Consider the following 106,030-nt stretch of genomic DNA (forward strand, 5'->3'; position numbering starts at 1 on the left):
GACTGACGCGCTCACCAGGATCGTCAACGGTCACCCAAACAGCGAAATCGATCAGCTGCTTCCCTGGGCCTATCGCGCGCAATCCCTCAAAGCCGTGGCCTGAGAACGACGCTTACGGTCGAGGTGCGCCGGCCTGGCAAGAGATGCTGGTGACGACCGGCTTCGTGTGGGTTGGCATCCTGATGCTGGCCAGCTCTTGCATCGTGCTCTGGCGGCTGAGGCGATGAGGTGGGCAGAAAACAACCAGGATCTTCTGTCGGAGGTACCGTACCCGTGCGACGATCGGTTGGTAGTCCTGTTCGGGCCCATGTGGATCCGGCCTGCTTTGCAACGCACGCAAGCGTGGCTCGCTTCCGGATCTCCTGCTATACGGCAGCAACCCAGTTACGTAGGCCCTCGATCGTGCGAAAGCCGTCGGCGGCGTAGCAGCGCGTGTCCGGCTGAGATGCTAGCATCATCTCCGCCAGCGCGTGTCCGGGCCCGAGGTCTAGTACCTCGGTGACGCCCAGCTCTGTAAGCGCGTCCAGGGTTGCCGCCCAATCAATAGGATGGGCGACCTGGTTTGCCAGCTTCACCGTCGCGCCCGCGACCGAGAAGATGCGTTCGCCGTCACCGCCGGCAAGTAAGACGCGATGGTTTGCGACGGCCGCGTCCCTGTTGACATCGAGTGCCTGTTGCAGAGGTTGGCAGGCCTGCGCGAGCCTTGTCGTATGCGACGCGATTTTGACGGCCAGAAGCCCCGTTCGCACTCCTTTCCGGGCAGCCTCGTCGCAGAGCGCAATGACCTCCCGCTCCACGCCTCCGATCACGAAAAGAAGGTCCGGATTCCTGATCGCGATCTCGCAGCGGTGCTTTGCAAGCAGAGGTTCGATCGTAGCCCGGTCGAGCCCCCGGATGTAACCCAGGCGACCGGTGGGCCCCGCTGCGTTCTCCATCAGCCGGGCACGAATATTGGTGAGCCGCAACGCTTCTTCGGCAGTCCAGATTCCCGCGATACTCCAGGCCGCCATCTCGCCGACGCTATACCCGGTGACAGCGGTCTCTTCGGCCAACAGGTCAGCGATGCAGGCGTGGGTCGCGAGAGCCGATGTGACGGTCAGGATCTGGCTGGCATAATTCTCGGACAGTTGCTCGGGGGTGCGCGTCCGAACGAATTCCCGCGGGTCCTCACCGAGCCAAGCCGTCGCCGCGGCGAAGATTGACTCCGCGGCAGGCTGGTCCGCGACAAGATCAAAGATCTTGCCCGAAAGCGCACCTTGTCCGCCGCAGAGCAGTGCTAACATCCGCGATCTATCCCATCGACGAATAGCGCCATGGCCAGCAGGTCTGCGGAGCCGCCGGGACTGAGATTGCGGGTCAGGAACGCTTGGTGAATGTCGGCGGCACGCCTGCGCCATTCCGGTGATCCAACACCGCCGGCGGAAAGGAACGCTGACGCGCTGGCTTGCGCGAAGCACAGTCCCTCGAGCCCGCCTCGATGCAGGAGGTTGGTGTCGGTGACGCTAGTAATCAAGCTCATGCACGTCTGAACGCGAGCGGCTTCCTCGTCATGAGGTGCAAGCTCGCGCGCTGCCTGCAGCGCGGGTAGGGCGATCTCGTAGACAGACGGGAAACCGTCGGCGGCTTCCCCCCTGGCGCCCCCGGCGCCATAGCGCCGCGCGGCCACAGCGCCGTGGCTGCGCAGCGATACCGGGCCAGATAGGATGTCCTCGCCCCAACGCTCCGAAACCAGCCGGCCAAGAGATTTGCGAATGCCGACGGCACTCCGATAGCCGGCCGCGGCGCAGAGCAGGCCAAGTCCGAAAATCGCGCCGCGATGGGTGTTGACGCCGGAGGTCGCAGCCATCATCGCGCGCTCCGCGGCAACCCCGATGGCGCGCAGCCGGTTCATGCCCGCACCTGCGGCGCCCGCGAGGGCGAGATCGCTGAAGAAAGGCATCAAGGTCTCAGCGCTCAGGCACAACAGCCCGGCGTCCATGTCGCGATGCGCACCGTTGTCGACATGGCTGACAAGCCCGGGCTTCGGATAGGTTTTTACTTCCAGCTTCAGGCATAGCGAAGCAAGATGACCGAGCTGCTCGGCATCAAGCGCGCCGCCCGGCTGTGATTGCCATCTGAGCGCAATGGTCATGAGACATGACCTGTGAGGAAGGCCGCGCGAGTCGTGGTGGTCACTCCTGCCGGGCTCTTCACAAGCACTTCGTCTGCGTCAGTGCCGGTCAGTTCGCGCCATTGAACCCCGCCGGCGGGACCTGTGATCTCACCGTCCAGCCGCATCGGCGACTGCTTTGCGATCCGCGCGATGTCGGACAACAGAATTCCTGTCTTGTCGGCCGACGAGAGAGGCCACAGCAGATCGAGGTCCGAGCCCTCCGAAAGATAGGGCAGGCCGGTGAGGTGCTGCCACGCAAGGCTGCCATAGGCGCGGGTCTCCGGCAGGAGTTGGACGAGTTTCTCGATCGTCTCGCGCCAAGCGGGCGGCGCCGCGGCCACGGCGTCGGCCAGCAACGGAGGCTGAGCGAACGCGACGATATCGGCTGCGGCCAGCGAGACCGCAATACGACGTTTACCATGGCTCGGCGGCAGCGGCAGTCCGAGCGGAACGAGGCCTGCAGTATCGCTGCAAGCCGGTCGGCGAACGACGAGAGGACGGCCGACGTGCGCCCAGCCTGCGACGATCGGCTCGCTGGCGAGTTCCGGATAACGCTTCATCACGGCCGTCCAGCCGGCGGCTGTGACCTTGACCATGCTGTGGCGCGCGAGAGCTTCACCCATTTGGCGCTCCTTGATGTGAAGTGGCTGAGACGACAACGCGCTCGGCAAGTTCGGCCGCTTTCCGCCGGCCGCCACGTTGGGCACCGATCTGGCCGCGATCGTCCTGTCCGTACGGTCGTTGCAGCACGGACGCAAGCTGCGGCGCCAGCGGCGCATGTTCATCCCAGACGGCGTGAATGCCGCCGGTCTGCACCATGTTGTCGAGCCCGGGCGCGAACACCGGCGTGGCTTCGGCCTTGGCTTTCAAGACGTCGATCGGAAGCTTGGTGACCCGGGCCATCGACGGCAGATCCATCACCGCGGGATGCGCGCCGGGCAGCGCCACCAGCGTGCCGGCCGCAAGCGCGGTGGCGATGAATGCGCCGGCGGCGCTGCCGCCATAGAGCAGGCCGACGGTGCGGTGTCCTTCGGCTTCCGCCAGCAGCAGGGCCTTGGCGAGATGCGACAGATATTCGCTGAGGCCCAGCAGTTCGTCGCGCTTGCTCATGCGCTGGCTGGCGGAATCCACCAGGAACAGGATCGGCGCACGGTCCTTCGTTTGGACGATCTCGACCAGCCGCCCCGCGAGCACGATGGCTTCGTCCACGCCGAGCGGCTGCCCCTGCGTGATGCCGAGCACGTGGATTGGTCCGCCGTCAGGCAGCGTCGCCTCCCCCGCGATCATCGCGCCGGTCGTTTTGATCTTGCGGCCGTTCGGGAATAGGCCGGCCAGGATGTCATCGAGCGTCATCGGCATTCTCCCTGTTGGCTGCCGCGCGAAGAAATGCGCCGGTCGGAAGTGCGGGAATCTCGGTCGGCTGCCCGATGCCGAGCGTCTCCCAGATATCGACGGCGTCCTCAGCCTCGCCAAAGCGCTGCAGCCGTCGTTCGAGGCGCTTCTGCTCGGCCTCGAGAATCTCGGCGTCGCATCGTCTGGCTATTTTGATCGCGTCAATGGCCGCCTCGCGAAACGCCGTCGCTTCGTCGTCGACGAAGATATCGGCACCGCCGATGAGATAGCGGTGCTTGCCGCCCATCGTGCGCCAGACCAGCGCGCGGTCGCGCGAGTCGAATTCCTCGATCCCCTTGTTGGTTTCGATCACCTCGGGGCCGCTGACGCTGAGCCGCCCCTGTTCGGAGATGATCAGCCGCGAGCAGGTGCCCGCGATCAGGCTGCCGCCGCCATAGCAGCCGGCGCGCCCCCCGATCAGGCCGACGACGTGGATGCCGCCGCGGCGTGCCTCGATGATCGCGCGCATGATCTCGGCGATCGCAAGCTCGCCGGCATTGGCCTCCTGGAGCCGCACGCCGCCGGTGTCGAACAGGATCAGCAGATCTTGCTTGAGCGTGCGAGCTGCGCGCAGGAGGCCGTTGAGCTTGGCGCCGTGGACCTCACCGAAGGCGCCGCCCATGAAGCGTCCTTCCTGTGCGGCGACGAACACCGGCGAGCCATCCAGGCGACCGCGGCCGATGACGATGCCGTCGTCGAACTGCTCCGGCAGGTCGAAGATCGCCAGATGCGGGCTCATCTCGCGCTGCTCGGGACCGATGAATTCGGCAAAGCTGCCGGCATCGACCAGCGCTTCTATGCGTTGCCGGGCGCTCGCCTCATACCAGCTCAGCGAAACCGTATTGACTGTGGCCACCGTCATCGTTCCGGCTCCTCGATCTTGCGGATGCCTTGCGCGAGCCGCAGCGCGACCGTGTCAGGTCGGGCTCCGCCGTCATTGATGGAGATGCGCAAGCCCCCGGCAGAGCGGCGGGCGACGAAATCGCGGACCACGGCGTCCCACACGGGGCCAAAGCCGTGAGCTGCGGTTGCGATGTCGATCGTGCAGCTGTCGGCCGGCGAGGTCCGTTCCAGCAGCACTTCGAGATTGCCGGAGGCGACCACGCCGACGATCGCCTGCGCGCGGGTGCCGCCGGCGCGGTTCGGTGCAGTCAGTCTGAAGCTGAGCTTTTCCATGCGAAACTCCTCACCAGTTGCGGAAGCGGCTGGGCGGGCGGTAGAGACCGCCGGAAGCCAGCATGAGGTCCTTGATCGACCGGGCCGCCAGCAGGCGCCGGTCGGCGTCAAGCGGATCGATGCCGAGATCCTCGGGACGGCGGATCACGCCGCGTTGCCGGAGCTGCTCCACGAGCTTTGCATCGCGCGCGCGCCCGATGTCGGTGTAGCCGGCAACGCCGCGGATCGCCTGCTCGCGCTCGTCCTTGCTGCGGCACATCAGCAGGTTGGCGATGCCTTCCTCGGTGACGATGTGGGTAACGTCATCGGAGTAGACCATCACCGGGGCTAGGTCGAGGTCGAGCTTGCGCGCCAGCTCTAGCGCATCGAGTTGCTCGACGAAGAGCGGGACATTGCCGTCACCGAATGTCTCACCGATCTGCACCACGAGCTTGCGGCCTCGGCGCAGGGCAGCATTGGAGGCGGGGTCGGCCTCGGCACCCGCTTTGAGCCAGGGTTCGCTCGGGTGACGGCGCCCGCGCGGATCGGAGCCCATGTTGGGCGCGCCGCCGAATCCCGCGATGCGGCTCGTCGTCACCGTCGAGCTGTGGCCTTCGAGGTCGATCTGCAACGTCGATCCGATGAACATGTCGCAGGCATAGAGGCCCGCCGTCTGGCAGAAGGCGCGGTTGGATCGCAGCGAGCCGTCGGGACCCGTGAAGAAGATATCGGAGCGCGCCGCAACATAATCCTCCATGCCGACCTCCGATCCGAAGCAGTGGATCTGCTCGACCCAGCCGGATTCGATCGCCGGAATCATCGTGGGATGCGGGTTGAGCGCGAAATGGGTGCAGACCTTGCCCTTGAGGCCGAGCTTCTCGCCGTAAGTTGGCAGCAAGAGCTCGATTGCGGCGGTGTTGAAGCCGATGCCGTGATTGAGCCGGCGCACGCCGTAGGGCGCATAGATGCCCTTGATGGCGAGCATCGCCGTCAGGATCTGGGTCTCGGAGATGGCGGCGGGATCGCGGGTGAAGAGCGGCTCGACATAGAAGGGGCGGCCGGCTTCGACCACGAAATGCACGAGGTCGCCGGGAATGTCGACGCGGGGCACCTTGTCGACGATCTCCGTGACCTGCGCCACGACGAGGCCGTTCTTGTAGCTCGTCGCCTCGACGACGGTCGGAGTGTCCTCGGTATTTGGCCCCGTATAGAGGTTGCCGTCCCTGTCGGCGCTGACGGCCGCGATTAAGGCGACGTTCGGCGTCAGATCGATGAAGTAGCGGGCGAACAACTCGAGATAGGTATGGACGGCACCGAGCTCGATCTTTTCCCCGAATAGCATCCGCGCGATCCGCGCCGACTGCGGGCCTGAATAGGAGAAGTCGAGCCGCCGCGCGATGCCCTTGTCGAAGATGTCGAGGTGGGATGGGAGGACCACCCCGGACTGGACCATGTGGAGGTCACGGACGTCTTCGGGGTCAAGGTTCGCGAGCGCCGAGGCGAGGATGTCAGCTTGCTTCTGATTGTCACCCTCCAGGCACACCCGGTCTCCTGACCGGATCACCGCATTCAAAAATGCGGGCAGGCTCGGGATCGGGACGACCTTTCCCTTCGCGTGCTTTCGGCCGGCCGCCAAGCGCTCCCCCAGGGCGGCCCTTTGCATACCCCAACTACTCATTTCGGCTCCTTGGCATGCGAGGTTGGCTTCCATGAGTCAGAGTGTATGCGCATTGCCTTCCAATGTCAATTAATGTATACGCACGATGCTAAGCGATAGACAATCGCATACACAGGAGGGAATTTTCGATGCGAGTGCATACACAGCTTCGATCTCTGGGGGTCAGCGCCCCGCTCACAGCCGGGAGGCGCCCGTGACCATTTCCGGCGTAGCTCTGCTCGCGATCTGCACGCTGCTCGGGGTCCTGCTCGGCGACCTGCTCGGCGTCGTCCTCGGTGTGAAGGCCAATGTCGGCGGCGTCGGCATTGCGATGATGTTCTTGATCGCCGCCCGGCTATGGCTGCTACGCCAGGGTCTCCTCAGCCACGGGCTGAAGACGGGCGTCGAGTTCTGGGGCAGCTTCTATATTCCCATCGTGGTCGCCATGGCCGCGCAGCAGAACGTCGTCGCTGCGGCAAAAGGCGGCCCCATCGTTGTCATTGCGGGGATCGGCGCGGTGGCGGTGTGTTTCGCCCAGGTCGCTTTGATCAGTCGACTCAGCGGCCGTGTCGAGACGATGGACGAGATCGAGGCGCGCGAGGCGATCGAGGCGAATGGGCCCCACTTCAAGTCCGGGAGGATCGGATGACCATGATATCCCACGTTCTTGCCGCAAACTCGCTGATCGCGGCGTTCGCCGCGGTGGGCATCCTGATGTGGATCTCCGGAGCGATCTCGAAATATCTCACCTTCGGGCGCATTCACGCCTCGGCGATCGCGATCATGCTCGGGCTGTTGCTCGCGTTTTTCGGAGGCCTCGCCACCGGCGGTGAAAAGGGCCTCGCGGACCTGCCGGCGCTAACCGGGATCGGACTGATGGGAGGCGCGATGCTGCGGGATTTCGCCATCGTCGCCACCGCCTTCGAGGTCGACGTCGTCCATGCGCGCAAGGCCGGACTGATCGGTGCGGTCGCGCTCGGATTGGGGACGGTCGTTCCGTTCATTCTGGGCGTTCTCGTCGCCGCAGCCTTTGGCTACACTGACGCCGAATCGCTGACGACGATCGGCGCCGGCGCGGTCACCTACATCGTCGGGCCGGTCACGGGAGCGGCGATTGGCGCCTCCTCGCCGGTTATTGCGCTGTCGATCGCCACCGGTGTATTCAAGGCGGTGATCGTGATGATCGGTACGCCCTTTGTTGCGAAGATGATCGGCCTAAATAATCCGCGCAGCGCAATGGTGTTCGGCGGCTTGATGGGTACGGTCAGCGGCGTTTCCGGAGGCCTGGCGGCAACAGATCGGCGTCTGGTCCCGTATGGCGCGTTGACTGCGACATTTCATACCGGGTTGGGATGCCTCGTCGCACCGTCCATTCTCTACTTCACGGTGCGCGCAATCATAGGAAGCTGAATGGCAGGTCTGTTTAAAGTTGCTGCTGAGGCAGAAGAAGATAGCGGCCTTCTCTCCGATCGCATCCGTAATGCGCTCACCGACGAGATTGCCTCCGGTGCGCTGGCTGCCGGTTCGGCGCTGGAAGAGCAGCAGCTTGCCGATCGCTTTGGGGCTTCCCGCACGCCGGTGCGGGAAGCCCTCCGGCAGCTTGTCGTCAGCGGGCTCGTCGAGGTGCGGGGCCGTCGCGGGCTCGTCGTGGCACGGATGACACCCGAACGCATCATGGACATGTTTGAGACCAGCGCAGAGGTGGAAGCCATGTGCGTCAGGCTCGCGACCTATCGCATGACACCGCTGGAGCGCAGCGATCTGATCGAGCTCCACGACAGCTCGCTGGCAATGGTCGACTCCAACGACGTGGATGCCTACGATGCGTTTAACCGGCTGTTCCACGAAGGCATCTATAGCGCAACGCACAACGCGTTCATGGCCGAGCAGGCGCAGGAGGTCCGTGCGCGTCTCAGCGCCTTCCGCCGCACGCAATTGCGGCAGGGCGATCGTATCCGCAAGTCCCGGGACGAGCATGATTCTATCATGCAGGCGATTGCGGAGGGCGATGGCGATACGGCCGCTCGCCGAATGCGCGCGCACATGTTGAACGCCGCCGCGGCGCTTCGGCGCTACATCGACGACCGCGCGGGCGGAGAAGGTCGAGCGTGACAGTAGGATCCCCCAACTCGCGCGTTTGGTGATCAATCGAGTGATCTGATGAGATCTCCGCCTGCTATTCAGGCCGAGGCTTCGTTCGTTGGAGTTGCGACTAGTTCAGCCACCTTGTAGGAATCGAGCTACTTAGGGGCGACATGGGTTGAAGACAACCTTCAAATCAAGCATTTGCACTATCTCCTCGTTTTGGCGCGAGAACGGCATTTTGGCAGGGCGCGACGTAAGCATTCGGCGTAGGCCGCGCCCATGCAAGAATATTTTCGCCGTTGGCCGAAAAGCCATGGAAGCAGTCAGCCGGCGCTGTCTCAGGCAGTCCAGCAGATTGAGAAGCGATTTGGTGTTGCGATCGTGCTTCGCCACCAATCGTGGATCAGCAATGCCTTTGCCGCGCCCTGATCCGATTATTCTGGCGGCCAGCGCTTAAGCAGCCTCGGATTTTTCTTTATAGATTTGGATGAGCTCGACGAGGCGCTCGATGTCGAAGTCGGTGAACGCTTGAACGCGGTCTTCGCCAATGTGGCGACGTCTCGTAGCGAATCTTCATCTTCGACGAGGTCTTTGGCGATCTAGGTGATGGTGGTGACGTGATGGACCTTGTTGACGTGGGTGCTCATGCCGCTCGAGCGGAGTTCGCTGACGGCGGCGTCCAATTCCAGGGCAGCAGTTCGTCAAGCCGATGCGACGGATGGGCGGCGATCCGCGCGAGGACGTCGGTCAGCCAGGCTTGCGGGTCGATGCCGTTCTTTTCGCGGTTATGATGAGGCTGTACATAGCTGCCGCGCGCCGCCCTCCGCGATCAGAGCCGCAGAACATCCATGACTTCCGTCCAAGGGCAATGCCTCTCAGGCCTCGTTCTGCGGCATTGTTGGACAGGCAGACCCGCTTATCCTCGAGGAACAGGGTGAAGCTCGCTCAACGCTTCAGGATATAGTCGAACGCCTTGGCCAGATCGTGTCCCCGGGACAGCTTGGCGAGCTGCTCCCGCACGTGCCCAGCGCTCGCCCTCGTGCCACACCGGGTGGGTACGCAACCGCTCTTGAGTGCGACGGTTTCGGCGACTTTTTATTCTTGGCCCGAAAGTGCGTTGCCGCCAACCATAAGACTCCGACGATGCAGAGCGTCGTCAAAGCGGCGCCTCCCACGCTCACCGAACCTCGCAATAGCAACTGCGCCAAGGCGCGCGACACGGTATCAGGTCAGCCAGAAATGCTTAACGACAATGCTGCGCGCGATGCGGCGGTGATTAGCCGACACCGCATCGCGCAACATCCCGATCAGATCACGGCTCCGTGGAAGCGAGCGCTGTCCGACGATCTGGTAGGGGCACGCCTATTGCGTGCTGAGCGACACCCCAAGAACAAATGCCTTAGCCGCCGTCGCGCCCGGCGTTCGCTTCAACTTCTTTGCGATCTTCGTGACACCAGTCTTTTGCTTGGCAAGTAGCTTCAGCGTCTTCAGGTCGTCCTTCGTCCACTCGCGACGAACACTTGTTTTCTTCTTGGCCAACTTGGCGCTCCTTCGTTGATAGGCGAGGGGTCTAACACGTAGGCTGCATCCTGAGGCTGGGTGTCCCGAAATCGGATTATCATGAGCGATGAAGGCGCGGACAAAGGCGAAAAGCAGAACCTAGCTAGCGAGCGATCTGGCGTTCTAGGCGCCGCACTGGTGCGGCAGGAGACCGTCGTGCTCTTGGTCGATCTCGTGGAGTCCGTGCGGCTCATGCGCCAGCACGAAGGTCCTTCTGTTAGGCGTTGGGCAGATTTCGTGCGTGTCGTCCTCGCAGAAATCCTGCCGCGTCATCGTGGTCTCCTGGTAAAAAGCCTTGGTGATGGTCTCATGGCACGTTTCGAGAAGGTGCCCGATGCGGTAGATGCCGCCGCCGAGATGCATCGGACGCTTGCTAAGCTAAACACAGGTATTCCAGAGGATCAGCATTTTCACCTGCGCGCCGGAATCAACGCTGCGTTCGCGTGGAGTGACGGCATCGATATCTACGGGACAGGTGTCAATCTCGCGGCGCGGCTCGCAACGCTCGCCGGCCCAGGCGAGACGATTGCCAGTGCTTCGGCGCATGAGCAGCTGGCGGCCGACCTCGCCACCCTGGCGAATCCGGGCGAGACCATCGGCAGCGCCGCCGCGCGCGACGAACTGACGCACGGAGTTGATGCGACCTGCGAAGACCTGGGAGAATGCATTTTAAAGCATTTTGACAAGCCAATTCGTGCATATCGCGTCGGGCCACCGAGTCCGCACCCAAGCCTCACCGGACGCCGCCACTATGGGGTAGCTATGGAACCCACCATCGCGATAATTCCGTTTGGCTCACGCAACAACGCACCCGAGCATTTTGACGTCGGCAATCTAATTGCGGATAGCGTGATCTGGCGGCTGTCCAAGGCCACGAACATGAAAGTGATCTCTCGATTATCGACCAATGTGTTTCGTGACCGCGCGAGCGATGTTGCGGAGATGTCAGCCCATCTCGGTGCAACGTATATTCTCAGCGGTGGATACGTTGTGAACGGAGGCCATCTCATGGTGACAGCGGAACTTTCCGTGGTGCGCACCAACCAGGTGGTCTGGAGCGATCGCCTGAGCGGGGAAGTCGGCGACCTCCTGCAGCCTGAAAGCGAATTGGCGCATCGCATCGCGCAGGCGGTACATCTTTCCGTGTTCGATGCCGAGGTCGAGCATGTCCTGACCCAGCCCCTGCCAACCCTTGAGAGTTACTCGCTGCTGCTCGGCAGCATCAAGCTGATGCACCGTTATTCCTCGCTCAACTTCATCGTACCCGCATATTATTGTCGGGGCAGCCGCACTACCATCTCGGTGCGTCTCTGGCGCGCCGACGACGGTCCCATGTCCAGCTATCACGCGACTACCTCGTCGGTGGTCACCTTTCTAGCAGTCCCGGCGCCTCGGGTCTCGTTGGTGCGGGTGAACTGGACCGACGCGGCCGGCAACGTCACCAAGCCGAGCGATGCCAGCATGCTGGCTACCACCAGTCTTGCCGAACGCATCCTGCCTTTCCCTTATCTTGAGACCACCATCCTTGGTCTGGAAGAGAACCGCAGCGGCGCTTTCGCCGCGCCCCCGGCGGCTTCGGGCGGCTGCAATCTTGCTTGGCAAAGTCTTCTCAGCTCGCTCCCCGTCACCAAAATCTTCACCGCGCTCTTCGGCTTGGGCGACATCGTCTTCGGCATGGTGCCGAATGCGGTCGTCCCACCAGGGGGCGGCGGCGTCAACAGTGGCTGCAGCATCGGCTCTGCCGGCTGCATTATCGGCTTCAACACCAGCTTTGCCCATGAACTAGGGCACCAGTATGGTCGTTCGCATGTCGCGGTGGCCGGCGATGCCAGCAGCGATCCCAACTATCCGAACTTCGGCGGCGACACGAAGTCGATCGGCGAGGTTGGCATCGACACCGGTACTTCACCGCCGACGCTGTTCGATCCGGCGACATCCGACGATCTAATGTCATACGGGCAGAACCAATGGATCTCACCCTACACCTACCAAAAGATTCTCGATGGCTGGGATTCGCATGCCTTTGTAACCGCCGATGCCCGGCATGTCCGCTCCATTCTAGTGGTCGGCGTCAGGCTGCATCGTGGTGTTCGCGATACGCGGCGCGTGGAAATACGTCAGGCGCACCTCGTCGCTGCGGCCGGCCTGCCGCCCAAGCATATTGGCGCAACGATGTCGCCCCTCTCCATCGATCTCCTAGATGGCAGCGGCAAGATCCTCGCCACCCATCATTGCTTTTATGTGCCGGGCCATGGCGGTACTTGCGGCTGCGGCTGCGGCTCTAGCGCGGAGATGGTGTCGCCGGAACGCGAGCCCTATCTTGATATGCACGAGGCAATCGAATTACCCGGCGACGAGGTGGCCGCCTTGTCCTTCCATCGCGGTGGAGAACCATTCGCCCGGCTCGAAGCGGGTGGTGCGCCGCGGGTTGAGATTGCCGGCCCCGAACGCCGCGACGGAAGCCTTGCCGTCCAGCTGCAAACCCAAGCCTCCCTCCCGGGTGAGACTTCCGGTGACAACAATACGACCGCACCGGTCTCGGTTGTCGTGCTGTTCAGCGGCGATGACGGAGTGACCTGGCAGCCGGTCGCCGTCGATCCCCCCAACGGCGAGGTGCTGGTCGATGCCGATCGCTTGCCCGGCGGAGAACGCTGCCGCTTCCGTGCCGTCGCCACGGCCGGGTTGCGCGCGGCCCATGCCGATACCGAGCCTTTCAAGCTGGCACCTTGCCGCCGCAAGCTGCACCTCGATCTGCCGGACGACAAGTGCAGCATCAAATCGGGCGCCGTGGCACTCCGCGCTTTTGTGGACAGCCGGGGTCGCGGCGCACCTGCACCGCAGGAAATACGCTGGACGTCCAGCCTCGAGGGCGAACTCGGCTTCGGCCGCGAGCTCGTTGCGCAGCTAGGCAAGGGCCACCACGAAATTACCGCGACCGCACCCGACGGCATCGGCGGCTCGCTCACCGAACGCGGCATCATCATCGTTAGCGGCAAGCCTCACCGTCCGGAGGTGCGCTAGCCCTATTCCCCTGACCCCGTTCCCCTCCGAAGGGGACGATTTCCGGCGACCAGCGCACCGGTCCCAGGCACTCCGCTGCCGTCCTGCCCGGCGCGCAGGAAACGATCATCGGCGCCCAATCTGATCGCAGACAACTGGCGCGACTGATTGCGGCTTCGAGGAAGAGAGGGCGTGATAGTCCTTACTCAGCTCGATAGTGCGGTGCGGGCCTAGTTCTGGCAACGGCGGAGCTTCTCAATGATCTCGCGCAAGCCGTTCGGTCGCTCACGTATTGCCATCACCTTAGGTGCTTCCTCTAGGCTGGCGTACAAGAGGCACTCTTCTCGCTTTTGCACGCTCGCCCCAGTGCGCGTTCGAATAAGCTCCATTTCGCACTCGGCAAGAACGCTCAACAGTGTCAGCATGAGGCGGCCATGCGCCGTCGCCATGTCAGTCCAGGCATTCCTGAGTGATTTAAAGCCGACTGGCTTTTCGGCACTGCCTAGGAGATTGAGGAGATCGCTGGGTATGGCGAGGACCACATCGGTACCGAGATCACCCGAGTACATCCGGAAAACAATGCCGGCACCAAGCACGACCGGAATCGGTTTAAGCGCGACCATTTGAGATCCCCTGGTCAGCACGAGGACGCATTGCGATGTGAGCGCGCGTCCACGACAACTGGAATAATGCCGAGCATCACTCCGATGCTCGGCTGCTAGCCCGAGGCGGATCTCGAAATGGTACTGCCACTTGGAGGCTAGCGCTGCGGAGCAGGGCTTATCTAGAGAGCTTCTGACAATTGACTGTTGCAAGAGACTAAGGCAGTGCGACTGCCGCTTTAGATTGCTTGTCCCAACGCCGCTTTAGGCATTCAATTCCACCACCGCGATTACGCACTCGTCGCTAACTGGCAAGCGACGCAGGCTTCCAGCCCGCACTCTTCAGCACGGCGTGACCGAAGAGGACAAAGGCGCCAAGCAGGAGAAGCAAATGTCCAAACTGTCACGACGAGAATTCGTAGCTGCGACATCTACGGCACTCGTCACTGCGCCGTATGTGCGCGGAGCCTATGCGGCCGGCAAGCTAACCATAGGCTTCTGGGATCACTGGGTTCCCGGAGCGAACAAGAGCGCGACGGATCTTGTTACTGAATGGGCCGAGCGGGAAAGAGTTGAGGTTCAGATTGATTACATCACGAGCCAAGGCAACAAGCTTCTCCTGACGGGCCAAGCCGAAGCACAAGCGAAGACCGGTCACGACGTATTGCGTCAGGCCACATGGCAACCCCACAGTTTCGCCGAGTTGCTTGAGCCAGTTGACGATGTGATGGAGCCCGTTCTCAAACAGAATGGCAGCGTGAATGAAACCGTCAACTATCTTGCTCGAGCTAACGATAGATGGATCGGGGTTCCCGCTTGCCAGGGCAGCCAGATCCAGCCCCCGTGCTCCCGCATCGACCTCATGAAGGAGCATGCCAAGATCGATGTGCAGGCGATGTATCCAGCGGGGTTGCCGCCGAAAGCCGAACATTGGACTATGGATACGTTCCTGAAGGCAGCCGAAGCCTGTCACAAGGCGGGTTTCCCGTTCGGGATTGGACTCGGCGATACCAACGATAGCGTGTGTACCGCCGGAGCTATCTTCCAGTCATTCGGCGCTCATCTTGTTGATGCCGATGGTAATCTCACGGTCAAAACCGATGAAGTACGGCAGGCACTAGAATTCTATAGGAGGTTGTTGGTTTTCTTGCCGCCAGATGTGGGCGCATGGGACGATGCATCGAACAACAAACTGCTGATAGCCGGAAAAGCCGCCCTAATTTTCAATCCGCCGAGCGCGTGGGCAGTTGCGAAGCGCGACGCTCCGCGACTCGCCGAACAATTGTGGACCTACGGGTTCCCGGCTGGGCCTAAGGGGCGCTTCGCGCCATATCTTCCCGCGTTCTGGACAATCTGGGCTTTCTCCAAGAACAAGAAAGCAGCAAAGAGCCTGCTTGCGCATTTGTCGCAGCCGTCCTCGACCGAGAAGCTTGTGGTCGCCAGCGCCGGTTATGACCTGCCGGCCTATGAAAAGCTGACGACGTTGCCCGTATGGGCGGAAGCGGAGCCACCGAAGGGTACGCTCTTTCACTATGCTAACCCGTTCAAACATCAAAGCCTATCGATTGCGGGTTGGCCGGCCCCGCCGAAGGTCGCACAGCAGATCTACACGCGCGCGACGATGACCAAGATGGCGCTGCGCTACTCGCAGGGCGAGCCACTGGAGAAAACGCTCACGTGGGCCGAAGGCGAGTGCGAAGGGTTCATGCGAACCTGATAGCGCGGGTGTCCACCTGGACGGTTGAGCGCGCATGCGCCATCAAAGCTAGCAAGTACAGGTGATCGTGTTCTGCTCATCGGCGCCGCAACCATCGACCGCCTGCTCGCCGACGTGAAGATCGCGGCGAGCGGCGGCAGACGGCGCCGTGCCGGATTCTATTCGGCAATCCGGCGCGAGATCCCGATCCGCACTTCAATGACTGGAACAGTCCGCCGCCCGGGTTTTGCTAGGTTGACATGGTCGCTCATGGCGGCGCGTCGGTGGCTGACTCGTTCATCCAGACCCTGACGACGGTCGATGTCGCCACGCGCTGGACGGAGTGTCTGCCGTTGGTGACGCGGGAAGGTTGCTCGTCGTCGAGGCGATCAATCGGGCACAGAGCCTCTTCGGGCGCGCGCGCCTTGGTTCTTGCGCGGGGTGGACTTGGACAACGACATGCCTTCATGAACGATGTCGTCGTGCCATGGCCTCGCGAACAGAAGCTCGAAGTCACACGCTGGCGCGCGTACAAGAAGAACGATCAGGCGTTCGTCGAGCAGAAGAATGGTGCGGTCGTCCGTCGCCTCATCGGCAACGGCCGCTTCGATGGCGTCGAGACGGCGCGCGTGATGGGCCGCCTCTACGCGGCGGCACGGGACCAACGCCGCAAGTGAAGATTCTCCCTGCCAACCCTGACCCGTCCACACATTGCGAAGTAGCGTCCGGCCTCATGAATGCCCGCTCAGTGGGACAGGGGGGACTTGATTTTCTCACAGGTTGAGCTCTCCAGATTTTAACCCCACAGCAGACCTCGTCGCATGCTCACGCTAGATCAGCGACTGCCCCTGACGGAGTGAAAAGACTATCGCTTTGCTATAATTCGCTCCTGATTTTGAGGGAGAAGCTGATGAGGAGCACCGCGAAACGCATCGAAATCATCTGGTGAGCGCAACGTCTTTGAACGAGGATACCAGCGCCTTTTCCAGCTTTCCCCTCATGCCGCAGAGAATGCCGTAGGCCGCCTCGCGCGGCATCATCGGCTTGTACCGCCGGTGCTCGATCAGCGCCGCAAAGATATCCGAGATGGTAAGGATGCGAACGATGTCCGTGATGCTCTCGGCGCAAAAGCCGTCGGGATAGCCGCTGCCGTCGAGATATTCGTGATGGTGCCGGACGCAATCGAGTATTTCGGGTGAGATGGAGCCGTGCTCCTTCAGCACGTCGTAACCCGCCGCCGGATGGGTCTCAACCAGCGCGCGCTCCTTGTCGTCGAGGCGGCCCGGCTTGTCGAGAATCGCCAGGGGAATCCTAGCCTTGCCGATGTCGTGGAACATGGCAGCGGTAGAGAGCCGTTCGAGATCGCTTTTGCGGACGCCGAGACTGAGGCCAAAATCGATCGCAACGCCGGTTACGAGAAGGCAGTGCTGGTAGGTTCCCTCGTGATGGCGCCGCACCGTCGTCAGCCATTCGGATAACCCGTGCTCGGCAATCCGGTCAGTGATCATGCGGCCGGCCTCTTTGGTGCCGTCGACGTCGATCCGCTCTCCGAGTGTGACCAAAGTGAACAACGATGCGATGGCGTAGGCCCCGACCTCGACCGCATCGTCAGGCCGCGAGATGTCGCACGTCGAACCGGCTTCGCTCCCGGCCGGATCAGATAGCGCGGCCGTGAGCTTGGTCGGATCGATCTTGCCGGACAAAACCAGGGTGGCGCCCAGCGCGTACGCCTGCGAGACGCAAACGTGGGAGGTTTGCTCGACGAGGAAGATGCGCTTTCCGGTCTTTGCGAGACGCAAAGCTCTCCTTTTCAGTGCGGCAATGTTTTCGACAGATCGTAGATCGGCACGGATGACCACGGCGGCAGGCGCATGCGGTAGCTTTGCCTCCACGTCGAGCCGCTCGCCCGCGACAGTGAACTGCCTTTCAAGGACCGAGCAGAGCCCGAAGAGCTTATCGGAAGCATCAGCCAGGACATGTACCAACATGACTGATACCTCTTTTTGTCAGGTGCCGGTCTGAATTGGGCGTCGTCGTCAGATTCTGCATGATCATTGCATCAGATCAGATTTCGATGACACTGCTCGGCTTAAGTTTGTTTCGGTGCCGCTCTGTCGCTGGCCGTTTTTTGGGCTTTCTTGCCATCTGCGTGGATGAAGTGAACCCCAGCGATGGTTCCGTCGATCCAGACCAACTCGCAGCGCCGATAGGCTAGTCCCGTGGACGACAGCAGCATGAAGAACTCCTTCGCCTTGAGAACGTCGACCGATCCCTCGACCTCGATCTTGGCGCCGGTGTCCGAGACGTCGAGCAGGACGCAGCTTCGCCGCCAAGTGCCGTCGGAGCCCATCAGGTTGACGGCGTGCCTGTGGTCCATCCGTACCCGAGAGGCCTTGCGACCGTCGAACTTCATCGGCTTGCTCTCGATTTCGCAGTCCGATCGTCGGCGCCCGCGGAGATTTCTCCCCAACGAACGGACCATTGGCTGGTCGACAGATGAAGCTTTTCAAACAGCTCCTGAGCTCGTTCGCGTTCGCCGAATGACAGGCGCGGGCCGCGGCTGTTGAGGATGGCCAGCGTTGTCTGCCAATTCAGGCGCGACGCCCGACACGCCATGACCAAGCCTTCGCAATCGGGCTCCGCCATTACGTGCTCGACGACCTCGACGGGCGCTCCGGACAGCACCGACAGCGCGGTGTACAGATTGGCGGTCTCGCTCCGGATCACGAACCGATTAACGGTCGAGTCGTTCAGCTTGCCCCCGCGGTTGAGCAATACGATCTCCGGCCTCGCAGCAGCGTATTCTGCGTCCCGAGGGCGCTTCACCGTCACCGGCATCTCGGAGGACGTGGCTGCCCCTGAAAAAGCGCACGGACGCGCTTCGGCGTTCGTGCCGGTTGCTGGTCGTGGAGATGCCGATAGCAGCGCGCGGACAACCATGTCCGGTGTGCCTGGCCTCAAGGCCAGAGCCTTGGTGATCTCGTCATCCTGCTCGGCCTTGCCGATCAAGATGGAATAGCCGGCGTCGGAGAATCCCGCCGCTGGATTTCCGATAAGCGCCAGACAGACCTTGCTGCTGCCGCGCTGCAACAGGACGTCCGTCACCACATTTTCGATCTCGCGCCTGTCAGCAATGGCGAGGAGGTGACGCTCGCTGCTGGACCCCGCGATGTCCATAAGATCCCACGGCGACAGGGCCGGAGATTGGCGCAGAACGGGGACCGCGATTGCGGCGTCTTCGCATGAGGCAAGACGCCGCAACGTTTTTTTGGGAGCCGCCCTCAGGTCTGCAAGAGCTGTACTGAGCTCAACAAGTGTGGAGGGGGCCATCGGGGCGATCAGCCGAACAAGGAGCTCATCGAGCAGGTCGATATGCGGCTCTTGCAACCGACCGTTCCCGGCGACAAGCAGTTCGACGATGCGCCGAAGTATCCGAACACAACGTTCAGATGAGCTCCCCGCAATGGTAGCGTCCAACTCGACAATAACATCGGCTGCGGCAATTCCCGTCATCGGCGGGGCCTTAGTGTCAAAAGGAACTACGCAATCACACGTATTACGCGCCCAAGTTGTTAACATAGGTTTATGATCTGTGTCTCACCGGCAGGAACCGTGATTACTTGGGAGGTATCCTTGAAATCGGCAGGCGCGCCGTTTCCATTCATGACCGAAGCGCGCCCACACAGAACCTTTGCTTCAACGACATCGACCGGCTTCGCAGCTCGACAAGGTCGCTGAACGTAGGCTTCACGCCGGTCGTGCGGCGGTGCGAGCCGTGGAAGTCTATGAGCTGCCGATCGTTTGACGAAAGGGGCTGGCGGCCGGCGATCGTCATCGCTGGCGGCGGGTGTTGCTGCTCCATGCAGATAGTTGAGCGGCAATGGGCCTCGCTCGTGTTGCGGCGGCAGGTCATAAGTCGCCATGGGCCGAGAGCCAACCTTCGTTTTGCGGTTTTCAAGCCGAGCCGGTTGGCGCTGCAGTGGCGGCGGAAGTTGGTCGAAGAGGTGCCTGTGTGCTGCTATCACCGCAGCCTGAGCCGCGGCATCCGTCCAGCACCCTTCGACACTTGGGTTCGTGAACCTGCAGCGGCAGCGAGAACCGGACGGCAGGCCCCTTTGAGACTTGCTCGCCCGTCCTGAGAATGTCCGCTCACGGGGTAGCGCGGAACTCGCGGTCATCTCGTGGTCAAAGCGACTCGAATGACACAACTCGGGCATTGACCTGGTCGTAACTGATCCTGCTCGGTTAACGGTACGGGGGCGATACGACCCCGCGCGTCTTCCGCTCAGTCCTGGCTCCGTAAAGCGACAGCGATGCTGTCGCACCGGCTCCGAAATCAACGGAGCTAGGGCTCATCCGGTCTTTTGGGCACCTACCGACCGTCACGAACGCGCAGATTGAAACCGCGCGCTGGGGCTGCCATGATCGTGCACTTCCAAGCAGTCCAGCTGAACTGCAGATCTTAAGGAGGCGACCATGAAGTACAGCGTGATCATTGGCATCGCATTGTCGGCATTGGCGCTCTTAGGCACTTTTGGCATCGCTAACGCTCAGAGCGATTGCAAGACTCTGGTAAAACCTTCTCCGTTCGGTCCAGACGATCAGATCGGAGCGACCAATCGCATTACTCCCGCTGTGACAAAGGCCGCGGCTGCGGAAATCCAAACCGGCGCTGTCGTTCCCATGGCCTACAATCTGGTTGACGGCGTGCCTCTGTTCGGTACCCGCTTCACCAAGACAATGCTGACGACCGCCTCGCTCGTGCCCGGTGCCGAATACGGCAAAAACAAACTGACCTATATGGAAGACACCTATCTCAGCCAAAGCCATGTCGGTACGCATATCGACGGCATGGGCCACATCGGCATCATGGATTGCTACTACAATCAGACGCCGATGGGTAAGTTCGTCACCCAGAATGGCTTGAAGAAGCTGGGGCTTGAAAACCTCAAGACTTTTGCGACGCGCGGCGTGATCATTGACATGGTCAAGGTGTTCCAGGACGCGGGAAAACTGCAAACCAATGCCGCATGCCGAATGCCATGTCTCGACGGCGGCACGGTGATCACCGATGCCGACATTCAGGCTGGTTTGAAAATGTACAACGTCACCCTGCGTGACGGGGATGCCGTTTTTGTACATACCGGTTGGGGCGACCTATTCAATCAATTCCCCGCGCAGAACGCCAATTACAATAAGTCGGAGCCAGGAATTAGCAAAGCCGCTGCCCAATGGCTTGCCGATCAAAAGGTGGTGTTGGTCGGAAGCGACACGTGGGCGGTTGAGGTGATCCCTAGCGAGGATGCGATGGAAGCCTTTCCCGTCCACGCGATCCTGCTGACGGATAATGGCATCCACATCATCGAGAACGTTCGCACGGATTTGATCGCCGCTGAGGCGGCGAGCAGCAAGCGTGCGACCTTCTTCCTCTCTATGACCGTGCCGAAGGCGGTTGGCACGACCGGCACCTTCGTCAATATCGATGCAATCCGGTAGCGTGCCTGGGGCAGGGTGGAGCGAACAAGGCCCCATCACGGCGTTTCGGATGGGACGCCGTCGATTCTTGTTGGCCACCCTCGCTGTAATTTCAGCTAACCGCGCTGCCGACGCGCAATCTCGACGCTTCCGAGTGGCCTTTGCTAATTTGAACGAGGAGCCAGGCACGCGGATCGATGGTCTCGGCTTCACCGGCGCGGAGATCCGCCGCAGCTTTGAGCTCGCCTCGCGAAGCTTGCCCTTGGACATGATCTACTACGACAATGGCGGCGACGCCGACAAGGCGGTCGTCAACGCACGTGATGCCGTCTCCAAAAACGTCGACTTGCTGATCGAATATAATTCAGATGCGAAAGCAAATGCCGAAATCGGACGCCAACTGAAAACGGCGGGCATTCCCGTCCTTGCGGTGAATTATTCAATTCCAGGCGCGCCGCTCTATACCGCCGATAATATCGCGGCAGGCCGGATCGCCGGCCAAGCCCTCGGCAAATTCGCGAAAGAGACCTGGCCGGATCAGAGCATGGTCGCAGCACTCCTCGGCGATGTCTCCGATCCGGGCGGTGCCATCGCCGCGCGCGTTCGGGGTTTGACGGAAGGGTTGCGGCAGGAACTGCCCGACCTTTCGCCGGTGCAATTGGATAGTGCCGGTCATTCGGTTCGCGCCGGGAGCGTGCTCGCTAAATTTCTAGCCACTCAAACCCGGCGCAAAATACTTGTTGCCGCACTCGACGATGCCTCAGCGCTCGCCGCCAAATCTGCGGTCGAAACGGCGGGGCGCATGAGCGACTGCGTCATCGTTAGCCAGGGTGCTGATCGCAGCATTCATGGCGGCGCCAGCGAAAAGAAGGAGATTGATCCCGCCAATCGCGGAAGTGTCATTCTGGGGTCGGTCGCCTATTTTTTCGACCGCTATGGCTACGAGATCCTTCCAATCGCCTTGCGGATGCTGCGAGGCGAGCAGGTGCCGCCGCAGATTTTCACCAAACATGTCCTGATTTCGGCGAAGAATGTATTTGCCGAATATCCGCCGGTTGACATGAACTGACCTCAGCTCCCCGGCGGTCCATAATAGTAGATGCCATTGCGGCCCTGCTCCGGATTGGTCATGGTGGCGAATGTCAAGCTGCCGTCTGATCCTGCCGAGGTGACGGAATTGAGCGCGAGGGCGGGAAGGAAGGCACCGTTGGCAAGACGGTCTCCCACCATCGCGACCCGCCGAATGGCTCCGGCGCCTCCGATGTAAATACCGAGGGGACCAGGCGCGTCGTCGACGCCAGCCACGAACGCAATGGTGCCGTCTCGGCCGAAATTCGGCCAAGGGCCGAAGGCGGAAAAGCGACCGCCGCCGGGCGCCGGTTCGCCCGTGACCGCCAATTGTGTCAAACCGCCTGCATTCGCAACCAGTAGCGCCTCGGATGCGGCGCTCGAGCCAAGATGGGCGACGAAGGCTACGTTGTCGTCATCATCGATCGCAGCCCGCTCAGAAAAACGTACCAGCATCTGGCCCCCGGGGGCGGTCTCTCCCGCGCCCACAAGAACGTTCAAACCGCTGGCGCCGACGACAAAAATTCCGCCCAAAATCGCCCCGTGCTCAACGACCGCGGGGAAGGCAACCACTCCCTTGTTGTTGATTGCCGGTAGACCGAAACGATCAAAAGTACCGCCGCGCGGGGCTACGTCGCCGCTCGCCACGAGCTTACGCAATGCGCCCCCGCTATACAGATACAAGACCTGCAGCGTTTCCCGGCCTCGCCTGACCGTTCCCACAAAAGCGATTTCATCGCGATTGTTGAGCACCGGCGTATCGAATTCTGCAAACGTGCCGCTTCGCACACCCGGCGCGTCCGTCCCGCTCAGCGCAATCACTTTAAGGCGGCCTTCCACAACCAGAAAAATCCCCTCGTTGGCACGCGCTCCGGCAACACTCGCACCGAATGCAATCTTGCCGGCATCATTCAACGCGGGAAGTGGATGCCGCGCAAATTCGGACAGCACGCCACCTCCCGGCACCGCATCGCCCACCGCCGCCGCCTTCGTAATCCCCGAGGCGGTTGCAAGGAAAATACCCTCGGCCGCCTTCGCCCGCGCGAGGCTTGCGTAAAACGCAATTTGGCCTCGACTGTTGACGGGCGCAACGATCGGCTGCGAGCCGACGTCGAATCGGTCGAAGCTGCCGCCACCGGGCGCGGCCTGTCCGGAGGCGACGACCAGCCGCAACGCATTGACTACTTGAGAGGTCGTTGGCGCTTCAGCCTTGCGGGTGGGTTCTGACAGACTGGCCCATAACACCGCGATCCAAAGGGATACGACCACCGCACCTGCCACCGTTAGGCGGGAACGCGCGCTAGCAAGCAATGCTCCGCGGAAAGGCGACCGTTGGGGGACATCCATTTCCGTCAGTTCTTCATCATGCCGGCTTTGAGCGCCGTCACATCATGACGGAGCATCTTCAGATAAGTGTCGGCTTCCTCGCCTGGCTTGGAAAGGGCGTCACCGTAGAGAGTACCGCCAATCGAGGCTCCGGTCTCCTTGGCCACTTGCTGCATGGCGCGCGGATCGGTGATGCTGTCGAGGAACAGCGCGTGTATGCCCTCCTGCTGGATCTGTCGGGTGAGTCGCGCCAGCTCGGCCGCGGACGGCTCGCTGTTGTTGGTCCAACCATTGATGGACAGCAGCGTAATGCCGTAGGCCTTCGCCAGATATTGCAACGAATCGTGCGAGGCCAGAACACGCCGCTTTGCGGCCGGCAACGCGGCGATCTCGGCCTTGGCCCAGGCGTCGACAGCCTGCAATTCCTTGATGTAGGCATCCGCGCGCGCACGATATTCCGCGGCATTGCCTGGATCGCTTTTTGCCAGGGCGGTTGCGATGTTCCGGACGTAGATGACACCGTTCTTCGGGTCGAGCCAGGCGTGCTGGTCGATCTCTTCCTCCCCAAATTTGCTGCGCGGTCCGCGTTCCTCCGTCGAAGTATGTGTCTTCGCGCCCCTGCTGACGATGATTTTGGCACCGCTGAACTTGACCTGTTTCAGCAGGGGCTCGAGCCAGGGTTCGAACTGGTCATTGAGATCGTTCATGAAGACGATCTTGGCTTCGGCGACATTTTTGCCGTCGGCGAGTGACGGCTTGAAACGTTCGGTGTCGCCGGCGGGCCCGACCAGGGTGACAAGATCGACCTTATCGCCGGCAACATTGGCGACCATGTCACCGATCACGCTGAATGTCGCCACTACCTTGATCCTGTCTTCCGCGCCGGCCGTGCTGGCGCCGAGCAATATCGAAACGCTGGCAAGAACAACGCGGAACCGAGCGCGGATTGAAAGATCGCTTTTCATGGCTTTTTCCTAAGGCCCTCGGGTTTAAGCCATGTTCGGCCAGCCGCCAGCAGCGACATGCCGTAGATCACTCCCGCGCTGATCACAATGACAGGCCCCGAGGGCAGATTCGCGTAGTAGGAAATGAGGAGCCCGACAAGCGCCGCAGCCATTCCCAAGACCGTCGCAAGGACAATCATCGGGAATACTTTGTTTGTCCAGCAGCGCGCCGCGGCGGCGGGCAGCAGCATCGGGCCAATCGCAAGCAACGTGCCAAAGGCCTGGAAACTGGCGACGAGATTGAGAACCACGAGCGTGACGAAAATCGCGCGGAATGCGCCGCCGCCACCCCCGACAGCGCGTAGGAAAGCGGGGTCGAAGGATTCCACCACCAGGGGTCGATAGAGCGCAGCCACAACGAGCATGGTCGCGCTGCTGATGCTGGCCATTAGCAGCAACGCCTTCACGTCGACCGCAAGCACCGTGCCGAAAAGAACGTGCACCAAGTCGGCTTGGCTGCTGCGTGCGGCGACGATCAGGACGCCGAATGAGAGACATATCAGATAGAAGGCGATCAAGTTTGAGTCTTGGCGCTGCCACCTCGAGCCTGCCGAAAGTGCGGCGAGGGCCGCAACCGCAAGCCCGGTTAGCAGACCCCCGATTGTCAGAGCGGCCAGGGAATAGCCAGCGTAAAGAAAGCCGAGCGCAGCGCCAGGCATGACGGCATGCGACAATACGTTTCCGTCCAGGCTCTCGCGGCGCATGAGCAGAAGTGTACCCATTGGCCCATTTGCCAAAGCGAGCGCGAAGCACGCGACGAGTGCGATTCGCATGAATCCGAATGACGCGAATGGATCGATCAAAACGCCTAGGATCTGTCCACTCACGCGACCAATCCGATGTGCGCGCTCTCTGGCGGATTTAGCGCTTGCTTTGCTCGCGCAAGATTGTCGACCGAAAGCGAAACCGAGGTTTCCCCCCATGCGATGGGCGAACGCGCCAGCAGAAGGGTCGAGGGGAAATATCGGCGTACCTGGTCGAGATCATGCAGCACCGCGACGACGGTGCGTCCTTCTGTCCGCCAACGTTGTAGGATAGGCAGCAGATCCTGGGTCGTGTTCTCGTCGAGCGAGGCGAAGGGCTCATCGAGCAAGATGACGTCGGCGTCCTGCAGGAGCAGCCGTGCAAACAGAGCCCGCTGGAAGTGGCCAACGGAAAGTTCAGAGATTTGCTGATCTGCGAGGCTTGAGAGGCCGACGGCCGCGATTGCTTCGTAGACGCTCGCCGCGAGGCGCCGGGGCGGCTTGCGGAGCGCACCAAAATCGCGCCAATCGCCCAGCGCCACGAGTTCGGCGACCGTGATCGGAAAGCCGCGGTCGAGTTCATCCCGCTGCGGGAGATACGCCAGGCGATGCCACTCAGCAGCGGCGCAAGTGACCTGACCGATGGCAGGCCTAAGGATCCCGGCGAGCGCTTTCAGGAGCGAGCTCTTCCCGGCGCCGTTTGGGCCGACGACGGCAGTGAGGCTCGCGGGCCCAAACTCGCCAGTCAAGCTCTCAAGCGCGTATCTATCACCATATCGAACGGAAAGATTGCGAACTGAGATCCCTTCCAGCCGGCGAGTGTGTTCTCCGGATGCGTTGGGATGGTAGCCGTTGTCGAAAAGACGGACGAAGGCAGCTTGCGCGTTATGTCCAAGCGCTGCGAGCGAGACGGCAAATGATTGCGTGAGAGGTGCGGTGCCGGCGCGCATCAGCCCGAGCACGGTGAGATCAGACCAACGTCGTCGCGCGGGATCCGAAGAATTGGCCATTACACGTCCCGGTGAACATGTCAGAAGTAGTCTAGGCAACGCAACTAGGCGGGTCAATCCTGCCCCATGGATCCGCCACGTGATTAGGATGGTCATGCTTGGAGTGGCTGGACTAGGCGCTGTTGCTGCAGCCGCCAAGAATGCCGCACCGCCGCCCTCGATCGAAGTTGTCATGGTGCAATCAAACTGGACATGCCGAATGCCCTTGAGTGCCTGGATGTCGCGTACGTTCGGCCCGGCAGTGAAGAGCAAGCTGATTGCCGGGACCCACACCAAAGCAAGCCGCTCTTCCACGGCTTCGCAACCTTACTCCTCGTCATTGGCACGATCCGCACGACCTGGAGGCCAAGGCTGCAAACAAAAAGAGCCGACCGCACAAAAGGACCAAGAAACTGCGCCGCCGATCAGCCTCGAAAGCAGGTTGAGGCTACACGAAGCCGTTCAGACGGGCTTGAACCACTCTTAAGAAAGCTGAACGGGATTGGAGGACGATCGGTGGCCCCTAGAGGTCGTTCAAGGATGAGAATGAAGTAGAAGCCAACGTTGACGAGGAGGTCGAAGACGAGGACAGAGTCGCTGACGATGACGATGAAGGAGGCTAACAAGTGAGGAGGGCCGCGCGAATGCGGCTCGCTGTCTTGTCGGTGCTTCAAGGATTGTGGGCACGGGTGAGTTGGCCAGCCATTGCGCTGCACAAAATTGCGAGCAGGGCGAGAATACCGGAAGGCTGACCCTGCCGGGAGGTCTACCGAATTTATCTTTTTGAAGGCTCATGATTCCTAGGTATCGCATGCGCTTCTGTACGTGCCGCCTCCGGTAATGTGCGCTGAGCCCGCGGCATGGCCTCGCTTTACAGAGGCATGGGTCATGTCATCTCCTAGCACGGTTGCGCTCTTCTTCGATCGAGCCAATCTCTACGCGACGGCGAAAACTCTCGGCTCATCGATTACAAGCGCCTGCTGAGGGAGTTTCAGAGCCGCGGAACGCTGCTTAGGGCGTTCTACTACACCGCGATCATCGAGGATCAGGAGTACTCCTCGATCGCCCCCTGATCGAGACTGGCTCGATTACAACGGCTACACCGCCGTCACCAAGGCGACCGAGGAGTTCATCGACGCCTCCGGCCGCCGCAAGGTCAAGGGTAACATGGACATCGAGCTCGCCGTGAACGTCATGGAGCTCGCTGAGCACATCGACCAGATGGTGCTGTTCTCGGGTGACGGCGACTTCCGTTCCCTCGTCGAGGCCGTTCAGCGCCGCGGCGTGCGGGTCACCGTGATTTCCACGATCGCCGATGATCGCCGACGAACTGCGCCGGCAGGACGACGTCTTCACCGACGTCGGCGAGCTGCAGTCCAAGCTCGGCCGCGACCCGTCCGAACGCCCTGCCGCGCGCGAGGCGCGCTATCGCGCGGAGCAGGTCCCGGAGCGTGAGACCACCCTAGGCTCAAGGGAAATGATAGCCTGCTTGAGGAGTGAGCCCCGTGGCTCGCTCCAGTCATTCGTACAAGCTCCGTGCCGGCGCACGTGGCCCCGGAGACCAGCGCGGCGAATAAGCCCGGCATTTGCGCCGGGCTGATCGCCAATATGGTTCGGTTCTCAGGAACGGACGAACTAGAGAATAGTCTTCCCGGCCGGTCGGTTCGGATTCTGACATTGCGCTGCTTGCTGGCGAGCTTCGCATGATCGTGTTGCATTCCGCGGCTCCTCGGCACGCGCGCGATGATGCCGGGGGGCTTTAGCGCGCAACAAAGCCCTAGCAAGTAGCATCCGAAACTGAGGTGAAACCAAACTGAAACCAGTGCCGGTCAGCTTCGTTGCGGGACGCTAATATTGACTGCCGTTGAACCATAAAGTTTGATTATGGCCGATAATCATGATGACTCCATCACACAACTGAAAATATGTTTAGGAAACCATGGGAGGTTAGAATGGAAGCTGCCCGCCGCTTTCGCGCAATGGCGTTGCTTTGCCGGCAGAGTGCCGCACACCAATCTGAGAGAAGCTGGAAACTGCTCGCTGAGGCAGAGTACTGGGAGCATCTGGCGGCTGCGGCTTTGGCTCACTGAGGGGTTGGCCGAGCGATTTTTCGTCCTTTCTCGTTTACATCGACTTCTTAGCTCAATTTTAATTTTAGGCCGATCATGGCCAGTATGCGTCAGATTTATACTTGTGCTGTTCTGAATGAACTCCAAGCGCTTGTGGCGGAGCTTAGAGAGGTGGAGACGCTTCGAAGTAAGCTCCGATATGTAGAAGCGAGAGCAATCGGCAGAAGACGGCGTACCAAAGCCGGCAGCAGAGTAAGAGCCGCTTAGGACCGCCGGGTCCGAAGGGTGGCTCGCGTTGGCTCACTCGCGCGATTCATCCTCGCATCTGCCATTATTTGGAGGAAGACGGGCGCCTTCATCGCGCAGTAGCGAGCCCCGCCGACTGTGGCCCTGCGACATGTCGGCAAACCTGCGCCAGCCGGCGTGCCTCACAATGTTCGAACGTCAACTCGGCCGCGAGACCGGCCGTCTATTCAGGATCCCGCCTTCACCCTGATTGTCGTTCGTCGTTGCACCTCGGAACACAGCAACAAATCGATCGCCTTGCCAAAGCTCAACGTCGTGCTCGGCATGCATTTGCTCGGCTCGACGCCGCGCCGCCTGCTCGTCAATGCAGTCGAGCTTCGCCACGCAGATCACTTGTCGGCTGCTGTCCACCACGAATGCTTTGTACCGCATTCCGCAATCCGATCCCAACGGGGACCGTCATCGTAATCGAATGTCCGTCTAAGGCGGTGGGCAAACTAAGTGTGGGCGGGCGGAACCTTTGTACGTGTGGCAATTCGGCTATACCTGGAATTCATCGATCGCGCGGCGACACGCGTACGTGCCTAGCTATTGCGCTACCTCACTGGCGTAATCTCACCGCGCGCCGAAGCGTGCGGCTCGAGCTTAGGATTGAGAAGCCACCAAGCATCATCAGCAGCACACCTGACCAAGTTGCCGTCCAGCTACGTGCTTCGTCGTGCGCCTCTGCAATGCGGCGCTTGAATGGAAATCACTGAGAATATCGCTCCTAGGTCGAGAGGAGGGAACACCGACATCCGTGGGGCGCAGCACTTCGTACACCATAAGTGCCCATCTCGCTGCGGAAGATGTCCGGCGCCTCGATTGCGTGGGATTTGAGCTCGGCAACACTCTCCTGCGGCAGCGCGAAGTCGCTCAGCTGTTGGTCGAAATGACGGCCGAGCAGCAGCACGGCACTTTGCAGGGCCTATTTGCCGCTCTCGATCGCAATCTCCCTGAACCTGCCAATGGCGATCGTGGTGCCGACCTTCCCGAGCTTGGAGTTCCAGCCGCTACAAGCCCGCGACCAATGGACCCGCTGGTGGAAAACGTGCGGCAAATAAAGCGGAAACGGCTCCCAATAGGCATAGCGTTGGGAGCGGCGGTATAACATGCCGTCGGTAGGGACGCGCTGCCGTGATGATCGGCTTTTCGGAGGCTGTATCGGTGGTGTTTGGCACCAGCGACGGGCGCGGCACCGAGGCTGGTGGCGATCCGCTCGGGGGCGGAGTGTTAGCGTCTGCAGCGGGCGCGCTCGCGGCAGGCGTTGCCGGAGGCGCAGGAAGCACAGCATCTTCCGCACGGCCTTGGGCATAGATTGCGGCAAGAAGCATAGTTGCGATCGCTAACCTGGCAGGGGTCGTTTTCATGCGAAATCTCCCAAATGAACTTTTGTGGTGCAAGCTGGCCACTCACGCCGAGAGGACGGAGCGACCCCGAAGCCGCCTGTCTAGCTGGTCGAAATCTCGATCAGACTGAGACATTTCATTTTGAAGCGGTCTTCGTTTCCATATTGACGACCTGGACCCGGCGGTTGACCGCAGCGTCGGGATGATCTGAATCCTTCAGCCTAGTCTCGCCATAGCCGACGGTAACGAGATCGCTGCCGGAGATACTGTAGTGCTCGACCAAATAGCGTTTGATGGCGTCGGCTCGTCGCTCCGAAAGATCCTGATTGAAGGCATCACTGCCAATCGCATCGGTGTGCCCGGCGACCACAAAAACGGAACCTTTCAGGCTCGGATCCGAGAGGGCCTTCCCCAGCGCCTCGACGGAGGTCAGGGAGACCGGACTGATGGCGGCTGAGTTGAAGTCAAACTTGATCTCCAGATCGATATTTGGCTTGGTCGAGTCGATCTCCGCGATCTCCTCGCGTTCACTCGACGACAGGGAGCGGGTCTTGCGGTTACGAACGGTGTCCAGGACGGCATCTGTGTGCGCCTTTGCAGACGGGTCCGCTTGCGGAGAAACAGAAAGGCTGCGGGTCAGCGGTTTCGGCTTCAGGGCAGAGAAGATCTGCTCGGCCGAGACGTTGACCTCCCCGGCGAGCGCAAATCCTGCTGTCATCGAGAATGCAGCACCGAGCGTAATCGCCTTGATTGCAGAAAGCCGATGAAAACGCGTCATGATCGTATTCCCTGGTAACAATGTTCAGTTGCTGTGGTCAGCATAGATGCATCCTGGAGCCAGACTGTGACCCACGTCACGCACACAACAATTAGTTTTCGATTGGGCGACGTTCGCATTGGCTTCAGCACCGCTCTCCCTTGAGCTTGGCCCTTGGCGGCCGCGTTCACGAAGAATAAGCTTGCAGGTCTGGGAGAGCGCGCAAGCCAGTTCGATCAAGGCCCACGATACCGGCGTGATCTAGATCACAATCCGCTCTCCGGGATCGGTTCAGTATTGCACTCAACTGTCCAGTTGGCGGGAATGGAGCAGCATTTGCGGGCAAGCCAGGAGACAAGATCATGGGCTTTCTATTTGCAACATTCATGCGCTTTTTAATTGCAACATTAACGGCAGCAGCTCTTCTAGCGAGCACGAATGCAGCCCTTGCTGAGAAGCGCGTCGCCTTCGTCGTCGGCAACGGCGCCTACAGGCACGTGACGCCACTGCCCAACCCTCCGATCGACGCCAAGGCGATGGCGGCGACGCTGCGCAAAGTCGGCTTCGAGGTCATCGAAGGCTCGAACCTCAGCCGTGATCAGATGACGGCGAAGCTGCTGGACTTTGGCCACAAAACACAAGGCTCTGACGTCGCCGTGTTTTACTATGCCGGCCACGGCATCGCGGTTGACGGCAGCAACTATTTGCTGCCCGTCGATGCCGACATCAAGTCCGAGATGGACGTCAAGCTTGGCGCGGCCATCAACATCGACCTGACCCTTGAGCAAACCATGAGCGACGCCAAAGTGAAGTTGGTGTTTCTCGATGCCTGCCGAGACAATCCTTTCGCCGCCAAGATCAAAGCCAACTCAACCACCCGCAGCGTCAACGTGCAGAGTGGCTTGGCCGAAATGAAGTCCGGCGAAGGCACTCTGATCGCGTTTGCAACTGGCCCAGGCCAGACAGCGCTCGACGGCCAGGAGGGCAACAATAGCCCCTTCACCCGCGCGCTGGTCGACAACATCGCCAAGCCGGGGGTCGAGATCCAGCAGGCGATGACCTCAGTCCGCGCGCAGGTCAACGAGGAAACGCAAAAAGGTCAGCTTCCCTGGGGCCACACCAACCTGATCGGTGCCGTCTACCTCAATCCAGCGCAGCAGACTCAGCTCGCCAACGCCGCACCGAGCACTTCCACCAGCGCACCGGCCGCCAGCACCAGCAGTCATTCCGACGGCATCGAGCTTGAGTACTGGCGCTCGGTGAAAGAGACCAACAAGCCCGAAGAACTCAACGCATATATTTCGGCATATCCAAACGGTCAGTTCAGGGCGTTGGCGCTGGCGCGGCTCGCTGCCATCGAGAACGGCCCGTCGACCACAGCCCGTAACCTTACCTCCGGTGTCGATCCTGCTACCTTCACCGATGATGCCAGCCAGCTCACCGAGGATCAGATCGGCCTCGACAAGGGTCAACGCCGCGACGTGCAGCGTCGCCTCAACGGGCTCGGGTTTGACAACAAGGTCACTGGTGCATTCAACGGAGATACCCGCTCGGTCCTCAAACGATGGCAGGCCGCCCGCGGCTATCCCTCGACCGGCTATCTCAACAAGCTCCAGCACAAGGCGTTACTTGGGGAGATTGTTGCGAGCAACTCGGGAAGCAGCGACGAACCTTCCGAGGACAAGCCCGCCCGGCGAGCGCGCCGGAGCGGTGGCGGTGGCGGCGGTGGGGGCGGTGGCGGAGCGTTTGCAGGTCCGGGGCAGCTTTTCGGAGGTATGATGCACGGTATGTTCCGACGGTAACGCGGTGAGGAAGGACCCCGGGTCAAGTTTTAAAGGCATTGCAAAGTGACGGCCGCAATCCTTGGGTGAGCTTGCACCCCTCCGTGCTAGAAATTGAAACTCTGGTCTGTGGACCCGGTGGGGAGACCAGATTAAACCGCTGGCATCCATTGCCGACAGGATGACGATCGAATTCAGTGTTAAGTAGCTGATGTCCTGCGACGGGCCGATTTATTTCCAAACGCTGCTTACTCCAAACGTATCCATTCGGCGTAGGCCGCAGGAATCTGCATAACCCTGTGGTAGGCTCGCGCCTTCCAGATCAGCTTGTGATCAATATTGCGCAATTGCGCAGGATGATGGGCATTTTGAGGTCGACCGACCGCAGCCAAAGAAAGACCCGACGCGCGCTAACAACTCGGTGAACTTGGCAAGGACGAGCCGAAGCATGGACACGGCGCCGCTACTTCGCAGTGATTTCTCGGAGGATGCCTGGTTTGCAAGATGCTCAATCGGCTTAGCTACAGTGGGCCTTGAAAGACTAAGGTCCTTTGTGGTTGCAGGGACGGAAAGAAGCGGACGCTTCTTTAGCAGTTCGTGCTCACGTAGCGACGATGCTGCAGGCCGGCCGAGTGCCGATGTGGCTCGCCGGTCCTTCTCGAACAAGTCCAGAAGTTGGCCGGCGGTGTCAGTTGCCTGCGTAGCGGTTTCGACAAGGCCTTCAAGGAAAAACAAAATCCAGCTATGCCAATCGCCGGTCTCGCGGACGCTCTGGAGGAGTTCGTAGTACCGCTTCCGGTGAGCCTTGAAACCTTGAAATAGAGGCTGAGATAAAGCTCTGGCTCCTTGAGCGCGCCCGCTTCGCAGAGCAGGAAGGTGATGAGCAGGCGGCCAAGGCGACCAGTGCCGTCCAAGAAGGGATGGATCGTTTCAAACTGGACGTGCGCTAGATGTGGCTTTGATCAGAAGGGGAATACCCGATGCTCTGCATGAAAAGAACGCTCCAGTGGGCGACCTAGCAAGGGGGATGCCTGGGCGCTGACATAGAAAGTCAGAACCGATGCCAATTCTTGGCACGACTTATGCTCGGGACTTGCCACCGGGATTTTGCTCATCCCCCGGGGCTGGGAAGCCGCCGCCTGCGATTATTCAAGCAGGCGGCGTTTTTTCTTCTGAAATCGATCGTGATTAACCTGCTCAAATTGATCGAAACACGCGCGCCTTAGCAGTCTAATCGTGTGGGTCGTTTCCTTTCGGCTCTTGCAAGAATTTCGGCAGGTGTGCACGCGCTTCGCGGTCACGCGGAGCGGGGCGTTCGGACGGATCGCGGCCGAGCTTGGACTGCAGCTCGACGAGGTCCGTGAAGACGTCAGCCTGGCGGCGCAGTTCGTCGGCGATCATCGGCGGCTGGCTGGCGATAGTGGAAATCACCGTGACCCGCACGCCCCGACGCTGAACCGCCTCGACCAGGGAGCGGAAGTCGCCGTCACCCGAGAACAGCACCATCTGGTCGATGTGCTCGGCGAGTTCCATGGCATCCACGGCGAGCTCGATGTCCATGTTGCCCTTGACCTTGCGGCGGCCGGAGGCGTCGATGAACTCCTTGGTCGCCTTGGTGACCACGGTGTAGCCGTTGTAGTCGAGCCAATCGATCAGCGGTCGGATCGAGGAGTACTCCTGATCCTCGATGATGGCGGTGTAATAGAACGCTCGCGTCAGCGTCCCGCGGCTCTGAAACTCATTCAGCAGGCGCTTGTAATCGATGTCGAAGCCGAGAGTTTTCGCCGTCGCGTAGAGATTGGCTCCATCGATGAAGAGCGCGATCTTGTCCGTAGAGGAAGGTGACATTCGATTCACGCCTTCAGTGGAGCAGCTCGGAGCAAGCCTGGAAGCATCTCGGATACGCGATGCGCACGGGCGGTCGCATTCTATATAGATCACTACCGGAGATCGTCGAGTAGACGGACGCTTAACCTTCTACTTTTTTCAAATGGTATCACGCCTTGGAAACCCGACATTAGCCGAAAGTTGGGCTGTCAGATTTGTAATGTGTCTTGTCTATTTCCAGGTCCTTATTTCGGGGTGCTCGCGCCATGAGAGTTGGCGATTTTGCTCTCTTTGATCTTTGGATTGATCGGCGCGGCCGCGGCTGGCGGTGGTCTGTTTCGAGTCCATCCGGAAACCTTTTGTTGGTCGGAAGGGAGAGAAGCCGGTCCGCAGCGCGTTACATGGCTTCTCGAGCCATATTCCAGTTGCTGCTGACCGCTCCTTATCGCAACGGAATGAGATCTAAAGATAGGTCGGCACGGTGGCATCGACCTGAATGCCAGCAAGGGCTTTCGGAGGTGCATCGCCTGGGCCGAGACGGACATCCCGGCCATTGAGGCGGGTCTGCAGACGCCGTCGGAGCGGGTGACCGGATAGAAGCGGGGTGCCACGGAGACCTTGAAGGACTGGTCCACCGAGCAGACCGGCCACCCGAACGAGATTCCGAAAGCGCTTCGTCGCAAGCCTCATCGCCGGGAGCCGGTCCACGATGTTGGTGAGAACCTTCGGTGGCAGCCCGCTGCCAGAAAGCTTCCAAGTTGGCCCTTCAAGATGCATGCTGATGCTGCCTGCCTCCTGGCCTCCCCCAAGCCGCAATGCAGACTCGACGGGCTTCACAAAGGTGATCCGTCCGGCCAAGGCAAAGATGTTCGAGATGTCGAACTCGGCCAGTGACCACATCGTTCCGAAAGTGAAGTTCTCCGCCGCGTTGCGAACAGGCCCGCTTTTCAGAAGTAGCGACAGGTTTTCCGGCGTCATGAGCTTGGCTGCCAGATCATCAGCGATTCGTTGCACCAAATGCGTTGATGGCTATTCGCTCGATCGGTCGCAGCAGGCGTTTTTGTCCGAGCCGGTCCAGGTAGGCCGTCATCACCTGGTCAACGATGGAATGGCGGACGCGGGGCATATCCGTCCGAGCCACGATTTTCGCAATATCGTCACCCCGGACGGCGGAAACCAAACCCACCAGCGAAACGAAAGCCGATCCGCCATAGATTCCTACACAGACCAGGACGGCCAAGACGACGCCGATCAGCCATTTCATGGAATTGCAATGGAGCCAAATGAGCTTTGTTCCAAGGCCCGCGCGCCGGACGCTCGTTAACAGTCGCCAAAGGCACTCACTAGACCAATCGAAATGAGAACGACCGCAAGGCACGTCCATAAGGCTGGCGAGCTGGAGCCGATACCGGCAATAAAGATCCCGACGCCGAGGACGGCGATGAATACCGAGATCGCATAGGCAACCGCTTTATCCATTGGTCTGAGGGAGGCTTTATGGGCATGCGACTCTCTGGATGTCGAAATGTTCCTATTGAGCGGCCGGCTTCAAACCAAAGGACTGGTGCGGGATTTGACCGGCGGTTTCCGACGTCCCTCTCGTCCGAGATGCGCCAGGCTGACACTCCGAAACAGACGGTCAGGAATACGGCCGTCACCAACAGCGAGTTGCTAAACTTCCAAGTCGAGGCCTCTTACTGGCGGGCTCGAGTCCTGGCGGCGACGCAATCATCTTTGCCCTCTCCTTGACTTACGTTCGTTGCGGGCGACCTAGAGACGATTCAGGGACTGCTCAAGGTCGCCGAGCAAATCTGCCTCGTCTTCCAGACCAACCGAGAGGCGAATCAGGTCATCTCCGACTCCCCTTTGCAGGCGCGCTTCGGGACGAACGGCGCGCCGGGCATGAACCAGGCTCGCGGGATGCATGATAAGCGTTTCAGCATCTCCGAGACTGACGGCAAGCGTAATGAGCTTGAGGTGGTCGAGAAAACAGCGGGCGGCATCAAAACCCCCGCGTAGACCAAAGGACAGCATTCCAGAGCCCGCTGACATTTGTCTCTTTGCGATTGCATGCCGCGGATGGGACGGCAGAAATGGATAATTCACCCACTCTACCGCCGAGTGGGCATCGAGCATGCGCGCAATCGCAAGTGCGTTGGACCCGTGGCGGTCCATTCGAAGAGGAAGCGTCTTGATCCCGCGCAAAATCAGAGAAGAAACCATCGGCGACATGACGGCACCGGTGATGTAGCGCAAGCCGCGATCACGTATTTTGTCGATCAACTCGGTCCGTCCCAGCAGAGCCCCTCCGAGAACGTCTCCATGCCCGCTGATATACTTGGTAAGGGAGTGGAGCACGATGTCCGCCCATTGGAGAGGCCTCTGCAGTGCGGGAGATGCAAATGTGCCGTCGACGATGACCAAGAGGCCGGCCCGCCGAGCACGTTGCGCAATGGCTTCGATGTCGAGCACGTCTCCTGTGGGATTGACCGGCGTCTCAAAGTAGATGGCTCTACTGCGAGATGTGAGAACAGTATCCAGATTGGCGGGGTCATTGAGATCGACAGGGATGGTCTTTATGCCGAAGCGCGGCAAGCCCTGTTCTGTCATGGTCGTCGTATTCGAATATAAGGTCCGATGGACGATGAGTTCGTCATCTTGGGATAGGAGCGAAAGTACCAGGGCGCCGAACGCGGCCATTCCCGAGGCCAGTACGACGGCGTCTTCGGCACCCTCCAAGTTTGCCAAATGGGATTCCAGCAATGCGGTCGTCGGATTGAACTCCCGACATACAGTTTGCCCCCCAATGCGGCCACCGCATCTAATTCGGCGACGCTGTCGAAGGCGAAGGTCGAGGTCATATGAATGGGATGGGATACCGCGCGAGAGTGATGGGCAGGGTCATACCCATGGTGGATCGCTCGCGTCGAGAACCCGAACGCAGGTTCATCCGTTCCAATTCCTTCCGAAGCAGCCATGTTTGGGGATCTCCCATTTTTGGACGAGCGGTCATTGCTTTCAGATTTGCCCCGAGGCGGACCGCCACGGCCGCATCGCTCTACTTTTCGGACGATGTCATCTATTGACGTTGACGACGGTGCGCCCGCGCACTTGGCCACTCATCAGGCCGCGAGCCGCGGCGACGACCTCATTCAGACCGATCTCGACCGCCGTCTTCTCCAGATCGGCTTCGGTTAGCAAGGAAGCGAGACGATCCCAGGCTTCGACGCGTTCTGCCTTCGAGCGGGTCACGCTGTTGATGCCGAACAGCGCCACTCCTCGCAGGATGAAGGGGGCGACGCTTGCGGGAAATTCCAATCCTTGCGCCATGCCGCACGCGGCGACCGCTCCGTCCGGTTTGATTCCGGCGCAAACATTGGCGAGCGTATGGCTGCCTACCGAGTCGATCGCGGCGATCCATCGTTCCTTCTGCAGCGGCTTGCCGGGCTGTGACAATTGTGACCGGTCGATGATCTCGGCAGCACCCAGGCTCTTGAGATAGGGCTCCTCGTCCGGTCGGCCGGTCGAAGCCACGACGCGGAAACCGAGCTTGTGGAGAAGCATGATTGCGATGCTGCCGACGCCTCCGCCGGCCCCGGTCACCAGCACGTCGCCCGCGCCTGGACGGATGCCATACTTCTCGAGGGCTACGACCGACAGCATCGCGGTATAGCCCGCGGTACCGATGATCATCGCGCGGCGGGAAGGCATCGAGGGCGGCAGCTTGATCAACCAATCGGCCTTGACCTTTGCTCGCTGCGCCAGGCCGCCCCAATGTTGTTCGCCGACACCCCAGCCGTTGAGAACTACCCGGTCCCCCGGCGTGAAGGTCGGGTCGGAGCTCGACGACACCACGCCAGCGAAGTCGATCCCGGGCACCAGCGGGAAGGATCTCACGATCGGGCCCTTGCCGGTAATCGCGAGTCCATCCTTGTAGTTCAGCGTGCTGAACTCGACTTCGATCGTCACCTCACCGTCGGGGAGGCGGCTGTCCGGTAATTCAGCGACGTCGGCGCGATATCCCCGCTCGTCCTTCTCGATCAACACGGCTTTGAACAACTCGAACTCCTCTTCACGATTTTCTTCTGGACCTGGCCTTCGGCTCGTCCGGACGCGGCAGGCCGGCGACGAAACCGGCGATGAAGGTATCGAGCGGGAGGCCGTTCTTGACGAGGCGCGCCCGCATCACCGCTCCCTCCCAGCCGATCCAGAAAAACTCAGCCAGGGCATCGCAGTCCGCGCTGCCGATCTCGCCAGCCTCGTATGCGCGTTCCAGGCAACGCGCCACCTTCCGCTGCCATCCTTTGACGATCTCGTCCAAGGCGGACCTGTAATCGTCGGGCAGCGCTTCGACCTCTTGGCTGAGGTTTCCGACGAGGCAGCCGCGCGTATAGCTGTATTTCGCCATGCCCGCTTTGGCGCCTTCGACGAAAGCTCGCATGCGCGCCAACGGCGCAAGCCTTCCGTCGTCCAGGGCGCGGTCCAGCTTGTGTCGGAAGAAGGAGTCGTAGGCCTTCATGATTTCGCGGCCGTAGTCGGCCTTGCTTTCGAAGTAGTGGTAGAACGAACCCTTTGGCACGGTGGCGCGGCGCAGCAGCGCGTCCAGGCCCGTAGCTGCAAAACCTTGTTGGGTCATCACCTCCATTCCGCAGCGGATCAGAACGTCGCGGGTCGGCGCATAGCCGACTTGATTTCGGCCCTGCCCATTGCGGTGGTTGTCTGTAGATTTCGCCATTTTGTGTTCTCTGTAGACCGATCGTCTAGAACACAACGATGGGGTTTGGCAACCCTGGAAGGTCGGGCTGCCGGGCGCGACATTTGGCCTAGGTGTGGTGCAGCATGCCTGATGCACGCTTTTTCCGCAGCGTTTGCCCGCTCAATGTGCGCCTCTGGGTCGGGTCACGATGGTTTCACACTTGACACAAAGTGTCCTTGGCTTGAAGGTGGGTCGTCCTTCGAGGGAGGTGCTGCATGTTTCGATCTTTGCGAAAAAGAGCGTTGATGGCCGCCGGCGCCGCCATTCTTTGTCTCGGCTTTATTGCTGAGCCGGCCGATGCGGCCGATGCCTATCCCTCGACCACGATCAAGCTGGTCGTCGGATTCCCGGCTGGAGGCCCGACTGACATCATTGGCCGCGTCATCGGCCGTCTCCTCTCGAAGGAGTTGAACCAGACCGTCATCGTCGAGAACAATGGTGGTGCCGGCGGAATGATCGCCGCGTCAAACGTCTCCCGCGCGAAGCCCGACGGGTACACGCTTCTCGTCGCGGTGGAGTCCTCGAATACTCGCGCCAAGGCACTCTATGCGTCCGTGCGCTACGATCAGCAGAATGGCTTCACCTACATTCGCAAGGTCGCGAAGCAGCGGAATCTGCTCGTCGTGAGCCCGAAATTTCCTGTGGCCAGCGTTCCGGAACTGGTCGCCTATCTGAAGGCGCACCCTGGAGAAGTAAACTTCGGCGGTACGTTCGGGGCGACGTCCCATGTCGGCGGCACGCTGTTCGACATGGCCTATGATACGAAGATGACGTTCATCAATTATTCGGGCGGCAATCAACCGATCGTCGATTGCATGTCGGGCATCCTGCAGGTGGGCTTCTTCACCGAAGCCACGATCGGCCAGCAGGTCAAGGCCGGCACCCTCAAGGCGCTAGCGGTGACGTCGGCCGAGCGGTCACCGGCCTTCCCGGATCTGCCGACAATCGAAGAGGCGGGCGGCAAGCCTATCGATATCTCCCCATGGTTCGGGATCGCGGGTCCGCCGGGCCTTCCGGCCGACGTCGTCGCCAAGATTGGCGCCGCCCTCGACAAGGCTTCGGGCGATCCGGAGTTCCTGAAGCAGTTGGAGACGATCGGCGCAACTCCGATCGCTGGTTCGACGGTGGAGACCTTCACGGCCGACGTCGGACAGGAAGAGGCCTACTGGAATAAGTGGGCTAAGGACATTGGGGCGCCTCTTCAGAAGTAGCTCGCCGAAGGATCTCCTGTGGACTTCTATCACCAGTACGACGTTCATCTCTCCGCCGAAGAGCGTGATCACGTGGCGAAGGCGCGGGCGTTCTGCGCCGGTACCTTCTCCGACAGCGTCTTCGCCGCGCACATGTCAGGTGACGCGTTCCCGCAGAAGTGGATCGCCGAGTGGGCCGCTCTCGGCATGCTGGGCCTCCAGGCCAAGCGCGCTCACGGTGGCTTGGAAGCGTCTTATCTGTGCAAAGTCCGCGTCGCGCAGGAAATGTCGCACCACGGGTTTGCGGCAGCGTTCTGCCTGAACCACCATCAAGGCGGAGCGACGCGCCTATCACAAACCGGTACGTCGATCCAGATCGAGCGTCTGCTGCAGCCCGCGTTGCGCGGCGAGCTTCTTCTGACAACCGCCATGACGGAGCCAGCCGGTGGCAGCGATGTCTCCGCCCTGACCACCACCGCGGTTCCAGTCAACGGCGGCTGGGCTCTGAGCGGCACCAAGGCGTGGATGACCGACGGCCTGCTGGTCGGTGGTCTGATCGTCCTGGCCCGCGTCCGAGACGCTGCGGGGGCGGGTGAGATCGCCAGCTTTTACGTGCCCTTCGGCCAAGCCGAGACGGTGAAGCGCACCGAGATCGTCGTTCCCGGAGCGCGTTCCTTCCGTCTGGCCGAAGTGGCCTTCGACGCTCACTTCATTCCCGATTGGTGTCTGATCGCAGCGCCGGGCGCCGCGCTCAAGGCATCGATGGCGTCGGTCAACGCGGCCCGCGTTCACGTGGCCGCCATGTGCGTCGCGACTCTGTATGCGGCGCTGTGCGAGGCGGTGGACTACTGCGAAGGCCGGCAGGCCTTTGGAAAGCCGCTGACCGAACATCAGGGCCTGCGCTGGGAGCTGGCGGAGGTGTCGGTCCGGCTTGAGGCCGCGAACGCGCTCGTCTTCCGCGCCGCCGAGCAGATACAGACCGGGGGAAATCCGGTCGCCCTCGCTGCGCAAGCCAAGAAGTTCGCTGTCGACACCGCGCTTTGGGGCATCGATCAGTGCGTCCGGATCGTCGGCGCGACGGGCGCCGGCGCAGCCCACCGCCTGAACATGCATTTCGCCGAGGTCCGGATGGCGGCCTACGCCGACGGCACCAACGAGATGCTGCTCGACCGGGTGGGCCGTGGCCTGTCAACGACGTACCTCAAATCAATCCCGTAGCAGAGACGGCGGATTTACGATGCGCAACGTAGTGGTTGAAGACGCGGCGGCGGCCGTGGAAGGCATCAAGGACGGCGACGCCGTCATGATGGGCGGGTTCGGCGGAGCGGGGCTTCCGCTCGGAGTGGTCAAGGCGGTGCTCGACCGGGGCGTCCGCGACCTGACGCTGATATCGAACAACGCCGGCTCCACGGAGGACGATCTGTCGCTGTGGTTCGAAGCCAGGATCGTTCGCAAGATCGTCTGCTCCTATCCGCGCAGCGCCAAGCAGTTCGCCGAACAATATCGTGCCGGCACGGTCGAGCTCGAACTCGTTCCGCAGGGCACGTTGGTGGAGCGCATCCGGGCGGGCGGCGCCGGTCTCGGCGGCTTCCTTTCTCCCGTCGGCGTCGGGACGGTATTCGCTGACGGCAAGGAGAAGATCGTCGTCGACGGGCGCGAATTTATTCTTGAGCTACCGCTTCATGCAGATTTCGCTTTCGTCAAAGGTCATCTCGCCGACACGCTCGGCAACGTCACCTACAACAAGACGGCGCGCAACCACTGCGCGGTGATGGCGACCGCCGGCCGGACGGTCGCCGTGGAAGTCGACCGCGTGGTCAACGTCGGCGATTTGGATCCGGAAGCCATAGTCACTCCATGCATCTTCGTCGATCGCGTTTTCGCAAGGAGCTCCCGATGACACCGCTTGCACGCGATGCGCTGGCGCGCATGGTCGCACTTCATCTGCCGCAGGAAGGATTCGTCAATCTCGGTATCGGCGCCCCGACGCACGTCGCCGACTACCTGCCGGAGGGGTCTGGCGTGATCCTTCACAGCGAGAACGGCGTCCTCAACGTAGGTCCGAAGCCGGCGGCGGGCGAAGAGGACTGGGATCTCATCAATGCAGGGAAGATGCCCATCTCGATCCGGACCGGCGGTTCCTACTTCGACTCCAGCCTCTCGTTCGCGATGATGCGAGGCGGTCATCTCGACGTGGCCGTGCTCGGCGCCTTTCAGGTGTCCAAGAGTGGTGATCTCGCCAACTGGACGACGGGTGACAACGGGTCTCCGCCCGGCATCGGCGGAGCCATCGATCTGGCGGTCGGCGCCAAGTCGATCTGGGTAATGATGGACCACACCACCAAGGATGGCCGCTCCCGCATCGTGGAGCGATGTGGATATCCGCTCACGGCGCGCGGAGTGGTGACCCGCATCTTCACCAACCTCTGCATCATCGACGTAGCCGAGGACGGCCTGACCGTTCGGGCCCTACTCGACGGCCTCGCGATCGAGGCGCTGCGAGATCGGACGGAGGCGCCACTGCGCGTGCTGGGTGATCCCCTGACCATCAGGCAGGACGGGAGCGTCGCATGACCTATCGCGTCGCGGAACTCGTCGCGGACTGTCTCGTCGCGCACGGGGTGGACAGGGCCTTCGGCGTCCCGGGAGAAAGCTTTCTGGCGCTGCTGGACGCGCTGCGCGACCGTAACGATTTCGATCTGGTGACCTGCCGGCACGAAGGAAGCGCGAGCCTCGCGGCGGTCGCTGACGCCAAACTCACAGGGCGCGCAGGCGTCGTGATGACGAGCCGTGGTCCGGGCGCCTTCAACGCCGCGCTCGGACTTCACGTCGCGGCGCAGGAGGCGATTCCGCTGGTGATGCTGGTCGGTCAGGTCGATCGTCCGAACCTCGCAAGGGACGCGGTGCAGGAGATCGACTGCGGCCGATCTTTCGATGGCGTGCTGAAGTGGTCGGTGCGTCTGAACTCGGCGGATCTCGTTCCAGAGATGATGGCCCGCGCGTTCGCCGTGGCCCATGCGGGAACGCCAGGTCCCGTCGCCATCGAACTGCCGGAAGATCTCCTTGAAGACCCGGCCGAGGGAATTGTGGCCACAGCCAACGGAGCTGTGCGTCCGGAGCCCGGTGCTGCGGCCATTGAACAGGCGAGGGCGGCGTTGACGGCGTCGGAGAGGCCGATCCTGCTCGTCGGCGGCGAATGCCGGACGGCATCGTTCCGCCAAGATCTGATCGCGTTTTCCGAGAAATGGAACGTGCCGGTCGTCACTATGAACAAAATGCAGGACCAGTTCCCGAACTCTCACCCGCTGTGGGCGGGTCAGTTCGGGTTCTTCACGTCTCAGCCTCATGTGAAACTGCTCGAACGCGCCGACCTCGTCGTTGCTGTCGGAACACGTCTGGGCGATCTGTCCTCGCTCGGCTTTGCGTTTCCGAGACAGGCCGAGCCTCGCCAGCCATTGGTCCATGTCTATCCAGATCCCGATGCGATCGGAAAGCGCGTCCGAACCGACGTCGCGGTCGTCTCTGGATCGCATGCATTCGTGTCGGCCATGCTCGCAGCTCCCGCGACGGCGCGGGCCTGCGCCGAGTGGTCCTCCGCGGCTGCCGCGGCGCGGACGGCCACGCATGGTTGGCCTCAGTTCGGCGTACCATCGGCGGACGTCTTCGGTCACGCGGTGGCGGCGATCGCCGCGCACTTCAGGCCCGATGGCATCGTCACGACGGATTCAGGCAATTTCGCCGGATGGGTCCATCGCATCTTCAGCCTCGAGCGGACCGCGCGGCTGCTCGGCTCGGCTTGCGGGGCGATGGGCAGTGGGGTCCCGTCCGGGCTCGCTGCCAGCCTTCGCTTTCCGGAGCGGCAGGTGGTTGCCTTCTGCGGAGACGGCGGCTTCCTGATGACGGGCAATGAGCTTGCGACGGCCGTCGCCAGAGGCGCGAACCTCACGATCGTCGTATCCAATAACCAGTCCTACGGGACCATCCGGTCGCACCAGGAGCGAGCCTTTCCAGATCGCCCCTACGGCACTGACCTCTCAAATCCCGACTTCGCTGCCTTGGCGCGTGCCTTCGGCGCGAAGGGATTCATTATCGAGGACGCGGAGAGTGCTCCGTCGACGGTCGCAGAGGCGATGACGACCAAGGGACCGGTCGTCATCGAGGTGCGATCAGACGTGCGCCAGACCCTTGACAAATCGCTCGCCGCATCACGTTGAGACCAGTTCGGATTAAGGCCCATGGAGAGAACATGATGGACGCGACCGCAATCGATGAGCCCGAGGTCACCATGTCCTGGCAGGGCGTCGTCCGCTTTTTGCACAAGACCCCGCGTGCCTTTTTGCCGATGCGCTCGTTTCCCTCGCTCGAGCTCGTCGCTGGACGCGGTATCGAGGGCGATCGATATTTCGCCGGCCACGAAACAGGATTCTACTCCCACAAGCCGGAGGAGGGGCGGCAGGTCACCCTGTTCGAGATGGAGACGCTCGAGGCCCTGCAACGCGACCACAAGATTGAGTTGCTGCCCGAGGAACATCGCCGGAACGTGACCGTCGAAGGCGTCCCGCTGAATCATCTCGTCGGCCGTCGCTTCCGGCTCGGAGAAGCGATTGTCGAGGCGACCCGCCTTTCAACGCCGTGCCGGCACATCGAGGAGATACTCGGCAAGTCCGTCTTCGATCCGTTGATCAACCGGTCGGGGCTGAACTGCAAGATCATCGCAGGGGGCACGCTACGCGTAGGCGACGCCGTGAGGCCGATCTAGATGGCGAAGGCGATCAAGACGGTCTCCACCGTCGTCTCGAAGGTCGAGGATCTCGGCAACGACACCAAGCGCTTCACGCTGGTCGACCAGGATGATTGGGAGCTGCCACCCTTTCGGGCCGGGGCCCATATCGACGTTCACCTGGACCAGGGTCTCGTCCGGACTTATTCGCTCTGCAATGAACCGGACGATGATCGGCGCTACGTGATCGCGGTGAAGCGCGAACGCGAAGGACGCGGCGGCTCGAACTTCCTGCACGATCGCGTGGAGGCGGGACAGCCGATTTCGGTCTCGCTGCCGCGCGGCGGGATCGCACTGGACCAGGAGGGAACGAACGTATTCCTCGCGGGAGGCATCGGTGTAACCCCGTTCATCTCCGCAATTCGGCATCTCGAACGACGAGGGCGCTCGAACTACGTGCTGCACTGGACCAGCCGCGGACGACCGGTCCTGACCGACATGATCGCGCCGGCAATCGGAGCAGGCCGTGTCCGCCTCTACGATACGACCGCGCAGGCCAAGCCCGTCATCGCCGAAATTGTCGGGGAATTTGCCAGATGTGGCCTAGCGGCCTGCTGCGGACCCGCAGCGATGCTGAAGGCTTTCGAAGATGCCGTCTCGGCCTGGCCGGAAGAGCGCAAACACATCGAAATGTTCACCCCGCCCAAGGCCATCGCCCGAAGCGACGTGCCTCCCTACGAGCTGTATCTGTCGGCGAGCCAGAAGCTTGCAACTGTCACGCCAGATGTTGGTCTTCTCGGAACGCTCGATGCCCTCGGCGTCGACGTCCCCGTGTCCTGCGGCGGCGGCATCTGTGGCGCCTGCCGCACGCGCTGGACCGAGGGGCCGCCCATCCATCGCGATCGCGTGCTTTCGCCTGCTGAGCGGCAGAATGAGCTCATCGTCTGCGTGGGCGATTGCGCCGGACAACGGCTAGTGCTGGATCTGTGATCAGTCGGCACCCGTTCTAAGGTTGGAACTATCGGTGATTTGGTGCGAGATCGATGCGGGCAATAACTTGGGAAAGAGCCGAGCGCAATGACACTCAACCTCAAATTCCTTCGCGTGCAGAGCGGCATGACGCTGGAGCAGCTTGCCGCCGATTCCGGTTTGACCCGCAGCTATCTTTCCAAGCTGGAACGCGGGCTCTCCTCTCCGTCGATAGGCTCCGCCCTCAAGATCGCCGCGGCTCTCGGAACGACCTTAGACCGCTTCTACGGCCAGCCGGACGACCACGACCCGATCACGATTGTCCGCGCGAAGAACGGGAAGGCCGGCGACGTCGACACGCACCTGTCGCTAGTCGCCGGTCTGGCTCCCGGCCGCACCATGCGCGCCTTTATCGTGCGACCGACCAAGACGGCGAAACGCGGTCGCATCATGAGTCACCACGAAGGTGAGGAAATCCTGTTCATTCTCTCCGGCCGGATCGAGCTCGTCATCGGAAAGCGCAAGGAAAATTTGAAGCCGGGCGATTGCGTCCAGTTCGACTCCACGATTCCGCACAAACTGACGCAGGTGTCTTCCGAACCAGCCTCGGCGCTCGTCGTGATAGCGACCAAAACCAACTAGAGGTGCCGATATGCCGATGATGCTGCGGAAGAAGGACTTCTACGCCGGGCTGCTCATGGTGCTGCTGGGCGCCGGGATAGGCGTCAACTCAGCAACATATTCGCTCGGGACCTTGGCGCACGTGGGACCGGGCATGTTTCCGTTGTTGCTCGGCCTCATGATGGTTCTCGTCGGAGCCCTGATCTTCGTCACCGGATTGGCGACGCCTCTCAAAGAGGGAGAGCGCGTCTTGCCCGCGGCGATGGAATGGCGTGGCTGGGCCTGCATCCTCGCGGGTCCTCTGATGTTCGTCCTCTTCGGCCTCTATTTCGGAATGGCCGCGGCCACCTTCATGTGCGTCTTCGTCTCCGCGCTCGGCGACAGGACCGCCACGCTGAAAGGATCAGCCGTCCTGGCCGCGGTCGTCGCGGTCGTCGGCTGCCTCCTCTTTTCCTACGTGCTCAAGGTTCCTTTCCCGCTGTACCGTTGGGGGTTTTAGATGTTCGCGAGCGCGCTTTCCGATCTCTGGTACGGCTTCGGTGTCGCTTTCGAGCCGCAGAATTTCATGTGGTGTTTTGTCGGCGTCCTCGTAGGTAACATGGTGGGCGTCCTGCCGGGAATGGGGCCACTCGCCACCATCTCGGTGCTGCTGCCGCTGACGTTCGGCATCAAGCCGGTCGGCGCCATCCTGATGCTGTCAGGAGTTTTCTATGGGGCCCAATACGGCGGCGCGATTTGTTCGATCCTGCTCAACTTACCGTGCCATCCGCCGCACGCGGTGACGTGCCTCGATGGGTTTCCGCTGACGAAGCAGGGCCGCGGCGGTGCGGCGCTCGGCATCACGGTCCTATCGTCGTTCGTCGGCGCTTCCTGGGGCATCCTGGAAATGATCTTTCTGGCTCCGGTGCTGGTGAAGGTCGCGCTGGAGTTCGGTCCAACTGAAATATGCTCGCTGATGCTTCTGGGCCTGCTCGCCGGTTCGACGCTGGCGAAAGGCTCGCCTCTCAAAGGCATCGCCATGACATTGCTCGGCCTGTTTCTAGGAATCGTGGGAACGGATGTCGAGACCGGCTCGGAGCGCTTCACCTTCGGCATCCCGAATCTCCTTGACGGCATCGAACTCGTCGGACTCGCTCTCGGCCTATTTGGTATCGCCGAGTTCATGAAGAGCGTGAACCAATACTCCGAGGTGAACACGCGCTATTCGAAAGTCGGTTTGCGCGATCTGCGCCCATCACGCGACGAACTGCGCCGTTCCATCCCTGCGATGTTGCGCGGCACCATCATCGGGAGCCTTTGCTCGCTCATTCCGGGAACGGGACCAACGATCGCTTCCTTTATCTCTTACGCAGCCGAGAAAAAGATTTCGAAGACGCCGGAGAAGTTCGGCACCGGCATGATCGAAGGCGTCGCCTGTCCAGAGGCGTCGACGCATTCGTCGGTTCAGGGCGACTTCATTCCGACAATGAGCCTTGGTATTCCCGGGGACGCAGTCATGGCGCTGATCCTGGGTGCGCTGATGATTCAGGGCATCGTACCCGGTCCGCAACTGATCAAAGAGCACCCCGACATCTTTTGGGGCCTGATCGCGAGCTTCTGGATCGGCAACGTCATGCTGGTCTTGCTCAACGTCCCGCTGATCGGGCTCTGGGTGAAGCTCCTCATGATTCCGTATAAATATCTCTATCCAAGCGCGCTGTTCTTCGTCGCGATCGGCGTCTACTCGACCAACAACGACATGTTCCAGGTCGGCGAGACCGTCGTCGTTGGATTGATCGGCTATCTACTCCTGCTGCTCGATTTCCACCCGGCCTCGATCCTGCTCGGCTTTGTCCTGGGGCCACGCTTGGAGGAGAACTTTCGCCGCTCGCTGCTGGTCTCGCGCGGCGACGCCATGATTTTCGTCGAGCGGCCGATCAGCGCGTTCTTTCTTTTTCTTTGCGTGACGCTTCTGGCGGCGCAGGTCTATGTGCGTTTGCGCAAGCCGAAGGCTCTTGCGGCGCACGACAATGCGGAGGGGAACGCCGTCTCGACCGCCCGGCCTGCCGAGTGAGCTTCATTCGTTCAAGAGCAGGTCGCTTCGCGGGCCAATAAAGACGACAGGCACTCCAGGCAACAAGAGCCCCAAGATGAGGCGTATCTCGACGAACGCGCTACCCGCGCGATGGCGCAGCATCGGCACGCCAGCAAACGCAAGGTGCAGGTGATGATCACGATCGGCGAAACAAAAGGAAGAGTAGTATCGCAGGCAAGATACTGGTCCGGTAAAACTGCAGTCATCTGGCACTGTTGGATAGGCCAGCCTTGCCCTAAACGGAGGTGATGAACCTGCCACAGGAATAGGGGAAGTTGTCATGAGCAACGAAACTGCTCACGTGAACACGGAAATCGCGGGCGATGCGCCTGTCTACAAGACCTGGATGTGTGCGCTGTGCGGGCTCATTTACAACGAGCGAGACGGATGGCCTGACGAGGGCATTCCGCCCGGCACCCGCTGGGAGGACGTGCCCGCAGATTGGATCTGCCCCGACTGTGGTGCTGGCAAGAGTGAATTCGAGATGACCGAGGTCTGAACCAAGCCTGTTGATGCTGCGCGACCTAAGGGTGCACAGCGTCCTGCAATGGCCAAGGAGTTGTCATGTACGTCCCTCCGCACTTCGTTGAGGCTCGCGCCGAGGTGCTTCACGATCTCATTGAAAATAATCCGCTCGGCATCCTCTTTACGAACGGGAAGAGTGGACTCGACGCGAATCATATTCCGTTCGAACTGCATGCGCACGAAGGTCAGCAGGGCGTGCTTCATTCGCATGTAGCTCGTGCGAACCCTGTTTGGCAGGATCTCGCCACCGGTGATGAGGTTCTGATCGTCTTCCGCGCCGCGGATGCCTACATCGCGCCGAACTGGTATCCGAGCAAGGTCGAGTTCAAGAAGCAGGTCCCGTCGTGGAACTACATGGTTGCGCATGTGTACGGACGTGTCACGATCCGCGATGATGAGCGTTACGTCCGCGGCATGGTCGCGCGCCTGACGCGCATTCATGAGGCGAAACAGGCCAATCCTTGGAAGATGACCGACAGCCCCAAGGACTACATCGACACGATGCTCAAGATGATCGTCGGCATCGAGATCGAGATCACACGCCTGGTCGGCAAGTCGAAGCTCAGCCAGAACAAAGAGGTCCGGGATATCGTCGGCGCCGGCAATGCCCTGAAGGCACAGGGCAACATGATCGGCGACGCGATGCTGGCCGTTGCCGCCGTCAAGGCGGAGCAGGCCTCATAGCCAGAGATCCCCAAAAAAGAGCATCGCGGCGACGCCGATCGTCGATACCGCAACGATCTCCGATCGAAACACCTCGGTTGACCTGCTCATTTTGGCGGCCTTGCGCTCCAACTGCAAGGCAGAGTGCAGCTCTTAGCAGGCAATCAGTTAAGGGCTATCGAATCTCTCAGCGGCCCTCGCATCGAATAGAGCGAGCGGAAGTGATCGGGTTGTCGACCCAGTTCGATATAGGTCTCCATGACACGCCGCAGCTGGGCCTCGCTGTTGGAATGTCGCGCGCGCAAGCCAGTCAATGGCGGGCTCTCCCTGAGTCGTCCTTTAGCTTCCGTGGTCATTCTCGCTGCAATTGTCTGCTCGTCCCTATCCTGCCGCAGCGGCCAGGGCGGCATTCGGTCGATTGGGCTACGGCCGTGTAGCTCAACTTCATACGGGAGGTCGCCTGTTCCCCGTTCTCGGACATCGGGCAGCGATCGCGTCACGAGCTGACCTGCTAATGCACGGCTTCTGACGGTTGCCCTGGCCACACCGTCTATTCCGGCACGTCAGCTCTCGGCCGCGGATGCACCCTCGCGTCAACCAAGACCTCGGTGATAGCGTCGCGGAGGCCGTCGCGATCCAGGATGCGGTGCAGCCAATCGACCGTGGTCTGCGCGTCGTCCTCGCGTGTCAGGTAGTTGGCCAGCGCGTTCATGGCGTCGTCATAGCTCTGCTCGAGGCGGCGGCCAGGGGCGCCATGCTCACACAGCTCCGCGCAGTGGAAGTGCCAGTTGGACAGCAAACGGCCGGGTAGCATTCGCTTCGATGAAGGCGCGCAGGGCTGGCGTGATCTCGGCGTTGCCCGCGGCGCGCTCACCAAGCTCATCTGCGACCTCGCTGGTGGCGTCGCGCGACCAGCCATCAACGGCGTTGAAAGCCACGATCCGGACCGGATAGGCGTACTGGCCCGTGATGAGGTCGCGGATGATCGTCTCGAAGTCGGTGTCCTGCTCGTCGGTCTCGCGCCATGAGCAGCCGGCCCGGGCACCGAAATCCTCCAGGACGAGGTAGATGTCCCGGTCGAGCCGATCCAGCGGCACGATGGACGGCGCATGACGCATGACGCAACTCCTACTGCGAGAAAGGCAATCCTGCTGACGGTCGTTCGTTCCGGGATCGGCTCGGCCCTGAGGGTGGCATTGCTGCGAGTTGCAGCGTCAAGCCGACTATCTCGACTCGACCGCTGACGAGCAGCCGTTCGACAACCGCGTCGCTGATCACCTTGGTGCCGAAGCGCCAGCCACCGCGCGGGCGACGTTCAAATGGGCCATGTTCAAGCAGACGCAGAAGATAGCGCAGGTTCGTCCGATCCATCATTGAGTAGCCTCGCCCCATTGCCGGCGGCGGGGATCGTCCTTTGACACGCGCCCAGAGTCAATCGTGGGCGGCACGATCATGGAGGTTGCAGCCGGAGTTTTGTCGCGGGCAGGCAAAACGTAGGTCTGCCATGTCACTGCGCGAACGGCCTCAAGAAGCCGCTTAACATTCAGGTGCTTGATCGGCATCAAGGTCAGCCCTGCCGATCCTGTACGGTGCGGCCTTGTAGCCGAACAACTCCTTTCCGGCTGCTCAGCGATCGGCCCGTCCTCCAGGGTACACCGGGCCCGTTCTTTAAGGCCATTGATGGAACCTCTGGTTCCTCTGGAACTTATCCTACCCCGGACGCCTTACCGCCGATTATTGTCCGGGATGGAATGGCGGCCCCAGCCTGCAGCCCCCCGCTGGGGCCGTTTTGTTGCCCGCTGGGCGGGCGGAGGGCACCGCAAGCTCCACGAACGCCATAAGAAAACGCCGCCCGCTTGGCAGCCGGCGGCGTTCCAGCCCCGAGAGGGATTAGCAAAATCCCGGACATTCATTCGTCTGAACGGTCAGCGTAAAGGTTCAGGTGGCGGAGCGCTGGCCAGCGCGGGACCACAGCTAGGGCGGCAACGCCATTTGGCCGGCTCTTAGCAAGCTCCGGCTTGCTATCCTGGGCATGGCCATAGCTGCTCTTGTACTGGGCTCAGCCAGTCTTGCAGATTAGCAGCAGACACGGGCTGGAGGCCGCTGGGGCAATGAGACAGGCACGCTACCCCCCGGTGAGACGGGCGGGCTCGATGAACCCCGGGAAGGGCGCGTTGCCGCCGATGGTGTTCTCCTCGCGCGACGACTGGACAACTTCTCGCCGATCACTGCAGCAGCGCGGTGCGCGCACTCCGGCGACGCGCAATGGCTGGGCCTGCGCAGCTGCAGCACGTCGAGAGCGCAAGCGTAGATATGGTGCGACGATCAAGGACGCGATGACGGCGGTGTGGGAGGCGTGGGATTGGGCGTGCGGCAAGCGGCTCAAGGCGATGATCCCGACCTTGCTGCCCGCGAGCAATATGGCCGATTGCAGCTTGGCCAGGCGGACCGTGATCGTGTTCTGGCCATCAACGCCGCGACCGTCATCGCCTGCTCATCGAGGTGACGATCGCGGCGAGCGGCGGCAGGCGGCGGCGTGCCCGACGCGTTCATTTCTTCAGCCTCAGATAGGTCTCGGTGTTGGACAGCCGAATGAAGCTGTGAGCGCATCCGGTTGCCCGATGAGGCCTGCGGGAACGGTCGCCAAGACCCTTTCGGCCCCGGGGCGCCCGGTAAGCGGAGGACGCCGAGCGGCCCTTTGGGCCGAGCCCGCGGCCGGCGAGCTTGGCGGGGCAAGCCCAATGCTTCGGTCTTGGCATTTGCAAGGCCGGTGCTGAGCGGGAGGAAAGCCCAGAATGCGGGTTCTCTTGCCAATTCGTTCTGGACAGCCGCATGGTCCGATGTAGGCTCATTATCATATTTTAATGATTTCGTTGCGGAGTGTGGCGTTGAGTTTTCAGCTCACTATCCTCAAGGTTCTGGACGGCCATCCCAGCGGCCGGGCGACGCTCGAAGAGCTGAAGCGCTATCTTGCCGTGCTCATGACCAGCGGGCCGGAATGGACGGCGCGGATGAAGCGCATGGAGACCCGTGCCGGCGGCAGCGTGGACATCTTCGGCAAAAAGCTGATTGTGCGCGAGCCTGGCGAGTGGCGCATAACCGACGCGGGCAGGGCCTTTCTCGCCGCGCTGGAGCGTCCACCAGCCGAGCACGAGCCGACACTTGATGACTTGATCGATGACGCGCCGTCGAGGGGTCCCCCGCCGCTTTCCAATACGCCGCAACGTCGCGTCAATGATCGCAAGGGGCGTCCTGGGAGGAGGGGGCGGACGCCACGAGAGCGCCGGTCGGCGTAGACCAGGAGGAGTGACGATGACCAACGTGCTTCCTTGGTACGCGGGACTTGTTGTCTGGATCATCATCATGGGCGTGGCAGTCGGTATTCTGGCAGCGGCCATGCATGATCGCCGTGTCAGGCGGTAAAAACGGAGACAGGGTTGACGCGATCGACGCAAACCACGGATCGTGTTGGGCGACATTGGCAAGGCTCGCCACGACGACGACCTGGCTGACAATTACCTCCGCGCCGGCGGCGTCGCGGCGATCTGGATCGACGGAGGCCGGGCCCATCGGCGTGGCGGACGATGCGACCGTCGACGACCAGCCGGCCGCATCGTCTATTGCTGCATCCGCGGCGATCACTTCCGCCTCAGCTATCACCTGTACGATTGGAAGCACTCCGTCCAGGCAAGCCCCTTGTCATCGCGCGTAAGCTCGAGGAGATGGTGGCCAGGCTCTCTAGAGGGCGCTCGCGCCGCGGTGGCGGCCTTCCACGCCGCCATCGAGAAGATGGAGGCCGTGCGGCGAACTATTCGACTTCAAGGCCGCGTTCAAGGCCGCCCGGAACGTGGACCCAACCATCCGCTACTAGGATTACCTGCGCGCCCGAAGGCGGCTATGCTGGATGGCCACCGAGGCGCAGCGGTAAGGCTGCCGTCAGGTTTTGCGCCTAATCACATACTAGCCGTCTTCTTCACCAAACCCCGTTGTGCCCATTCACTTTTCAGACGAAGCCCCTCTTGATCAAATTGAGTTGCCGTCCCGTCTTCGCAATGCGCTCGAGATCGAGGGCGTCAAGACTGTCGGCGAGGTCCGGAACATGGCCGATGCCGATCTGCTGAGCTTCCAGAACCTCGGCGCCGCCTCCGTTCGCCATCTGCGTCAACTATTCGGAGCTTCGCGAAGCGACCCACCTCGAAAAGGACGTGGCGGCGGCTGACCCGGGAGCGGCGCGCGAGGCGAACGCCGGGCCGCTCTTTCAGTGTCCTCGCCGAGAAGGCTGCGGCAGCCCACGCGCATATTGGCGCCTGGCCCTCGGGTTGCATGGCGGCGAGGGCGTCGAGCTCGGCTCCCTTGTCCGGCGACGTCCCGGCGACGCGGTCAAGGTCAGGCCCGAGTGCCTTGGCGCGGGTCGCGCCGCGAGCGAGGGCTGTCCGAGATCGTTCGCTTTTTGCGGCGTATCGTCGAAAGGCTTTCGATTTCAAACACGAACTTGGGATTTAGATCGGCGGTCGCCACCCCTCTTTGTCTCCGAATGGATCTTTGTAAGCCGCCTTCCGTTCACGATCAGCTTCGCCCGCTGCTTGGGTGTCAGGTACCTTCGCCAAGATCATCCGCGCGCTGTTTCATCTCGGTCTTTGCCACCTCGAGGACGTGATCGGCGGCTTCCTTGACGCCGGTGATCGCATTCGAAGCCGTGGTCGACCGCGCCGGCATAGATGAACTCGTCGCCCTTCTGCCGGCCGACATAGATGCCGTCCCAGCGGCTGCCGTCCAGGGCGAACCCAGCGACCTTTCATGAACTCCTTCATCGGCATCTCCGAGGCCCAACGTCACCGCCCAACTTTCCGTCGGCGCGACCGTCAGCACCGTGGTCGCCGCGCATGCGCCCGTTGCTATCGTGGCCGCCAGCAGGCATCGCGACATCTTTCTCCATGCCCGAACTCCTCGATCGCCATTGTGCCCCCGAAGGGGAAAGACCGGCAAATGTTCCGAGCATGGAACGTCGCCGCTCGCTGCGCAGTTGAAGAAGCAGGAGCTGCTCATGAGCCTTAAACGACGGGTCGAAAATCTTGGACCCTACCAATCGCTATTTCTGTTGGCGGTGCCGACGGCGACCGTAGAGCCGTTGAAATTGGTCGCGGTCGCCGTTGCCGGGGAAGGTCACTGGATCGCCGGGACGGCGATGATCGCAACGTGCTATCTTCTCAGTCTGGTCGTGGTCGAACGGCTCTTCGTCATCGTCAAGCCAAAACTGCTCACCATCCCGTGGTTTGCCAAGCTTTGGACTGCAATCCTCGCGGTGCGCACATGGTTCGTCGCGGCGTTCCGAAGGATGCGTGCAAGGATGAGTTGAGTTGCCGCTTCGTCGGTGCATGTCGATCTCGAGGTGCCCCAAGGCGGCGTCGGTCCGGGCGATCCGCAGGAGCGGAACGCTACGGAGGTGATTTTCACGTCAACGATCCGCCCATTCTGCTCGGGCACGTCCGGTACGCCTGGATCAACAAGGGCGATCCGGACCTGACAGGCCAATCAAGTTCGGAGGCTGGCGGCACTTCGCCTCGTCAGCGGCGGGCTCGAACTGCGTATCGTTTGCCGTCCTGCCAAACGGCGCGAGCCCCTGCTAATGTCGCGCGATCTCGGCAGCCGGGCGGCCTTCAAGCAGCAGATCGATCCCGTCCCGCAAACGATGACCGCGGGATCGCCAGGGTTGCCGGCGGCGGCGCCGACCGCAATGCTATCGATCTCTACGCCGGGCCTCGAGCTCGTCGGTCTGCGCGCTTACCGTCCTGACGACAAGTTGCGTCGCAGCCGGTACGCTCACGTCTCAAAGCGGGCGCAGGCACTCGATTTGGGCTATCGGGGAGCCCGGGTTGATCCAAATTGGCCGGGTGCGAAGCTTTGAACGACTTCCGGCCGCGCTCTATTAAATTAAAATTAAGGACGCCTGGACCGTTCAGCCCAATTTCCAATACACCGTCCATCCCGACGGCGGTGCCACGCTTCCGGGGCCGCTCGCTGTAAGGCCCTGAGGAACGGCTCGGCGTTCGGTCTCAGGACCACCTTGGATTTTTGAGACGACGGGAAACTGCGCTAAGTTGAGCCTCGCCGCTGCTGAAGAGCTTGCAGTTGCAAGCAAGCCATTAAGCCGCGGGATACCAAACGGCTTTACCCGTCGTTCGTCTCTCCCGCCTAAGTTCTGAAGGGGGTAGGACAATCTCGATGGATTTATTCGCGCGACTACGTGCCGCGTTCGCCGTGGGCGATACAACGGATCCGCTCGGTCGTTCGCTGGTCGTCGAGCAATTCCGGATTTTGCCAAAGCAGGTTCCAGTTCTCTACGCTGTGCTGCTGGTCGATAGTATCAGTGTAGGCCTGGTCCTCCCCCTAACTGTATCGGCCTGGCTCAGATTCGGCCTGCCAACCGCTCTCCTCGCGCTGTGCCTGCTCCGGTTGGTTCAGTGGCTCCGCTTGAAAACGGTCGATGTCACGCCGGAGCAGGCGCACCGTGAGCTCAGGCGAACTCGCGTTGTCGCGGTGCTACTCAATGCGGGCTTTGTTGTCTGGATTCTGGCCCTGTTCGCGACCGTAGATCCCGGTCTGCGCGCGCCCATCGCGTTGCTGGTCTTCATGGGGTGCATCGGCACGGCCTACTGCCTCGGCAGCTTTCCAGCGGCGTCCCTGCTGACCATGCTGATTGCCGGCACCCCAATCGCGACCGTGCTGCTCGCTTCGGGTGACGGGATCATGATCTCGCTCGGGATCAATTTGCTGTTGTTGCTCGTGCTGCTCGGCCGGATGATCAACACCAACTTTCGCTCGTTTGTCCAACTGATCCAAGCTCATAGCAGCCTGATCCAGGAAGGGGAGCGCGCAAGAGCCGCGGAGCAGACCGCGACCGCCCTGGCTGAACGGTTCGATCGCGCCCTTAACAACATGTCCCAGGGCCTATGCTTCTTCGACGATGATCAGCGTCTGATCGTCTGCAATCGGAAGTATCTGGAGATTTACGATCTGGATCCAGAAGCCGTGCGGCCGGGGATGAAGCTGAATGACATCGTCGATCTCAGGTACTCGGCCGGCAGCGCACCGAAGATCTCGAAGGAGGAGTATCTGGTCTGGCGCAATAGCGACCCGGTGATCGCCCAAAACTCAGATACGACCGTCGAGCTGACGAATGGACGGATTGTGCGCATCCGGCACCGCCCCATCGAGGGCAGAGGCTGGGTTGCCACGCACGAGGATATCACGGAACGGCATCGAACCGAGATGGCTCTTGCCCAAGCCTCGGCTGCGGCCGAACAGGCCGAAGCTGCCGCCCGCGCCGCTCACTCCCATCTCACCGAGGCGCTTGAGGTCGTTCCTGAAGGCCTCGCCGTCTTTGACAAGGATGATCGACTGGTCCTTTGGAATAGCCAATACGCGGATTTCTATGCGGCCAGCCAGGAAGCGCTGGCGACGGGAACACCGTTCGAAAGCATCCTGCGGGCTGGGCTGGCGCGGGGGCAATATCCCGAGGCAATTGGGCGGGAGGATGAATGGCTCACCGAACGCTTGGCACGCCATGCTCTGCCAAGATACTCGCACGAGCAGCATCTGCCCGACGATCGCTGGATCCGAGTGGAGGAGCGACGCACGGCTGATGGAGGCAGCATCGGGGTCCGGATCGATATCACCGACCTGAAGCGTCGGGAGGCCTCGTTCCGGCTCCTTTTCGAGGAGAATCCACTGCCCATGTGGGTGGTCGATACAGCAACCCGGCAATTGCTCGCGGTGAACGCAGCGATGTGCCGGCACTACGGCTATCGGCGCGAGGATCTTCTTCTGATATCCGAGCAGCAGCTGGAGTGCGGAGCATCCGATGAGCTTGTGGACTTTGAACTGCACAGAACCGCTGGCGGGGATCTCATACAGGTCGCCGTCGAGTCTCGTCCGCTCCAGTACGAGGGACGTTTAGCCCATGTTTGCGTGGCATTCGACATTACCGAGCGCAATCGCGCCCAGGAGAGGATCAGCTATCTGGCCTCCCATGATGTTCTCACCGAGCTGCCCAATCGGACAGCCTTGAATCAGCACCTCTCGACTGCGGTCGAGCGGGCCGAGGTCACCGGGTCCGGCTTCGCCGTGCTGTGTATCGACCTCGATCACTTCAAGGAGATCAACGATCTGTTCGGGCATGCGGTCGGAGATGCCGTGCTGCGCGAAGCCTCGCAGCGCCTTCAGGAAGCCGCGCAAGGCTGCTACGTAGCGCGGGTGGGCGGCGACGAGTTCATCGGCATTACGGAACAAGAGCCGTTGTCGGGAAGCGCGGAACTCCTCGCGACCAAGATGCGCGCTGCATTCGAGGATCCGATCGTAGTCGATGGTCATGGTCTGAAGCTGGACCTCTGCGTCGGCGCGGCGCTGTTTCCCAGAGATGCGGACAACATCGTTTCTCTGCTCGCGAACGCGGATGCGGCGCTCTATCGGGCCAAGCACGAGGGCAGGGGCGCGATCCGGCTGTTCACGAGCGCGATGGACCAGCAGCTCCGCGAGCGCCGCGCGCTCGAGCATGATCTGCGGTTCGCCGTGGAGCGCGGGGAGCTCTATTTGGATTATCAGCCTCAGCAGCACCGCGATGGGCACACTACCGGCTACGAGGCCCTCGTTCGCTGGCGCCATCCCGATCGCGGAATCATCCCTCCCGGAGAATTCATCCCAGTCGCGGAGCGGAGTGGCTCGATTGCCCAGATCGACGACTGGGTGCTGATGGAGGCCTGCCGTGAGGCCGCATCGTGGGACCAGCCCTTCAGGATCGCGGTCAACGTCTCGGCCGCGCAGTTCCGCAGGGAAAACCTCGATGCACAGGTCCGCAGGGCGCTGCGTGAAAGCGGGCTCGCGCCTGTGCGCCTGGAGGTCGAGATCACCGAAGGCGTCCTGATCGAGGACGTCTCGCGCGCCAAGAGGACGATGCAATCGCTCAAGAGTCTGGGGATCCTGATCGCGCTCGACGACTTCGGGACCGGGTATTCCTCGCTGTCCTATGTTGAGGCATTCCCTCTCGACAGGATCAAGGTCGACCGCTCCTTCGTCGCCTCGTTGGGACAGAGCGAGCGATCATTGGCTATCGTTCGCGCGATCATCGGGCTCGCCCATGGGCTGGGTGTGCCGGTCCTGGCGGAAGGGATCGAAACAAAGGACCAGATGTCATTGCTCATTAAGGAGGGCTGCGACGAGTTGCAAGGCTACTTGATCGGACGCCCGCAACGATTTGCGGCCGAGAAAGCTCGTTCATGGCAGAACTCCAAGTCGCTCATTGTGTCGGCGTCATAGAACCTTGCGACATCGCTGCGGCGCCTTATCAAGCGACAATCTCGGTGCCGCTGCATTCGGTTTGCTTAGCGTGCCGGGATCGGCGCAGCGCTGCCCGACAGTTCAAACGTAAGGGCAGTTCAGCGGCCACCTACCGGATGACGGTGTGATCTGCGAGTCTGCGGTTCGGTTTCGGCCGTTAGACTTAGAATGGACGCAGTGCATACTGCCATCACGGAGCTGGTGCGGCGGCTTGAAGTCTTCACCGGAGCCGTCGGATTGTCGCCGCAGCAGCTGTTTGGCTGGCGAAGTCAGTTGCGAGAAGCAGCAGGCGGTCATTCCGAAGCTGACGAAGTACAGTTTGTGCCGGCGGCGGTGGACGCAGTGGTACCGACGCCAAGTGCTCACCGGTGCGAAGCGGCCCCCAACATTGCCCGCAGAATCAAAGTCAATCAGTTGGTTATGATGCCGATCCCGCACGGACCCAACGCCGATTCATGTAGATGTCCATCAATCGGGATGCGCTTAGCGCGCGCGATTAGCGTCGGCAGGTACTCGAAACCAGCGCGGCGAGACAGCCGAACAACAAGACAGCGCCCGCTGCCAACGGCGTATCAGGCATCAGCACTGCTAGCGTACCTGCAAGACTGACGACCGCCAGAATCGCGAGCGCGAGCGCCCCGTCGTCGACGAACAGCCCGGCCAGTTCCCGCAGCAGAATCATCATGACAAGGCCCCCGTTTTCGGCCGGCGGGCGAGCACGACGGCTGCGCTGCTGGCAGCCAGAAACATCGCCGCAAATCCGACGATCGCGAAATCGCCGCCGGGCCAAGCCACTCCGAGTCCCTCACCGGTCCAGAACACGCCGAACGCGGACAGCATAATGCCGACGGCGAATTTGAGCGTGTTTTCCGGAACCCGCGCCAGCGGCCGATGGACGGCAAGGCCGACAACCGCAACGCCGAGACACGCCGCACTAGCGCCGGCGCTCGCGGGAAGGACCATTCCGCGACCGGCACCCACTGCAATTACGATGAACACGACTTCAAGCCCTTCGAGGAGAACCGCCTTGAAGGTCGTGATGGCCGCGAGCCAATCGAGGCGCGCCTCGTTGCGGCGAGCCTGCTCGCGCAATTCTGCCGTCTCGGTCGCGAACGCCGCCGCTTCATCGTGGAACGGGATAACGCCAGCCGCGCGCAGGATGGCCTTTCGCAGCCAGCGCATGCCGAACAGCAGGAGCAGGACCCCGATCACGAACTGGAGCAGGTGCAGCGGAACATGATCCAGCAGCGGCCCGAGCGCCACGACAATGAGCGCCAGCACCGCAAGACCGGCGAGCGCGCCGAGCCCGGCCGGTCGCCAGCCGCGCACGGTCGCCACAGCCAGCACGATCGTCAGAGCTTCGACCGCCTCGACCAGCGAGGCCAGGAACGCCGCCGTCATGGCCGGCCAGATCAGTCCCCAATTGGCGATCATGCGAGTTCTCCAATTCGAACCGGCGAAGAAAGCGCGCGATCCCGTTCCTTTGACCGCGTCCCGCAATAGGCGACTGCTGTCATCAGCGATATTCCGATCACGCCAACGGCAATTTGTATCCACAACGCGTTCAGGCCCAATTCGATCGCTGCATGGGCGCAAAACGAGAGGACGATGCCGGTGCAGAAGACCAGAAGCGACTTTCGGCCACACTGGATCAGCGGCGCCAGCGCGCGCCAGTGCAGGATTGGCGAATCCAGAGGCAGGAACCGGGTGACCACAACAGCGAGCGCGATGAAGTGAAGGACACGGTAAGGCGCGAGGTTGGTCTTATCGTTGGGATCGAATGGCTGCAGCATCCAATGCGGAACAAGACCGCCGATATCTGGAGACCGAATGGCGGTCGTCACGACAATAGTGAATAAAAGGTAGCCGATCGCGAGCCGGAACGCCGCCCCCGTTCCGAGGATCGACTGCAGGGCCCGGGCGCCGCCAAGGGCTGTCCATGCGCCCAGAACAAAAAGCAGTTGCCAGGCGAATGGGTTGAAATACCAGGAGCCCGACGGAGAAGCGGCCAGATTCCAGCCAAAATGCCTGCCGGCAAAATATATGACGATCGAGCCAGCCAATATCCAGTTCGGCTTGCGAACCATCAGCCACAGCGCCGGCGCGAACACGCTCAACAACAAAATATAAAGCGGAAGCACGTCGAGATTGACGGGTTTGTATCGCAATGCCAGCGCCTGGATGGATTCCCGGAACGGCATGTTCAGGAAAATAGCGACGTTGAACTGGTTCAGGTCGTCTGGATCAAGAAATTCGCGGGAGGCGCACGCAATCACCGCGATATAGATGGCGACCACCATGATGTGGGCGGCATAGAGTTCGAAAGCGCGCTTTGACAGCCGCGACGCTGCGGCCAGATAGCCGCGCTCGACCATGATTCGTCCAAACGCGAGGGCTGCCGTGTAGCCCGAGATGAATACAAAGAGATCGGCGGCATCGCTGAAGCCGTAATTCCTGCTCGTGGTCCAATTCAGCACTTCATGAGGAATGTGGTCCAGAAAGATCGCCCAGTTCGCCAGCCCGCGAAACAAATCCAGCCTGACGTCGCGCGTGCCGAAGGGGATAGCTGCATGAACCCGCATGACATGCGCCTCATTGCTTGGACGATGGCGGCGGCGGTGCCGGAGCGGCGGCCTGCGATGTCGCTTGCGCCACCCGAACCGCGTCGCCCGCAGCCAGCGTCTCCGGCGGGTTGTTGATGATCCGATCGGCCGGCGACAATCCGGCCACCACCTCCACGCTGTCACCGAGATCGCGACCGAGTTGCACGCTTCTGAGGACGACCTTGTCATTGCTGTCGAGAGTCGCGATGTGCGTGCCCTGGTTGCCGGTGATCAGCGCGGTCGACGGAACCTTGACCAAATTGGCGTCGGTCGGAATCTCGAAATGCACGTTGCAATAGCTGCCACCGAAGAATTTGCCGGCGGCATTGTCGGCCTGCAGCTCGACCTGCATGCTGTGCGAGTTTTGATTTATCGACTTGGAGACATGCGACAGCGTCGCCTCGAATTGCGCGCCCGGGTATTGCGGCATTTCGAACGTTGCTTTCATGCCAACGGTCAGCCCTGCCGTGAACGATTGCGGCACCTGCACGTAGATGCGAACGCGATGCAGATCGGACACCTCGAACAGCGGCTGTCCGGAGCCGCCCGAGTTGATCAGCATCCCGAGCTCGACGTTGCGGGCGGTCACGACGCCGTCGAATGGGGCGGCCAGGGTCTTGAACGATTGCATGGCCTCAAGTTGCCTGACATTGGCCTCGTTGGCGTCGACAACGGCCTCCTTCGCCTTGGCGTCGGCGTCGGTCTGGTCCGCCAGCTGTTGGGCGACGATCTGCTTTTGCAACAGAATGTTATTGCGGTTGGCGGTCAGCGATGCGATTTGATGATTGGCCCTGACGCTTGCCAGTGTCGCCTTGGCCTGGCCGAGCTGCTGATCGAGATCGGGCGCATCGATGGTGGCCAGCACCTGGCCTGCCCTGACCGGCGATCCGATATCGTGGTCCCAGTTCTTCACGTAACCGGTGACGCGCGCGAAGATCGCCGCCCGGTTGAACGGCTGGATGTTGCCCGGCAACGTGAGCGTCTGATGCGAGCTGCCGGGGATCAGTCCGGCGAGCGCAACCGTGGGCATGGCTTGGGTGTTGGTCCAGTCCACCACCTCCTGCTTGCTCTGCGCGCGGCCGATGAAACCATAGCTGAGCACGATGCCGGCAATCAGGACCGCGGCAGCCGCAGCCGTCAAAAGGCTTTTCCGACCCGGCGCTTTGATGTCTTCCGAGGGCATTTTCACTTGTCTCCACTCAATGCGATTGTATCGTTGCGCCGTCTGGCTCACTTGCCGCGCGGGGCTTTCCGGCCATGCACCAGGCTGAAGATCGTGGGCACCAGAAACAGCGTCGCGCAGGTGGCGAAGATCAACCCGCCGATCACGGCCCGGCCCAGCGGCTGGTTCTGTCCGGGCTCGATCGCCATCGGCAGCATGCCGATCACCATGGCGAGTGCCGTCATCAGCACCGGGCGAAACCGCGAACCGCCGGCCTCGAATGCCGCCGCGAGCGCATGCGCACCGGCGGCCATCCGCTCGCGGGCAAAACTGATCACCAGAATGCTGTTGGCGGTCGCCACCCCCATGCACATGATGGCGCCCGTTAGCGCGGGAACCGAAAGCGTCGTGCCGGTGCCGAACAGCATCCAGACGATCCCCGCCAGTGCGGTCGGCAGCGCCATGACGATGACGAATGGGTCCACCCAGGATTGGAAGTTGATGACGATCAGCAAATAGATCAGCACGATCGCCGCCGCGAGGCCGACGAAGAGCTGCTGATAGGCGCTTGTCATCGTGCTCACCTGGCCACGCAGTGCGACGCTTGCGCCCTTGGGAAGATCTTTTGCGGTGTCGTGAATGGCGGTTCGAATATCCGACGCCAGCGCGCCGAGATCGCGTCCCTGCGGCGTCGCATAGATGTCGATGACAGGCGCAACGTTGTAGTGCGATACCACCGCGTTGCTGTTGGCGCGCTGGACCTGTGCCAGGCCGCCGAGCAGCTGGGTATTGGTGGCCGCTGCCGACGTCACCGGAATGTTTTGCAGGCCGGTCATGCTGTTAATATCCCGCTGCGGGGTCTGCACCGACACCGCGTAGGACACGCCGTTGGCCGGGTTGAGCCAATAGGTCGGGGCTGACTGCGAGCTCCCCGACAGCGTCGTCAGCATCGCGGTGGCGACGTCTTTTTCGGTGAGGCCGGCGAGCGAGGTCAGCGAGCGGTCGACATTGACGTCGAGCGTCGGCTGCTGAAATGCCTGCTGGATGCGCGCATCAGCAATCCCCGGGATCGCCCTGATTTTCGTCAGTAAGGCGTTGGCATATTTGCGATTGGCCGCAAGGTCGCTGCCGGCGACTTGCAGGTCGATCGGCGCCGGTACGCCGAAGTTCAGCACCTGGCTGACGATATCAGCCGGAAGGAAGGCAAAGCTCGTGCCTGGAAATTGCTGCGGCAATTTCTCGCGCATGGTCTTGATGTAGTCGTCGGTCGGCGCATGGTTCGGCTTAAGGCTGATCAGGATGTCGGCGTCGCCGACCCCGATGGTGCCGGAATTGTTGTAGGCCATGTTGATGCCGGAGACCGAGACCCCGATATTGCTCACGATGCCGCCGAGTTCGCCTGGCGGAATGATGCCGTGGATGGCCGTTCCGATCCGGTCGGCCAGGGTGGTCGTCTCCTCGATCCGCGTTCCCGTCGGCGCACGGATATGCAGCTTGATCTGGCCGCCGTCGACGGTCGGGAAGAAGTCCTGGCCGAGCGAAGGTGCGAGGCCGAACGACAGGATGCTGAAAGCCATGAATCCGGCGATCACCTTGATCCGGTTGCCCAGACAAAGCTGCAGCAGGCCGAGATAGGCCTTTCGAACGTTTTCGAACATGTGCTCAAAACCGCGCTGGAAGCGCGCGAGCGGATTGCGGCTGGCTTTTGCGCGGCCGGCGTTATCGGACGAGCCGTGGACGTGTTGATTGCGCAAGAGATAGCTTGCCAGCGTCGGCACCAGCGTGCGTGACAAGACGTAGGAAGCGGCCAGCGCCAGCATCACCGCTTCAGCGAGCGGCCGAAACAGATAACCGGCGACGCCGCCAAGTCCGAACATCGGCACGAAGGCGAAGCAGATACACAGTAGCGACACGGTCGCCGGCACCACGATCTGCTGGGCGCCATCGAGAATGGCGGGCTCGATCTCCTTGCCCTGCTCGAGATGCCAGTTGATGTTCTCGATGGTGACGGTGGCGTCGTCGACCAAGATGCCGACCGCGAGCGCCAGGCCTCCGAGGGTCATGACGTTGATGGTTTCGCCGAGCAGCGAAAGGCCGGTCAGGGCCGCCAGTATGGCCAGCGGGATCGAGAGGGTAATGATCAAGGTCGAGCGCCAGCTGCCCAGAAACAGCAAGATCATCCCGCCGGTCAGCGCCGCCGCGATCACGCCTTCTCTGACCACACTGGATACCGCGTCGGTGACGAACACCGATTGATCGCCTACGGCGGTCAATCTCAGGCTGCTTGGCAGCGTCTGCGACACCGACGGCAGCAGGGCCTTAACTCCGTTAATGATGTCGAGCGTCGAGCTGGCGCCCGACTTCATGATCGTCAGCAGCACGGCGCTGGCGCCGTTGACGTGAACAGCATTGGTCTGCGGCGGACTGCCATCATGCACATAGGCGACGTCCCGCATGTAGACGACGGTGCCGTTGACGGTCTTGACGGGAAGGTCGTTGAAAGCCTGCACCGCCTTTGGCGAGTCGTTCAGATTAACGGTGTATTCGTACGAGCCGATTTTTTGCGTTCCCACCGGCGTGATGAGGTTCTGCAGCGAAAGCGCGTTGATGACGTCGTTGGCGGAAAGGCCGTACTGATGCAGCGCCTGCTGGTTCAGATCGGCCTGGACCTGGCGCACCTTGCCGCCAAAGGGAAGCGGCAACGCGGCGCCTGGAACCGGCGCCAGCGCTGGGCGGATGAAATTGAGTGCCGAGTCGAAAATCTGGGTCTCCGACATCTTGTCGCTTGAAAGCGCGAGCTGCAGGATCGGCACGCTCGAGGCGTTGAAGCTCAGGATCAACGGCGGCGTAATGCCGGGCGGCATCTGCTTCAGCACGGTCTGCGACATGCCGTTGACCTGCGCCAGCGCGGCATTGATGTTTACGGTCGGCTGAAAGAAGATCTTGATGATCCCGTAGTTTACGATTGATTGGGATTCGATGTGCTCGATATCGTTGACGCTGTTGGGCAGCGACCGCTCGTAGAACGTGACGATGCGGCCGGCCATGTCATCGGCAGGCAGGCCGGTGTAGCTGAACACTACGCTGATGACGGGAATGTTGATGTTCGGAAAGATGTCGGTCGGCGTCCGCAGCGCCGACGCCGTGCCAAAAATCAGGATCAGCACCGCCATGACGACGAACGCATAGGGCCGCCGCAAGGCGAGCCGAACGATTCCAATCATGAGCTTCTCCCTTATAGACGATGTGCCGTCCGTGTAGCGCCCGATCCTTGGGGCGGCCTTAGCCCCGCCCACCTGCCGTTTCGCAACCTCCCGAAGCGCCATTCGCCAATCGACAATCTCAAATGTAGGGTTGAGGTTTGCATTCGGAAAATGCATTCTCTTCATCTTCACATGCGCACTTTGAATTGTGGTGATGGAGTTCCAGTCACTTGAGCAAGACAGGGCCTAGTTTAGCTGCCCTCGATCTTAATCTGCTGGTGGTGTTCGACGCCATCATGCGGGACCGCTCCGTCACGCGAGCGGGGCAACGGCTGGGGCTCAGTCAGCCTGCGATGAGTCACGCTCTGACCCGGTTGCGTCACATGCTGAAAGACGAGCTGTTTGTCCGCAGCCCAAACGGAATGGTGCCGACGCCGCGGGCCGACGAACTCGCCACGCCGATCAGAATCGCACTCGATGGCCTGCAGCAATCGCTTGAACCGGTGCAGTTCGATGCGTCGAAAGCGACGGCATCATTCCGCATTGCCGTCGACAATTATGCTGCGATCGTTCTGGTCGCACCGATCGCGGCGCATGTTGCCCGAATTGCTCCCGGGGTGAAGCTGGATTTTCGGCCAAGCGGTACGCTGGACGTTCTCGATCAGCTTGATCGAAGCGAACTGCATCTGGCGATGGGGCCATCCGCCGTGACGGGCGAGCGCTTCTCACGCAGGCGATTGCTGCAGGATCAGTTCGTCGTGGTGCATCGCAAGGGTCATCCGAGCGCAAGGGCGCTGGAACTATCGGCCGAGAAGCTGGCGGCGCTCCCCCAGCTCGAAATCTCGTCGGCTCAATTCGGCACCGATCTTGTCGAGAACGGGCCTGGACGATCAAAGCCCGGCCCAAGACCTGCGATGCGTGCGCCATTTCTGTCTGCAGCGCAGATTCTGGCGACGTCGGATTTGGTGTCAATCCTTCCGCTCAACGTCGCCAAGAACATGACAAGGTCTCACCCCCTTGTTTTCCGTCGGCTGTCGCGTTCGCCCAAGCCGATCGAAGCTGCAATGATTTGGCTGCGACGGCTTGATAACCAGCCCGCACATGCTTGGCTGCGAGATGTCATCAGCAGCGTGACGAGCGAGCTTCGGGGTTAATAGACATGTTCCGGCGGAAACCCGGTGCCATAGCGCGCGCCCGAAGAATGGTTGGCCCCGGTTTGGCGCGATGCTCGCCTGGCTCTGCCGAATGTCTGCTTTTGGGCAACACGTCCTCAGGCCGGATGTTTCCCCGAGCGCTGCGGCACGAGCACGATCAACAGAACCATGATGGCCGCCAGCGAGGCCGACGCGGTGTATCGGCTGAGCGCCAGGCCGCCATGGTCGAGCGGCTTGTCGAGGAAGTCGCCAACGGTAGCCCCAAGCGGCCGGGTGAGCACGAACGCGACCCAGAAAAGAACGGTCCGCGAAATGTTGGACCAGAAATAGGCCCCGGTTACGACAGCGAGCCCGGCGGCAAACACCAGAGCGCCGCCGGCATAGCCAAGCCCGGTCGAATCGGCCATCCAGTCGCCGAGCGCGGTGCCCAAAGTCTGCGAGAACAGGATCGTCACCCAGTAGAAGGTCTCGGCCGACTTCGAGTTGATCGACGCGATCGAAACAGTTCCCATCGTTCGATGCCAGAGCGCAAGCGAAGCGACAAGCAAAACGGCCAGGAGCGAGGAGCCGCCGAGATAGCCGATTCCAAGCGAGCGATCGACGAAATCGGCGAGCGTTGTGCCGACGGTGGTGGTCGCGACGATCACCACCCAGTAAAGCACCGGGTGAAATTGCTTCGCGCTCATCTGCGCGGTGACGCCGGCGGCGAAGATCGCCGCAAAGATCGCCGTTCCAGCCAAATAGCCGAGATTCATCGACATCGTCACGGCGTCGCCGCCGGTCTCGCCGAGCGTCGTCGCGAGTATCTTGATGATCCAAAATCCCAGGGTGACTTCTGGAACCTTGCTCGCTGGCTCAGTGTCGACCGCGCTTTTGTAGTATTGATCCATGCTTCTTCCACTTCCGCCGGATATCGACGGCGGGCCCTTGGCGCCGCCGTCGGTCATGTTGGATACCTGTCAAAAATGCAACGCGGCCGAGCGTCAGGATTTCCCGACTGAATCCATGATCGACAGCAACTCGGCAACGGATTGCTTGCATTTGGTGGCCTCGGGGGTGCTGGCGCGTAGCGCTTCGAGCGCACGGTCGATGGCCTTGTCGACGGTGTGCCAGTCGGCGGCAGCGCGCGGCTTCAGGGCGGCCTCCGCCTCATCCCATTGAGTCTCGAGATCCTTGATCCGCGTCTTGGCTTCCGCGAGGTCGCCCTTGTCGAGCAGCGCCGAGACATCGACGGCGATGGTGCGGAACGGCGTCAGGTCGCCGAGCTTCGATGACATTGCCGCTTCGGCAGCCGCCACGAACCAAATGTGCCCGTTGGCGTGCACGTTCGGCTCGCTTGTCGACACCGTCAAAAGGCCGACGGCCAGCGCCAGAATTGTCTTGTTCATGCGTGCTCTCCTCTTGGTCTTGCCCGCACGCGCTTGCGTGGGCTTCTAGTGGACATTGAGATTGGAATCACCGCACCGGATCGGACTTGCCGGTTCGCTCGCCTTCAAAGCTCGCCCAGCCGACCAGTGCGACGATGACGGTGAGAAACCCAATGCTGGTGTAGATGGTGCCGAGGCCGAGGCCGCCGTATGTTCTGGACTGCGAAAGCAGGTCACCAAGCGAAGCGCCCAGCGGACGCGTGAGGACGTAGCCCAGCCAGAAGGTGAGAACCGGGTTGGCTCCGAGATAATAGGTGAGGGCGATGACCGCGATCAGCGCGCCAAATGCGACGACGCCGAGCTGGAAGCCGAGGCCCAGGGCTTCGGTCGCCAGATCGCCGGCCGCTGTTCCCAACGCAAACGTGAAGAGGATCGCGGCCCAGTAGAACCGCTCGCGTCGCCTGGTGACAATGGTGTGAATTGAAAGCGTCCGCTCGACGCCGTACCAGATCGCGAAAGTCGCGGCCAAAGTGGCTGCGAAGACGGCCGTGCTGAGATAGAGGCTGATTTCGAGCTTGTCGGTGAGCAGGTCGGTGATCTGCGTGCCGACGACGCTGACGAGAACCACCGTCAGCCAATAGATCCAGGGAATGTAACTTCGCGCGCGGAGCTGCAAGGCCAACACCGCGGTGAGGAAACCGACCATGATCACGGTCGTCGCGCTTGCCCCAAGGCCGACATGCACGGCGAGATAGTCGGCGCCGGTCTCGCCGACCGTGGTCGATAGGATCTTGATGACCCAGAAGATCGCCGTCACTTCGGGGACCTTGTTGAGCAGCAGTGGCAGATGGGGGTTCACCGTGGCGGGCACGTGATCTCTCTGCTCCAAGGAATGCGTATTCTAAGCCGATGCGGCACGATGACGATGCCAACTTAGGAGCGGCTTAGGAGGAGATTTTGGGCGGATCGGACGCGCGTGACCGCGCAATGCAATTGACGAGGCCCACTCGAGGCCCACTCTAAGTCTCCGCTAAGTCGGGATGGGGAGAACGATCCCGGTTCCAAGCCGGAGCATTTCGCGGTGCGCGACCACGAACGACGGTATCCCAGGGCGCGTTGTCCCATGAGAGATCAACTGGGCATTGAAACAGAGACATCGAAATGCGGGTTTTGCTGATTGAGGACGACAAGATGGTCGGCGCGGCCGTTGAGCAGGCGCTTAGGGATGCGGCCTATGCGGTGGATTGGGTTACCGATGGCGAGACCGCCATCCACGTTGCGGAGAGTGAGGCTTACGAGGTAGCGCTGCTCGATCTAGGGCTCCCGCTGGCTGATGGCCGAGAGGTGCTGCGCCGGCTTCGCGCGCTCGGCCGCAAGCTTCCGGTCATCATTGTGACCGCGCGGGACGGCGTTGACGTCCGCATCGATGGCCTCGATCTCGGCGCGGACGACTATCTGGTAAAGCCGTTCGAGATTCGCGAATTGCTGGCGCGCATGCGCGCCGTTCTTCGCCGGGAAGGCAGCGGTTCGCCGGCGCTGCTCAGCAATGGCATGCTTCATTTGGATCCTGCAACGCGCGAAGCTTCGTTCCACGGCGAGGCATCGCTGCTTACCGCCCGCGAGTTCGCGCTGCTTTCGGCGCTGTTGGCGCGGCCGGGTACGATCCTGTCGCGCAGCGAGATTGAGCGGCAAATCTACGGCTGGAACGAGGAAGTCGAGAGCAATGCGATCGAATTCCTGATCCATACCATCCGTAAGAAACTGGGCGCCACAGTGATCCGCAATGTGCGCGGTGTCGGCTGGATGGTGGACCGCTCGTTATGACAAAGTCCCTGCGCGCTCGTCTTTTCGTCGGCTTGACGGCGGTTATCTTGCTTGCAGGGTGCATCGGTGGCGCGTTCACCTACCTCTGGGCGTTCGACGAGGCGATCGAGATGCAGGATTCGACCCTGATCCAGATCGGCAGCCTGTTGCAGAACGGCAGCGTCAAGAGCGACCAGTCACTCGGCGGCGTTGATGCGGACGCGGAGGTTGATGTCACAGAATTGGGGATGGCGCCGCATGGCTCGGCCGAGGAGCGGCTACTCTGGAGCCACCAGGACGGACTGCACGTGGTGTCGCGCATCGGTCAGTCGGTGCGGGTGCTACTGCGGACCCGGCCTGACGGAAGCCGATTTGCCGTGACACAGCTGACCGACGTCAGAGATGACATAGCGAGCAGCATGGCGATCCGCACGCTGCTCCCGATCGCCGCGTTGATTCCCTGCTTGCTGCTGGTCGCGGCGTTGGTCGTCGCGGGATCGCTGCGCCCGATGGTCCGATTGGCCGGTGATCTCGACTTAAGACATGCGGTTGACATGACCCCGCTCCCGCTAGCGGACACGCCAAGCGAACTTCATCCGTTCATCGCATCCATCAATGGGCTATTGGAGCGAATGAAACTGATGATGGATCAGCAGCGGCGTTTTGTCGCCGATGCTGCGCATGAACTGCGGACGCCCATCACCGCGCTTAGTTTGCAGGCAGAGAATCTCGATCCGGCCGATCTTCCCGAGCAAGCGCGCGAACGCCTCGGCGCGCTCAAGCAGGGCATACGCCGCACCAAGCATCTTCTTGAGCAACTGCTCGCGCTGGCGCGACATGAGGCCGGGCCGAACGGTGAAGCCACCGTGGTCCCGCTAGACCGCACCGTGAAGGATTTGGTGGCGGATCTGGTGCCAGAGGCGGCGCGCAAGGGAATAGATCTTGGCTTCCAGTTGATTGAACCGATCGCGATCAAGGGCGAGCCCATGATGGTCGCGACGATGGTACGCAACCTGCTCGACAATGCCGTGCGCTTCACGCCGCAAGGCGGACGGGTCGACATTGGGGTCTACCGCGAGGGCAAGGAAGCGGTGGTGCAGATCGAAGATACCGGACCAGGTATCCCGTCCGGCGACATCGATCGGATATTCGAGCCGTTCTTCCGCGGCAGCCGACCGGCTGAAGATGGTATCGGGCTGGGCCTCTCGATCGTAAACCGCATCGTTGACCGCCTCGAGGGGATAATTGTGCTGGAGAATATTTCTGACCGCCGTCCGAAAGGTCTTCGAGCAACCGTCCGCCTCCCGGCCATGTACCGAAGTGATCCTAGGGAGGAAAGTCCCCTCTCTATATCGCAGCTAAGTCGTTCCACTTAAGGACTCTCCCGTCGCTTTTTCGAATGACGCCAAATCCAACGACGTCTAAAGACGGGAGAATCGCAATGATCATGCAGACAAACGTCGACCGAGTTCTTCGGCACGAAGCAGTGGTTGGAAATCCCGAGATCGGCTTCGAGACTTTTGTGCCCGTATTTATGATGTCGTCTATCGGGCTAACGCTTAGTCTCTTGATAGTAGCTCTGGTCGCGCGTTAGCCGGCGAAGTTCTTTTCGCCCCCAAAGAGGGTTATCAGCGACAGAGATTGAACGCTTGGGCCGTGCTGAGGGCGGCCTGGGTCGTTCGCGTCGGTTTTGGCATGTCCGCGACATGTCCGGTTGTTCGCGCTCCGTAATTCTTCGATTCGGCCTCGTCCTTTCCGCGACGCAGGTCCGAGATTGAACCAGACCACCGTTGGATACCGAGCACGAGAAATCAATCCACAAACGTCTTTCGATCGCCGCCGCCATCGCGAACTTCCACTTCAAGCTATGTTGTATTTTGTTCGAAAGGTCTCGTTTTCTTGCCTCAGCCCCTTGGCCCCAACGGCGCAGGACGCGGCTGACGGTGGCCGGTGACACCTAGACCTCGGCTGCGATCTGCTTGCCGGTGTGGCGCTGCCGTCGCAACGTCTCGATGACTGTGCACGACCTTTGGACGTCAAAGGCGCATTCTTGTAGACGTTCATCTGGTCTTGGAACACTGAAGCTTCTCAGCCTCAGCTTCCTCGGTTCAGACCTCGCGGCCGGAGGCCGTCGAAACCGATCGACATACGCGAGGAATGAAGCTGCCTCATCACTCCGACCGCTCATGGCATTTACAGAGCTTCCCGAAGCGCAAAGAGGAAGGCCAAGGCCAGAGCCCATGGCTTCGCTGGACAAGCTTGAATCAGGCGGCGCTACCCCTTTCAGGCGTGTTGGCCGGACTGGCGCACCCTCTGAGATGCCATGACGGCGGACACGCGGTTCGTGGCGCCGCACTTGTGCATGATGCTGCTCATGTAGTGCTTGACGGTCTTTTCGCTGATCTTGAGTTTCTCGGCGACCATCCTGTTGGTGGCGCCGTTCTCGACCTCCGCGATGATCTGCAGTTCGCGATGGCTGAGACCCAGGTCGATCGACCCCACCTCCTTGTGCTGAACCGCCGAAAGCAGCCGCGCCGGAAACTCCGGCGAGACGAACGAGGACTCATTCTTGAAGACGGCCCAGATTGCGGCCTTCAATTCAATCGCGCTGACCCCCTTCAGGATGTAGCCGTGGGCGCCCGCGTTCAGGGCGGCGATGCCAGTCTGCGGATCGTCGCAGGCGGTAAGTATCACGCAGTGCGTTTCGGGGAATTCCACGCACAACTGCTTGAGCCTCTCCAGGCTGTCGCCGGGAATCCCGAGATCGAGAATCATGATGTTCGGGCGATGTGCCTTCGCTACATCCAGAGCGTCTGCGGATGAGACACCTTCGGCTACGACCTGGCGCGAGGTGCGTGAACGGGCGCGGGCGGACGCTTCCCACTCCGCGTCAGAAAGCTCCGAAATTCAAGTCGAAGCTGATGACAGCGACGAGTGAGAGCAGCAGCCCCAGGACGCAGAAGATCGCGACCGTCTTGAACTCTTGGCTGACCGTATTTGAGCCGGCCGCGCCAACTAGCGTTCTTGCCTCTGCGTCCATTGTTAGGGTCCTTCGACGAAATGGGCGATAAGATCATAGCAGACGCCCAATACGAGACGTGTGAACTGGTTCTCACGGGTCCGGTCGAGGGCAGAACGAACTCCTCGCAATCTACGCGATCGCAGGGGTACCCCTGCCGCGACGAAGATCGCTGGAATGAACTAAATGGATCAGGCGGAGGATACCTGCTGAACAAGGTAGATGGTGTGAATCGGCATCGACATAGCGAATGAGCTTGCAATCGCGCGGCTGCCGTGGTGATCGGATTGTGTTGTGCGATGTCGCTTTTTGGCCCGCGGGAGAAGGGACCACGAAGCGGAATAGGTCGGCTGTATCGAATAGACCGGATGGGCGGCGCAGCCCTCGACCGACGCGGTTGACCCTGACCGGACATGGACGCCGCCCCTCGAAGCCACCCGTTGGGAAGGACAGTAACTTTGCTATATCGCGAAGTGGCAGCTCAGGCCGGTAGTTCTCTTGACCTAGCGTAAGTTGAGATGATCATATTGACGTGAGACGCCCGACCTTCGGAGCGAAACGCTCCTGTGGTCCCGCGCCTTCTGTTTATGGCCTCGAGTTGGCAGAACGGGGAGGTAGCAAATGGCTGTCGATTATACCTCAACCTCAATCGTGCTATCAGAAGGAGGCCCCCAGGGGCCTCGACGGCAGTTTTTCTGCGACGAGATTGGACGGCGAGAATTTGTCTGCAGCGGAGGCGCCAGTGTCTTAAGCGTGATACTTGCTACGCTCCTCGCTGGCTCGAAGTCGGTCCGGGCGCCGAGGCCGTCGCCGGACCGTTGCCTGAGCTCGACCGCATAGCTGTTCGGATAGTGATCGACAGCTATCAGTTCGCTGTCGCACCGAGCAGGAAGCTACCCAACCTTGACGTCCAGCACTTTGGCTGGAGTCTCAGCGACAAGCCGCCCCGCAGAACGTTGGTCAGCGAATTCGGCCTTGCGACGCATGTCGAGTCGACGCGGCAACGAGACGCGCAACGTCCTAGTTGATTTCGGTTTCACGCCGGAAGCCCTTCTCAACAACACGAGCTTGCTTGGTATTGACCCGGCGGCCATCGACGCACTTGTGCTCAGCCACGGACACCAGGACCACTTTGGCGGTCTCGTCGGTTTCTTGCAGGCGCATAGTGGCAAGCTAAAGCCCAAACTGCCGTTGTTTGTCGGCGGCGAAGGATGTTTCTGCGCGCGCGAGTGGGCTGCACCTCCGGTGCGGGGCAGCTTCGGCGTCATCGACCGCAAAGCACTCGAGGAGGTAGACCTCGCCGTAACAGTCGCAGCCAGACCTGCCCTGGTTGCGGATCACGCCGTCGCCACGGGGCAAATCAGTCAGAAGACCTTCGAGAAGGTACTGTCACCGAGCGCAATGACCATTGGTTTCGACCGCGGCATCGGCTGTTATCCCGAGCGCCTCAGCGAGGCGGAACGTACTGCGCCCGTCGTACCGGATCAGTTTCAGCACGAGATCGCGACGGCGTTTAATTTGAAAGGACGGGGGCTTGTCGTCCTAACTTCATGCAGCCATCGCGGCGTGGTCAACGCGATCAAGGAAGCTCAAGCCGCCTCCGGCGTGGAAAAAATTCATGCGGTCATAGGGGGCTTTCATCTCGCGCCCTATCAAGAGGACTACGTTCGAGATACGGTCAAGGCACTTCAGGAAATCGATCCGACTTACGTGATTCCGCTGCATTGTACGGGGAGCCATTTTAGGAAGCCGCGCGGGCTGCGATGCCGACAAAGCTCTTAGGCGCGTACACGGGAACGCGATTGGTTTTCGAGCCGTGAGATCGGACCTGATAGGTCTAGCTGACGATGCCCGTAGTTGAGGGCAAAGCGGACTTTCCAGTTGCCACTCAGACTTTTGAGTTTGACCACAGGCGACGTCGCCCGGTTCTCCAGACGGCAAGTGGCCCCTTTGAGACTTGCCCGCCTGTCCGGAGAATGTCCGTTCACCGGCAGGGGTAGACCGGAAGTCGCCGTAATCCGGTCAAACCTACGCGAATGACCCATCCCGGACCTCCGCGGTTGGCGGGCCGGCTTGCTCAATTGAATCGGAGCAATGTGTATCTTCCGTACCCATCGGGGGACGGGTATGAGACGGCGCGATTTCAAGACGTTGGTGAGCGGAGCGGCATTGGCATGCCCGCTGATGGCTGGCGTGCAACAGCAGAAGCAGGTCTTTCGGATCGGATTTCTTGAAACTGATGGCGGCACGCCATTTTCCAGAATTCGCCAGTCTCCTGAATTGGCTCCCTGAGTATTTCGTTCTACCTTCGTTAGAAATCACATCCGGCTGATCGTTGCTGTTCGAGCTCCTGGCATGTCCGATCCGCACGGGACGGGTACAAGCGATCCTCCTGTCTCGTGCCGTTCACGGCATCGCTGTATTAACTGCCTAGCGCGCCCAATTTGGCGATATTCCGAGCTTGCATCAGTTCGTTCCAAATCCGGAACGCCATGACGCAAAATTCGCGGGCGTTGCAGATTTACAACCCGCACAGCCGTTCGAGATACTAAGCTCGTCCATTGAGACGACCAAACATATTTCATTCTTAGTTCAAGATGAGCAGCGGGGTCGAAAGGTGTTTGATGTCTATCGCAATGACAAGCGCGACTTGCTCGTTCTAAGTACGGGCTCTGGCGTACCCGTGCTTTACTCTGCACATAAGTGGCGCAAGAGCAGAAAAAGAGTTCTCAAGGTCAGCGACGAAATCAAGTCAGCCGTTCGGGCACAAGGCTACTATCTCCGCAGCCTGCGGGCCGCCAAGGAGCGAAGGATCGAGGTCGAGTAGGTTCGGCGGCCGGTGATCTCCACCTGCAAGCCTTGTTGGCGTCGAGCGTCTTGAAGCTAAGCTTCCTGTTCGGCGGCGAACGGCTTGGCTGCGATCTGATCGAGATTGTATGCCTGCCGGGTCAGGGCGATGTTGCGTTCGATATAGGGCCTTTCCAGCTCTAATTCGCTTGGCTTGACGAAGAACTGCAGGAACAGCAGGGGAATCACGCCCGACAGCACGAAAGACCCGATCACGACAAGCAGGAACGCGGCTGCAGGAAGCTGGCAGGTGCGCACCCGCACGTTTGCCCATGCGGCGAACGCCGCGACGACCGAAAGTCCGATCATCAACCACAAGACCGGTAGCCCCACGTGGACATCGGTGTAGCTTGCGCCGACGACCACGCCGTTATCGCCGTAGAGCAGCAGATAGCGATCGAGACCATAGGACCAGGCCTTCACCGCGAAGAGAAGACCGAGCAGCGCCGAGCCGTGGGCAATCACCGTCGATGGCATTGATCGGCGATGAGAGTCGTATTCGATATCGCCGTGCACCCAGTAGATCACCGCGGCGAAGAGCGCGCTCAGAACGAGCGCGAGCATCGTCCAGTTCTTGATGAGGATGTAGGCGGGCAGCGAGAATAGATAGAAGCCGATGTCCTTGTTGTAGAGCGGATCGTCTGCGCCATATGGCACCTGATAAACAAACCGCAGCAAGACGCCCCAATTGCCAACTTCTGCAGCGGCGACAAGCAGGGCGAGCAAAGCTGCCCGCCTGCGATCAACCGGGGCCACGGCAGTCGATCGCGTACAAGCGCAAGCAGATCTGGCGGCGCGTTGTCCGCGCGTTCCACGCCGGACCGGTGACAAGCTGTGTCGACTGTCGTCGGGCAAAGCGCAGTGCGAACCATCCGTTCAGCCAAAGTATGACAGCGGTTCCGGTCCAGACCGCAAGAAAGACGGCAGCTTTGGCGCCGATTGTTGTCCAGAAAACCTGCAGATAACCGATCGAGGAAAACCACAGCCAGTCGACCAAGAAGTCGCTCGCGAGCCAGAGCAGGAACAGGCAAACCCCAATGACGACGGCCGCAATGATGAGCCCGACCACGGCACTTTGCCTTGGTACCTTCCGTTCGGGTCCGGTAATCCCGATCGTCATGGTTTGATCGTAGCAGAAATGAGGGATGTCCGCCGTTTGAGTCGTGGTGGGGATTGCGCCTCAAGGCGGGCGGCGCAAGCGCTCGAAACTGCGTCGCCGGGGCCCCGGAGCAGTGCAAAGTGGCAAATTGAAATGGCCCAGGCCGGCTGGCTGAGGCTAAAGGCCGGCCCCCGACACCAGCAGGAGGGCACCGATTGCCATAAGGATAATGCCTGGCCAGTTCGCTCCGACCCCCAGGAATCCCAGGCCGCGCCGTGTCGGCTCCAGAGTATCGCCAGCCGGCCGACTAAGCGATCCCCGCCAAATAGTAGCGCGTACCATGTACAAGAATCCGCCTAGAACGAGCAGAGCGCCAAGTCCCATCAGCACCATTCTCGCCTCCACAATTCATCGCTGCCATGCACAACGAGTCGGGATTCAAGCGCCGGGAGGTACAATTCGTTCCGGGTACCTAAAGGGTGTTTCGCCCCGTCGCAGCAACGATCCCTGCGATCGCAAGGCCGTTTCCGCGCATGGAAGCTTTGGCGAGCTTCAAGGGCGAGGACGATCCCGGGCACTTCGGCCTGAAGGTGTTCGCGGTGGAGAAAATCCACGTGCTGACCGATCAAGCGGAGGCAGAGCAAGAAACCGCAATGCTAGTGGGCAAGTTGGACGCACGCTGCGCGGGTGGGCGGACTACTTCAAGGTAGGCACCGTCAGCCGTCGAAGCGGATTAGCCGCGGAGCCTCTTTCATCCTCGATGCGATGATATCCTCTGGAGGATTTCCTCGATCGAATGTGGCGAAATGCCTAGGTCGGCAAATCCAGGCATCTCCGGTGATGGCACGGAGTCGATCCGCATCAGCTCCACCTGGTTACGCGTAAGGGGCAGGCCAGGGAGTATCTCGGAGGCCCAGGCCAGCGCGTGCCAAATGGCAAACGGCATTGGAATCAGGAGAGGCGCGAGGCCAGCTTGATGCGCGATCGCTCCGAGCAGTTGCTCGTAGGAGTAGGAGGTCGGGCCGCCGAATTCAAAGACCGACGGGCAAGTCTCCGTTCGCTCCATGATTCGGGCAACCGCCTCCGCAACATCTTCGACATAGGCCGGTTGCAATCTGGTCCGACCGCGGCCGAACATCGGATAGATCGGAAGCCGACGAAGAAGCTTGAGGATGGTGTTGAGAAACGCGTCGTCCGGTCCGAACATCACAGCGGGGCGGACGATAAATGCATCGGCGAATTCCGCGCTGACCGCGCGTTCACCTTCGCCGCGCTTTCGGATGTAGTGGGATAGCGAGGCGGCATCGGCACCGATCCCCGAAACGTGAACAAGCCGTTCGACTCCGGCCCGGCGAGCCTGGGCTGCTACAAGTTGAGCCGCCTCGACGTGAATGGAGTAAAAAGTCTCCCGTCCACGCTCGCGATAAAGGCTGACTGCGTTGACGGCGCCGTAGGCGCCAGCCAGCGCATTCGCGACGGATCGCTCGTCGTGAATGTTGGCCGCTATGGATTGAAGCTGCACGTCCGGATGCCGTGACGCGATCCGGACGGGAAATTCGTGATCGCACAAATGGCGAACGATGCGGTTGCCGAGAAACCCGGTTCCGCCGAACACAATGATGGTGCGCCCGTTCGTTGCTGCCTCCGGCTAGCGTTCGTGGCTCCATGGGAAGAGTGAGGCCGGGAAATCCGCCGCATAGCGGTGACCTATCGGCGGGCGCGGCTGTTCTTCGGGCGGATTCGGGTCAGGCTCGACCACCTTCCGATAAAGATGCCAGGTGGCATGACCGAGCACCGGCAGAACGACAGCGAGACCGACGAAGAACGGTAGCGAGCCGATCGCCAGCAATACCGCAACAACCAGACCCCATGCCGCCATCGGAACTGGATTTTCCCTCACGGCCCGCAGCGACGTCCGGATTGCGTCGATTGCAGTCGCATGCCGGTCGAGCATCAGCGGAAACGACACAACACTGACGCACAGGGCCACGACGGCGAACAGAAATCCGACGCCGCAGCCGACGATGATGAGCGACCATCCTTCCGGCGTCGTCAAAACACGCATCGCGAAGTCAGGGATGCGTGCAGCCGGAGCGTGGCCGAAGGTTGCAATGTAGATCGCGTCCGCGGCGGCGATCCAGACCCCGAACAGAACCAGCAGGAGGGTGCCGAGTTCGAGCATGGCGCCGAAAGACGGTGCGCGCAACACGTGCATGGCATCCCATGCTGCTGCTTCCTCTCCGCGCTCGCGGCGCCGGCTGAGTTCGTAGAGGCCGAGCGCGGCAAAAGGACCGATCAGGGTAAAGCCGGCGGCGAGCGGAAAGAGCAGCGGCAGCACCGAATAGCCGATCACAAGTCTGAACAGGACAATTCCGAGGACGGGATAAATCACGCACAGGACGACGGCGTGAGTTGGGATCGCCTTGAAGTCCTCCCAACCCAGGCGCAACGCGTTGCCCAAATCGGAAAGGCTGATCTTGCGAACGACAAAGGCGGTAGAGACGCCAAATACGTCTAGCTTGGATCTTGCGAATACTGTGGTCATGGCTCCGGGCTCCTTGCCTGTGGTCGCAGGGGAACGGAGCGCTCTCAAAACGCGCGCAACCGTCTCATCCGCGAAAATCGCGATCGAGCCCGGCAAATCAGGTTCAACGTGAAGGAGCCTTGCCGGACGACATCTGTCGCGACCGGTAAAGTGAAATTAGTCCGATATACGATAGAAGCAAGACATAGCGATCGCGGTTGGGTGATTTGTGCGTCTGCACACATCGATTATTGCGCTGCATCATCAAATGCCGGTGCCAATGGATTGCGCGTCAGACTCGCAAAGCAAGGGCGTGACAGGACCTTCCATTGAGCTATTGACGGTAGGCTCAACGGGGGCCATCTTAAAGTTCTGAACGCCACCAGCTCCCGTGAAATGAGCGGTCGTGACGTGCAGTTCGTGTCAACCCTTTACGTCGCGACCGGTCGAATGGGCGAGGCAATAGGCACGATGATGGCGCATATGAAATTCGCCATCGCGACAGACGTGAGCTCCGCCCTTTAACTCGTATCCGCAGCCCTCGGTGGCAAGGATGCATAAAGGATGGCTGTAGCGATCATACTGCTTTTGGTAGCGATCGCCTCGGTGCTGTTTCACATTTTCAGCCCGTGGTGGTGGACCCCGCTTGCCTCAAACTGGCGCTACATCGACGACACCATAACCCTGACATTCTGGATCACTGGGGCGGTTTTCTTCGCGGTCGTCGCATTCATGGCCTATTGCGTCTTCCGCTTTCGACACACGGAGGGAAGACGGGCAGACTACAATCCCGAGAACAAGAAGCTCGAATGGTGGCTCAGCGTCGGGACTGCAATCGGCGTCGCAGCCATGCTGGCACCCGGGCTGGTTGTCTGGCACCAGTTCGTCACAGTTCCAGCCGATGCGACCGAGGTCGAGGTCATGGGACAGCAGTGGCAATGGAGCTATCGGCTTCCCGGAAAGGACGGCCGGCTCGGGACTTCCGATGCCCGCAATGTCAGTTCCGACAATCCCATGGGGTTGAGTCCCGACGATCCCGCCGGACAAGACGATGTCGTCATTCAAAATGACGAGTTGCACCTGCCGCTTGGGAAACCGGTGAAGCTATTGCTCCGCTCGATTGACGTCCTGCATGATTTCTATGTGCCGGAGTTTCGCGCGAAGATGGATATGATACCGGGCTCGGTCACATATTACTGGTTCACGCCCACGCGCACCGGAACATTCGAGGTTCTCTGCGCGGAACTCTGCGGTGCCGCGCACGCGCAGATGCGGAGCAAGGTCATCGTAGACGAAGAGAAAGACTATCACGCGTGGCTGGAGAAGCAGCGGACGTTCGCCGAGTTATCGCAACAGCGCAACGTCGCGAAAGCTGCCTACAAGCCAGGAAGCGAATGAAAATACCGACGAGGAGTGCCGCATAGCGAACGGCGAACTCTTCGTTGAAGAGAGAGACCAAGGAGGGAATTCCGATGGTCGATGTCCCGTTTGACACCGTGGCAGGCGTCCCGCCCGCCGAAGTGGGCGAGGTCGAGCTCTATCATCCGAGAAGCTGGTGGACGAGGTACGTCTTTTCGCAGGACGCCAAGGTCATCGCCGTCCAGTACTCGATCACGGCGATGTCCATTGGAATGGTTGCGCTGGTGCTGTCATGGCTGATGCGGCTGCAACTCGGATTCCCCGGCACGTTTTCGTTCATCGATCCGAACCAGTATCTCCAGTTTATCACCATGCACGGCATGATCATGGTGATCTATCTTCTCACCGCGCTGTTCCTCGGCGGCTTCGGCAACTACCTTATCCCGCTGATGGTCGGCGCCCGGGACATGGTGTTCCCCTATGTGAACATGCTGAGCTACTGGGTCTACCTGCTCGCGGTCGTGGTGCTGGCCTCGACCTTTTTCGTGCCCGGCGGGCCCACCGGCGCCGGCTGGACGCTGTACCCGCCGCAGGCGATTCTCTCCGGTACTCCCGGGCAGGATTGGGGCATCGTTCTCATGCTGGCCTCCCTGATCCTGTTCATCATCGGCTTCACCATGGGCGGGCTGAATTACGTGGTGACCGTGCTGCAGGCGCGCACGCGCGGCATGACGTTGATGCGTTTACCCTTGACGGTGTGGGGCATCTTCACGGCCACCGTCATGGCGCTGCTGGCCTTCCCGGCGCTGTTCGTCGCTTCGGTGATGTTGCTGCTCGACCGCCTGCTGGGAACCAGCTTCTTCATGCCGACGCTGGTCGAGATGGGCACGCTGACGAAATACGGGGGTGGCAGCCCGATCCTGTTCCAGCATCTGTTCTGGTTCTTCGGTCATCCCGAGGTCTACATCGTCGCCTTGCCGGCCTTCGGCATCATTTCCGATCTGATCAGCGTCCATGCCCGGAAGAACATCTTCGGCTATCGCATGATGGTCTGGGCGATCGTCGCGATCGGCGCCCTCAGCTTCGTCGTGTGGGCGCACCACATGTATGTGAGCGGCATGCACCCGTATTTCGGGTTCTTCTTCGCCACCACGACGCTCATCATCGCGATCCCGACCGCGATCAAGGTTTACAATTGGGTGCTGACCCTTTGGCGAGGCGACATTCATCTCACCATCCCGATGCTGTTCGCGCTGGCGTTCATCATCACCTTCGTAAACGGCGGCTTGACCGGCCTGTTTCTCGGCAACGTGGTCGTAGACGTTCCGTTGTCCGACACGATGTTCGTTGTCGCTCATTTTCACATGGTGATGGGTATTGCGCCGATCATGGCGGTGTTCGGCGGAATCTATCATTGGTACCCGAAAGTCACCGGACGAATGCTCAATGAGGCGCTTGGACGATTCCACTTCTGGGTCTCGTTCCTCGGCGCCTATGCGATTTTCTTCCCCATGCACTATCTGGGCCTGTTGGGTATGCCCCGCCGCTATCACGACATCGGCGAAACGGCCTTCGTTCCGGCATCCGCCCATGACCTCAATGCGTTCATGAGCGTCGCGGCCCTGATCGTCGGCTTCGCCCAGCTCGTGTTCCTGTTCAATCTGATCTGGAGCCTGTTCAAAGGAAAAGAGGCCGGCGGCAATCCCTGGGGCGCCGCGTCGCTGGAATGGCAAACGCCAGAGACCCCGCCGGGGCATGGCAACTGGGGCAAGGAGCTCCCGATCGTCCATCGCTGGGCCTACGATTACAGCGTCCCCGGCGCCGCCATGGATTTCGTGCCGCAAAATGAACCGCCGGCCGGATTGTCGGCGCAAGGGCCCCACGCATGAGCGCCATCATCCTGTTCATGGCTGGAATAGCCGCAATTGCGGGATGGTGGCTCTCGCAACAGCGGCTGGCAGCCAAGCCATGGCTGGAGGAAGGCGTGATGGTCGATCTTCGCGAGGAGAGTACCTCGTCCCTGCCGGCGGCGAAGCTCGGATTGGGCGTATTTCTCGCGGTCGTCGGCTCGCTATTCGCACTCTTCATCAGCGCCTACTCGATGCGCATGAACATGGTGGACTGGCGGACGCTGCCAGTGCCAGCGCTGTTGTGGTTCAACACCGGCGTCCTGGTCTTGAGCAGTGTGGCACTGCAATGGGCGTATATGGCCGCGCGCCGCGACGACATCGACGGCATAAGCATCGGCCTGTGCGCCGGTGGAGCGTCCGCCATTACATTCCTTGTCGGGCAACTGCTGGCGTGGCGCCAGCTGAGTGGCGCCGGGTACTTCCTGGCGTCCAATCCAGCCAATTCGTTCTTCTACCTGATCACCGCTGTGCACGGGCTGCATCTGATGGGCGGTCTGGTGGCGCTCGGTAGAACGACTGCCAAGGTATTGCGTGGCGCCGAGGCGAGCCAAATTCGTCTGAGCGTGGAACTCTGCACTATCTACTGGCACTTCCTGCTGTTGGTCTGGCTAGTCCTGGTCGGCCTGCTGACGGGCTGGACAGACAATTTCGTCGACATCTGTCGCCAGTTGCTGAGCTAGGGAGGCAAGGGACCAGATGGCAGAAACGGCGCTGATAAACAACGTAGAACCGCCGGCGCGGCCTGCAGGTTGGCGTGGCATCGCCGCCGATTGGTCCTCGGATCAGCGCGCCTTCAAGAACGTTTCCTGGGGGAAGGCCATGATGTGGATCTTCCTCCTCAGCGACACCTTCATCTTCAGTTGTTTCCTGTTGTCGTACATGACGGCGCGAATGTCCACGACCGTGCCGTGGCCCAATCCCAGCGAGGTCTTCGCCCTCACGATCGGGGAAAAGAAAATCCCGCTCATCCTGATTGCGATCATGACCTTCATCCTGATCAGCAGCAGCGGGACGATGGCGATGGCCGTCAACTTCGGTTATCGCCGCGACCGCGTGAAGACGGCGGCCTTGATGTTGGCCACAGCAGCATTCGGCGCAACGTTCGTCGGAATGCAAGCCTTTGAATGGACCAAGCTGATCATGGAAGGCGTCCGGCCCTGGGGCAATCCCTGGGGTGCGGCGCAGTTTGGTTCGAGCTTCTTCATGATCACTGGCTTCCACGGCACCCATGTAACGATCGGCGTGATTTTCCTGATCGCCATTGCGCGAAAGGTTTTGCGGGGAGACTTCGATGTCGAAAGGCGCGGCTTTTTCACAAGTCGGAAAGGGCATTACGAGATCGTCGAGATCACCGGTCTGTACTGGCACTTCGTCGATCTCGTGTGGGTGTTCATCTTTGCGCTTTTTTATCTCTGGTGAGGTCGCAGCATGACAAACGTTGGGGTACATCTGGAAGCGCAGCAACACTCGCTGCAAGCCCCCGTGCATGACGCATCTGCATCAGGAGCCACCCACACAAAGGGCCAGCAGCATCCGATCAAGCTTTATCTCGTGGTCTGGGGATGGTTGTTCGTTCTGAGCACCTGCTCCTATCTCGTCGACTATTTTGGCCTCCACGGCCATTTCCGATGGTCGCTCATCCTGCTATTCATGATGTTGAAGGCTGGCCTGATTGTTGCGGTCTTCATGCACATGGCCTGGGAGCGGCTGGCTTTGGCCTACGCGATCCTGCTGCCGCCGGTCCTAGTGTTGGTATTCGTGGCGATCATGGTGTTCGAATCCGACTACACGCATCTGCTCCGGGTCTTGTTTTTCGCCCCGACGGCGTAGCCTTGCTTTCGTGCCAGAAGGAGGACGGCAATGACCACCTATGTCATGCTTGCAAATTGGACCGAGCAAGGCATCCAGAAGGCGAAGGACTCGCCACGCCGTCTGGACGCTGCGAAGAAGGCTCTCAAGGATATGAGCGGCGAGATCAAATCATTCTACCTGACCATGGGTGACTTTGACATGGTCGTGATCCTCGAAGCTCCGGACGACGCTGTTGCGGCTCGCTTTAGCCTGCAACTGGGGATGCTGGGAAACGTCCGGACGCGCACGTTGAAGGCGTTTCCCGAAGCCGCCTATCGGGAAATCATCAACTCGCTGGGCTAGAGCATGATCCGAAAAACTGCGAAGCGGCATCCGGCCGATCTTCCCGAGCAAGCGCGCGCGAACGCCTCGGCGCGCTCAAGCAGGGCATACGCCGCAGCAAGCATCTTCTTGAGCAACTGCTCGCGCTGGCGCGACATGAGGCCGGCCCGAACGGTGAAGCCACCGTGGTCCCGCTAGACCGCACCGTGAAGGATTTGGTGGCGGATCTGGTGCCAGAGGCGGCGCGCAAGGGAATAGATCTTGGCTTCCAGTTGATTGAACCAGTCGCGATCAAGGGCGAGCCCATGATGGTCGCGACGATGATACGCAACCTGCTCGACAATGCCGTGCGCTTCACGCCGCACGGCGGACGGGTCGACATTGGGGTCTACCGCGCGGGCAAGGAAGGTGGTGCAGATCGAAGATACCGGACCAGGCACCCCGTCCGGCGACATCGATCGGATATTCGAGCCGTTCTTCCGCGGCAGCCGACCGGCTGAAGATGGTATCGGGCTGGGCCTCTCGATCGTAAAACGCATCGTTGACCGCCTCGGGGGGATAATTGTGCTGGAGAATATTTCGGACGGCCATCCAATGAGCCTGGCGGTCGAGGTCGTTCATGGCTTCCATCCCTCCATCGATTCGAGATGCATAGATGGCGATCTCCCCGATCCTTGAGAACAAGGACCTCTCGGCTCCTTCCGTCTTCACGCCGGCTGCCTTGATGCGGGAAGCACGCCGACAGAAGAACATCGAGGCGGTCGGCGTCCCATCCGTTTGCCTGCTCGATCCGGACGGCGATCTCGTGCGCCATCTCCGCCGGACCGGGCGCGCAAAGCCCTTCGGAGGCTGGCCATGCTATCACACCGAGCTCGATGTGTTCTCGCTTGCCGGAAGGGAGGTCGGCATCGTCGGACGGGCCGTGGGGGCCTCTTTCGCCGTTCTGGTCGCCGAGGAGCTGTTCGCCAGCGGCTGTCGCCTCCTGATCAGCTTGACGTCCGCTGGGCAGATCGTCGACGCCGGTGAACCGCCGTACTTCATCATCATCGAGCGGGCGCTGCGCGACGAAGGAACGAGCTACCACTACGCTCCGCCTTCGGAGTACGCCAGCGCTTGTCCTCGCCTGCTGGAGGCCGCAACCGAAGCAATCAGAATCGGCGGACCGCGAACGATCATGGGCGCAAGCTGGACCACGGATGCCCCGTTCCGCGAGACCAGCCAGGCCGTTCAAGCAGCCGCGGACCGGGGGATACTTGCCGTCGAGATGGAAGCGGCCGCGCTGTACGCCTTCGCCGCCGCCAGCGACAGCAAGGTTCTCTGCGTCGCTCACGTGACGAACACGATGGCTCAAACGGGCGCGGACTTCGAGAAGGGCGAAGACGACGGCGCGGTGGACGCGTTGGCGATACTGGGCCAATAGTAGCTGCTTTGGCCGAAGAATAGAGGATTTCGTCTCCTCAATCGGCTATGCTCCGCGGGCTGCACAATACCCCCTTCGCCACCGACCGGCCCAGTGCGGGCGGAGTTGGTCTTCTCGCGGGACGGCCGGACAGTTCGCGCCCGTCGGGGAGGGGGGGCGGCCCCAGGGATTTCGGAAGACTGCAGGCAAGAGGAATTCATGAATTTGCAATCGACCCTCACGTGCCCGGCGTGTGCTCATCAAAAGACCGAAACCATGCCGACGGATGCCTGCCAGTTCTTTTACGACTGCGAGGGGTGTGGCCTTCGCCTCAAGCCCAAGCCGGGCGACTGCTGCGCCTTTTGTTCCTACGGACTGTTCCATGCCCTCCGATTCAAATGAAGGGAGCATGCTGTTCGTGATCTGATGTCGTAAAGCGATCAGAGTACGAACTTCTTAGCAAGGCCAGTCACGATGAGAGCTCTGCGTGGATTGAGGCCGGTCATGCTCCGATCCTCCAGGCTGGAATCCCGTCCAGCGCTGCAGCCCTCAAAACCAGAACGATCACGACCAGGGCGAACGTGAACCCCATCGTGCCGCTCAACCCTGACATTGTGTCGTGCATCATGCCTCACCTCACCCAGCAGGCTCCAGCAAACGCAATACGGTGGGCTTCGTCACTTCCGGCGCTTGTCCCTTGGTGTTGTCCTCGGGAGGCAAGCGGAAGCCTTTGACGAGCCCAAAGATCGCCGGGATCACGATCAACGTCAGCAGCGTGGATGAGATCATTCCGCCGATCATCGGCACCGCGATGCGCTGCATGATTTCGGAGCCGGTCCCGGTGCTCCACATGATGGGCAGCAGGCCCGCCATGATCGCGACCACCGTCATCATCTTGGGCCGCACGCGCTCCACCGCGCCTTCCATGATGGCGTCGTACAGATCGCCGCGGGTCACGGCCCGCCCCTGGGCGGCACGTCTCTCCGCAGTCTCCGCGAGCGCCTGGTTGAGATAGATGAGCATGACGACGCCTGTTTCGGCGGCCACGCCGGCGAGCGCGATGAATCCTACGGCCACCGCGACCGACAGATTGAAGCCCAGCCACCACATCAGCCAAAGCCCGCCGACCAGCGCGAAGGGCAGCGACAGCATCACGATCATCGTCTCGGTGATCGAGCGGAAGTTCAGGTACAGCAGCAGGAAGATGATCACCAGCGTCACAGGCACCACGATCTTCAGCCGCGCGGTGGCCCGCTCGAGGTATTCGTATTGACCACTCCACATCACGTAGTAGCCCGGCGGAAACTTGATGCTGGCCTGCACAGAGGCTTTGGCGTCCGCGACGTAGCCCCCGAGGTCGCGATCGCGGATGTCGACGTAGATGTAGGTCGCGAGCTGCCCGTTCTCGGTCCTGATCGAGGTCGGCCCGCGCGCCGGCGCGACCTTCGCGACCTCGCCGAGCGGCACCGCACCGCCGGCGGGCATCGGCACCAGCACATCGTTGGCGATGGCCTGTGGATTGTCGCGCAGATCGCGCGGATAGCGCATATTGACGGTAAAGCGCTGCCGCCCTTCCACGGTCGTGGTCACGGTTTGGCCGCCGAGCGCAGTCGCGATCGTGTCCTGAACGTCCTGGACCATGATGCCGTAACGCGCCAGCGCGGCACGGTCCGGGGTAACCTCCAGATAGTAGCCGCCGATGCCACGCTCGGCGTAGGCCGATGAGGTGCCCGGCACGGCCTTGAGGACCTGCTCGATCTGCTTGGCGAGCTTATCGATCTCGACCAGGTCGGTTCCGATCACCTTGACGCCGATCGGCGTTCGTATGCCCGTCGACAGCATGTCGATGCGGGCCTTGATCGGCATGGTCCAGGCGTTCGAGACCCCAGGAAACTGCAGTGCCTTGTCCATTTCGGCGATCAGTCCATCGATGGTCATGCCGGGCCGCCACTCCTCCTTGGGCTTGAGGTTGACGATCGTCTCGAACATCTCGGAGGGGGCCGGGTCGGTCGCGGTCGCCGCACGACCCGCCTTGCCGTACACCGAGGCGACCTCCGGAAACGATCGGATGATCCGGTCCTGGCTCTGCATCAGTTCGGCGGCCTTCGTGACCGAGATGCCCGGCAGCGTGGTCGGCATGTAGAGCAGCGTGCCTTCGTTGAGGGTCGGCATGAACTCGGTGCCGAGCTGCCGCGCCGGCCAGATGCTCACGGCCAGAACGGCGAGCGCGAGCACGATCACCAACGTCTTGGCGCGCATCACGCCCTTGATCACGGGGCGATAGATCCAGATCAGGACGCGGTTGATGGGATTCCGGTGCTCCGGAACGATCCGCCCGCGCACGAAAATCACCATGAGAGCCGGCACCAACGTCACGGACAGGAGCGCGGCCGCCGCCATCGAGAACGTCTTGGTGAACGCCAACGGGCTGAACAGCCGCCCCTCCTGCGATTCCAGCGTGAAGATCGGCATGAACGACACCGTGATGATCAGCAGGCTGAAGAAAAGTGCAGGCCCCACCTCCGAGGCGGCAGCGATCAGGACGTCGATCCTCGACCTTCCGGGCTCCGCCCGTTCGAGGTGCTTGTGGGCATTCTCGATCATGACGATGGCCGCATCGACCATGGCGCCGATCGCGATCGCGATCCCGCCGAGGCTCATGATGTTGGAGCCGAGCCCGAGCAGCTTCATGGCGCCGAACGCCATCAAGACCCCGATGGGCAGCATCAGGATCGCGACAAGGGCGCTACGGACGTGCAGCAGGAACACGATGCAGACCAGTGCGACCACGATGCTTTCCTCGAACAGCGTGTGCTCGAGCGTGTCGATGGCCGCATAGATCAGGTTGGAGCGATCGTAGACCGGCACGATCTCGACCGACTTCGGAAGGCTGGAGGCGATCTCCCGGAAGCGCTTCTTGACGTTCTGGATGACCTCCAGCGCATTGACGCCGAAGCGCTGTAGCACGATGCCGCTGGCGACCTCGCCCTCGCCGTTCAGCTCCGTGATGCCGCGCCGCTCGTCGGGGCCCAGTTCGACCCGCGCGACGTCGCGCAGCAGCACCGGCGTCCCGTTGCTCGTCTGCAGCACGATGTCGCCGAGGTCGTTGATCGACTTGATGTAGCCCTTGCCGCGGATGACGTACTCGAACTCGGACAGTTCGACGGTCCGGCCGCCGACGTCGGCGTTGCTGGCGCGGATGGCGTCACGCATCTTCTGCATGGTGATGCCGCGGTCGCGCATCCGCTGCGGATCGAGGATCACGTTGTACTGCTTGACGAAGCCGCCGACGCTCGCGACCTCGGCGACCCCCTCGGCCTTGGCCAGCGCGAACTTCAGATTCCAGTCCTGGATGGTGCGGGTGTCGGCGAGGTTCAGTTCCTTCGAGATCACCGCGTATTGGTAGACCCAGCCGACGCCGGTCGCGTCGGGACCGATCGTCGGTGTGACGCCGGCGGGCAGGCGCGGGCTCGCGCCGTTGAGGAATTCCAGCACGCGCGAGCGCGCCCAGTAGATGTCGGTGCCGTCCTCGAAGATGACGTAGACGAACGAGACGCCGAAGAAAGAGAAGCCGCGCACGACCTTCGATTTGGGCACGGTCAGCATCGCCGTGGTCAACGGATAGGTGACCTGGTCCTCGATCACCTGCGGGGCCTGGCCGGGGTACTCGGTGTAGACGATGACCTGGGTGTCCGAGAGATCCGGGATGGCGTCGAGCGGCAGATGCAGAAGCGCGTAGAGCCCCGCCGCCGCGGCGAAGCCGGTCCCGAACAGGACCAGCAGCAGGTTGCGGGCGGACCAAGCGATGAGACGCGCGATCATTGCTGCGCGCCCGCGGCAAAGCCTTTCAAGGCGGCCTTCAGGTTGCTTTCGGCATCGATCAGGAAGTTCGCCGAGACCACGACGGCGTCGCCCTCCGCGAGGCCCTGCCGGACCTCCACGAGGCCGCCGCCGCGCTGGCCGAGCTTGACCTCGCGCGGCTCAAGCCGACCCTGTCCCCTGTCGACGAACACGGCCTGCCGGCTGCCGGTATCCATGACCGCGCTCTCCGGCACCGCGAGGACGGCCTCGCCGCTGCCGGTGTCGATGTTCGCGTCGACGTACATGTCGTGCAGCAGGATCAGGTCCGGATTCTGCAGTTCGATCCGGACGCGCGCGGTCCGGGTCTCCTTGTTGATCTCCGGGTAGATCACCTCGACCTTCCCCGTGAACTCCCGTCCCGGAAAGCTTCGCGCCTTGACCGTGACCGGCTGGCCCTTGGTGATCATGCCGAGGTCGCGTTCGGCGATATCGATCAGGGCCCACACTATCGAGTGGTCAGCGATCCGGAACAGGACGCCGCCAGGCTCGACGCGCATGCCCTCGATGGCGTTGCGCTCCAGCACGATGCCGTCGCGCGGCGAAGTCCATCCGATCGACGTCGGCACGGTCCGGCTCTTCTCGATCGCCGAGATCGCAGCATCGGGCACGTCCAGGTTCATCAGGCGCTGGCGCGATCCACGGCCATACTGAACGTCGCCGCTGGTCGTCTTCGAGGTGATGGTGGTGAGGTACTCGGCGGCGGCAGAGGACACGGATGGGCTGTAGACCTCCATCAGCGGCTGCCCCCTGATCACGTGAGATCCGGTCGTGACGTCGGCCACCTTCAGGATGAAGCTTTCCGCCCGCATGGCGACGACAGAGATCCGGCGCTCGTCCAACGCGATCGTGCCCGGTGCCCTGACGACGGTCCGGACCACGCGCATCGCGGCGGGCTCCGACTTGACGCCGGTCCGCTGGATCTTGCCGGGCGAGAGTTTGATCGAGCCGTCGTCGCTGTCGTCGCCCTCGTAGACGGGGATGTAGTCCATCCCCATCGAATCCTTCTTCGGCGTCGGCGAGGTGTCCGGCAGGCCCATGGGATTGCGGTAGTATTTGATCTTGCGCTCTCCGGAGACGCCGGCCCTTGTAGTCGTCGGGGCGGTCGCCTGATCATCGTCGAAGCTGACATCGGCGGCGGCGGGCACCGCGCGGTAGTCGCGGCCATCCGGTGTCTTTCTCGGCACAAGCGAGTACGACGGCTTGCCGTCCGGATCCTGGTAGTAGATCGGGGCGCCGCTCTCCTCGGCCGCAGCAGGGCCGATTATCGCGGCGGGTCGCGCCGTCGGCCGGTGTGGACCGGCGACGGCGAATGCGATCCCGGCCGCCGCGATCAGCGCGGCGGCCAGGCTTGCTGCGACCGGGCGGGTCACTTCTGCGCCGTGATGACGAGCTTGTTCTCGACGGTGCCGGTCTCGCCCTGGACTTTGGCTCCGAGCGAAAGCTGCCACCGCCCCGCCATGCCGAAGGTCGCCTTGAAGCGGTAGGTGCCCGGCTCCGTTCCCGGCATGGGCGTGACCTTGGTCGCCATCTCCTGCATCCCGTCCGGAGCCATGTCCAGACGGCTGGCGAAGATCACGGCATCGGGCACAGGCTTGCCGTTCTTTGTGTTCACGAGCTTGACGGTGATGACCTTGTCGGGCCCGGCCTGGACCGACTGATCGACGAGCTCGAACTTGTAGTCCTTGATATCGGCCAGTGCGGCCGTGCTTGTGCCTGCGACTGCGGCAGCGATCAACGCCGCCTCGACGGCGCGCGCGATGGTAGAGGTCTTCATTTTCTGGTCCTCGAATGTCCCAAATGCGCCGCCGAAGCGGCGTGCGTCATCCGCGCGCGTGAAGCGCACGGACGCGATCGGCGTCAAGCGCCGTTCAGCCCAGGGTTCGAGGGGGTTGGTGGGGAGGTGGACGGGTCAGACCGTCGCCGATTACGTCGTCCGCGACCAAGTGCGTGGTGCGGATCGCGTGCCGCAGCGGGAGGGCGGCGGTCTCGGAGAGGCCCGCCTGGACCGTCTTCAGGACGCACATCGCAACCAGCGGGCAGTCCTGGCAGTCCTTGCCCTTCTGCTCATCGGGGCAACAGGGCATGTCGGCCGACACGGACATGTCGCTCATGCTGTCCGAGCGAGCTTGCGCGGCTGCCGCCGGCGCGGCCAAGGGCGCCAACGTCAAACCGGCGGTCACCAAGACCGCGAACGCAACTCTGAGCAGCCCGCGCAGATTCATGGACCTAGCATCCCACGAGCGGACTTGCTTTGGAAGTCGCGCCCCTTCACATCTTCGCCACCCTGGACCCGCAGCGACATAGCTCAGCCGGCAGTGGCAGCACCCCTGCACCTCGCGCTCCGTCACTCAGCGGGCGTCTTCAATCTGGCCTGGCCTGCACACGGAGGCCACATCAGTGCGGACGAGCCTTTTATCCTCCACTGCGCAATATCGCCGAATGGAACTGCGATATGGATCGTTAACTCCACAACCGCAGGCTTCTGCAAGACGCACGGCTTCGCCTCCGTCTGTCGAGTCAACCGGTCCTGTGCGTTCCCAGCGCGCGGGGACCGTTCCTTTTTCGCCCCATTCCTCGGCGGCAGAACCCCTCCGGCGCAGCGCGGCAGGGGCAGCGCTTCTGTGAGGTCAAACCAATCGCTCACTCCGTCCGCAGCTTCTCACGAAGGCCGTGAGCGACTTGGAGAGGAGGCGTTTACCACCTCGCCTGCCGCTGCCGGGCAGGCAAGCCGACATTAAGAGCTCGGTGGGAACGTGCCGCGAACGGAGCCGCCTCCTAGATGTCAACCAGCCGCCGAGAAGTGGGCAAGTCCCGCGTCCCGCTATGGGTCGCGGGCTTTGTCGCGTTGGCTTGCGTTGCCATCCTCACCCTGAGCGGATGGCGGGAATGGGAAGCTCGCCAGGTCGAGCTGAGAAACGCGGAAGTGGACATGGCCAATCTGGCCAGTTCGCTCACCCAGCACGCCGAGGACATGTTCGAACTTGCGGACACCATCCTCGCCGGTATGGTCGATCGCATGGAGATCGGCGGAACGAGCGCCGGCGCAGTGACCAAGATCCAGACTTTCCTTCAGGCGCGCAAGTACAACAGGAAGCGGATCCGCGGCATCTTCGTCTACGACGAAACCGGCCGCTGGCTGGCCACCACCGAGGACGTCGATCTGGCCGGCCTGAACAACAGCGACCGCGACTACTTCCAGCAGCACCGCGCGAGTGCTGACCGCGGCACACTGCTCGGCCGACCTGTCAAGAGCCGTTCGGGCGGCCAGTGGATCATCACCGCGTCTCGGCGCTTCAATCATCCGGACGGCAGTTTCGCTGGTGTGGTGCTGACGAGCATCGACGTCGCGTACTTCGCCGAATTCTACAAGCAGTTCGATATCGGTCCAAACGGCGCGTTGTCTCTGCTCAGCGCCGACGGAATCATGTTGGCGCGCAGCGGCGACGACCAGGGCGCCTATGTGGGTCGGGACCTCTCCAAGTCGCCGCTGTTTTCGAATTTGGGAAACGGACCCAGTGCCAGCGTCTACTACTTCAAGTCTCCGCTTGATGGGCGGCAACGCCTGAGTTTCTATCGGTTGAGCACCCGTTATCCGATCCTGACGGTCGCGACCAAAGCAGAGGAAGACGTTCTCGAGCCGTGGCGTCGGCAGGCCGCCGTGCGCATGACCATCGTCTCCGGCCTCACACTGGCGATCGCGCTCATCGGGTGTTTTCTGGTGCGCTACCTCTGGCAGCGCCAACGCATGGCGGCGGCGTTGGTGGCGAAGGAGGCGGACTTTCGCCTGTTGGCCGAGCAGTCGAGCGACATCGTCATGCGCATCAGTCTGGACGAGCGAATCCTTTACGTCTCGCCATCCTGCACGCGCGTTCTCGGGTGGGAGCCTGCCAAGCTGCTCGGCACGCCGGCGCTTGCCGGGATCAATCCTGAGGATCGTCCCCGGTTGGAGCAGGCCATCAACTCCCTCAAGACGGGGGAAGCCGAAGAGGCGCGGATCATCTACCGGACTCGCACTCGGGCGAAGTCCGAGATCTGGGTCGAGACGGCGCTGCGGGTCACCCGGTCCGCGCTCAGCAACGAGATCGACGGAGTGGTCGCCATCTCACGGGACATGACTGAGCAAAAGGATCTGCAGGACAAGCTGGCAACTCTTGCCACCTCCGATGGTCTGACCGGACTGGCAAACCGTCGCCATTTCGACGAACGTCTTGCCGAGGAATGGGCCCGGGCCAAGCGCGATGAAACGCCGCTTTCCTTGCTGCTGATCGACGTGGACCACTTCAAGAAATTCAACGACCAATACGGCCATCAGGCAGGCGATGCCTGCCTGCGCTCGCTGGGCAGGATTTTGGCTGAGCAGGTTCGCAGGCCCGCCGACCTGGCTGCTCGGTACGGCGGCGAGGAGTTCGCGCTGTTGCTGCCCAACACCGGCGCCGACGGATGCGCCGAGGTGAGTGAGCGAGTTCGGAAGGCGCTGCGCGAGCTAGGCATGTTGCACGCGCTGAATCCGCCTTCGAAGCTTGTCACGGTCAGCCTGGGAGGCGCCACCAACACCCCCATCCAGGGTGTCACCGAAGACGCCCTTGTCGCGACAGCAGACCGGGCGCTCTATGCGGCCAAGGAAAGCGGTCGCGATCGGCTGGTGATGGCAGGTCAGGTTATCCCTTGGCCCGGCGCAAAGAGCGCATGAGCCCAGCCGCTGTTGCCCGGCACTCCTGATGCTGACGCGCAAGCGACCGCTGGCAGCGTTCCGCCCGCCATCCGATCAGGTCGTTCGGTGGACGAGCGAGATTGAGGAGCGCCACCCACCTTCTCCCGACCAGGCGATGCGGCCCGAGCTGGTCGTCTGGATAGTGCCGCCGTCAGGCTCGCGCTCGCCGGGGGCCGAAGGAGCCCTGATAGATTACTTCTGCCCGGACGGAGCTTGCGCGTTCGAGTTGTTCGGGTTGTTGCCGTTCTGCTTGTTAGCCTCATGATGGCCCACCGCGCAGCCCGCTACCGCGCCGAGCTTGCCATGGCCCGCCATGTGGCCGGCAACACCACCGACGATCGCGCCCTTGATGCACCCCTTCGCTTGCACCGGCGAGGCCAACGCCAGTGACAGCAGGCAGACAGCCGCAAAGATGGTCTTCATGATATCTCCTCCGAAAATTCGGCGCTCGCGATGGTCAAGTCGCGAAGTGAATGGCCGTTGCGCGGCCATTGTTCGTGTAGATCCATTTTGCTGCTGGTCTCACGTCACCCGCTCGGCTGCGCCTGATAAGCTCGGACGCCGCAAACGCCCGAGCTCATGCTGAGCGCACCGCGAGCATCTGAATTCGAGCTCGACACCGGGTAAGAGGTTTTTCGGCGGGTTTGCGGCCATCGGCCAGGCGCCGCAGTTCGGGCACTTAACCAGCAAGGTATCCGTTTCAAGCATCGTTGCCGTTCTCTGCCGCCCCGCTGGGCAACCGCGCCAAATCGGAGACGTTCCTGCGTGCTGGCAGACCTAGGAAAAGCTGCCGCGAAGAGCACGGGACCGATGTTGCCCCGGCTCACTGAACGGTGGCCGCGCTCAGACGAGAGGAGCGCGCTGCTCAGGACCTTGTAACGTTCGGTAGTCCGTCTACGATCCCGAAATGACAGAGCACAAAGCTTGCCCGAGATGCGAGAGGACCATGGAGCAGGGCTTCATTCCCAGCGTGGGGCGTGGGCAGTTGCTCTGGTTTGCGGGAGTGCCGCCCGCCACGTACCGCGAGTCGTTCATGTTTGGCAGGAAGGCGCTTACCGTGACGACCTATCGGTGCTCGGCCTGCGGCTATCTGGAATCGTATGCGGAGGGATGATCGCCCGACGCTAAATTGAGTGCTTCATGGAAACGATTGCTACATCTACCGCCTTTGTGCTGGCCATGCTCGTGGCGCTGGCGTTCTATTTTCGCTTGAAAATGACAGGCCTGCAGCGGCGACTTGTCACGCTGGAAAGAGTGAAGCAAAGCTCGATTTACTACTGAAGCAGGGCGGTGTGAGCTATGAACCGCTGGGTGGTTCGACGGAAATAGAGGACGCGCTCAAAGCCGGCGAGAAGGTCCGCGCAGTTTCACTTTTCCGTGCCGCGAACGGCTGCACCTTGGCAGAAGCAAAGGCAGCGATTGAAAGGGCGCAGCGGCCGTAGCCAGCGTCCCGTCATCTGCCTCTGGAGCGCTTCGGCGCGCAGCGCCGAGACCGGAACTGGACTTCGCGCCCGCGGTAGCGGACTCCGTGGACGGAACGAATCGGCGTGACGACGTTGAATCGCCATGTGTGCCGTGGCGTTGCGTCAGTCTCGTTCGGGAGTATCGCGTGTCCACGGCGCGGTCAAAGCTGCTATTCCTGGTTACATCGAGCCGTGTGATCCCACGGTGCGCGAGAAACCGCCGCGCGGCGAAGACTGGGTCTACGAGATCAAGGCCGACGGCTACCGCGCGCAGCTGCACCTGCGAGACGGTGAGGCCAAGGTCTATTCACGCACAGGCCTGGACTGGACCGAACAATTCTCCTCGATCGCCGCGAGCGCCGACCTACTCAAGGCAAACAGTGCGATCATCGACGGCGAGGCCGTGGTGTACGGCAGTGGCGGCCTGCCGGACTTCCAGCAGCTCAGGCGGGAGCTCGGCCTCAAGCGCAGCGAGCGTGTGCGCTACCACGCGTTCGATCTCCTGTACCTCGACGGGTACGACCTGCGCGGCGTCGTGTACGAGGAACGCAAGCGCCTGCTGCAGCGGCTTCTGAAGGACGCACCGGAGACATTCATCTATGTCGAAGCGCTTGCGGGCGAGGGCAACGTAATCTTCGACAAGGGTGCGAGCTGGGGCTGGAAGGCCTGATCGGCAAGCGGCTCGGCCAAGCGTACCGCTCGGGTCGGCAGGAGAGCTGGATCAAGCTCAAATGCAAGAAGAGCGAGACCTTTCCGATCGTCGCCTTCGTGGAGAAGCTTGGGGCGCGCCCGCGCAAGGTCGCCTCGCTCTACGTCGGCCGACGCCAGAATGGCAAGCTGCTCTACTCCGGCAAGGTGCGTACCGGCTACACCGAGACGACCGCGCGCGCATTACGCGAGCGGCTTGATCCGTTGATCCGCAACACTTCTCCGCTCGATGCGGCCGTCAAAAAGCCGAAGGCGACCTGGGTCGAGCCGACCCTTGCAGGCGAGGTCCAATATGGCGCGCTGACCGATGATGGCCTGCTTCGCGAAGCCGTGTTCAAGGGCTTTCGTGACGATCTCGCGGCGCGCAAGGTCAAGGCGCCGCGGCTGGTGCCCTTCGTGGCCAGACCGCCGAAGCTGGGCGTCCCCCGAGAGAACATCCTGCAGCTTCTGCCCGATGCCGTTGCTCCATCGAAAGAAGAACTCGCCGACTACTGGAGCCGGGTCTGGAAGAAGGCGCTGCCGCACCTCGGGCATCGTCCGCTCAAGCTGGTGCGTCACGTGCACGGCACGACCTTCTATCACAAGGGGCCGCTGCCGAAGGACATTCCGGCCGCCGTGCACCAGCTCCGGATTCAGAAGCGCGAGGGTGGCGAGGGAACGCGCCTGTGGGTCGACAGCCTGGATGGTTTCCTTGGTCTCGTCGAGATCGGGGCCATCGAGCTGCACCCGTGGAATGCGACCGTCGAAGACTTCGAGCATGCCGACCGCATCGTGATCGACCTCGATCCCGGCGAGGGCGTCGACTGGAATGCCGTCGTGGAGACCGCGCTCGATCTGCGCACGCTGATGAAACGAGAGGGTTTTGAGACCTGGCCCAAGCTCACCGGCGGCAAAGGCGTTCATCTGATGGCGCCGTTGGATCAGCCGGTGCTGCACGACAAGGCGCATGGGGTCGCGCATCAGTTGGTCTCCGCCCTCGCAGCGCGCCATCCGGACCGCTACCTGCTGTCCGCCCAGGCAAAGCGCCGCGATCGCATCTTCCTCGATTATCTGCGCAATGGCCGCGGCACCACGGCCATCGGCACCTATTCCCCGCGAGCCCGGGAGGGATTTCCGGTCGCTGCGCCCGTGACCTGGAAGCGCATTGAGAGCGGGATCGCGCCGGATGCCTTCACCATGGACAGTCCATTCCGCGCCAACTTGAGAAGGTAAGCCATATGTCAGATGCATTCGATCAATGGGTGGAATGGCGCTACAAGCCTCCCGGCGACAGGCGCAGCATTCCTGCCGAACTCTACGCCGCCGTGGTGTCACTGCCTGAAACCGATCGATCGGACCGGCAGAGAGTGAACGAGGTGGTACGCAGGCACGATCAAGCTCGTCGCGAGGGCAGAACCGTATGGCTCTACCTCGATGACTACGAGAACGGGGAGTCGCGCACGATGGGCGATCCCGAATGGGTGAAGCTATTTGCATCTAGGGGTACTGCCGACGCCTGGCTCCAGGACAACGACCCCGAGGGCGTTGCTTGGGAATACGAAGTGGAAGGCGGTCCAGCCGAGGGATCGGTGTGGCTCTGCTTGCCCGATCCAGCGTCCAGAGCCGTCGGTGAGCCCGATTGGATCAAGCTCTTTGCCTCGAAAGAGCGCGCGCAAAAATGGCTTGAGGACAACGAGGCAAAGCGCGACATTTGGCAGTACCCGGTTCAGGAGTGACACGCATGAGTGCGTTGGTTGACAGCTCGGTCTGGTTTGCCGCGCCGCCAAGCGGGACGCTCAGAATGGGCACGCCAAGTCGATCCTCCGGAGCATCGACCAATACCTCACGACGGACTTGGTGCTGGTCGAGACGTGCCAGCTTCTAAAAGCTCGATTTGGTCGCGGCGTGGCGGAAGTCTTCTGGGAGCGGCTGCGCGACAGCGGAGTTCGGATCGAACCCATCGTCCGCGGCTTCGGAGATAGGAGCGCGCTTCCCGGACGAGAGCTTTTCCTTCGTCGACCGGACGAGTTTTGCCCTGATGGAGCGCATGGGGATCACGCGAGCAGCGACCTTCAACCCGGGCTTCGCAGCTTACCGACCCCGCCGCGGCCAGAAGCGGCCCTTCCAGATCCTTAGCGAAGGCCACAGCGCAGTCTTCATGATCCTCAGACAAGCGCTGCTTGAACGCCGGCCCGTTCAGGTAAGCCATGACGGCAAGTGCCAGACGGTCTGCCCCTACATTCTGGGCCACGCCGCCGGCGAGGAGCGCGCATTCGTCCTCGTCGTGGACGCGAGTTCGCGCACGAAGCGTCCGGTCCAGGCCAAGTGGATCTGCCTTCGGCTGTCGAAGATCGATGACGTTCGCTTTGCCGATGAGCCCTGGATAGAGCAGGACTACCCGGGTCCGGTGCAGCGATGTGTCGATCAGGTGCACTTGGACGCGAGCCTGTTAGCTCGAGCGACAAGCCTCGGCTTGTTCGAGGCCAAGCGGCGCTGGGCGCGCGCTGCTCCGCTTTAGAGCAGTCAATTCCACACGATCGGCGCCCCGCGAAGTGCACTCCTGCCGATCTGCTTAAGCCCGTCGACCGAGGTCTCGCCCTTGCTCGCGGCTTCGAGGATCATGGAGGCCACGTGGGTGCGGGCAGCGGTCTCGTAGCAAGACACGCTCTCGCACACATCTTCGAGGACCGCGCGCAAAAGCGCGGTGGTTTCAGCATCGAACATTGGAGGTCTCCCCCAGCGAAAGCAGCATCCTGCCTGAACCCGCCCAGCCTGGGATTCACGCAAGTTATGGATGACGAAAATTTCTGCGGAAAGACGGAGAGGATTTGAGCGTGGCCCCGCCTTTTGGGGGCTGGGGGGCTTGAGGGCGGAGCCACGCAGGCCTTGCATTCGCGCGGGCCCGCCGCACCAACGGCATCAGGCCAAGCCCGTTCCATGCAGACGAGATGTCCGCTCGCAACGCGAAGAACTATGGCTCTGGGGGCCGCAGCGGGCCGTGGGCCCATTTGAGGGCGTTGGTATCGAGCAGAGGGTCGTCGTTGCAAGTGGTGCAGACGTACCGCGGCCGCTTTTCTGAGGCTTCGTCGGGCACAGCTTTCATCGGCTTGCCGCACGCTGGGCACGCCTTCCGGACCGGATGGAGCATGGTCATCTGTTTCCCCTGCGATGGCACTCTAGTTCAGCCGACATCGGAAGCTCAAGCGGGCCGATGAAATCCAGGTAGCGTTCACGCAGTATTGCGGGCCCTTCTTGACTCCGCGACCGCAGAGCACTCAACTCAGGGCAGTGATGTTGAGGGGCGTGTCATGGAGCAGGAGTTCTACCGAGGTCTGGCCCAGCGGGTCCGCGGTATGGCAGAAAAGGCTGATCCGTTCACCCGGCGTCGTCTTCTGGATCTGGCCAAGCGGTACGACTACAAGGGCGGCGCCGCAGGACCGGGAGGGACCGAACGGCCGCTGCCGGCGCCGCGCACGACGCCGCCTACGTCGAGCTTCTCCGAACCCGGCGAGGCCTGACGCGCACGCCCCTGTCGTTCTCGACGGTGGAGCATGGCCGCCTTGCCGCAGGGGCCGAAGAGAGCCCGCCAACGGAGCCTCCCGATAACCAAGCTCGCGTACCCAGCCGGTGGTTCTGGCCCTACCAGCGAGGATTTGAGGCCGTAAGCGGGTGTGGATCGCATTCCGCCCTGAACGCGAGCCTAGCGGCTTGAAAGGGGGTCAGAGGAGGCGCTGCGCCTTGCACCGGTAACGAGCCGCCGTGTCGGCCAGCCTTCCGGCACGTTGTGGTCGGCAGCCCCGCGTAGACGAGTGAGTTCCGGCCATGCCAACGCGGCGGAGATCCATCTCTGCCGCTCCGGCCCATCGGCTTCGGCGGCAAGCTTCATCGCCGCGACGGCCTCGCGCTCTGGGTCGTACTGGAGATCCATGGATGCAATATAGTTGCAGATCGTAAACGATCACGCACCAGCGTGACCGTAGCAATCCGGGGTCGGCACCATACGCGGCTGGTGTCTAGCCGTCCGGACATGCCCCGCCCCCATCCGCCCCACTCGTTCGGCGCGCAGCTGGCTAAGGAGAGCGAGCCGCTTCCCGCTTTTCGGTCGTCGATGTGAGGTGACTGCGGGGACCGGCTGAAGCGTAGATGCGGATTGCGCAGGATACGTCGGTTTTCCATTCGAAATGTCGGATGACGGTCTCGCGGTTGAACGATCCCGCCTTGCTGATCAGTTGAAGTGACCCAACCAATTGCTCGACACGGCCGGCCCCTCCCAAAGGCAGGAGCAAGCGCTCACAATCGATCGTATGGCCGCCGCTGTTGTAGGTCGAAAACACGCTGTAGATGGCGCAACCGCTAGTCACGCATTGCTCGGCGGCGGCTAAACCGAACTCCTTCAAGGCTGGTGGAAGAACCTCTTCCATCGATTTCCCGGCCCAGCTCGAATTGAAGACCTCTCCAACGCTGGCACCTTGGTAAAGCGCGCGAAATGTATGCCCGTCTCCCCGGCGCTCAACGCTCCAGATGACGAGTTGTTTTGGGTCATGCAGCCGCGCTTCCGGCCTGAACTGATCGAGCGAAGGAAAGGGCAGATCGCCGGCCGTGCGTGCCCAGTACCGGCACATGGCCTGCTGACTGATGGACTTCACATCGGCGAATGAGCCGTCCGTGTATTGCATGGCCGAAACCTACACGCCACAGCATTAACGAGCCGTAGTTCGGCTTGCTTCAGCGCGCGACGATATGCCCCTGCAGCGCTTGGCAGGAATCCGGTAGACAGCGGCGCCCGCTTCAGGGTCGCTCGCGCTCCGCGGCGCAACGCTGCGGGAGCGACCCTGCAACAGGATCGAATTGCACAGGCACTTCCGAAAAGGCGGTGAATTGCTCGATTTTCAGATACCTCCTGGCCCGCGCTCCCGGTATTCTGCGACCTCACCCAGCGATCGGGTGGGTTCACCTCGAGAAGCGATGTTTCAAAGCGCATCGGACCTGGCCGCGATGGCCGAAGCCTTGAGCCGGTCGACGGACTACCGGGTGCTCCGCCGCCTGGCGCCACGGCCGACGTCGATGCCGGCCTCAGGACAGGAAACCAAGATCGGCATCCTGCTCGACACCGAGACCACCGGACTCGATCACGCGAGGGACGAAGTCATCGAGCTCGGCATGGTCAAATTCGACTACTTGCCGGACGGCAGGATTGTCAGCGTCAGGGACACGTTCTCCGCCTTCAACGAGCCGTCCGCGCCGATCCCGCCCGACGTGACGGCGCTCACCGGCATCACCGACGACATGGTGGCCGGTCACAGCATCGACGAGGCCGCCGTGAACGCCTTCGTCGAAGGTGCCGTGATCACGATCGCGCATAACAGTGGTTTCGACCGGAAGTTCGCGGAGCGTTGCTGGCCGGTCTTCGAAGGCATGGCCTGGGGCTGCAGCGCGACGGAGGTCGACTGGCGCGGACACGGCTTCGCGGGTGCCCAGTTGGGCTACCTGCTGAACGGGGCGGGCTTCTTTCACCAGGCGCACCGGGCGGTCGACGATTGCCATGCTTTGCTGGAAATCCTGGATTTTATGCTGCCGACGACCGGATCCCCGGCGCTCGCGCTCCTGCTCGATACGGCGCGCAGGAAGACGGTCCGTATTTGGGCGGAGCAGTCGCCGTTCGAGCTCAAGGATTCGCTCAAGCGGCGAGGTTATCGGTGGAGCGATGGTACAGACGGGCGGTCGAAGTCCTGGTACGTCGACGTCTGCGAGTCCGCGCTCGATGACGAGCTCACGTTTCTGCGGACCGAGATCTACCTAAGGGACGTCGAGCCGCGGCTGCAGACGCTGACCGCCTTCACCCGCTTCTCCGGCAGGATCTGATGGCCACGAACCGTCATCCCGAATACGCGGCGAACCTGGCCCTCAGCGGCCGAGACGCTTCTCGACCCGCTTGCGGCTGTTGCCGACCTTCTTCACGGCCTTCTTCACCGCCGAGGCTGAGCGGCCAGTCTTCTTTGCTTCGTATCGCACTTCGTAGTCCTGGCCTTTAGCCACGCGGGCGCGATCTTGTTTGCGTCCCCGTGCGGTCTTTTTCTTCGCTGCCATATGCTCCTCCATCTGCGAAACTGATGGCAGTGCAACGCTTCCAGGAATCGCGAGGTTCCCTCAAGGAAGCTGTTGCGGGCCCGAGCCGGACCGCGAGCGACGCAGCATCTCGGCTCCACCTTGGTGGGCTTTTTCCACTTTCGCTTCCTCAACCTCCTGCACGAAGACTTCGTCGCGCCGCATGAGCACAGCGGCCCTTTGGCGCACGTCGCCCGAGTTGGCCAGCTCTGAACGCTCCGGCCTAATTAGCTTCAAGTGTGCGCCCGGAGCCCGCTCCCGTTTTCTTGCAGATGCGGCCGCCGCCGAGAAGAAGCTCCAGGAACTCGCCCGCGCCGGAACAGAGTCCTGGTCAACCCTCAGCGCCGCCCTTGCTGAAACACGCGCCACTTTCGATCGCGCCAATCAGGCCACCCGAGAGGCGTTCAAACGCGCCACCACTATCGGCATCCAAAAGGTTGGATGCCGATCACCCCGAAAACGGGGTCCTTATTCGGCTCTGACGCAATTTTGGTGCAGCACTGGTCATGTGGCACCGATTAGTCGAGCCTGCAGCAAGTCGAGCTTGGCGCGTCCGTACATTTGGCGCTTCACCAGTTTAAGCTTGGTGATCTGGCCCTCGGTCTGTCCGTTGGACCAGGACGTTGTGATCGCTGCGCTGACGGCGGCCTTGTCCTTGATGACGCCGTTGGCGAAAGACATGACGAGGCTTGCGCGTGCCCGTTCCAACCATGGTTCAAGCTCTATGGGAGCCTTCTTGCGGATCATCGCATGGAAAGCGGCTATGATCTCTCGAGCTTCCACCAGAAGAGGAACGCCTTGCTCGATCGCCGCAATGGTGACGGTCTCTGACCTTGATAGTGTATCGCGGCCATTGGTCATCAGGCGGGCGATAGTTCTCGCGGACGGTACGCGCTGCAGGCTCTGAGCATCGGGCATTTCGGCACGCCGACGGCGTGTCGCCCATTCGGTAACGACTCGCACCGAGCCTCTAAATCCCTGCGCCTTGAGGCAACGCCACAGGTCGGCGCCATTACAATGACCAGCGGCCCACTGAACATCGAGCCATGGCAGGTAGTGCTCGAGCGAGCTTTCGCGCACCCTGAACACGTCGGATCGCTGACCTCGCAATACCCTGCGGATGAGGCCCCGGCTATGGCCGGTGAGCCGTACGATCTCCTTTATGGAGACGCCCGTCTCAGCCTGTTTGAGGATTGCCGCGTTGGTGTCTTCTCGCCGAAGATAACCCTCATATTGAATGCGCTCGGCGGCGGTCAATAAGTTGGGATTTATGGTGGCGGAGCCGACCGCGATGCGGACCTGGCGCATGGATTTGCGAACCGCATCCAGGAAGGCGTGGCTGGCGTTCTCCATGAGGTGCCAACGGTCGGCGACCTGGGTGGCGTGCGGGAGTGCCTTGGCCGCAGCAAGGGCGTAACCGCCGCCGCGGTCGCGCGCGACCACAGCGATCTGTGGTTGCCCCGCGAGCCAGGCCTGCGCAGTGGCTGGCTCTCTGTCGGGTAAGAGAGTGATCGGTCGTCGCCGCTCGAGGTCGCAGATGATAGTTCCATACCGCTGATTGCGCCGCCAGGCCCAATCGTCGATGCCGATAACGCTCGGCGCAGCAAAGGGTGGACACCCGCGCCTTCTAACCACCCGAAGCAACGTGTCGTTGCTCACGGGCAGCATAAGTCGACGGGCAAAACTCGCCGCTGGGCGGCCACCCAAGGCGAGGCCAAGGTGATGGACGATCAGATCGAGCCGGGTCGTTCGCCGCGCCCACGGTGCTAGAGCGCCGTCATCGAAGCGCTCGGTGAAAATACGCCGACCGCAGAGAGCAGTAACGCAGCGGAAGCGGCGCGCCACGACCACCAAGCGAACCTGCCGCCCCGCAAGCGGCAGATCGGTTAGGCGCCGCTGATATCGGCTATGGATCCGCCCAGAACTGGTCCCGCATCCGGGACAGAGACTCGTCCCGCTCGTGGGACGCACGGTGATCACGGTCGTAGCGCCATCACAAAAGGCGCTTTCCACGTCAAACCCGTGAGGGACCAGAGCCGACGGACGTAGGGCTCGCTGCATCATATTGATTCCTTTGTGAAACCAACACGAGCCGGCGCTTGAACTTCATCAAAAGTGATGGTGTGGAACGGCCCTTCGAACCGGCATCAAAAGTGCCTAACGTGGTCGCGTAGAGAGGCGCCACAAAGGAAGGACCGTTCCATGGAGAAGATTATCACGGTGGGTTTGGATTTGGCCAAGTCGATCTTTCAAGTTCACGGCATCGCCGAAGACGGGAAAGTCTTGGTTCGTCGCACAGTGCGGCGATCGCAGGTTCTGCCCTTCTTTCGGAGCCTTCCAACTTGCTTGGTAGGTATGGAGGCCTGTGCGAGTGCCCATCACTGGGCGCGCGAGATCGCGGCACTGGGCCACACTGTCCGCATGATGCCGCCAGCCTACGTGAAGCCTTACGTCAAACGAAACAAGACCGACGTGGCGGATGCTGAAGCCATTTGTGAGGCGGTCACCCGCCCGACAATGCGGTTCGTCCCGGTGAAGACTGCCGAACAACAAGCAGCCAGCATGATTTTGCGAACGCGAGAGATGCTGATGAAGCAGCGCAGCCAGACCGCAAACGCCCTGCGTGCTCATATGGCCGAATTGGGCATTATCGCCGGAAAAGGCATGGCAAGCATCGCAAAACTCCTGGTGCTTCTCCTGGACGAAAAAGACAATAGGATCCCCGGCGCCGCCCGCTTTGCCCTGATCCTATTCGCTGAACAGATTGAGCTGCTTACAACCCGCATAGAGAAGCTCGA

The 106,030-nt window shown here is 61.6% G+C and carries 102 protein-coding genes and 5 pseudogenes; 53 read left to right on the forward strand and 54 right to left on the reverse strand.

Annotation, left to right across the window (positions count from 1 at the left end):
- Window positions 1-103, forward strand: a 103-nt coding sequence (locus tag IVB42_RS28720; protein WP_247295740.1) for a transposase domain-containing protein, incomplete at its 5' end; no start/stop codon positions are given.
- A gap of 262 nt (window positions 104-365) precedes the next feature.
- Here IVB42_RS28720 and IVB42_RS28725 read toward each other — a convergent pair.
- Genes IVB42_RS28725 through mdcA form a run of 7 tightly spaced genes read right to left on the reverse strand, consistent with a single transcriptional unit; the run spans window position 366 to window position 6,377 of the window.
- Entirely contained in the window at window positions 366-1,283 is a 918-nt protein-coding gene (locus IVB42_RS28725) for an acyltransferase domain-containing protein (RefSeq protein WP_247369438.1), read from the reverse strand.
- Window positions 1,277-2,131, reverse strand: a complete 855-nt coding sequence (gene mdcB, locus IVB42_RS28730) for a triphosphoribosyl-dephospho-CoA synthase MdcB (RefSeq protein ID WP_247369435.1) — start codon at window positions 2,129-2,131, stop codon at window positions 1,277-1,279. The genes IVB42_RS28725 and mdcB overlap by 7 nt, the downstream gene beginning before the upstream one ends.
- Complete coding sequence (gene mdcG / locus IVB42_RS28735; RefSeq protein ID WP_247471496.1) at window positions 2,128-2,775, reverse strand: malonate decarboxylase holo-[acyl-carrier-protein] synthase; 648 nt, start codon at window positions 2,773-2,775, stop codon at window positions 2,128-2,130. Before mdcG ends, mdcB begins: the two co-directional genes overlap by 4 nt.
- Entirely contained in the window at window positions 2,768-3,505 is a 738-nt protein-coding gene (gene mdcE / locus IVB42_RS28740) for a biotin-independent malonate decarboxylase subunit gamma (RefSeq protein WP_247452617.1), read from the reverse strand. The genes mdcG and mdcE overlap by 8 nt, the downstream gene beginning before the upstream one ends.
- The gene (locus tag IVB42_RS28745; RefSeq protein ID WP_247298863.1) at window positions 3,492-4,406 is read right to left on the reverse strand and encodes a biotin-independent malonate decarboxylase subunit beta; all 915 of its coding nucleotides are present in this window, start codon (window positions 4,404-4,406) and stop codon (window positions 3,492-3,494) included. Before IVB42_RS28745 ends, mdcE begins: the two co-directional genes overlap by 14 nt.
- Window positions 4,403-4,720, reverse strand: coding sequence for a malonate decarboxylase acyl carrier protein (gene mdcC / locus IVB42_RS28750; RefSeq protein WP_018456505.1), 318 nt, complete (start codon window positions 4,718-4,720; stop codon window positions 4,403-4,405). The genes IVB42_RS28745 and mdcC overlap by 4 nt, the downstream gene beginning before the upstream one ends.
- A gap of 10 nt (window positions 4,721-4,730) precedes the next feature.
- Window positions 4,731-6,377 (reverse strand): malonate decarboxylase subunit alpha, encoded by a 1,647-nt coding sequence (gene mdcA, locus IVB42_RS28755; protein ID WP_247375541.1) that lies wholly within the window; start codon window positions 6,375-6,377, stop codon window positions 4,731-4,733.
- A gap of 193 nt (window positions 6,378-6,570) precedes the next feature.
- Between mdcA and madL the strand changes: the two genes are divergently transcribed.
- From madL to IVB42_RS28775, 4 genes are all read left to right on the forward strand, one after another.
- Window positions 6,571-7,005, forward strand: a complete 435-nt coding sequence (gene madL, locus IVB42_RS28760; protein WP_247471501.1) for a malonate transporter subunit MadL — start codon at window positions 6,571-6,573, stop codon at window positions 7,003-7,005.
- The gene (gene madM, locus IVB42_RS28765; RefSeq protein WP_247385324.1) at window positions 7,002-7,766 is read left to right on the forward strand and encodes a malonate transporter subunit MadM; all 765 of its coding nucleotides are present in this window, start codon (window positions 7,002-7,004) and stop codon (window positions 7,764-7,766) included. Before madL ends, madM begins: the two co-directional genes overlap by 4 nt.
- Window positions 7,767-8,468 (forward strand): GntR family transcriptional regulator, encoded by a 702-nt coding sequence (locus IVB42_RS28770; protein WP_247471504.1) that lies wholly within the window; start codon window positions 7,767-7,769, stop codon window positions 8,466-8,468.
- 252 nt (window positions 8,469-8,720) lie between these two features.
- The gene (locus tag IVB42_RS28775; protein ID WP_247452613.1) at window positions 8,721-8,870 is read left to right on the forward strand and encodes a LysR family transcriptional regulator; all 150 of its coding nucleotides are present in this window, start codon (window positions 8,721-8,723) and stop codon (window positions 8,868-8,870) included.
- Between the two features lie 214 nt (window positions 8,871-9,084).
- On the opposite strand, the pseudogene IVB42_RS28780 reads toward IVB42_RS28775, so the two are convergent.
- Both IVB42_RS28780 and IVB42_RS28785 read right to left on the reverse strand, forming a co-directional pair.
- Window positions 9,085-9,461, reverse strand: a pseudogene (locus IVB42_RS28780) (transposase domain-containing protein); the annotation flags it as partial.
- A 342-nt stretch (window positions 9,462-9,803) separates the two neighbouring features.
- Complete coding sequence (locus IVB42_RS28785) at window positions 9,804-9,980, reverse strand: hypothetical protein (protein ID WP_247452612.1); 177 nt, start codon at window positions 9,978-9,980, stop codon at window positions 9,804-9,806.
- A gap of 81 nt (window positions 9,981-10,061) precedes the next feature.
- Here IVB42_RS28785 and IVB42_RS28790 point away from each other — a divergent pair, with 81 nt between their 5' ends.
- Complete coding sequence (locus tag IVB42_RS28790) at window positions 10,062-13,022, forward strand: adenylate/guanylate cyclase domain-containing protein (RefSeq protein ID WP_247471509.1); 2,961 nt, start codon at window positions 10,062-10,064, stop codon at window positions 13,020-13,022.
- A gap of 209 nt (window positions 13,023-13,231) precedes the next feature.
- Here IVB42_RS28790 and IVB42_RS28795 read toward each other — a convergent pair whose 3' ends face one another.
- A complete protein-coding gene (locus IVB42_RS28795) occupies window positions 13,232-13,624 on the reverse strand; it encodes a recombinase family protein (RefSeq protein ID WP_247452610.1) in 393 nt (130 codons plus the stop codon).
- A 370-nt stretch (window positions 13,625-13,994) separates the two neighbouring features.
- Between IVB42_RS28795 and IVB42_RS28800 the strand changes: the two genes are divergently transcribed.
- Both IVB42_RS28800 and IVB42_RS28805 read left to right on the forward strand, forming a co-directional pair.
- Window positions 13,995-15,320: an extracellular solute-binding protein gene (locus tag IVB42_RS28800; RefSeq protein ID WP_247452609.1), complete on the forward strand. Its 1,326-nt coding sequence runs from the start codon at window positions 13,995-13,997 to the stop codon at window positions 15,318-15,320.
- A gap of 446 nt (window positions 15,321-15,766) precedes the next feature.
- Window positions 15,767-15,976: a hypothetical protein gene (locus IVB42_RS28805; protein ID WP_247385335.1), complete on the forward strand. Its 210-nt coding sequence runs from the start codon at window positions 15,767-15,769 to the stop codon at window positions 15,974-15,976.
- A 261-nt stretch (window positions 15,977-16,237) separates the two neighbouring features.
- Here the strand turns inward: IVB42_RS28805 and IVB42_RS28810 are convergent, their stop codons facing one another.
- The 3 genes from IVB42_RS28810 to IVB42_RS28820 all read right to left on the reverse strand — a co-directional run bounded on the left by IVB42_RS28810 (window position 16,238) and on the right by IVB42_RS28820 (window position 18,812).
- Window positions 16,238-17,287, reverse strand: a complete 1,050-nt coding sequence (locus tag IVB42_RS28810; protein ID WP_247452607.1) for an HD domain-containing phosphohydrolase — start codon at window positions 17,285-17,287, stop codon at window positions 16,238-16,240.
- A gap of 101 nt (window positions 17,288-17,388) precedes the next feature.
- A complete protein-coding gene (locus IVB42_RS28815; RefSeq protein WP_247452606.1) occupies window positions 17,389-17,712 on the reverse strand; it encodes a PilZ domain-containing protein in 324 nt (107 codons plus the stop codon).
- Complete coding sequence (locus IVB42_RS28820; RefSeq protein WP_247385341.1) at window positions 17,709-18,812, reverse strand: DUF2336 domain-containing protein; 1,104 nt, start codon at window positions 18,810-18,812, stop codon at window positions 17,709-17,711. Before IVB42_RS28820 ends, IVB42_RS28815 begins: the two co-directional genes overlap by 4 nt.
- Before the next feature lie 963 nt (window positions 18,813-19,775).
- Between IVB42_RS28820 and IVB42_RS28825 the strand changes: the two genes are divergently transcribed.
- Together IVB42_RS28825 and IVB42_RS28830 are read left to right on the forward strand one after the other, a co-directional pair.
- Window positions 19,776-20,795: a cyclase family protein gene (locus IVB42_RS28825; RefSeq protein WP_247375535.1), complete on the forward strand. Its 1,020-nt coding sequence runs from the start codon at window positions 19,776-19,778 to the stop codon at window positions 20,793-20,795.
- Window positions 20,796-20,862: 67 nt separating this feature from the next.
- On the forward strand, window positions 20,863-21,843 hold the full coding sequence (locus IVB42_RS28830) for a substrate-binding domain-containing protein (RefSeq protein ID WP_247471515.1): 981 nt from the start codon (window positions 20,863-20,865) through the stop codon (window positions 21,841-21,843).
- A gap of 2 nt (window positions 21,844-21,845) precedes the next feature.
- On the opposite strand, the gene IVB42_RS28835 is transcribed toward IVB42_RS28830, so the two are convergent.
- The 4 genes from IVB42_RS28835 to IVB42_RS28850 all read right to left on the reverse strand — a co-directional run bounded on the left by IVB42_RS28835 (window position 21,846) and on the right by IVB42_RS28850 (window position 25,877).
- Complete coding sequence (locus tag IVB42_RS28835; protein ID WP_247371399.1) at window positions 21,846-23,111, reverse strand: choice-of-anchor tandem repeat NxxGxxAF-containing protein; 1,266 nt, start codon at window positions 23,109-23,111, stop codon at window positions 21,846-21,848.
- Window positions 23,112-23,194: 83 nt separating this feature from the next.
- Complete coding sequence (locus IVB42_RS28840) at window positions 23,195-24,133, reverse strand: zinc ABC transporter substrate-binding protein (RefSeq protein WP_247471518.1); 939 nt, start codon at window positions 24,131-24,133, stop codon at window positions 23,195-23,197.
- Window positions 24,130-24,945: a metal ABC transporter permease gene (locus IVB42_RS28845; RefSeq protein WP_247367300.1), complete on the reverse strand. Its 816-nt coding sequence runs from the start codon at window positions 24,943-24,945 to the stop codon at window positions 24,130-24,132. The genes IVB42_RS28840 and IVB42_RS28845 overlap by 4 nt, the downstream gene beginning before the upstream one ends.
- 50 nt (window positions 24,946-24,995) lie before the next feature.
- Complete coding sequence (locus IVB42_RS28850; RefSeq protein WP_247452601.1) at window positions 24,996-25,877, reverse strand: metal ABC transporter ATP-binding protein; 882 nt, start codon at window positions 25,875-25,877, stop codon at window positions 24,996-24,998.
- 915 nt (window positions 25,878-26,792) lie between these two features.
- Between IVB42_RS28850 and IVB42_RS28855 the strand changes: the two are divergent.
- A pseudogene (locus IVB42_RS28855) lies at window positions 26,793-27,336 on the forward strand (NYN domain-containing protein); the annotation flags it as partial.
- 1,081 nt (window positions 27,337-28,417) lie between these two features.
- Here the strand turns inward: IVB42_RS28855 and IVB42_RS28860 are convergent.
- Window positions 28,418-28,651 (reverse strand): hypothetical protein, encoded by a 234-nt coding sequence (locus IVB42_RS28860; RefSeq protein ID WP_247452600.1) that lies wholly within the window; start codon window positions 28,649-28,651, stop codon window positions 28,418-28,420.
- A gap of 1,092 nt (window positions 28,652-29,743) precedes the next feature.
- On the reverse strand, window positions 29,744-30,385 hold the full coding sequence (locus tag IVB42_RS28865; protein ID WP_247452599.1) for an OmpA family protein: 642 nt from the start codon (window positions 30,383-30,385) through the stop codon (window positions 29,744-29,746).
- A gap of 365 nt (window positions 30,386-30,750) precedes the next feature.
- On the opposite strand from IVB42_RS28865, the gene IVB42_RS28870 reads away from it, so the two are divergent.
- Window positions 30,751-32,166 (forward strand): caspase family protein, encoded by a 1,416-nt coding sequence (locus tag IVB42_RS28870; RefSeq protein WP_247471605.1) that lies wholly within the window; start codon window positions 30,751-30,753, stop codon window positions 32,164-32,166.
- Window positions 32,167-33,375: 1,209 nt separating this feature from the next.
- Here the strand turns inward: IVB42_RS28870 and IVB42_RS28875 are convergent.
- The 6 genes from IVB42_RS28875 to IVB42_RS28900 all read right to left on the reverse strand — a co-directional run bounded on the left by IVB42_RS28875 (window position 33,376) and on the right by IVB42_RS28900 (window position 38,707).
- Window positions 33,376-33,993, reverse strand: coding sequence for an NYN domain-containing protein (locus tag IVB42_RS28875; RefSeq protein WP_247471523.1), 618 nt, complete (start codon window positions 33,991-33,993; stop codon window positions 33,376-33,378).
- 441 nt (window positions 33,994-34,434) lie between these two features.
- Window positions 34,435-34,950: a hypothetical protein gene (locus tag IVB42_RS28880; RefSeq protein ID WP_247367233.1), complete on the reverse strand. Its 516-nt coding sequence runs from the start codon at window positions 34,948-34,950 to the stop codon at window positions 34,435-34,437.
- A gap of 19 nt (window positions 34,951-34,969) precedes the next feature.
- Window positions 34,970-35,236 carry a DUF2939 domain-containing protein gene (locus tag IVB42_RS28885; RefSeq protein WP_247376622.1) on the reverse strand — a complete coding sequence of 89 codons (267 nt, stop codon included), beginning with the start codon at window positions 35,234-35,236 and terminating at the stop codon, window positions 34,970-34,972.
- 506 nt (window positions 35,237-35,742) lie between these two features.
- Window positions 35,743-36,720: an aminotransferase class I/II-fold pyridoxal phosphate-dependent enzyme gene (locus IVB42_RS28890; protein ID WP_345947053.1), complete on the reverse strand. Its 978-nt coding sequence runs from the start codon at window positions 36,718-36,720 to the stop codon at window positions 35,743-35,745.
- Window positions 36,721-37,047: 327 nt separating this feature from the next.
- Window positions 37,048-38,031 carry an MDR family oxidoreductase gene (locus IVB42_RS28895; protein WP_247471526.1) on the reverse strand — a complete coding sequence of 328 codons (984 nt, stop codon included), beginning with the start codon at window positions 38,029-38,031 and terminating at the stop codon, window positions 37,048-37,050.
- A 13-nt stretch (window positions 38,032-38,044) separates the two neighbouring features.
- A complete protein-coding gene (locus IVB42_RS28900) occupies window positions 38,045-38,707 on the reverse strand; it encodes a TetR/AcrR family transcriptional regulator (protein ID WP_247367219.1) in 663 nt (220 codons plus the stop codon).
- 236 nt (window positions 38,708-38,943) lie between these two features.
- Between IVB42_RS28900 and IVB42_RS28905 the strand changes: the two genes are divergently transcribed.
- The 12 genes from IVB42_RS28905 to IVB42_RS28960 all read left to right on the forward strand — a co-directional run bounded on the left by IVB42_RS28905 (window position 38,944) and on the right by IVB42_RS28960 (window position 49,511).
- Window positions 38,944-39,939 carry a tripartite tricarboxylate transporter substrate binding protein gene (locus tag IVB42_RS28905; RefSeq protein WP_247442312.1) on the forward strand — a complete coding sequence of 332 codons (996 nt, stop codon included), beginning with the start codon at window positions 38,944-38,946 and terminating at the stop codon, window positions 39,937-39,939.
- Between the two features lie 18 nt (window positions 39,940-39,957).
- Window positions 39,958-41,136, forward strand: a complete 1,179-nt coding sequence (locus IVB42_RS42350; RefSeq protein ID WP_247471529.1) for an acyl-CoA dehydrogenase family protein — start codon at window positions 39,958-39,960, stop codon at window positions 41,134-41,136.
- Window positions 41,137-41,155: 19 nt separating this feature from the next.
- Complete coding sequence (locus IVB42_RS28915; RefSeq protein ID WP_018456527.1) at window positions 41,156-41,818, forward strand: 3-oxoacid CoA-transferase subunit A; 663 nt, start codon at window positions 41,156-41,158, stop codon at window positions 41,816-41,818.
- Entirely contained in the window at window positions 41,815-42,492 is a 678-nt protein-coding gene (locus IVB42_RS28920; RefSeq protein WP_247337895.1) for a 3-oxoacid CoA-transferase subunit B, read from the forward strand. Before IVB42_RS28915 ends, IVB42_RS28920 begins: the two co-directional genes overlap by 4 nt.
- Window positions 42,489-44,132 carry a thiamine pyrophosphate-dependent enzyme gene (locus IVB42_RS28925; RefSeq protein WP_247471531.1) on the forward strand — a complete coding sequence of 548 codons (1,644 nt, stop codon included), beginning with the start codon at window positions 42,489-42,491 and terminating at the stop codon, window positions 44,130-44,132. Before IVB42_RS28920 ends, IVB42_RS28925 begins: the two co-directional genes overlap by 4 nt.
- 32 nt (window positions 44,133-44,164) lie before the next feature.
- Window positions 44,165-44,677 carry an MOSC domain-containing protein gene (locus IVB42_RS28930; protein ID WP_247282255.1) on the forward strand — a complete coding sequence of 171 codons (513 nt, stop codon included), beginning with the start codon at window positions 44,165-44,167 and terminating at the stop codon, window positions 44,675-44,677.
- Entirely contained in the window at window positions 44,678-45,628 is a 951-nt protein-coding gene (locus tag IVB42_RS28935) for a PDR/VanB family oxidoreductase (protein WP_247402292.1), read from the forward strand.
- Window positions 45,629-45,715: 87 nt separating this feature from the next.
- Window positions 45,716-46,249, forward strand: coding sequence for an XRE family transcriptional regulator (locus IVB42_RS28940; RefSeq protein ID WP_256464743.1), 534 nt, complete (start codon window positions 45,716-45,718; stop codon window positions 46,247-46,249).
- A gap of 10 nt (window positions 46,250-46,259) precedes the next feature.
- Entirely contained in the window at window positions 46,260-46,727 is a 468-nt protein-coding gene (locus tag IVB42_RS28945) for a tripartite tricarboxylate transporter TctB family protein (RefSeq protein ID WP_247471534.1), read from the forward strand.
- On the forward strand, window positions 46,728-48,281 hold the full coding sequence (locus IVB42_RS28950) for a tripartite tricarboxylate transporter permease (protein ID WP_247385370.1): 1,554 nt from the start codon (window positions 46,728-46,730) through the stop codon (window positions 48,279-48,281).
- A 367-nt stretch (window positions 48,282-48,648) separates the two neighbouring features.
- Window positions 48,649-48,801 carry a rubredoxin gene (locus IVB42_RS28955; protein WP_039799797.1) on the forward strand — a complete coding sequence of 51 codons (153 nt, stop codon included), beginning with the start codon at window positions 48,649-48,651 and terminating at the stop codon, window positions 48,799-48,801.
- 65 nt (window positions 48,802-48,866) lie between these two features.
- Complete coding sequence (locus IVB42_RS28960; RefSeq protein WP_018456537.1) at window positions 48,867-49,511, forward strand: FMN-binding negative transcriptional regulator; 645 nt, start codon at window positions 48,867-48,869, stop codon at window positions 49,509-49,511.
- A 529-nt stretch (window positions 49,512-50,040) separates the two neighbouring features.
- On the opposite strand, the gene IVB42_RS28965 is transcribed toward IVB42_RS28960, so the two are convergent.
- Entirely contained in the window at window positions 50,041-50,202 is a 162-nt protein-coding gene (locus IVB42_RS28965; RefSeq protein ID WP_247360206.1) for a hypothetical protein, read from the reverse strand.
- A gap of 46 nt (window positions 50,203-50,248) precedes the next feature.
- Complete coding sequence (locus IVB42_RS28970; RefSeq protein WP_018456539.1) at window positions 50,249-50,608, reverse strand: hypothetical protein; 360 nt, start codon at window positions 50,606-50,608, stop codon at window positions 50,249-50,251.
- Between the two features lie 88 nt (window positions 50,609-50,696).
- Here IVB42_RS28970 and IVB42_RS28975 point away from each other — a divergent pair, with 88 nt between their 5' ends.
- Together IVB42_RS28975 and IVB42_RS28980 are read left to right on the forward strand one after the other, a co-directional pair.
- Complete coding sequence (locus tag IVB42_RS28975; RefSeq protein WP_018456540.1) at window positions 50,697-50,867, forward strand: hypothetical protein; 171 nt, start codon at window positions 50,697-50,699, stop codon at window positions 50,865-50,867.
- A 1,505-nt stretch (window positions 50,868-52,372) separates the two neighbouring features.
- Entirely contained in the window at window positions 52,373-52,786 is a 414-nt protein-coding gene (locus tag IVB42_RS28980; RefSeq protein WP_245288443.1) for a hypothetical protein, read from the forward strand.
- A 707-nt stretch (window positions 52,787-53,493) separates the two neighbouring features.
- On the opposite strand, the gene IVB42_RS28985 is transcribed toward IVB42_RS28980, so the two are convergent.
- The 3 genes and pseudogenes from IVB42_RS28985 to IVB42_RS28990 all read right to left on the reverse strand — a co-directional run.
- The gene (locus IVB42_RS28985; protein WP_247452591.1) at window positions 53,494-53,646 is read right to left on the reverse strand and encodes a hypothetical protein; all 153 of its coding nucleotides are present in this window, start codon (window positions 53,644-53,646) and stop codon (window positions 53,494-53,496) included.
- A gap of 434 nt (window positions 53,647-54,080) precedes the next feature.
- Window positions 54,081-54,206 (reverse strand): hypothetical protein, encoded by a 126-nt coding sequence (locus IVB42_RS42070; RefSeq protein WP_256464742.1) that lies wholly within the window; start codon window positions 54,204-54,206, stop codon window positions 54,081-54,083.
- Window positions 54,178-54,282 (reverse strand): annotated as a pseudogene (locus IVB42_RS28990) (DNA ligase); the annotation flags it as partial. The pseudogene IVB42_RS28990 and the gene IVB42_RS42070, both read right to left, overlap by 29 nt.
- A gap of 231 nt (window positions 54,283-54,513) precedes the next feature.
- Between IVB42_RS28990 and IVB42_RS28995 the strand changes: the two are divergent.
- The 3 genes from IVB42_RS28995 to IVB42_RS29000 all read left to right on the forward strand — a co-directional run bounded on the left by IVB42_RS28995 (window position 54,514) and on the right by IVB42_RS29000 (window position 58,802).
- Entirely contained in the window at window positions 54,514-54,846 is a 333-nt protein-coding gene (locus IVB42_RS28995; RefSeq protein ID WP_247471537.1) for a hypothetical protein, read from the forward strand.
- Between the two features lie 580 nt (window positions 54,847-55,426).
- Window positions 55,427-55,522, forward strand: a complete 96-nt coding sequence (locus IVB42_RS42355) for a hypothetical protein (protein ID WP_346658574.1) — start codon at window positions 55,427-55,429, stop codon at window positions 55,520-55,522.
- Window positions 55,523-55,712: 190 nt separating this feature from the next.
- Window positions 55,713-58,802: an EAL domain-containing protein gene (locus IVB42_RS29000; protein ID WP_247471539.1), complete on the forward strand. Its 3,090-nt coding sequence runs from the start codon at window positions 55,713-55,715 to the stop codon at window positions 58,800-58,802.
- A gap of 517 nt (window positions 58,803-59,319) precedes the next feature.
- On the opposite strand, the gene IVB42_RS29005 is transcribed toward IVB42_RS29000, so the two are convergent.
- From IVB42_RS29005 to IVB42_RS29025, 5 genes are read right to left on the reverse strand one after another with little or no spacing between them, the layout of a single operon-like run.
- Window positions 59,320-59,508 (reverse strand): hypothetical protein, encoded by a 189-nt coding sequence (locus tag IVB42_RS29005; RefSeq protein ID WP_247369999.1) that lies wholly within the window; start codon window positions 59,506-59,508, stop codon window positions 59,320-59,322.
- On the reverse strand, window positions 59,505-60,257 hold the full coding sequence (locus IVB42_RS29010; RefSeq protein ID WP_247471542.1) for a TMEM165/GDT1 family protein: 753 nt from the start codon (window positions 60,255-60,257) through the stop codon (window positions 59,505-59,507). The genes IVB42_RS29005 and IVB42_RS29010 overlap by 4 nt, the downstream gene beginning before the upstream one ends.
- Window positions 60,254-61,405, reverse strand: coding sequence for an OpgC domain-containing protein (locus IVB42_RS29015; RefSeq protein WP_247471544.1), 1,152 nt, complete (start codon window positions 61,403-61,405; stop codon window positions 60,254-60,256). The genes IVB42_RS29010 and IVB42_RS29015 overlap by 4 nt, the downstream gene beginning before the upstream one ends.
- Window positions 61,406-61,415: 10 nt before the next feature.
- Window positions 61,416-62,609 (reverse strand): efflux RND transporter periplasmic adaptor subunit, encoded by a 1,194-nt coding sequence (locus tag IVB42_RS29020; RefSeq protein ID WP_247471547.1) that lies wholly within the window; start codon window positions 62,607-62,609, stop codon window positions 61,416-61,418.
- Between the two features lie 47 nt (window positions 62,610-62,656).
- Window positions 62,657-65,812 (reverse strand): efflux RND transporter permease subunit, encoded by a 3,156-nt coding sequence (locus tag IVB42_RS29025; RefSeq protein ID WP_247471552.1) that lies wholly within the window; start codon window positions 65,810-65,812, stop codon window positions 62,657-62,659.
- Between the two features lie 209 nt (window positions 65,813-66,021).
- On the opposite strand from IVB42_RS29025, the gene IVB42_RS29030 reads away from it, so the two are divergent.
- Window positions 66,022-66,945: a LysR family transcriptional regulator gene (locus tag IVB42_RS29030; protein WP_247471555.1), complete on the forward strand. Its 924-nt coding sequence runs from the start codon at window positions 66,022-66,024 to the stop codon at window positions 66,943-66,945.
- A gap of 116 nt (window positions 66,946-67,061) precedes the next feature.
- Here the strand turns inward: IVB42_RS29030 and IVB42_RS29035 are convergent, their stop codons facing one another.
- The 3 genes from IVB42_RS29035 to IVB42_RS29045 form a co-directional block, all read right to left on the reverse strand.
- Window positions 67,062-67,835, reverse strand: coding sequence for a hypothetical protein (locus IVB42_RS29035; RefSeq protein WP_247372101.1), 774 nt, complete (start codon window positions 67,833-67,835; stop codon window positions 67,062-67,064).
- Between the two features lie 93 nt (window positions 67,836-67,928).
- Window positions 67,929-68,333 (reverse strand): hypothetical protein, encoded by a 405-nt coding sequence (locus IVB42_RS29040; RefSeq protein WP_247372103.1) that lies wholly within the window; start codon window positions 68,331-68,333, stop codon window positions 67,929-67,931.
- 67 nt (window positions 68,334-68,400) lie between these two features.
- Entirely contained in the window at window positions 68,401-69,183 is a 783-nt protein-coding gene (locus tag IVB42_RS29045; RefSeq protein WP_247442434.1) for a hypothetical protein, read from the reverse strand.
- 290 nt (window positions 69,184-69,473) lie between these two features.
- On the opposite strand from IVB42_RS29045, the gene IVB42_RS29050 reads away from it, so the two are divergent.
- The gene (locus IVB42_RS29050) at window positions 69,474-70,136 is read left to right on the forward strand and encodes a response regulator transcription factor (RefSeq protein ID WP_247471558.1); all 663 of its coding nucleotides are present in this window, start codon (window positions 69,474-69,476) and stop codon (window positions 70,134-70,136) included.
- Window positions 70,133-71,491 (forward strand): ATP-binding protein, encoded by a 1,359-nt coding sequence (locus IVB42_RS29055; RefSeq protein WP_247471560.1) that lies wholly within the window; start codon window positions 70,133-70,135, stop codon window positions 71,489-71,491. The genes IVB42_RS29050 and IVB42_RS29055 overlap by 4 nt, the downstream gene beginning before the upstream one ends.
- A gap of 907 nt (window positions 71,492-72,398) precedes the next feature.
- Here IVB42_RS29055 and IVB42_RS42360 read toward each other — a convergent pair.
- Window positions 72,399-73,022, reverse strand: a complete 624-nt coding sequence (locus IVB42_RS42360) for a response regulator transcription factor (protein ID WP_346015404.1) — start codon at window positions 73,020-73,022, stop codon at window positions 72,399-72,401.
- Window positions 73,006-73,155 carry a hypothetical protein gene (locus tag IVB42_RS29065; RefSeq protein ID WP_247452578.1) on the reverse strand — a complete coding sequence of 50 codons (150 nt, stop codon included), beginning with the start codon at window positions 73,153-73,155 and terminating at the stop codon, window positions 73,006-73,008. Before IVB42_RS29065 ends, IVB42_RS42360 begins: the two co-directional genes overlap by 17 nt.
- 963 nt (window positions 73,156-74,118) lie before the next feature.
- On the opposite strand from IVB42_RS29065, the gene IVB42_RS29070 reads away from it, so the two are divergent.
- The 3 genes from IVB42_RS29070 to IVB42_RS42365 all read left to right on the forward strand — a co-directional run bounded on the left by IVB42_RS29070 (window position 74,119) and on the right by IVB42_RS42365 (window position 75,961).
- Window positions 74,119-74,916: an MBL fold metallo-hydrolase gene (locus IVB42_RS29070; protein WP_247471607.1), complete on the forward strand. Its 798-nt coding sequence runs from the start codon at window positions 74,119-74,121 to the stop codon at window positions 74,914-74,916.
- 345 nt (window positions 74,917-75,261) lie between these two features.
- On the forward strand, window positions 75,262-75,426 hold the full coding sequence (locus IVB42_RS29075; protein WP_247372112.1) for a hypothetical protein: 165 nt from the start codon (window positions 75,262-75,264) through the stop codon (window positions 75,424-75,426).
- 325 nt (window positions 75,427-75,751) lie between these two features.
- Window positions 75,752-75,961 carry a hypothetical protein gene (locus tag IVB42_RS42365; RefSeq protein ID WP_247370064.1) on the forward strand — a complete coding sequence of 70 codons (210 nt, stop codon included), beginning with the start codon at window positions 75,752-75,754 and terminating at the stop codon, window positions 75,959-75,961.
- Window positions 75,962-76,017: 56 nt separating this feature from the next.
- Here IVB42_RS42365 and IVB42_RS41930 read toward each other — a convergent pair whose 3' ends face one another.
- Both IVB42_RS41930 and IVB42_RS41935 read right to left on the reverse strand, forming a co-directional pair.
- Window positions 76,018-76,707, reverse strand: coding sequence for a UPF0182 family protein (locus IVB42_RS41930; protein ID WP_253075414.1), 690 nt, complete (start codon window positions 76,705-76,707; stop codon window positions 76,018-76,020).
- A 16-nt stretch (window positions 76,708-76,723) separates the two neighbouring features.
- On the reverse strand, window positions 76,724-77,101 hold the full coding sequence (locus tag IVB42_RS41935; RefSeq protein ID WP_247531445.1) for a UPF0182 family protein: 378 nt from the start codon (window positions 77,099-77,101) through the stop codon (window positions 76,724-76,726).
- 512 nt (window positions 77,102-77,613) lie between these two features.
- On the opposite strand from IVB42_RS41935, the gene IVB42_RS29090 reads away from it, so the two are divergent.
- The gene (locus tag IVB42_RS29090; protein ID WP_247471563.1) at window positions 77,614-77,790 is read left to right on the forward strand and encodes a hypothetical protein; all 177 of its coding nucleotides are present in this window, start codon (window positions 77,614-77,616) and stop codon (window positions 77,788-77,790) included.
- A gap of 41 nt (window positions 77,791-77,831) precedes the next feature.
- On the opposite strand, the gene IVB42_RS29095 is transcribed toward IVB42_RS29090, so the two are convergent.
- Together IVB42_RS29095 and IVB42_RS29100 are read right to left on the reverse strand one after the other, a co-directional pair.
- Complete coding sequence (locus tag IVB42_RS29095) at window positions 77,832-78,695, reverse strand: complex I NDUFA9 subunit family protein (RefSeq protein WP_247372114.1); 864 nt, start codon at window positions 78,693-78,695, stop codon at window positions 77,832-77,834.
- Window positions 78,696-78,728: 33 nt separating this feature from the next.
- Window positions 78,729-79,625: a DUF2189 domain-containing protein gene (locus tag IVB42_RS29100; RefSeq protein WP_247370039.1), complete on the reverse strand. Its 897-nt coding sequence runs from the start codon at window positions 79,623-79,625 to the stop codon at window positions 78,729-78,731.
- A 543-nt stretch (window positions 79,626-80,168) separates the two neighbouring features.
- Between IVB42_RS29100 and coxB the strand changes: the two genes are divergently transcribed.
- The 6 genes from coxB to IVB42_RS29130 all read left to right on the forward strand — a co-directional run bounded on the left by coxB (window position 80,169) and on the right by IVB42_RS29130 (window position 85,027).
- Window positions 80,169-81,002: a cytochrome c oxidase subunit II gene (coxB, locus tag IVB42_RS29105; protein WP_247370042.1), complete on the forward strand. Its 834-nt coding sequence runs from the start codon at window positions 80,169-80,171 to the stop codon at window positions 81,000-81,002.
- 74 nt (window positions 81,003-81,076) lie between these two features.
- Window positions 81,077-82,852, forward strand: a complete 1,776-nt coding sequence (gene ctaD, locus IVB42_RS29110; protein WP_247370044.1) for a cytochrome c oxidase subunit I — start codon at window positions 81,077-81,079, stop codon at window positions 82,850-82,852.
- Window positions 82,849-83,553, forward strand: a complete 705-nt coding sequence (locus IVB42_RS29115) for a cytochrome c oxidase subunit 3 (protein WP_247370046.1) — start codon at window positions 82,849-82,851, stop codon at window positions 83,551-83,553. The genes ctaD and IVB42_RS29115 overlap by 4 nt, the downstream gene beginning before the upstream one ends.
- Before the next feature lie 16 nt (window positions 83,554-83,569).
- Complete coding sequence (locus tag IVB42_RS29120) at window positions 83,570-84,292, forward strand: heme-copper oxidase subunit III family protein (protein WP_247370047.1); 723 nt, start codon at window positions 83,570-83,572, stop codon at window positions 84,290-84,292.
- 9 nt (window positions 84,293-84,301) lie between these two features.
- The gene (locus tag IVB42_RS29125; protein WP_247471565.1) at window positions 84,302-84,703 is read left to right on the forward strand and encodes a cytochrome C oxidase subunit IV family protein; all 402 of its coding nucleotides are present in this window, start codon (window positions 84,302-84,304) and stop codon (window positions 84,701-84,703) included.
- 30 nt (window positions 84,704-84,733) lie between these two features.
- Entirely contained in the window at window positions 84,734-85,027 is a 294-nt protein-coding gene (locus IVB42_RS29130) for a GYD domain-containing protein (RefSeq protein ID WP_247372119.1), read from the forward strand.
- On the opposite strand, the gene IVB42_RS29135 is transcribed toward IVB42_RS29130, so the two are convergent.
- A complete protein-coding gene (locus IVB42_RS29135) occupies window positions 85,024-85,164 on the reverse strand; it encodes a hypothetical protein (protein WP_247372121.1) in 141 nt (46 codons plus the stop codon). The genes IVB42_RS29130 and IVB42_RS29135 overlap by 4 nt on opposite strands.
- Window positions 85,165-85,212: 48 nt before the next feature.
- On the opposite strand from IVB42_RS29135, the gene IVB42_RS29140 reads away from it, so the two are divergent.
- The 3 genes and pseudogenes from IVB42_RS29140 to IVB42_RS29150 all read left to right on the forward strand — a co-directional run bounded on the left by IVB42_RS29140 (window position 85,213) and on the right by IVB42_RS29150 (window position 86,827).
- Window positions 85,213-85,506: a hypothetical protein gene (locus IVB42_RS29140; RefSeq protein WP_247471568.1), complete on the forward strand. Its 294-nt coding sequence runs from the start codon at window positions 85,213-85,215 to the stop codon at window positions 85,504-85,506.
- A gap of 155 nt (window positions 85,507-85,661) precedes the next feature.
- Window positions 85,662-86,426, forward strand: a complete 765-nt coding sequence (locus tag IVB42_RS29145) for a nucleoside phosphorylase (RefSeq protein WP_247471570.1) — start codon at window positions 85,662-85,664, stop codon at window positions 86,424-86,426.
- A 198-nt stretch (window positions 86,427-86,624) separates the two neighbouring features.
- Window positions 86,625-86,827: pseudogene (locus tag IVB42_RS29150) on the forward strand (GDCCVxC domain-containing (seleno)protein).
- A 214-nt stretch (window positions 86,828-87,041) separates the two neighbouring features.
- Here IVB42_RS29150 and IVB42_RS29155 read toward each other — a convergent pair.
- From IVB42_RS29155 to IVB42_RS29170, 4 genes are all read right to left on the reverse strand, one after another.
- Complete coding sequence (locus tag IVB42_RS29155) at window positions 87,042-90,227, reverse strand: efflux RND transporter permease subunit (RefSeq protein ID WP_247471572.1); 3,186 nt, start codon at window positions 90,225-90,227, stop codon at window positions 87,042-87,044.
- Window positions 90,224-91,636: an efflux RND transporter periplasmic adaptor subunit gene (locus IVB42_RS29160; RefSeq protein ID WP_247471574.1), complete on the reverse strand. Its 1,413-nt coding sequence runs from the start codon at window positions 91,634-91,636 to the stop codon at window positions 90,224-90,226. Before IVB42_RS29160 ends, IVB42_RS29155 begins: the two co-directional genes overlap by 4 nt.
- On the reverse strand, window positions 91,633-92,040 hold the full coding sequence (locus IVB42_RS29165; RefSeq protein WP_247471576.1) for a FixH family protein: 408 nt from the start codon (window positions 92,038-92,040) through the stop codon (window positions 91,633-91,635). Before IVB42_RS29165 ends, IVB42_RS29160 begins: the two co-directional genes overlap by 4 nt.
- A 94-nt stretch (window positions 92,041-92,134) precedes the next feature.
- Window positions 92,135-92,488: a hypothetical protein gene (locus tag IVB42_RS29170; RefSeq protein WP_247471578.1), complete on the reverse strand. Its 354-nt coding sequence runs from the start codon at window positions 92,486-92,488 to the stop codon at window positions 92,135-92,137.
- 557 nt (window positions 92,489-93,045) lie between these two features.
- Between IVB42_RS29170 and IVB42_RS29175 the strand changes: the two genes are divergently transcribed.
- A complete protein-coding gene (locus IVB42_RS29175) occupies window positions 93,046-94,956 on the forward strand; it encodes a diguanylate cyclase (protein ID WP_247471580.1) in 1,911 nt (636 codons plus the stop codon).
- Between the two features lie 213 nt (window positions 94,957-95,169).
- Here IVB42_RS29175 and IVB42_RS29180 read toward each other — a convergent pair whose 3' ends face one another.
- On the reverse strand, window positions 95,170-95,400 hold the full coding sequence (locus IVB42_RS29180; protein WP_018455636.1) for a hypothetical protein: 231 nt from the start codon (window positions 95,398-95,400) through the stop codon (window positions 95,170-95,172).
- A 717-nt stretch (window positions 95,401-96,117) separates the two neighbouring features.
- On the opposite strand from IVB42_RS29180, the gene IVB42_RS29185 reads away from it, so the two are divergent.
- The 4 genes and pseudogenes from IVB42_RS29185 (at window position 96,118) to IVB42_RS29200 (ending at window position 99,645) form a co-directional block, all read left to right on the forward strand.
- On the forward strand, window positions 96,118-96,258 hold the full coding sequence (locus tag IVB42_RS29185) for a hypothetical protein (RefSeq protein WP_247471585.1): 141 nt from the start codon (window positions 96,118-96,120) through the stop codon (window positions 96,256-96,258).
- A 285-nt stretch (window positions 96,259-96,543) separates the two neighbouring features.
- Window positions 96,544-98,360, forward strand: a pseudogene (gene ligD, locus IVB42_RS29190) (DNA ligase D).
- Between the two features lie 5 nt (window positions 98,361-98,365).
- On the forward strand, window positions 98,366-98,863 hold the full coding sequence (locus IVB42_RS29195; RefSeq protein ID WP_247471588.1) for a hypothetical protein: 498 nt from the start codon (window positions 98,366-98,368) through the stop codon (window positions 98,861-98,863).
- Between the two features lie 302 nt (window positions 98,864-99,165).
- Complete coding sequence (locus IVB42_RS29200; RefSeq protein ID WP_247471591.1) at window positions 99,166-99,645, forward strand: hypothetical protein; 480 nt, start codon at window positions 99,166-99,168, stop codon at window positions 99,643-99,645.
- A gap of 5 nt (window positions 99,646-99,650) precedes the next feature.
- Here the strand turns inward: IVB42_RS29200 and IVB42_RS29205 are convergent, their stop codons facing one another.
- Complete coding sequence (locus tag IVB42_RS29205; protein WP_018456175.1) at window positions 99,651-99,851, reverse strand: hypothetical protein; 201 nt, start codon at window positions 99,849-99,851, stop codon at window positions 99,651-99,653.
- A 584-nt stretch (window positions 99,852-100,435) separates the two neighbouring features.
- On the opposite strand from IVB42_RS29205, the gene IVB42_RS29210 reads away from it, so the two are divergent.
- Window positions 100,436-100,645, forward strand: a complete 210-nt coding sequence (locus tag IVB42_RS29210; RefSeq protein ID WP_247471595.1) for a hypothetical protein — start codon at window positions 100,436-100,438, stop codon at window positions 100,643-100,645.
- A gap of 552 nt (window positions 100,646-101,197) precedes the next feature.
- Here IVB42_RS29210 and IVB42_RS29215 read toward each other — a convergent pair.
- On the reverse strand, window positions 101,198-101,803 hold the full coding sequence (locus tag IVB42_RS29215) for a hypothetical protein (RefSeq protein WP_247471598.1): 606 nt from the start codon (window positions 101,801-101,803) through the stop codon (window positions 101,198-101,200).
- A 289-nt stretch (window positions 101,804-102,092) separates the two neighbouring features.
- On the opposite strand from IVB42_RS29215, the gene IVB42_RS29220 reads away from it, so the two are divergent.
- On the forward strand, window positions 102,093-102,989 hold the full coding sequence (locus IVB42_RS29220; protein ID WP_256470557.1) for a 3'-5' exonuclease: 897 nt from the start codon (window positions 102,093-102,095) through the stop codon (window positions 102,987-102,989).
- 42 nt (window positions 102,990-103,031) lie between these two features.
- Here IVB42_RS29220 and IVB42_RS29225 read toward each other — a convergent pair whose 3' ends face one another.
- Both IVB42_RS29225 and IVB42_RS29230 read right to left on the reverse strand, forming a co-directional pair.
- Window positions 103,032-103,214, reverse strand: coding sequence for a DUF3606 domain-containing protein (locus IVB42_RS29225; protein ID WP_085352473.1), 183 nt, complete (start codon window positions 103,212-103,214; stop codon window positions 103,032-103,034).
- A 522-nt stretch (window positions 103,215-103,736) separates the two neighbouring features.
- Window positions 103,737-105,293 carry an ISL3 family transposase gene (locus IVB42_RS29230; protein WP_247440347.1) on the reverse strand — a complete coding sequence of 519 codons (1,557 nt, stop codon included), beginning with the start codon at window positions 105,291-105,293 and terminating at the stop codon, window positions 103,737-103,739.
- Between the two features lie 141 nt (window positions 105,294-105,434).
- Between IVB42_RS29230 and IVB42_RS29235 the strand changes: the two genes are divergently transcribed.
- The coding region (locus IVB42_RS29235) for an IS110 family transposase (protein WP_247471602.1) at window positions 105,435-106,030 on the forward strand (596 nt) is incomplete at its 3' end.

The organism is Bradyrhizobium sp. 45 (assembly GCF_023073155.1).
GTDB classification, from domain to species: Bacteria; Pseudomonadota; Alphaproteobacteria; order Rhizobiales; family Xanthobacteraceae; genus Bradyrhizobium; species Bradyrhizobium canariense_D.

What these genes read in the sequence shown, in the direction of transcription:
- IVB42_RS28725 (WP_247369438.1), bottom strand. Translation starts at nt 1,283, where the DNA reads ATGTTAGCACTGCTCTGCGGCGGACAAGGTGCGCTTTCGGGCAAGATC.
- mdcB (WP_247369435.1), bottom strand. Translation starts at nt 2,131, where the DNA reads ATGACCATTGCGCTCAGATGGCAATCACAGCCGGGCGGCGCGCTTGAT.
- mdcG (WP_247471496.1), bottom strand. Translation starts at nt 2,775, where the DNA reads ATGGGTGAAGCTCTCGCGCGCCACAGCATGGTCAAGGTCACAGCCGCC.
- mdcE (WP_247452617.1), bottom strand. Translation starts at nt 3,505, where the DNA reads ATGACGCTCGATGACATCCTGGCCGGCCTATTCCCGAACGGCCGCAAG.
- IVB42_RS28745 (WP_247298863.1), bottom strand. Translation starts at nt 4,406, where the DNA reads ATGACGGTGGCCACAGTCAATACGGTTTCGCTGAGCTGGTATGAGGCG.
- mdcC (WP_018456505.1), bottom strand. Translation starts at nt 4,720, where the DNA reads ATGGAAAAGCTCAGCTTCAGACTGACTGCACCGAACCGCGCCGGCGGC.
- mdcA (WP_247375541.1), bottom strand. Translation starts at nt 6,377, where the DNA reads ATGAGTAGTTGGGGTATGCAAAGGGCCGCCCTGGGGGAGCGCTTGGCG.
- madM (WP_247385324.1), top strand. Translation starts at nt 7,002, where the DNA reads ATGACCATGATATCCCACGTTCTTGCCGCAAACTCGCTGATCGCGGCG.
- IVB42_RS28770 (WP_247471504.1), top strand. Translation starts at nt 7,767, where the DNA reads ATGGCAGGTCTGTTTAAAGTTGCTGCTGAGGCAGAAGAAGATAGCGGC.
- IVB42_RS28775 (WP_247452613.1), top strand. Translation starts at nt 8,721, where the DNA reads ATGCAAGAATATTTTCGCCGTTGGCCGAAAAGCCATGGAAGCAGTCAG.
- IVB42_RS28790 (WP_247471509.1), top strand. Translation starts at nt 10,062, where the DNA reads ATGAGCGATGAAGGCGCGGACAAAGGCGAAAAGCAGAACCTAGCTAGC.
- IVB42_RS28795 (WP_247452610.1), bottom strand. Translation starts at nt 13,624, where the DNA reads ATGGTCGCGCTTAAACCGATTCCGGTCGTGCTTGGTGCCGGCATTGTT.
- IVB42_RS28800 (WP_247452609.1), top strand. Translation starts at nt 13,995, where the DNA reads ATGTCCAAACTGTCACGACGAGAATTCGTAGCTGCGACATCTACGGCA.
- IVB42_RS28805 (WP_247385335.1), top strand. Translation starts at nt 15,767, where the DNA reads ATGAACGATGTCGTCGTGCCATGGCCTCGCGAACAGAAGCTCGAAGTC.
- IVB42_RS28810 (WP_247452607.1), bottom strand. Translation starts at nt 17,287, where the DNA reads ATGTTGGTACATGTCCTGGCTGATGCTTCCGATAAGCTCTTCGGGCTC.
- IVB42_RS28815 (WP_247452606.1), bottom strand. Translation starts at nt 17,712, where the DNA reads ATGAAGTTCGACGGTCGCAAGGCCTCTCGGGTACGGATGGACCACAGG.
- IVB42_RS28820 (WP_247385341.1), bottom strand. Translation starts at nt 18,812, where the DNA reads ATGACGGGAATTGCCGCAGCCGATGTTATTGTCGAGTTGGACGCTACC.
- IVB42_RS28825 (WP_247375535.1), top strand. Translation starts at nt 19,776, where the DNA reads ATGAAGTACAGCGTGATCATTGGCATCGCATTGTCGGCATTGGCGCTC.
- IVB42_RS28840 (WP_247471518.1), bottom strand. Translation starts at nt 24,133, where the DNA reads ATGAAAAGCGATCTTTCAATCCGCGCTCGGTTCCGCGTTGTTCTTGCC.
- IVB42_RS28845 (WP_247367300.1), bottom strand. Translation starts at nt 24,945, where the DNA reads ATGCGAATCGCACTCGTCGCGTGCTTCGCGCTCGCTTTGGCAAATGGG.
- IVB42_RS28860 (WP_247452600.1), bottom strand. Translation starts at nt 28,651, where the DNA reads ATGCGGTACAAAGCATTCGTGGTGGACAGCAGCCGACAAGTGATCTGC.
- IVB42_RS28865 (WP_247452599.1), bottom strand. Translation starts at nt 30,385, where the DNA reads ATGACGCGTTTTCATCGGCTTTCTGCAATCAAGGCGATTACGCTCGGT.
- IVB42_RS28870 (WP_247471605.1), top strand. Translation starts at nt 30,751, where the DNA reads ATGCGCTTTTTAATTGCAACATTAACGGCAGCAGCTCTTCTAGCGAGC.
- IVB42_RS28875 (WP_247471523.1), bottom strand. Translation starts at nt 33,993, where the DNA reads ATGTCACCTTCCTCTACGGACAAGATCGCGCTCTTCATCGATGGAGCC.
- IVB42_RS28880 (WP_247367233.1), bottom strand. Translation starts at nt 34,950, where the DNA reads ATGACGCCGGAAAACCTGTCGCTACTTCTGAAAAGCGGGCCTGTTCGC.
- IVB42_RS28885 (WP_247376622.1), bottom strand. Translation starts at nt 35,236, where the DNA reads ATGAAATGGCTGATCGGCGTCGTCTTGGCCGTCCTGGTCTGTGTAGGA.
- IVB42_RS28900 (WP_247367219.1), bottom strand. Translation starts at nt 38,707, where the DNA reads ATGGCGAAATCTACAGACAACCACCGCAATGGGCAGGGCCGAAATCAA.
- IVB42_RS28905 (WP_247442312.1), top strand. Translation starts at nt 38,944, where the DNA reads ATGTTTCGATCTTTGCGAAAAAGAGCGTTGATGGCCGCCGGCGCCGCC.
- IVB42_RS28915 (WP_018456527.1), top strand. Translation starts at nt 41,156, where the DNA reads ATGCGCAACGTAGTGGTTGAAGACGCGGCGGCGGCCGTGGAAGGCATC.
- IVB42_RS28920 (WP_247337895.1), top strand. Translation starts at nt 41,815, where the DNA reads ATGACACCGCTTGCACGCGATGCGCTGGCGCGCATGGTCGCACTTCAT.
- IVB42_RS28925 (WP_247471531.1), top strand. Translation starts at nt 42,489, where the DNA reads ATGACCTATCGCGTCGCGGAACTCGTCGCGGACTGTCTCGTCGCGCAC.
- IVB42_RS28930 (WP_247282255.1), top strand. Translation starts at nt 44,165, where the DNA reads ATGATGGACGCGACCGCAATCGATGAGCCCGAGGTCACCATGTCCTGG.
- IVB42_RS28935 (WP_247402292.1), top strand. Translation starts at nt 44,678, where the DNA reads ATGGCGAAGGCGATCAAGACGGTCTCCACCGTCGTCTCGAAGGTCGAG.
- IVB42_RS28940 (WP_256464743.1), top strand. Translation starts at nt 45,716, where the DNA reads ATGACACTCAACCTCAAATTCCTTCGCGTGCAGAGCGGCATGACGCTG.
- IVB42_RS28945 (WP_247471534.1), top strand. Translation starts at nt 46,260, where the DNA reads ATGCCGATGATGCTGCGGAAGAAGGACTTCTACGCCGGGCTGCTCATG.
- IVB42_RS28950 (WP_247385370.1), top strand. Translation starts at nt 46,728, where the DNA reads ATGTTCGCGAGCGCGCTTTCCGATCTCTGGTACGGCTTCGGTGTCGCT.
- IVB42_RS28955 (WP_039799797.1), top strand. Translation starts at nt 48,649, where the DNA reads ATGTGTGCGCTGTGCGGGCTCATTTACAACGAGCGAGACGGATGGCCT.
- IVB42_RS28960 (WP_018456537.1), top strand. Translation starts at nt 48,867, where the DNA reads ATGTACGTCCCTCCGCACTTCGTTGAGGCTCGCGCCGAGGTGCTTCAC.
- IVB42_RS28965 (WP_247360206.1), bottom strand. Translation starts at nt 50,202, where the DNA reads ATGAACGCGCTGGCCAACTACCTGACACGCGAGGACGACGCGCAGACC.
- IVB42_RS28970 (WP_018456539.1), bottom strand. Translation starts at nt 50,608, where the DNA reads ATGCGTCATGCGCCGTCCATCGTGCCGCTGGATCGGCTCGACCGGGAC.
- IVB42_RS28985 (WP_247452591.1), bottom strand. Translation starts at nt 53,646, where the DNA reads ATGGCGAACGGAGGCGGCGCCGAGGTTCTGGAAGCTCAGCAGATCGGC.
- IVB42_RS42070 (WP_256464742.1), bottom strand. Translation starts at nt 54,206, where the DNA reads ATGCCGGCGCGGTCGACCACGGCTTCGAATGCGATCACCGGCGTCAAG.
- IVB42_RS29000 (WP_247471539.1), top strand. Translation starts at nt 55,713, where the DNA reads ATGGATTTATTCGCGCGACTACGTGCCGCGTTCGCCGTGGGCGATACA.
- IVB42_RS29005 (WP_247369999.1), bottom strand. Translation starts at nt 59,508, where the DNA reads ATGATGATTCTGCTGCGGGAACTGGCCGGGCTGTTCGTCGACGACGGG.
- IVB42_RS29010 (WP_247471542.1), bottom strand. Translation starts at nt 60,257, where the DNA reads ATGATCGCCAATTGGGGACTGATCTGGCCGGCCATGACGGCGGCGTTC.
- IVB42_RS29015 (WP_247471544.1), bottom strand. Translation starts at nt 61,405, where the DNA reads ATGCGGGTTCATGCAGCTATCCCCTTCGGCACGCGCGACGTCAGGCTG.
- IVB42_RS29020 (WP_247471547.1), bottom strand. Translation starts at nt 62,609, where the DNA reads ATGCCCTCGGAAGACATCAAAGCGCCGGGTCGGAAAAGCCTTTTGACG.
- IVB42_RS29025 (WP_247471552.1), bottom strand. Translation starts at nt 65,812, where the DNA reads ATGATTGGAATCGTTCGGCTCGCCTTGCGGCGGCCCTATGCGTTCGTC.
- IVB42_RS29035 (WP_247372101.1), bottom strand. Translation starts at nt 67,835, where the DNA reads ATGGATCAATACTACAAAAGCGCGGTCGACACTGAGCCAGCGAGCAAG.
- IVB42_RS29040 (WP_247372103.1), bottom strand. Translation starts at nt 68,333, where the DNA reads ATGAACAAGACAATTCTGGCGCTGGCCGTCGGCCTTTTGACGGTGTCG.
- IVB42_RS29050 (WP_247471558.1), top strand. Translation starts at nt 69,474, where the DNA reads ATGCGGGTTTTGCTGATTGAGGACGACAAGATGGTCGGCGCGGCCGTT.
- IVB42_RS29055 (WP_247471560.1), top strand. Translation starts at nt 70,133, where the DNA reads ATGACAAAGTCCCTGCGCGCTCGTCTTTTCGTCGGCTTGACGGCGGTT.
- IVB42_RS29065 (WP_247452578.1), bottom strand. Translation starts at nt 73,155, where the DNA reads ATGGACGCAGAGGCAAGAACGCTAGTTGGCGCGGCCGGCTCAAATACG.
- IVB42_RS29070 (WP_247471607.1), top strand. Translation starts at nt 74,119, where the DNA reads ATGTCGAGTCGACGCGGCAACGAGACGCGCAACGTCCTAGTTGATTTC.
- IVB42_RS29075 (WP_247372112.1), top strand. Translation starts at nt 75,262, where the DNA reads ATGAGACGGCGCGATTTCAAGACGTTGGTGAGCGGAGCGGCATTGGCA.
- IVB42_RS41935 (WP_247531445.1), bottom strand. Translation starts at nt 77,101, where the DNA reads ATGACGATCGGGATTACCGGACCCGAACGGAAGGTACCAAGGCAAAGT.
- IVB42_RS29090 (WP_247471563.1), top strand. Translation starts at nt 77,614, where the DNA reads ATGGAAGCTTTGGCGAGCTTCAAGGGCGAGGACGATCCCGGGCACTTC.
- IVB42_RS29100 (WP_247370039.1), bottom strand. Translation starts at nt 79,625, where the DNA reads ATGACCACAGTATTCGCAAGATCCAAGCTAGACGTATTTGGCGTCTCT.
- coxB (WP_247370042.1), top strand. Translation starts at nt 80,169, where the DNA reads ATGGCTGTAGCGATCATACTGCTTTTGGTAGCGATCGCCTCGGTGCTG.
- ctaD (WP_247370044.1), top strand. Translation starts at nt 81,077, where the DNA reads ATGGTCGATGTCCCGTTTGACACCGTGGCAGGCGTCCCGCCCGCCGAA.
- IVB42_RS29115 (WP_247370046.1), top strand. Translation starts at nt 82,849, where the DNA reads ATGAGCGCCATCATCCTGTTCATGGCTGGAATAGCCGCAATTGCGGGA.
- IVB42_RS29120 (WP_247370047.1), top strand. Translation starts at nt 83,570, where the DNA reads ATGGCAGAAACGGCGCTGATAAACAACGTAGAACCGCCGGCGCGGCCT.
- IVB42_RS29125 (WP_247471565.1), top strand. Translation starts at nt 84,302, where the DNA reads ATGACAAACGTTGGGGTACATCTGGAAGCGCAGCAACACTCGCTGCAA.
- IVB42_RS29130 (WP_247372119.1), top strand. Translation starts at nt 84,734, where the DNA reads ATGACCACCTATGTCATGCTTGCAAATTGGACCGAGCAAGGCATCCAG.
- IVB42_RS29135 (WP_247372121.1), bottom strand. Translation starts at nt 85,164, where the DNA reads ATGTCGCGCCAGCGCGAGCAGTTGCTCAAGAAGATGCTTGCTGCGGCG.
- IVB42_RS29145 (WP_247471570.1), top strand. Translation starts at nt 85,662, where the DNA reads ATGGCGATCTCCCCGATCCTTGAGAACAAGGACCTCTCGGCTCCTTCC.
- IVB42_RS29155 (WP_247471572.1), bottom strand. Translation starts at nt 90,227, where the DNA reads ATGATCGCGCGTCTCATCGCTTGGTCCGCCCGCAACCTGCTGCTGGTC.
- IVB42_RS29165 (WP_247471576.1), bottom strand. Translation starts at nt 92,040, where the DNA reads ATGAAGACCTCTACCATCGCGCGCGCCGTCGAGGCGGCGTTGATCGCT.
- IVB42_RS29170 (WP_247471578.1), bottom strand. Translation starts at nt 92,488, where the DNA reads ATGAATCTGCGCGGGCTGCTCAGAGTTGCGTTCGCGGTCTTGGTGACC.
- IVB42_RS29175 (WP_247471580.1), top strand. Translation starts at nt 93,046, where the DNA reads ATGTCAACCAGCCGCCGAGAAGTGGGCAAGTCCCGCGTCCCGCTATGG.
- IVB42_RS29180 (WP_018455636.1), bottom strand. Translation starts at nt 95,400, where the DNA reads ATGAAGACCATCTTTGCGGCTGTCTGCCTGCTGTCACTGGCGTTGGCC.
- IVB42_RS29185 (WP_247471585.1), top strand. Translation starts at nt 96,118, where the DNA reads ATGGAAACGATTGCTACATCTACCGCCTTTGTGCTGGCCATGCTCGTG.
- IVB42_RS29195 (WP_247471588.1), top strand. Translation starts at nt 98,366, where the DNA reads ATGTCAGATGCATTCGATCAATGGGTGGAATGGCGCTACAAGCCTCCC.
- IVB42_RS29200 (WP_247471591.1), top strand. Translation starts at nt 99,166, where the DNA reads ATGGAGCGCATGGGGATCACGCGAGCAGCGACCTTCAACCCGGGCTTC.
- IVB42_RS29205 (WP_018456175.1), bottom strand. Translation starts at nt 99,851, where the DNA reads ATGTTCGATGCTGAAACCACCGCGCTTTTGCGCGCGGTCCTCGAAGAT.
- IVB42_RS29210 (WP_247471595.1), top strand. Translation starts at nt 100,436, where the DNA reads ATGGAGCAGGAGTTCTACCGAGGTCTGGCCCAGCGGGTCCGCGGTATG.
- IVB42_RS29215 (WP_247471598.1), bottom strand. Translation starts at nt 101,803, where the DNA reads ATGCAATACACGGACGGCTCATTCGCCGATGTGAAGTCCATCAGTCAG.
- IVB42_RS29220 (WP_256470557.1), top strand. Translation starts at nt 102,093, where the DNA reads ATGTTTCAAAGCGCATCGGACCTGGCCGCGATGGCCGAAGCCTTGAGC.
- IVB42_RS29225 (WP_085352473.1), bottom strand. Translation starts at nt 103,214, where the DNA reads ATGGCAGCGAAGAAAAAGACCGCACGGGGACGCAAACAAGATCGCGCC.
- IVB42_RS29230 (WP_247440347.1), bottom strand. Translation starts at nt 105,293, where the DNA reads ATGCAGCGAGCCCTACGTCCGTCGGCTCTGGTCCCTCACGGGTTTGAC.